At 45.9% G+C, this 115,343-nt stretch carries 67 protein-coding genes, 2 tRNA genes, 1 rRNA gene and 1 pseudogene (2 of these 71 only partly in view); 53 read left to right on the top strand and 18 right to left on the bottom strand.

What is annotated here, in order from left to right; translation table 11 throughout:
- The 4 genes from STSP1_RS03195 to STSP1_RS03180 form a co-directional block, all read left to right on the top strand.
- Positions 1–650: the final stretch of a hypothetical protein gene (locus STSP1_RS03195; protein WP_085754964.1), read on the top strand. 1,999 nt of this gene lie to the left of the window's left edge; only the last 650 of its 2,649 coding nucleotides appear in the window; its start codon lies off the left edge, out of view; the stop codon is at positions 648–650.
- 88 nt (positions 651–738) lie between these two features.
- A complete protein-coding gene (locus tag STSP1_RS03190) occupies positions 739–3,027 on the top strand; it encodes a carbohydrate-binding protein (RefSeq protein ID WP_085754963.1) in 2,289 nt (762 codons plus the stop codon).
- 91 nt (positions 3,028–3,118) lie between these two features.
- Positions 3,119–4,387 (top strand): uroporphyrinogen decarboxylase family protein, encoded by a 1,269-nt coding sequence (locus STSP1_RS03185; protein WP_226997502.1) that lies wholly within the window; start codon positions 3,119–3,121, stop codon positions 4,385–4,387.
- A gap of 9 nt (positions 4,388–4,396) precedes the next feature.
- The gene (locus tag STSP1_RS03180) at positions 4,397–5,782 is read left to right on the top strand and encodes a sugar porter family MFS transporter (protein WP_226997501.1); all 1,386 of its coding nucleotides are present in this window, start codon (positions 4,397–4,399) and stop codon (positions 5,780–5,782) included.
- A gap of 562 nt (positions 5,783–6,344) precedes the next feature.
- Here the strand turns inward: STSP1_RS03180 and STSP1_RS03175 are convergent.
- A pseudogene (locus STSP1_RS03175) lies at positions 6,345–7,172 on the bottom strand (IS3 family transposase); the annotation flags it as partial.
- Positions 7,160–7,576: a hypothetical protein gene (locus STSP1_RS03170; RefSeq protein WP_085754961.1), complete on the bottom strand. Its 417-nt coding sequence runs from the start codon at positions 7,574–7,576 to the stop codon at positions 7,160–7,162. The gene STSP1_RS03170 and the pseudogene STSP1_RS03175, both read right to left, overlap by 13 nt.
- 162 nt (positions 7,577–7,738) lie before the next feature.
- Here STSP1_RS03170 and STSP1_RS03165 point away from each other — a divergent pair, with 162 nt between their 5' ends.
- From STSP1_RS03165 to STSP1_RS03115, 11 genes are all read left to right on the top strand, one after another.
- Complete coding sequence (locus tag STSP1_RS03165) at positions 7,739–8,341, top strand: PEP-CTERM sorting domain-containing protein (protein WP_085754960.1); 603 nt, start codon at positions 7,739–7,741, stop codon at positions 8,339–8,341.
- Positions 8,342–8,422: 81 nt separating this feature from the next.
- Positions 8,423–10,036, top strand: coding sequence for a LamG-like jellyroll fold domain-containing protein (locus STSP1_RS03160; RefSeq protein WP_161491584.1), 1,614 nt, complete (start codon positions 8,423–8,425; stop codon positions 10,034–10,036).
- A gap of 37 nt (positions 10,037–10,073) precedes the next feature.
- Positions 10,074–12,029, top strand: coding sequence for a LamG-like jellyroll fold domain-containing protein (locus STSP1_RS03155; RefSeq protein WP_085754958.1), 1,956 nt, complete (start codon positions 10,074–10,076; stop codon positions 12,027–12,029).
- A gap of 146 nt (positions 12,030–12,175) precedes the next feature.
- Positions 12,176–12,994, top strand: a complete 819-nt coding sequence (locus STSP1_RS03150) for a type II secretion system protein (protein WP_161491583.1) — start codon at positions 12,176–12,178, stop codon at positions 12,992–12,994.
- Between the two features lie 168 nt (positions 12,995–13,162).
- Complete coding sequence (locus STSP1_RS03145; protein WP_085754956.1) at positions 13,163–16,006, top strand: LamG-like jellyroll fold domain-containing protein; 2,844 nt, start codon at positions 13,163–13,165, stop codon at positions 16,004–16,006.
- 12 nt (positions 16,007–16,018) lie between these two features.
- Positions 16,019–18,874, top strand: coding sequence for a LamG-like jellyroll fold domain-containing protein (locus STSP1_RS03140; RefSeq protein WP_161491582.1), 2,856 nt, complete (start codon positions 16,019–16,021; stop codon positions 18,872–18,874).
- A gap of 225 nt (positions 18,875–19,099) precedes the next feature.
- Positions 19,100–22,456: a GH116 family glycosyl-hydrolase gene (locus STSP1_RS03135; RefSeq protein WP_085754954.1), complete on the top strand. Its 3,357-nt coding sequence runs from the start codon at positions 19,100–19,102 to the stop codon at positions 22,454–22,456.
- Positions 22,457–22,565: 109 nt separating this feature from the next.
- The gene (locus tag STSP1_RS03130; RefSeq protein WP_085754953.1) at positions 22,566–24,773 is read left to right on the top strand and encodes a hypothetical protein; all 2,208 of its coding nucleotides are present in this window, start codon (positions 22,566–22,568) and stop codon (positions 24,771–24,773) included.
- 36 nt (positions 24,774–24,809) lie between these two features.
- The gene (locus STSP1_RS03125; RefSeq protein ID WP_085754952.1) at positions 24,810–27,113 is read left to right on the top strand and encodes a GH92 family glycosyl hydrolase; all 2,304 of its coding nucleotides are present in this window, start codon (positions 24,810–24,812) and stop codon (positions 27,111–27,113) included.
- A gap of 71 nt (positions 27,114–27,184) precedes the next feature.
- Complete coding sequence (locus STSP1_RS03120) at positions 27,185–28,360, top strand: MFS transporter (protein ID WP_085754653.1); 1,176 nt, start codon at positions 27,185–27,187, stop codon at positions 28,358–28,360.
- 16 nt (positions 28,361–28,376) lie between these two features.
- Positions 28,377–29,480, top strand: coding sequence for an ROK family protein (locus STSP1_RS03115; RefSeq protein ID WP_085754951.1), 1,104 nt, complete (start codon positions 28,377–28,379; stop codon positions 29,478–29,480).
- Between the two features lie 258 nt (positions 29,481–29,738).
- Here the strand turns inward: STSP1_RS03115 and STSP1_RS03110 are convergent, their stop codons facing one another.
- Genes STSP1_RS03110 through STSP1_RS03095 form a run of 4 tightly spaced genes read right to left on the bottom strand, consistent with a single transcriptional unit; the run spans position 29,739 to position 34,506 of the window.
- A complete protein-coding gene (locus STSP1_RS03110) occupies positions 29,739–31,034 on the bottom strand; it encodes a DUF4340 domain-containing protein (protein WP_161491581.1) in 1,296 nt (431 codons plus the stop codon).
- Positions 31,035–31,061: 27 nt separating this feature from the next.
- Complete coding sequence (locus STSP1_RS03105; RefSeq protein WP_085754949.1) at positions 31,062–33,053, bottom strand: Gldg family protein; 1,992 nt, start codon at positions 33,051–33,053, stop codon at positions 31,062–31,064.
- On the bottom strand, positions 33,053–33,784 hold the full coding sequence (locus tag STSP1_RS03100; protein ID WP_085754948.1) for an ABC transporter permease: 732 nt from the start codon (positions 33,782–33,784) through the stop codon (positions 33,053–33,055). Before STSP1_RS03100 ends, STSP1_RS03105 begins: the two co-directional genes overlap by 1 nt.
- Positions 33,785–33,798: 14 nt before the next feature.
- Positions 33,799–34,506, bottom strand: coding sequence for an ABC transporter ATP-binding protein (locus STSP1_RS03095; protein WP_085754947.1), 708 nt, complete (start codon positions 34,504–34,506; stop codon positions 33,799–33,801).
- 641 nt (positions 34,507–35,147) lie between these two features.
- On the opposite strand from STSP1_RS03095, the gene STSP1_RS03090 reads away from it, so the two are divergent.
- The 8 genes from STSP1_RS03090 (at position 35,148) to STSP1_RS03055 (ending at position 55,947) form a co-directional block, all read left to right on the top strand.
- Complete coding sequence (locus STSP1_RS03090) at positions 35,148–36,044, top strand: prepilin-type N-terminal cleavage/methylation domain-containing protein (protein ID WP_085754946.1); 897 nt, start codon at positions 35,148–35,150, stop codon at positions 36,042–36,044.
- Positions 36,045–36,105: 61 nt separating this feature from the next.
- A complete protein-coding gene (locus STSP1_RS03085; RefSeq protein ID WP_085754945.1) occupies positions 36,106–38,217 on the top strand; it encodes a LamG-like jellyroll fold domain-containing protein in 2,112 nt (703 codons plus the stop codon).
- 142 nt (positions 38,218–38,359) lie between these two features.
- Positions 38,360–44,122, top strand: coding sequence for a golvesin C-terminal-like domain-containing protein (locus STSP1_RS03080; RefSeq protein WP_161491580.1), 5,763 nt, complete (start codon positions 38,360–38,362; stop codon positions 44,120–44,122).
- A gap of 68 nt (positions 44,123–44,190) precedes the next feature.
- Positions 44,191–47,370 carry a beta-galactosidase, LacZ type gene (lacZ, locus tag STSP1_RS03075; RefSeq protein WP_085754943.1) on the top strand — a complete coding sequence of 1,060 codons (3,180 nt, stop codon included), beginning with the start codon at positions 44,191–44,193 and terminating at the stop codon, positions 47,368–47,370.
- A gap of 235 nt (positions 47,371–47,605) precedes the next feature.
- Positions 47,606–48,766 carry an AraC family transcriptional regulator gene (locus STSP1_RS03070; protein ID WP_085754942.1) on the top strand — a complete coding sequence of 387 codons (1,161 nt, stop codon included), beginning with the start codon at positions 47,606–47,608 and terminating at the stop codon, positions 48,764–48,766.
- Between the two features lie 35 nt (positions 48,767–48,801).
- On the top strand, positions 48,802–50,490 hold the full coding sequence (locus STSP1_RS03065; protein WP_085754941.1) for a sodium:solute symporter family transporter: 1,689 nt from the start codon (positions 48,802–48,804) through the stop codon (positions 50,488–50,490).
- Positions 50,491–50,742: 252 nt separating this feature from the next.
- The gene (locus STSP1_RS03060; RefSeq protein WP_226997500.1) at positions 50,743–53,148 is read left to right on the top strand and encodes a hypothetical protein; all 2,406 of its coding nucleotides are present in this window, start codon (positions 50,743–50,745) and stop codon (positions 53,146–53,148) included.
- A 12-nt stretch (positions 53,149–53,160) separates the two neighbouring features.
- A complete protein-coding gene (locus STSP1_RS03055) occupies positions 53,161–55,947 on the top strand; it encodes a golvesin C-terminal-like domain-containing protein (protein ID WP_085754939.1) in 2,787 nt (928 codons plus the stop codon).
- Between the two features lie 201 nt (positions 55,948–56,148).
- Here the strand turns inward: STSP1_RS03055 and gyrA are convergent, their stop codons facing one another.
- A complete protein-coding gene (gyrA, locus tag STSP1_RS03050) occupies positions 56,149–58,713 on the bottom strand; it encodes a DNA gyrase subunit A (protein WP_085754938.1) in 2,565 nt (854 codons plus the stop codon).
- A 296-nt stretch (positions 58,714–59,009) separates the two neighbouring features.
- Here gyrA and STSP1_RS03045 point away from each other — a divergent pair, with 296 nt between their 5' ends.
- On the top strand, positions 59,010–60,497 hold the full coding sequence (locus STSP1_RS03045) for a GLUG motif-containing protein (RefSeq protein WP_085754937.1): 1,488 nt from the start codon (positions 59,010–59,012) through the stop codon (positions 60,495–60,497).
- A gap of 136 nt (positions 60,498–60,633) precedes the next feature.
- On the top strand, positions 60,634–62,139 hold the full coding sequence (locus STSP1_RS03040) for a GLUG motif-containing protein (protein ID WP_085754936.1): 1,506 nt from the start codon (positions 60,634–60,636) through the stop codon (positions 62,137–62,139).
- Between the two features lie 145 nt (positions 62,140–62,284).
- Here the strand turns inward: STSP1_RS03040 and STSP1_RS03035 are convergent, their stop codons facing one another.
- Together STSP1_RS03035 and STSP1_RS03030 are read right to left on the bottom strand one after the other, a co-directional pair.
- Complete coding sequence (locus STSP1_RS03035) at positions 62,285–63,490, bottom strand: ABC transporter permease (protein WP_085754935.1); 1,206 nt, start codon at positions 63,488–63,490, stop codon at positions 62,285–62,287.
- Positions 63,490–64,479, bottom strand: a complete 990-nt coding sequence (locus tag STSP1_RS03030) for an ABC transporter permease (protein WP_085754934.1) — start codon at positions 64,477–64,479, stop codon at positions 63,490–63,492. Before STSP1_RS03030 ends, STSP1_RS03035 begins: the two co-directional genes overlap by 1 nt.
- A gap of 1,174 nt (positions 64,480–65,653) precedes the next feature.
- Here STSP1_RS03030 and STSP1_RS03025 point away from each other — a divergent pair.
- The 7 genes from STSP1_RS03025 (at position 65,654) to STSP1_RS03000 (ending at position 72,119) form a co-directional block, all read left to right on the top strand.
- Positions 65,654–66,877 (top strand): IS4 family transposase, encoded by a 1,224-nt coding sequence (locus STSP1_RS03025; protein WP_085754774.1) that lies wholly within the window; start codon positions 65,654–65,656, stop codon positions 66,875–66,877.
- A gap of 205 nt (positions 66,878–67,082) precedes the next feature.
- Positions 67,083–67,463 (top strand): helix-turn-helix domain-containing protein, encoded by a 381-nt coding sequence (locus tag STSP1_RS03020; RefSeq protein WP_085754933.1) that lies wholly within the window; start codon positions 67,083–67,085, stop codon positions 67,461–67,463.
- Positions 67,460–67,630, top strand: coding sequence for a hypothetical protein (locus STSP1_RS12440; protein WP_161491579.1), 171 nt, complete (start codon positions 67,460–67,462; stop codon positions 67,628–67,630). Before STSP1_RS03020 ends, STSP1_RS12440 begins: the two co-directional genes overlap by 4 nt.
- Entirely contained in the window at positions 67,620–68,129 is a 510-nt protein-coding gene (locus STSP1_RS03015; RefSeq protein ID WP_085754932.1) for a helix-turn-helix domain-containing protein, read from the top strand. Before STSP1_RS12440 ends, STSP1_RS03015 begins: the two co-directional genes overlap by 11 nt.
- A 278-nt stretch (positions 68,130–68,407) precedes the next feature.
- Positions 68,408–69,385, top strand: coding sequence for a hypothetical protein (locus STSP1_RS03010; RefSeq protein ID WP_085754931.1), 978 nt, complete (start codon positions 68,408–68,410; stop codon positions 69,383–69,385).
- Positions 69,386–69,550: 165 nt separating this feature from the next.
- Entirely contained in the window at positions 69,551–70,795 is a 1,245-nt protein-coding gene (locus STSP1_RS03005; protein ID WP_085754930.1) for a cation:proton antiporter domain-containing protein, read from the top strand.
- 85 nt (positions 70,796–70,880) lie between these two features.
- Positions 70,881–72,119 carry an IS256 family transposase gene (locus STSP1_RS03000; RefSeq protein ID WP_161491578.1) on the top strand — a complete coding sequence of 413 codons (1,239 nt, stop codon included), beginning with the start codon at positions 70,881–70,883 and terminating at the stop codon, positions 72,117–72,119.
- Positions 72,120–72,326: 207 nt separating this feature from the next.
- On the opposite strand, the gene STSP1_RS02995 is transcribed toward STSP1_RS03000, so the two are convergent.
- The 3 genes from STSP1_RS02995 to murB form a co-directional block, all read right to left on the bottom strand.
- The gene (locus STSP1_RS02995) at positions 72,327–73,001 is read right to left on the bottom strand and encodes an OmpA/MotB family protein (RefSeq protein WP_085754928.1); all 675 of its coding nucleotides are present in this window, start codon (positions 72,999–73,001) and stop codon (positions 72,327–72,329) included.
- Positions 73,002–73,069: 68 nt separating this feature from the next.
- Positions 73,070–74,254 carry a prepilin peptidase gene (locus STSP1_RS02990; protein ID WP_123806962.1) on the bottom strand — a complete coding sequence of 395 codons (1,185 nt, stop codon included), beginning with the start codon at positions 74,252–74,254 and terminating at the stop codon, positions 73,070–73,072.
- The gene (murB, locus tag STSP1_RS02985) at positions 74,241–75,113 is read right to left on the bottom strand and encodes a UDP-N-acetylmuramate dehydrogenase (RefSeq protein WP_085754926.1); all 873 of its coding nucleotides are present in this window, start codon (positions 75,111–75,113) and stop codon (positions 74,241–74,243) included. Before murB ends, STSP1_RS02990 begins: the two co-directional genes overlap by 14 nt.
- 269 nt (positions 75,114–75,382) lie before the next feature.
- On the opposite strand from murB, the gene STSP1_RS02980 reads away from it, so the two are divergent.
- The 7 genes from STSP1_RS02980 (at position 75,383) to STSP1_RS02945 (ending at position 85,021) form a co-directional block, all read left to right on the top strand.
- Positions 75,383–76,813 (top strand): hypothetical protein, encoded by a 1,431-nt coding sequence (locus tag STSP1_RS02980; protein ID WP_085754925.1) that lies wholly within the window; start codon positions 75,383–75,385, stop codon positions 76,811–76,813.
- A 5-nt stretch (positions 76,814–76,818) separates the two neighbouring features.
- Entirely contained in the window at positions 76,819–78,000 is a 1,182-nt protein-coding gene (locus tag STSP1_RS02975; protein WP_085754924.1) for a substrate-binding domain-containing protein, read from the top strand.
- Between the two features lie 128 nt (positions 78,001–78,128).
- Positions 78,129–78,920 (top strand): hypothetical protein, encoded by a 792-nt coding sequence (locus STSP1_RS02970; protein WP_085754923.1) that lies wholly within the window; start codon positions 78,129–78,131, stop codon positions 78,918–78,920.
- Positions 78,921–79,114: 194 nt separating this feature from the next.
- On the top strand, positions 79,115–81,676 hold the full coding sequence (locus STSP1_RS02965; RefSeq protein WP_085754922.1) for a LamG domain-containing protein: 2,562 nt from the start codon (positions 79,115–79,117) through the stop codon (positions 81,674–81,676).
- An 819-nt stretch (positions 81,677–82,495) separates the two neighbouring features.
- Positions 82,496–82,732 (top strand): FeoA family protein, encoded by a 237-nt coding sequence (locus tag STSP1_RS02955; protein WP_085754920.1) that lies wholly within the window; start codon positions 82,496–82,498, stop codon positions 82,730–82,732.
- A 23-nt stretch (positions 82,733–82,755) separates the two neighbouring features.
- A complete protein-coding gene (gene feoB / locus STSP1_RS02950; protein WP_085754919.1) occupies positions 82,756–84,804 on the top strand; it encodes a ferrous iron transport protein B in 2,049 nt (682 codons plus the stop codon).
- 13 nt (positions 84,805–84,817) lie between these two features.
- Positions 84,818–85,021 carry a FeoB-associated Cys-rich membrane protein gene (locus tag STSP1_RS02945; protein WP_085754918.1) on the top strand — a complete coding sequence of 68 codons (204 nt, stop codon included), beginning with the start codon at positions 84,818–84,820 and terminating at the stop codon, positions 85,019–85,021.
- A 55-nt stretch (positions 85,022–85,076) separates the two neighbouring features.
- Here the strand turns inward: STSP1_RS02945 and STSP1_RS02940 are convergent.
- A tRNA-Lys gene (locus STSP1_RS02940) sits at positions 85,077–85,149 on the bottom strand.
- Between the two features lie 163 nt (positions 85,150–85,312).
- On the opposite strand from STSP1_RS02940, the gene STSP1_RS02935 reads away from it, so the two are divergent.
- Positions 85,313–85,576 carry a phosphoribosyl-ATP diphosphatase gene (locus tag STSP1_RS02935; protein WP_085756648.1) on the top strand — a complete coding sequence of 88 codons (264 nt, stop codon included), beginning with the start codon at positions 85,313–85,315 and terminating at the stop codon, positions 85,574–85,576.
- A gap of 53 nt (positions 85,577–85,629) precedes the next feature.
- A complete protein-coding gene (gene hisG / locus STSP1_RS02930; RefSeq protein WP_085754917.1) occupies positions 85,630–86,478 on the top strand; it encodes an ATP phosphoribosyltransferase in 849 nt (282 codons plus the stop codon).
- A gap of 236 nt (positions 86,479–86,714) precedes the next feature.
- Here hisG and STSP1_RS02925 read toward each other — a convergent pair whose 3' ends face one another.
- On the bottom strand, positions 86,715–87,422 hold the full coding sequence (locus STSP1_RS02925) for a PEP-CTERM sorting domain-containing protein (protein WP_085754916.1): 708 nt from the start codon (positions 87,420–87,422) through the stop codon (positions 86,715–86,717).
- A gap of 260 nt (positions 87,423–87,682) precedes the next feature.
- On the opposite strand from STSP1_RS02925, the gene STSP1_RS02920 reads away from it, so the two are divergent.
- From STSP1_RS02920 to STSP1_RS02905, 4 genes are all read left to right on the top strand, one after another.
- Positions 87,683–88,357: an endonuclease III domain-containing protein gene (locus tag STSP1_RS02920; RefSeq protein ID WP_118158566.1), complete on the top strand. Its 675-nt coding sequence runs from the start codon at positions 87,683–87,685 to the stop codon at positions 88,355–88,357.
- 47 nt (positions 88,358–88,404) lie between these two features.
- A complete protein-coding gene (locus tag STSP1_RS02915) occupies positions 88,405–88,914 on the top strand; it encodes an O-acetyl-ADP-ribose deacetylase (protein ID WP_085754915.1) in 510 nt (169 codons plus the stop codon).
- A gap of 360 nt (positions 88,915–89,274) precedes the next feature.
- Positions 89,275–90,812 (top strand): 16S ribosomal RNA (locus STSP1_RS02910).
- Between the two features lie 283 nt (positions 90,813–91,095).
- Positions 91,096–91,332, top strand: a complete 237-nt coding sequence (locus tag STSP1_RS02905; RefSeq protein ID WP_085754914.1) for a DUF2442 domain-containing protein — start codon at positions 91,096–91,098, stop codon at positions 91,330–91,332.
- A gap of 333 nt (positions 91,333–91,665) precedes the next feature.
- On the opposite strand, the gene STSP1_RS02895 is transcribed toward STSP1_RS02905, so the two are convergent.
- From STSP1_RS02895 to STSP1_RS02875, 4 genes are all read right to left on the bottom strand, one after another.
- The gene (locus STSP1_RS02895) at positions 91,666–92,949 is read right to left on the bottom strand and encodes an arabinan endo-1,5-alpha-L-arabinosidase (protein ID WP_085754912.1); all 1,284 of its coding nucleotides are present in this window, start codon (positions 92,947–92,949) and stop codon (positions 91,666–91,668) included.
- Between the two features lie 137 nt (positions 92,950–93,086).
- A complete protein-coding gene (locus STSP1_RS02890; protein WP_085754911.1) occupies positions 93,087–100,091 on the bottom strand; it encodes a PAS domain S-box protein in 7,005 nt (2,334 codons plus the stop codon).
- A 652-nt stretch (positions 100,092–100,743) separates the two neighbouring features.
- Positions 100,744–101,274, bottom strand: a complete 531-nt coding sequence (locus tag STSP1_RS02880; RefSeq protein WP_085754909.1) for a hypothetical protein — start codon at positions 101,272–101,274, stop codon at positions 100,744–100,746.
- Positions 101,275–101,282: 8 nt separating this feature from the next.
- Positions 101,283–102,830 (bottom strand): GspE/PulE family protein, encoded by a 1,548-nt coding sequence (locus STSP1_RS02875; RefSeq protein ID WP_085754908.1) that lies wholly within the window; start codon positions 102,828–102,830, stop codon positions 101,283–101,285.
- 180 nt (positions 102,831–103,010) lie between these two features.
- Here STSP1_RS02875 and STSP1_RS02870 point away from each other — a divergent pair, with 180 nt between their 5' ends.
- The 8 genes from STSP1_RS02870 to STSP1_RS02830 all read left to right on the top strand — a co-directional run.
- Positions 103,011–104,390, top strand: a complete 1,380-nt coding sequence (locus STSP1_RS02870; RefSeq protein ID WP_085754907.1) for a GLUG motif-containing protein — start codon at positions 103,011–103,013, stop codon at positions 104,388–104,390.
- 540 nt (positions 104,391–104,930) lie between these two features.
- A complete protein-coding gene (locus STSP1_RS02865; protein WP_085754906.1) occupies positions 104,931–106,019 on the top strand; it encodes a 3-isopropylmalate dehydrogenase in 1,089 nt (362 codons plus the stop codon).
- A 370-nt stretch (positions 106,020–106,389) separates the two neighbouring features.
- A tRNA-Leu gene (locus STSP1_RS02860) sits at positions 106,390–106,474 on the top strand.
- A 348-nt stretch (positions 106,475–106,822) separates the two neighbouring features.
- Positions 106,823–107,851, top strand: coding sequence for a uroporphyrinogen decarboxylase family protein (locus STSP1_RS02850; protein ID WP_085756646.1), 1,029 nt, complete (start codon positions 106,823–106,825; stop codon positions 107,849–107,851).
- 605 nt (positions 107,852–108,456) lie between these two features.
- The gene (locus STSP1_RS02845) at positions 108,457–108,681 is read left to right on the top strand and encodes a sulfatase-like hydrolase/transferase (RefSeq protein WP_226997499.1); all 225 of its coding nucleotides are present in this window, start codon (positions 108,457–108,459) and stop codon (positions 108,679–108,681) included.
- 230 nt (positions 108,682–108,911) lie between these two features.
- Entirely contained in the window at positions 108,912–110,135 is a 1,224-nt protein-coding gene (locus tag STSP1_RS02840) for an IS4 family transposase (protein ID WP_085754774.1), read from the top strand.
- A gap of 259 nt (positions 110,136–110,394) precedes the next feature.
- A complete protein-coding gene (locus tag STSP1_RS02835) occupies positions 110,395–112,830 on the top strand; it encodes a glycoside hydrolase family 3 C-terminal domain-containing protein (protein ID WP_161491577.1) in 2,436 nt (811 codons plus the stop codon).
- Positions 112,831–113,141: 311 nt separating this feature from the next.
- Positions 113,142–115,343, top strand: partial view of a LamG-like jellyroll fold domain-containing protein gene (locus STSP1_RS02830; RefSeq protein ID WP_085754903.1) — the 5' portion only. Its footprint extends 111 nt past the window's final position; only the first 2,202 of its 2,313 coding nucleotides appear in the window; it begins with the start codon at positions 113,142–113,144; its stop codon lies off the right edge, out of view.

Here is a 115,343-nt window from a genome sequence, read left to right as displayed (position 1 = left end):
AAGCTCAATGGAATTTCTCAGATACTGGTTCCGGCTATGCAAACCTGATAATAAACGGCGATTTTGAGGACGGCTGGATTTGCTGGCAGGGTGATGGAGACAATGGCGGGCAAGCGAGCCTCATCGAAGAGGGGGGAAATCATTTTATGTACATTGAAACCCAGACAGAGGGCAGCGCCCAGCTTCAGAGCCCATTAGTCAAGGTGCCTTCAGGGGCAAATCTGACATACAGTTTCAACTCCGGCATCTGGCAGGAGACATCTGCGGGGCATTCTCCTCTGCTGCAGATTATGTTTTACAATGAACTGGGCGAAGCAGAGGGCGGCTGGCTCGGTCAGGAGTGGTTGGACATACTGAGAACTCAGGGAGACTGGGCTGATGTTTCTACTTTGAACGAGGGCAGCATAAACCTGCCGGATGGTACAGAATATGTGCAGCTTCGTTTCCGCGGAGGATGGCCGAACGATTGGAAGGGCGGTTTCAGGATTGATAACGTTTCGCTCAAGCCCTCATATAACCCGGGAGATTTCAGCAAAGACGGCAGCGTGAACTTGCTCGACCTCTCTGCAATAGCTCAGGAATGGCAGACCATCTACGATACCTATGACTTGCGCGTCCTTGCTGAAAATTGGTTAAACGCAGGCAATTAGCTGCTGTTTAATTGCAGTCGGTAAAGCGGTTGTTTAACAATACTGATCTCAAAAAATTAATGCTAAATAAGGGAAGGGATAATAACAAATGAATGTGATATCTAAATCCAAGGTAAATTTATCTTTGGCGGCTGCTTTTATGCTCTGCTCAATAGCCGCAGGGCAGCAGTATCACGTCTCTAAAGACGGCAGTGATAGCAATGAGGGCTTTTTAAATGCCCCTTTTAAAACAATTTCCGCAGCCGCTAAGATTGCTCAGCCAGGTGATGTGATAACTGTTCACGAAGGAGTTTACCGTGAGCGGATCAATCCGCCGCGAGGGGGTGAATCAAATAAGAGGCGTATTGTGTATCAGGCAGCTGCAGGCGAGGATGTTGTGATCAAAGGGTCAGAGCGGGTTACCGATTGGGAAAAGGTTCAGAATGACACATGGAAGATAACCAAGCCCAACAGTTTTTTTGGTGGATTCAATCCTTATGATGATCTGATTTCAGGAGACTGGTTTGATGCGAGAGGCCGGGAACACCATACCGGTGCGGTGTATCTGAACGGTCATTGGCTAACCGAAGCTTCTGAGAAGTCCCAAGTTTTGCAGCCTGTGAAAAAACAGCCCATCTGGGCATATCGTCAGCCCTCTTCTTATCTGTTGAATGTGAACTGGATTAAGCCTGAGGGGGGAGAGAAAATTCCCGCCGCCGATTTCTCAACCCAGCATGGGGTTAGAAAGGAGCCTGCATCTCAGGGAGGTCAGTGCATTGCTTTTATCCAGCATGGCGACTGGGCGCGGTATGATGTTGATTTTGGAGAGAATGCCGGCCAGATAACTTTCGGTGCAGCTTCAGACACTACTGGCGGCCTTATAGAGATTCGTCTGGATTCTCCGGAAGGGAAGCTCCTGGGAACTGCTGATATACCAAATACCGCTGGATGGCAGTCTTGGGACAGCTTTACCGCCCGGATTAAACCCGTAAGCGGAAATCAGACCATTTGCTTAGTTTTTCTAAGCAGCGGTTCAAAGCCTGTTAAGAATCCTCTGTGGAGCCCCGAAATGAACTCTTCTAATTCAGGTTTATGGTATGCCGAAGTGAGCGATTCACAAACAACGATCTGGGCACAGTTCAAGGATGTAAACCCCAACAGGGAGCAGGTTGAGATCAATGTGCGCCAGACTGTTTTTTACCCTGAAAAGCCAGGGAGAAATTATATCACTGTACGCGGCTTCAAATTGATGCACGCTGCTACACCTTGGGCTCCGCCGACGGCCGAACAGATCGGACTGATTGGAACGCATTGGAGCAAGGGTTGGCTAATAGAGAATAACCAAATCAGCTACTCAACCTGTACAGGTGTTACGCTTGGGAAGTATGGAGATAAATGGGATAACACCTCCCAAGACACTGCAGTGGGTTATGTTCAAACAATTAAACGTGCAAAAGATAATGGATGGGAGAAAAATAATATCGGCCATCATACAGTGCGCAAAAATACCATTTCTCACTGCGAGCAGGCGGGGCTGGTCGGCAGTCTCGGCGCTGTTTTCAGCACGATCAAGGATAATGAAATTCACGATATTCACGTCCGGCAGCTGTTTTCCGGGGCTGAAATGGCAGGCATTAAACTGCATGCTCCAATTGATTGTTTGATCAGCGATAATCATATCTACCGTACGGCAAGAGGAATGTGGCTGGACTGGATGACTCAGGGAACTCGGGTAACGCGTAATTTATTCCACGATAATGATGTCTATGAGGATTTGTTTGTTGAGGTTAATCACGGGCCTTTTGTTGTTGATAATAACATCCTTCTTTCACGCAGAGCATTTTATGACAATTCGCAGGGCGGGGCGTACGTCCATAATTTGTTCGCTGGAGAGATTTTTAGAAGTGCTGAGTTCAACCGTGAAACGCCTTATCATAAGCCTCATTCCACGGAAATTGCAGGGCTGAGCAACATCAAAAACGGAGACAATCGTTTTTACAACAACATCTTCATTGGCGGCGATGGCCTTGCATCTTACGACAAGGCGATTCTGCCGGTATATATGGGCGGAAATGTCTTCCTGAATGGGGCTGAAGCTTCTGAGAGCGAGGAAAATCCGATTGTCTTACAGGACTTCGACCCTGAGTTAAAGCTTTCCAGAGATGATAGTAATATAGAGCTGGCGTTTCCCGAGTCTGCGGTTTCAGCGGATACTATGCTGATTACTACAGAAATTCTTGGCAGAACTGAAATTTCAGACTTGCCTTATCTGGACTGTGACGGCTCTAATCTAAAAGTTGATACCGATTATTTAAAAGCTCAAAGAAGTAAGGGCAATCCAACCCCGGGTCCTTTTGAAGAAATTAAAGAAGGCGATGTGAGCTTTAAAGTTAGGTAGTAAATAATTATTCGGCCGCTGCCCGCAAATTATGAAGATATTGAAAGTTAAATGATTTCTTTACAGTGAAATCAAGCAAAGGGAGATACGTATGCCAAAAGATGCTTTGAATTCTCGACAGCGTCTTCAAAAAACATTAAATCACGAACCCGTTGATCAGGTATGTGTGGACTTTGGAGCTACAGCCGTAACGGGCATCGCAGTTAGCACTTTATCAAAATTGCGTCAGACCGTGCTTGGTGAAAAGGATTATCGTGTCAAAGTTATAGAGCCTTACCAGATGCTTGGTGAGCTGGACAGTAAACTGATGGAGGCCTTGGGGATTGATGTTATGGGTGTCTTTGGGCCAAAGAATATGTTTGGCTTTGAAAATAAAGACTGGAAGCCGTTTACGCTATTTGACGGAACAGAAGTCCTCGTGCCGGGTGATTTCAATGTAACACCGGATGGTGAGGGAGGCTTATTCCTTCACCCGCAAGGTGATACATCAGTCCCTCCAAGCGGTCATATGCCGAAGGATGGGTTTTACTTTGATGCAATTTGCCGTCAAGAGCCGATAGATGAAGAAAAGCTTAATCCGGCGGATAACTGTGTTGAGTTCGGTGTACTTTCGGAGAGTGATATAGAGTATTATAAGAAGGAAGCCAAAGCTGCCGCAGAACGTGGGAAAGGGGCGGTTCTTACCTCTCCGGGTACGCCGTTTGGCGATATTGCTATGATTCCGGCTGTGGGGATGAAACACACTCCCGGCATTAGGGATGTCGAAGAATGGTATGTTTCAACTGTTGCGAGGCGGGATTATGTCTATGCAGTCTTTGAAAAACAATGCGAGATAGCCCTCGAAAATCTTGGGCTGCTTGCAGAAGCTCTCGGAGATGATGTACAGGCGGTTTTTACCACCGGCACTGATTTCGGAATGCAGACAGGGCTGTTCATTTCACCGCAGGCTTACCGTGATTTGTATAAGCCGTTTCATAAAGCGATTAATGATTTTATACATCAAAATACTTCATGGAAGGTGTTTATTCATTCCTGCGGAGCCGTAAAGCAATTGATTCCGGAGTTCATAGAAGCCGGGTTTGATATTCTTAATCCTGTACAATGTTCGGCTGCAGGGATGGAACCGCAGGAGCTAGTAGATCGCTTCGGTAAAGATATTACTTTTTGGGGCGGATTAGTTGATACTCAGAACACCCTGCCTTTCGGGACACCTGAAGAAGTTTACAGGGAAGTTTCTGAAAGAATCGAGATTTTTCAGCAAAAAAATGGCTTCGCAGCCACTTCGATTCACAATATACAAAGCAATGTCCCGATAGATAATGTCGTTGCAATGTTCAAGGCGCTTGGGCGAGATTTTTAAAGGTTTTAAATGACTGAAAATGGAATGAATACTGTTAATCAGCCCTCTGCAATATCGCAGGGAAGTTTGAGTTACGTAGCTGTTGTTGCGGCAGTAGCTGCCCTTGGCGGTTTGCTGTTTGGTTATGATACAGCGGTAATTTCCGGTGCGATTGGTTTTCTGCGCACCCGTTTTGAACTGAATTCTATGATGACCGGCTGGGCTGCCTCCGCTGCACTTGTTGGATGTATTTTCGGGGCTATGTTTGCAGGGACGCTTAGCGACCGTTTTGGCAGGAAGCGTGTTATGATGCTTGCGGGGGGAATGTTCTTTATCTCTGCGATGTGGTCGGCTATGCCTTATCAATTATTTGATTTTATTATCGCCAGGATTGTAGGTGGGTTAGGAGTAGGAGCTGCCTCAATGCTGTCGCCTTTGTATATAGCTGAAATATCCCCAGCCAGAATAAGGGGGCGGCTGGTTTCCTTAAACCAGTTTGCCATTATAGGCGGAATGCTGGTTGTCTATTTTGTAAACACTATGATTGCTCGCCAGGGCGGCGAAGCTTGGAATGTTGAGTACGGCTGGAGATGGATGTTCGGCTCGGAAGCGGTGCCGGCGATACTGTTTTTTGGTTTGCTTTTTTTGGTTCCGGAAAGTCCGAGGTGGTTAACAGAAGCAGGCAAAGAAAAGAAGGCGAGAAATATCCTTACAAAGGTGGGCGGCAGTGAGCATGCTGAAGCCGAATTAAAAGAAATAAAGGATACCATCGCAATGGAGAGCGGCTCGATTTGGGATCTGTTCAAACCCGGGATAAGGATGGCTTTGATTATCGGTGCAGGACTCGCCATCCTCCAGCAAATCACCGGAATAAATATCGTTCTATACTATGCTCCGGAAATTTTCAAAAACGCAGGATTGACAGCGGAATCGGCTCTTTCAGATACTGTTATTGTGGGAATTGTGAATTTAACCTTTACTGTTGTGGCTATTGCTGTTGTGGATAAGCTTGGAAGGAAGCCTTTATTGTTGATTGCAAGTGCCGGGATGGGGATAAGTTTGCTGCTGCTCGGCAGGGCAATTCGAATGGAACAGTTTGAAGGCCCATGGGTGCTGCTTTTTGTATTGACCTATGTTGCTTCATTTGCCGTAGCTATGGGGCCGGTTGTCTGGGTAGTAATATCTGAAATATTTCCGACAAAAATTCGAGGCAGAGCAATGTCTGTTGCCACTGTGTGTCTGTGGACAGCCTGCTTTCTTGTCTCTGTGTTTTTCCCTTATATGCTTGAAACCTTTAAAGGCTCGGTATTTTGGATTTATGCCGGCGTGTGCGGAGCAGCATTTTTGTTCGTTCTTTTCTTTGTGCCGGAAACAAAAGGCAAAAGCCTTGAAGAGATAGCCAAAAGCTGGTTGTAAAACGAGTGCATTTTTCAGCAGGGGAAGATTGAAATTAAACTAAGGCAGAATAGGCAATGTTTGTGAGGATTAAACAGCTTTTTTATTTGCGGAAAATGGCTTTATATTAACGCAAAATGGCCTTCATTTAGATGTTGATATTTCTTATATTTGTAAACTGAGCCCTCGTACTTGGCCGAAGACCTGCTATGAAATACTTAAAAATGTTTTTAATAGTACTCCAGCCTTTTTCAGGCAGAAATAGAGGTGATTTCAGGGGCTTGGATTTCGATGAGCTTTGATTTTTTAAACTGCTCTTATCATATGCGTAATACGGCATAATTTGGCAAAATTTGATTGGCTTTGAAAGCGTAAAAATTATGAATAGAAGGGTTTGGCTTTTTCTCAACAATACAGCAGGCAGGATTAGCCGCAGACAAGAAAGGAGATGTGATAAGCAGGTAGTGAGCAATGTCAAGTCCTGGTTTAAAGTTGACACTTTTCTTTTCTCTTTTCTATTACGATTTAACGATATATTCCGTAGTGGAGGGAGCCCGAAGGGCGACCGGAACGGAGGAATATATCACGCTGCCAAGTGCACCGCCTCTGGTATTCGATAGCCTAATGCTGCATGCGGGCGGCGGGTATTATAAAGCAACACCGCTTGTTTTACTGCCTCATAGGCATGTTCCTTTTTCGCAAAGGTATTGCACAAACCATATTCATGTTTCATTATTCCGTTAAGCCGCTCTGCCTTAGCATTTTCATAACAATGTTTATCTTCTGTCATGCTGATACCAATACCAGCTTCTTGGAGCATATCAATATAAGCATTGCAGCAGTACTGGCAGCCTCGATCGGAATGATGAACCGCCTTTGCTGAGGTGGGGATCTGCTTCAATGCTCGGTTCAAGGCTCTTAAACAACCCTCGGCCTCAAGACTATCACTGCAATCATAACCTATGACCTTGCGGCTGAAGGCATCCATTACAAGAGCAAGATAGACAAAACCCTGATCGGTGCGTATATAAGTTATATCACTTACAATTGCCTCATTTGGGCCTTGCAGATTCATATCTTTAAGCTTATTACTATAGACCCGAAACCTGTGCCGGCTGTTAGTCGTTGAGGTGCTGCGTCTTTTAGGCTTGATCAGCTTATTAAACTTGCCCATCAAATCGAAAAACCGATCTCGACCTATACTAACCCCCGCTTCTGATAAGTCCTCAGATATCAGCGACAAGAGCTTTCTGCAGCCTAATTGAGGCTGCAAGGAACGCTCCTGGTTTACCAAATCCATTATAAAAGCCTCATCAATAAGCTGCTTTTGACGCACTTTACGAGTCTTATAAAAATACTGGCGGCTTATGCCTGATGCGCAGCATATTTCAGTTATGGTTACTTTTTCTTCCTTTTCTGAAGCCCTTTTGTAAGCCTTGTGTGCCGTTTCGTATCTAGTTTTTTTTTGACTTCTTCACTGTCCAAGCCAAACTGCTCACAGGTAACTTCAAATCGAGAATCACTTACAAGCTTTTCTAAATAAGCATCTGCGAGAGCTTCTTTCAGCTCTTTGTTCTCTGCTTTTAATTGCTTTAACCGGTCATGTTCATCTGGTCTTTCCACGCGTATCCTCTTTGGTATTAAATGGTTTCGGCCGTATTTCTTAAGCCAACGCTTAACGGTGTGGCTTCCTGCTATTCCATAACGAATATTGGCTTCATTTATACATGAGAGTTTACCAGATTCAAGCTCATTTACCACTTGCAACTTAAATGCTTCACTATAACGAGTGCCTGTAGGTCTTTTGTCTTTCATAAATATTCCTGAAATTTAATTAACATCTATTCTGATATCTGTCAACTATACTCAGGACTAGACAAAAGCGTTTTTTAAAGGTGTGCTCGCGCTTATTTTAAGGTGTGAGCACAGTAAAGAAAATTGTGTAAATTGTTTTATTAATTTTTCGAGGGTAAAAAAATGGAAAAAGTAAAAAGTATTTTAATGTTAGCTGCTGTTGCAGCTATAGCAGTTAGTTCTCATGCGAATTATATTGCCAATGGTGATTTCGCAAACGGGACTGACAATTGGCCGGAAAGAGGCAACTGGGGCGGTGCAACTCTTACATTTGACAACGGTGAGTTGTACATGGACACTAATGCTGAGAATCTTGAAAACACTGAAGACTATGGGGCTAACGCACGCAGTGATCGCTTTTCGGTTTATCAGGGTATGCAGCTTGATTACAGCATTGACTATGCTACATGGATATCCTCGACCCCCCAGACTGAAGGGTATCTCTTCAGACTTCAGTTCTATGATGAACAGGAAAACTGGATTGGGGATACTGTGTTAGAAGAGATTACTGATCATACGGGGTTCAGTTGGAACACGCTCACAGGCCAGACTACAGTGGGGCTCGAAAATGCGGCGTTAGCTGCTGTTGAATTGAGTAACGGAACCTATAACAATTTCAACGGAGCTGTTAAGGTTGATAATGTTTCGATAGTTCCCGAGCCGGCTTCGCTTTCACTTCTCGGATTAGGCGCTGCAGCAATGATGAGGAAAAGACGCTCAGCGTAAAAACGTTATGTGAACTGAAGGGAGCCTTGATGGTATTCAAGCCCCTTCTATTAAATGAAATTCTTTAGTAAGGAGAAAATTATGAAAAAAAGCATTAGCTATTTTTTGGTTTTAGCTTTCATTGGGTTTATGGGTGTTGCCGCGGAGGCAAATATTCTGCCTAACGGAGACTTTGAAGCGGATCCGCCAGACCAGTATTGGAACAGCGGTACTGGGGGCAACGGTGTAGTTGATTTCTCTTATAACGACGGATATCTGCGTACAGACGCTGCCAGCGACCATGCTGATATAATAAGCGACAAATTCAGCGCTTCTGCTACAACATACAATTACAGCTTTGAGTATTCGGTAGACAATTTTTCCAGCGATGATTTGGCCGGTTTGTTTCAGTTGAGGTTTTTCGATTCCAGCGGCTCTTTTCTCGGCGAGGAGAATGTAGATCTGGCTGATACAGGGAGCTCAACAATAACAGCGAGTGGTTCAGCTTCAGCTCCCGCCGGCACTTCCACAGCTGATGTTCGTGTTAGTTTGGGTGTATTCAATGATTTCACCGGCGACTTGATAATTGATAATATTTTAATTGAGGCAGACCTTTGGATCGTTACCCAGCCGGAAGGTGTATTGGCAAATGAAGGTGATGATGTTAGCTTTACTGCTGAAGCAGACGCTGCTTCCGGAAATACTCCATCATACCAATGGTACAAGTCTGCCGATTCAATTATTGGCGGCGAAGATGACCAGCTGCTTTCCGGAGAGACAGCAGCAACATTGACTATTGCTGATGTAACATCCGCTGACACTGGTTTTTATTACTGTGAAGCATCAGTAAATTCAAGTACTATAACTACCAATGCTGCATTCTTGAGTTTTGGCGACCTTGTGGCGCACTGGAGTATGGACGAGGCTGATGTCGCGGGGTCAGACCCCAATTATTATTCCGATCTAACAGGTAACGGGCATAACGCAAATATAGAACAATCTGTACCGGTGAACTTTGTTGACGGCGTAGTAACAGGCGATCAGGATATTGAAAACTTAAAACCAAACGGTGCTGTTGAAATTGATCATCTCGCCGGAACAGCCAACGCTGGCACATTTGACCCTGCTGCAGAATCAGGCGAATGGTCGGTTAGTCTCTGGCTCAATTGGAACGATACAGGCCTTGATTCGGTTTACAACAATCTATGGTCTAAACGAGACGGCTGGGGCTTCGATTCTATTCAGTATATGGTGCACGTATATGATGATTGGGACGGAGCTGTAATTATGGAAACACCCGGAGGCGGCTGGATTGGTACCGGCGGCGGTGCAATAACACCCGGACAATGGCATCATCTGGTTATAACTTATGATTCAAGTCAGCGCGCTGAAATATGGCTGAACAGTGAACTTGAGGCTGCGAATGATAACTATGTTATGGGAACCAAGAGTGATGCCACGTTCTGGATTGGCCGCAATGACAGCACCGCAGAATGGTTTGATGGTGCAATTGATGACTTCAAGGTCTTCAACTATGCTCTCTCTGACACAGATATATACGACCTGTATTACGATGAGACAGGTGATCGCCGCTGTCTGGAGGAACTAAGGCCGGAAGTTGACCTGAATGGTGATTGCGTAGTAGATTTCGTTGATTTCTCTCTGCTTGCAGAGGAATGGCTGAATGACGGTAATTACACTCCACAGGCCTTCTAAATAGATTAATTGAATAAATCAATATAAGGAGAAAGATATGAATAAGACTTTTTATTTTTTACTGATATTAGCTATAACAGGAATTGCGCAGGCTAATCTTATTACTAACGGTGATTTTGCCGATGGTAATGCCAATTGGCCGGAAACCGGTTCGTGGGGTGGTCAAAACCTTTCATTCGCCAACGGTGAGCTGTACATGGACAGTAATGAAGCGAATCTTGAAAACCCTGAAGACTATGGAGCTTTTGCTCGCAGTGAACGGTTTTCGGTTTATCAGGGAATGGAGCTTGGTTACAGTATTGACTATGCAACATGGGTATCCGCTACTCCGCAAACCGAAGGTTATCTCTTCAGAATTCAGTGCTTTGATGATCAGGGAGACTGGGTCGGCGACATAGTCTTAGAAGAGATTACTGAACATACCGGATTCGGATGGAACACACTGACCGGCCAGTTTACAGTGGATTTTGCAAATGTTGCCGAAGCTGCTGTTGAACTCAGTAACGGAGTTTATAACAGTTTCAATGGCGCTGTTAAAGTTGACAATATTGCTCTGTTCGGACCGTCTGCATGGGACCCTGTGCCGGAAAACGGTGCTCAGGATGTTGGAACTGTCCAGAATGAAGCTTGTGATGTTGACTTGAGCTGGAAGACAGGGCTGAAAATTTCTGATCCGACCATTACTGACCCAAATATAGTTACCCACTATGTTTATCTCAACGATGGCAGCGGATGGACGCTTCAGGATGATGTAAACGCTGACGGCCCAACAGGGACATACACGCTGACAGGTTTGTCTTTCAATAAACAATACCTTTGGCGGATAGATGAGGGCGTTACCCTTGCAGGCGGCGGTGTAAGCGGGCCTGAAGACCCTGAAACCATTCAAGGGCCGGTTTGGTCTTTCGGCAGCTATGTAACCTTGTCTATTATTGAACAGCCCGAGACTGTGGTAGCTGATTCTGGAAGCGACGTGGACTTTACGGTCGCAGCCGAAACCTTGTTTGACTCAACAATATCCTATCAATGGTATAAGTCCGCAGATGATGTTGTTGACGATGGCGATCAGGCACTCACCAGCGAGGCTGCATTGACGCTTACTGATGTGGACTTGACTGATGAGGCATTCTATTACTGTGCAGTTTCTTCCGGTTCCCTTACACTTCATTCCGATGTGGTTTCACTCGGCATTCGCCGTAAATTAGCGCACTGGAGCCTTGATGACAGCGATTATACCGAAAATCAGTATATAGACCTCACCAGTTCAGGGATTGACGCCGCTGTTGGCGGAACTCCGGAATTTGTTGACGGTTTCGTAAACGGCGATCAGGACCCGAATACTTTAAAGGCCAACGGTGCTGTAAAGATTTATGAAAATGATGGTTGGGCAGATGCAGGAGCATTTAACCCGGCAGAATATTCAGATCAGTTTACTGTTAGCGGATGGTTCAAGTGGACTCAGCACAGCGATCCGAGTGTTGACTGGAATGTACTCGTTTCTAAACGCGACGACTGGACCAGCAATGATGATAATATGTTCATGGTTCTTGTTGACGGCCCTGCAAAGCAGCTCGTAATGCAGTCGTGGGGAGATGGTTACGTTACCTCCGGTCAGGATTCAGTACAGCCGAATGAATGGTATCATTTCGCAGCAGTTTACACCGGCGAAGTCGGCAGAGTGTATCTCAACGGCCAGTTTGCAGGTGAATCAGACTATCCGATGCAGGGCGGCGAAGACTCCACATTCTACATTGGCAGAATTGGCGATGACATCGGCCAGCGTTTTGATGGTGCACTTGATGATATTCAGGTGTATAATTACGCACTGAGCTCGGAACATATTGCCGGTTTGTATCAGGACGAAACGGGCGAAACAATTTGCCTGAAAGATCTTGTATGGTACGATCTGACAGGCGACTGCGCCGTTAATATGGATGATTTCATGGTAATGGTAACCCAATGGCTCGATTCAGGAATGTATCCTGCCGAATAAAACATTTTCAGGGAAGGGGTTCCGGATTTTCCGGAGCTCCCCCTTTTATAGTTCTTAAGAACGAGTTTTAATAGCTTTCGTAAAGCAGACTGCAGCTACGTATGAATCGGTCATTGACAAAATTGATAACAGTAGAAAGAATGCAAATGAAAAATAAATATGTTAAATTAAACAGCGCTTTTACGCTAATCGAATTGTTGGTGGTCATTTCCATTATCGCTTTGCTTATGGCTATTCTTATGCCTGCATTATCACAGGCAAGGCAAATGGCAAAAACGCTTGTATGTGAAAGCAATATACGTGGTTTGAACGTTGCTTGGCATACATACGCCTCTGACAACGACAGCAAAATTCCAGGGGCAAACGTGTACAATCCAAAAGAGCAGGAGTGGATACAGACCAATAAATGGGACTGGGCGTGGGCTCCTTGGAACAGTGAAGGCCAAAGGGGCGGCGGGGCAATAATCGACAGCCCAACTATTGAGCATCGCAAGGAAGGTATTCGGCTTGGAAGCCTCTTTCCTTACACAGAAAGCGTGGACCTTTATCACTGTCCTTCCGATAAATCAGGCAATTTCAGAACATATTCTATCCCCGACTCTCTCAATGGAACTTTAGACTGGGGTTGGACTCACCTCGAGCGAACAGTCCAGATTTCTTCGCCAAGCACAACCTATAATTTTGTTGGAGAGTATGACGGCCGCAACTTCAATCGCGGCTCTTGGGCACTCGGCCCATATAAACAAAGATGGCAAGACCAAACCTGGCATGATCCGATCTCCGTCTGGCACAGAGGCAATACTAATTTTGGTTATGTGGACGGTCATGTTGAAACTAGGAAATTGAGCGATGAAACCGTTGAGGCATTTGAACGTCTCAGGGCGCATCCGGGGACATTTACTCCAGTAACTGATGAAGGTAAAGCGGATATGAAGTATATGCATGACGGTTGGCCTGAACCCTAATAAAGAGTCATAAAATAATACTCGGGCCGCTTCCTTGGCGGCCAGAGTTAGAAGAAATTTATTAACGTAAACAAAATCTTGAAAATGTTTTTCAGGAATTAGACATTCCCTGTCAGCCTTCTGGCACAATATCTTGCAGTTAAACCTCACGGCAATTAGGATTAATTTATGGCATTAAAAAAGCAAGCGGTTATAGCAGTTCTCCTTATGTATCAGTTTGGCGGAGCCGCTGTTGCCGGCGAGGATTGGGTAGGCGGTGATACTGCAACTAATCTGATTCTTAACGGCAGCGCTGAAAATGATTTTTATGGTTGGAATCATTCCTATGGGGTGAGTATAGTTAATGACGGCACCGAAGGAGTTCAGTGTTTTGAGCTAAAACGCAACTTCTCAGACCGTTACCAAGATCTTCTCAGCGATGAGATAAACGTTACTGGCTGCGGGGAAATAATGATTCGATTTGCCATCATGGCAATGGATGGGGCAAGCAGCGATGCGCAAGTTGATGTTCGCTTTTCCAGCCATAATGAATTTTTAGGGCAGGAGCAATTCGCACTTGATGCCGGAATTACTGAATGGACTTATGTTTCGCATATAGTTCCAGTGGAGGAAGGTGCTGATGTTGTGGATGTCCGGTTCATGATTGATGAATCAACCGAGGGAACTTTTCGCGTTGATGATATAGCTGTTTATCGAGCCCCTATAGATTTTGGCATTGCCCCTCCCGACCACCTCTATGTGATTGATTTTCATTCTCAGTATCTAAATGATGCCAAACGAATAGCCCTTACTTCGTTGCAGGGGATTTTGGCACAGAATAAGCCTGAGTTGTATTTTATAGATGGAGGCGGAAGGTATCAAATGTATCTGGATGACTTGAAAAACAGATACGGCATAACTACCACCAGGAATGACTACTTATCTTTTTACCTTGATCAATATAAAGATGACCTTGCCGGCTACGTGCTTTATGATTTCCAAGACAGCGACTCGTTCAGCGCAGCTATGTCTTTGACTGGGGTGCTGAGGGCTGTTCCTCTGGATGTTTCGCTTGAAAGCGATGTAAATAGAAGATGGCCGGAGCTGCAAAAGCTTGTCGACTGCAGAGGCAAAACAGAGCAATGGGTTTATCAAAATTATTGGCACAGGCTCAACCATAATGCAATAACGATTCAGGATACCGATGAGAGCAGCAGAAAGTTTTTCCTTCGGGATTTGGGAGCAGCTTCCAAAGCAATTTCATGGTGGAACATCGATTACTCTGCAACCCAGCAGGTGTTTGAATCAATGAATCCTAATTCCTCTGTTTGGGGTTGGGATAATCCGGCAGCCCCTGGCGAATTGAGCGCAGTAGATTTTCACAGCCAGAACAGCCTTTTTCAGGTACCAGCAGACTGGATGCTTAACCTTTCTACATTTGCCGGAATGGCCTCTTATGAACCGGAAATAGAATTGAAACAGCCTGCGGGCGATAAGGAGTATGAAAAGAAATCTGATGTTCACCATGTTGCTTTTATGATGAGCGATATGGACAATATCAACGTCGTGTTTCATCCGCTCTCAAAATGGTTCGACCCACAGTATTTCGGTCAGTTTCCAATGGGCTGGGGCATGCAGGCTTCTATGGCTGAAGTAGGCCCTTCTGTGATGGATTGGTGGTACCGTAAAGCCAATGAGAAAAATTCCTTCTCTGCATATTCAGGACAGGGATATATGTACCCTTCCAAATTTCCCGAGCTTGATGGGTATTCAACCGTGCTTAATAGTTATATGAAAAAGGGAGACCTTGAGTCGCTGGTTATTTTAGACAATTATTCCGATGGATGGGATAAACCTCTAACATTCAGCGGTTACAAGGATTTTGCAGGCAACTACACCCGCTTTGACAATTTAAAAGGTTTGTTCTATGTAGATGTTGCAGGGGATTATGCCCGCTATGACGGTGATATGCTGTGGTTTGACGGCAAGCCTATGGTAACCACCAGATTTACTTTATGGGATTCACCTCAGTATGATGGTCTTAGCCGAACGGGTGAACAATTGGCAAACAGTATCAATCAGTTAGCGGCAGATTCTACCAGTGAGGAAGGTTATAGTTTTGTTATAGTCCACGCATGGAGTTATGGTCTTGAGGAGGTGCATAATGCTATTCAGGATTTTGATGATAACGTCAGGGTTGTAACACCCGATGAAATGATAGATCAATTGTATTTTAACACAAAAGCAGCATACTGGCCGCTTGAATTAGACACTGAAAACCGCTTTGCAGATAATCATTCTTACGAAAAGTTCGGCAGTCCCGAATTTACTTCTGAGGGCGAAGCCAAAAGAGGTATTAGTGCAATACGCTTTGACGGCGATGATGACAGCATAGACTTTGGCAATCAAGCAGGCTCATCCGAATGGCTCACAGCTGCCTTCTGGATGAAATCCAGAAGACTGCAGCTTCAGGTTCCCGTTGATAAATTGCCTAACGATAACAGCGGCACCGGCTGGAATGTTAAATTGCGTGAGACCGGTGAGATATGGTTCCGCGTTGGCAGTGAATCCAATCATCAAACCATTATGGCAGCAAACGGCTATTCGCCGGGTGAGTGGGTGCATGTCGCCTGTACACTGAATGAAAACGAAGGTCGGCTTTATATAAATGGCGAGCTTGCTGCAGAACGAACTGATATCGTTCATTCGCCAGCGAATACCTCTGTGCCGATTCGAATTGGCAAACCCGCAGAAGCTGCGGTTGAGGAAGCTTTCTTTGGAATACTTGACGATGTGGTCATATACGGCAGACCTCTTTCCCACGAAGAAATTAGATCTCTTATGAATGATGGCCCATGTTCTCCGTATCTTAAGGGTGATTTGAATAAAGACTGCCGGGTGGATGAAACTGATCTCTTTCAGTTTGGGGAAAGCTGGCTTGAAAAAGGCGAAGGGATTTCTGCAGATTTTGACCAAAATCAAAGCGTTGACCTCAGGGATTTTCCTTATTTCTCTGAAGGCTGGGGGAAGTAAGAAATGCTCCGTATGTCTATAATGTTGAAGATAAAATTGGCAATAATGCTTTTGATCCTGTGTCTGGCTGGAAATTTTGCAGTCGGAGATTCGGAATGGACTGGGGGCGATACATCCACCAATCTGGTTCTTAACAGTGGCTCTGAAAACGATTTTTACGGCTGGTATTCTTCTGAAGGTGTCAGTATCAGCAATGATGGTATTGACGGTTCAAAGTGTTTTTATCTTGAACGTCAAAGCTTTGCTGGTAATACAGGTCTTCGCTGTCATTGGGTCAGTGTAACCGGTTCTGGACAGATGCAGGTTCGTTATGCCTATAAAGCCATACCCGGTGCAACTGGCGATGCGAAAGTCCAGATACGTTTTTTTGATTATAATGATAATTATTTGGGACAGGATGAATTTGTGCTGGACGCTGATAATACAGACTGGACTTATGTTTCCCATATGGTTAAAGTCAAACGGGGAGCAAATAAGATGGACCTCCATTTTGTGATAGATCAGCCGGTTGAGGGTGCTTATTGTATAGATAATGCAGCTGCTCATCGCGCTCCTCTGGATTTCAATTTTTCTGCCCCTGACCATCTCTATGTAATTGATTATCATTCTCCTGACCTGAGCGAAGTTGAGCGGGTGGCACTTATAACGCTTCAGGGTATTCTGGCTCAAACAAAACCCGAAATATACTTCTTAGACTATGAAGATGGAAGATATGCCCTTTATTTAGATGATATGAAAAACAGGTACGACATAACTACAACAAGAAGAAATAATTTTTCTTTTTATATAAATGAGTATAAAGATAACGTTAAAGGCTATATACTTTATGACATTGACAACAGTGATTCTTTCAGTGTCGCTATGTCATTGGCGGGGGTGCTTAAAGCCATCCCTTTGGATGTCTCACTTGAAAGCGATATAAATCGCAGATGGCCGGAGCTGCAAAAGGTGATGGACTGTAGAGGTAAAACAGAGCAGTGGCTTTATGATAATTATTGGGATCGGTTTAACCATAATGCTATTATAATGCATCATACGGATATGCATGAAAAACCTTTTCTACGAGACTGGGGCGCAGCTATCAAAGCGATGTCTTGGTGGAACGATGATTATTCGATTACCGAGCAAGTGATTGATTCACTGCACGATAATTCATCAGTCTGGGGATGGGGCAATCCTGCTCTGGATGCAGGGGAATTGAACATGGTAGACTTTGTCAGCAGCAAAAACGTGTTTCAGGTTCCAAGCAATCATATGCTCAATCTTCCAACATTTGCCGGAATGGCATCATACGAACCGGAAATAGAACTTGAGCAGCCTATCAGTGATAAGGAATTTGAAAAACGGTCTGATGTTCATCATGTGGCTTTTATGATGAGTGATATGGATAATATCAATGTATTGTTTCGTCCACCTTCTGGATGGTTGGATTCAGAATATTTTGGTCAGTTTCCAATGGGCTGGGGAATGCCGGGTGCTATGGCCGAAATCGCCCCAACTGTTATAGATTGGTGGTATCGAAATGTACCGGAGACCGACTCTTTTTCTGTACAAGGTGGTCTAGGATATATGTATCCCTCAAAGTTTTCAGCTCTGGATGCGTATTCAACTGTACTCAATGGTTACATGAAGAATGCAGATATTGACACGCTGGTAATTCCAGATAATTACTCGGACGGTTGGGATAAACCTTTAACCTACAGCAGCTACAAGCAATATGCGAATAAATTCACCCGTTTCGATAATTTGTCAGGTTTGTTCTATGTAGATGTTGCAGGGGATTATGCCCGCTATGACGGTGATATGCTGTGGTTTGACGGCAAGCCTATGGTAACCACCAGATTTACTTTATGGGATTCGCCTCAGTATGATGGTCTCAGCCGAACGGGTGAACAATTGGCAAACAGTATCAATCAGTTAGCGGCAGATTCTACCAGTGAGGAAGGTTATAGTTTTGTTATAGTCCACGCATGGAGTTATGGTCTTGAGGAGGTGCATAATGCTATTCAGGATTTTGATGATAACGTCAGGGTTGTAACACCCGATGAAATGATAGATCAATTGTATTTTAACACAAAAGCAGCATACTGGCCGCTTGAATTAGACACTGAAAACCGCTTTGCAGATAATCATTCTTACGAAAAGTTCGGCAGTCCCGAATTTACTTCTGAGGGCGAAGCCAAAAGAGGTATTAGTGCAATACGCTTTGACGGCGATGATGACAGCATAGACTTTGGCAATCAAGCAGGCTCATCCGAATGGCTCACAGCTGCCTTCTGGATGAAATCCAGAAGACTGCAGCTTCAGGTTCCCGTTGATAAATTGCCTAACGATAACAGCGGCACCGGCTGGAATGTTAAATTGCGTGAGACCGGTGAGATATGGTTCCGCGTTGGCAGTGAATCCAATCATCAAACCATTATGGCAGCAAACGGCTATTCGCCGGGTGAGTGGGTGCATGTCGCCTGTACACTGAATGAAAACGAAGGTCGGCTTTATATAAATGGCGAGCTTGCTGCAGAACGAACTGATATCGTTCATTCGCCAGCGAATACCTCTGTGCCGATTCGAATTGGCAAACCCGCAGAAGCTGCGGTTGAGGAAGCTTTCTTTGGAATACTTGACGATGTGGTCATATACGGCAGACCTCTTTCCCACGAAGAAATTAGATCTCTTATGAATGATGGCCCCTGTTCACCGTATCTTAAGGGTGATTTGAATAAAGACTGCCGGGTGGACGAAACTGATCTCTTTCAGTTTGGAAAAAGCTGGCTTGAAAAAGGCGAAGGGATTTCTGCAGATTTTGACCAAAATCAAAGCGTTGATCTCAGAGATTTTCCTTATTTCTCTGAAGGCTGGCAAAAATAATTGCTGCAGAATTTTTAGTCTGCGTTTGCAGGCTGTTTGAATTGTTCAAAATAAGTTTTGCTGATTAGTAATTGTAAAATCAGCATTTTCGTTAATAAATGAGTGATAAATTTTAACTGGCTTAGGGTTTGCGATGAGAATTGATTAAAGCTGAGCTCTTTTATGCTAAGGAGCATCATTTTAATTGCTTAAATTTATCCAGACCGTATCTATTAGGAGCAAATTATGAAAGTAAAAAGATTAGCGTGTTTTATTGTTGTCAGTATTCTCGGAGCTGCTGCTTTGGCTGAAGAAATTGACTACGGTGCAGACGAAGTTAATGCGATGCAGGAACGAAGAGATATGGTTAAAGTGGGGAAGTCCGATTATGACTATCTGGCTTTGAAGAATCACAAAGGTCCCAGTGGTGTGCCGCTCGGCGGTATCGGTACAGGTTGCTTTGATATTGCTCCAAACGGAGCTTTCACTCGTATCGCTCTGAATAATACTCACGAAGCAGGAGTGTTGAAAGATGTGCAGGGCAGTTTCCTGGCTTACTGGAACGGAGAAGATGCAAAACTCCTGCAGCTCAATAGCGTTGCCGGTATGGATACGGTGGACAACGTTACCTATAAAGGGCTTTTTCCCACAATCAAATGCGATTACGGCAATGGTGTTACACTCAACGCTTACTCCGGCCTTATTCCCCATAACATCAAAGATTCCTCGCTGCCTGTTGCTTGGCTTGATGTTACTGTGAAAAATATCACTGGCAAAGACAGTGATTTCAGTGTTGCATTTTCTTGGGAAGACATTATCGCAAGAGGAATCTCTGACTACGCTGACCCATCTATATTCAATCAAGTTAGCAATAATGCTTGGGGGCTGAATACAGTAAAAGACCAGCACCCCGAAAAAGGCTTACAGCCTATGGAAAAGCCGCAAACCCGCGTTGCCCCCCTGAAAGTGGGCAGTTTCTCAGGGCTCTTGCAGTATTCAAAAAAGCTTAAGCCATCAAAAATGACCTACCAGAACTATAACAACAAAACAGCAATTCTTGCTGAAAAAACTTCAGGTGCTGAAATAACCTTTCTTCCCGAATGGAAAGTTGATAATCCTCAAACGTGGAAATCTTTTGTAAAGTCAGGCGAGTTTGATCCTGATATGAGCCAGCCTCTCTCCTCGCATGGCGAAGGAGCTGCTGCTTCCGCTGTTGCTATAAAAACGCATCTTAAGGCTGGCGAATCCAAAACAGTCCGTTTTATGCTGGCATGGTTCGCTCCCGAATACCGAATTGACCGTGAAAAAGCCGATCCAGTTACTTATTTCGGTTCGGCTGATTACTGCCGGTATTACCATAACTATTTCGATAATATTAAAGAGCTTGTTTCCTATGCAGCAAAAAATCGCTCGAGAATTCTCAGGAAATCACGTGAGTGGCATAAACCGGTTCTCGATTCAACTATGCCGGATTGGCTCAAATTCAAGCTGATAAACAGCGGCTACGTTATTTATACAAACTCTATTCTCAACAAAGCTGGAGATTTCACCGTGATGGAGGGTATGATGGGCGGATTGGCTGGTACTATGGACCAGCGCATGAGTTCGCATCCGTTCTTCCAAAAATTCTTCACAGAAATAGACCGTTCTGAAATGGAGCTGTTCGGCCATACGCCCGGTTCGATGGACCAAATTCTCCACTTCGACGGCCACTACTACATCGGTATTGCCTCCAGAGACGGCCAAACTCCAACCCCAGAGGGCTGGATGCTTGATAATTCCGGCAGTTGGCTCGTGCAGCTTGCAAAAGAATATCAGCAGACAGGAGATTTAGAATACATAGCCCAGTTCCGCGATGAGATTAAGGGTGCGGTTGCTTTCCTGAAAGAAAGAATGCTCTACGACTTGGAGATACCCGTTGGCTACACTACCTATGACGATTTCTGGCATCCGGAGATTTATTCATACACCGCAACAACTTATCCGGTTTTCATGGATGCCGCAGCGGTTCTTTTTGATGCCCTGGACGAGAATCAGCTTGCTCAAGAATGCCGATATCAGAAGGAAAGAAGTGTTCAGGATGCTGTTAATTATTTGTGGAACGGTGAGTATTTTGCCTATGGATGCGATCCTGACGGCACGAACCGCCTTGATGATGTGATGTTCAGCGGGCAGTTGGCGGGGCAGTTCGTTTCCCGTTATTGTCAGTGGAACGAGAATTTCCCTGTTGAGATGGTCAAATCTTCAATTATCGCCCAGCTGAAAACAAATGTCGGTAATTCGGTTGATTATTATGCACCTAAAGTATGGGATATTCCAGCCAAGCAGGCCGAACAGGGCGATTACGGCAAGTCAACCTGCTGGCCGTTTTATCTTGAAAGCTATACTGCTATGGCCGCAATACAGGCAGGATTTTTGCAGGATGGTCTGGACATCATGAAACACATCCAGCTTGTGCATCTGCGCAACGGCTGGACATGGACGCAAAATCTATGGCAGCCGGATGAGGTTACTTATATGACAGCTCCGGTAACATGGTTTGTAACAGATGTGCTTGCTGGAGCGGGCGTTGATGTTACAAAAAACACTTTGTATCTTGCTCCAGTTTCAATGGAAAAGCAAGGCAAGGTGAAGTTGCCCCTGTTCTATCCTAAATTCTGGGCTGTTGTAACGCTTGATAAAAATAACAAAACTGCGAGCCTCAAAGTAACCAAAACCTTTGGCGAAGAGAAATATAAAATCGATCGCTTAATCTGTCGTCCTGTCGGAAAATCATTTGCTCAGCAGAAGGTTTTTGATATTAGCCCTGTAACTCTCAAGGCCGGCAAAACTATCGACTTATCTGAGTTTTATAATGCAATGACAGATGCCGAAATACATGAACCTATTCTCGACAAAATTGAAATAGTTCCGTTTAAGGAATATAAGCCCGCAAAATCATTGAAGTATCCCGAGATAAAATCAGCTCAAGACTTCTTTGTTGACAGCGTTGAAGTAAGTCTCGAATCTGAGAAGGGCGATATATTCTATACACTTGATGGATCTGACCCGCAAACTGATGGAAAAGAATACACGACTCCGTTCAAAATAGACACCGAGACAACGGTTCTTGCTATTGCTTCCAGCGACGGTTTGTACAGTCCTGTCCAAAGCAAGACCTTTACCAAGGCCGAGCCCCTTGCTCCGGATCTTGAGAAACCTGTCCGATTCAGATATCAGCTTTATAAGGGGTATTTCCAGAAACTTCCGGACTTTGCATCTCTTGAGCCCGTTAAAAGCGGTATTGCAGTTGACAGCAATGTAAAAAGGTTCAGATTTAATGACAATTTTGCAGTTCTTTATAAGGGCTCCTTAACTGTTGAAAAAGATGGTGTTTATACTTTCAGCATTCGTTCAGATGATGGTTCTCGCCTAACTGTGGGCGGTAAAGTATTGGATAATGACGGCGTGCATGACGCTGCAGATACGAAAACCATGACTGTTCCTCTAACTAAAGGTATCTACTCGGTCAAGGTAGAGTATTTTGAGAACGAGGGCGGAGAACTGCTTGAGGTTAAGTGGAAGCCTTCCGGTTCTGATTCAAGAGAAGTTCCGATTTTTTAATCTGAAGGGCTTGTGCTAAAACTGTTCCGCAGTAAGATATGCCGTTTTGCAAAACTGCGAACGTAAAGACGTATAATGTATATACATAACTCGCTAAAAGGTGAATTTGATGAAGAACTGTACAATATTGATTGCAGGCATGGTTTTATCGGTCTGCTCCTTATACAGCTATGCGGATAACGATGTGAGGCTTGTAACAGACCGAAGCCTTGAGTTGACGGGATTTCAGGACAGCAGGCCGTATTCTCCTGAATGCGATTTCCGAAATGATTTTGCAATGGTTTATGGTGCTTCCCGATCCGATCTCATTGATGATTTGCAGTCTTGGAAGCAGAAGAATTATCTCCCGCACCTGATGACGGGAATAGCGTGGGGGCAGTACTCGGACTTCAGGGATTTTGAGGGCAGCTCAATTATGTCTCTCTCTCAAGTTCATGCTGATGGTTCGCAAAAGCTCCACGGACATATGAATCCTTACATTGTCCCCTCAATCGAGTTTGCAGACTATATTACCGAAAAGCTTAAAGCTGCAATTGATGCAGGAGTTTTAGCTATACACCTGGAGGAGCCGGAATTTTGGGCTTATACAGGGTTTTCTGAAAAGTTTCAGAAGGAATGGAAGCTTTATTACGATGAACCTTTTACCCGCCCGGACTCGTCCATCAATGCTCAATACAAGGCAAGTCAGCTGAAATATTACCTTTACACACGAACCATTCGGCGTGTAGCTGAGGCCTGCAAGGATTACGCCCTTAGAAAACACAATAGAGAATTGAGGATCTATGTTCCAACTCACAGCCTCATTAACTATACCCATTGGAATATTGTTTCTCCCCAGTCTTCTCTGATCGATTCGGACGTTATAGACGGCTGTATTGCTCAGGTCTGGACGGGTACTTCCAGAACTCCGAATGTTTACGAGGGCAAACGGGCAGAACGCACTTTTGAAACTGCTTTTCTGGAATATGGAGTTATGCAGGAACTAGTTCGCAATACTGATCGGCGTTTGTGGTTTCTTCACGATCCAATCGAGGATAATTCAGGCTATGGCTGGGACGATTACAAATATAATTATAAAGCAACATTGATTGCTTCGCTGCTCCAGCCCCATATATGGCGTTATGAAATATGTCCTTGGCCGCATAGAGTCTTTAAAAGAAGTTATCCCAGAGGCTCAGAAAACGCCAAACCGATACCTGATGATTATGCAGCCACGCTCTGCACAGTCTTTAACCAGCTTCGAGATATGCGTCAGGAAGAGATTGAATGGGTAAATGCAGCTCATGGGATCGGAGTTTTGATTGCTGATTCGGCTATGTTCCAAAGAGCAGAGCCCGTTTTCCGTGAGGCAGCAGAGAATAAGGACAACCCCAAAAGGGCCAGCGAATCAGAAATTGAGGATTTCTCTGGTTTTTACGGTTTGACGCTTCCGCTTCTAAAACACGGAATACCTGTTCAGACCGTTCAGCTGGATAATACAGTAAGGTTTGCCAATTACCTCAAGGACTATAAGGTTCTTGTTCTCAGCTACGAATTTATGAAGCCGCAGACACCTGCTGTTAATCAGGCCTTGGCCGAGTGGACTGCCCAGGGCGGGGTGTTGGTTTATGTGGGAGCTGATGAAGACCCGTTCAATAATGTCTCTGAATGGTGGAATAAGGGCGATAATAACTATGCCTCACCGTCCAAGCATTTACTGGAACTGTTGGGCATAATGCCTGATGCAGAAGCAGGGAATTACGGCTTTGGAGAGGGAAGGGTTTTCTTGGCGCGTAAGCACCCCGCCTACTACAGCCGCTCTGAATCAGCTGCTGATGAATATCGCTCAATTTTGATAAAGGCAGCTAATGCAGCGGGCATGCAGTTTAATCGAAATAATTACCTCCAGCTTAATCGCGGGCCTTATGTAATAGCGGCATGCTTAGAAGATTCAATAAGTGATAAGCCGCTTGAGCTCGAGGGATTGTTTGTCGATCTGTTAGAAAGCCACCTGCCTGTGAAGAAAAAAGTATCAGTAAGGCCCGGCCAGCGCATTTGGCTCATGGATTTGAAAAAACTTAAGAAGAATAAAGCCCAGCCAATAGCCTCTGCAGCGAGGATTGAGAGCTGGGAAAAACTTGACGATGGCATTCAATTAAAACTGTCTGCTCCAAGAGATGTAGAAATTGTTTCCCGAATTCGTTTGCCTGAAAAGCCGGCAAGAATGCTTATAGATAATAAAAAGTTTGCTGATTTTTCATGGCATAAAGAGAGCAAAACCTTATTTTTCAAATCGCCTGCTTTTGAAGAAATTCAAAGCGTCAATATTTTTTGGTAAGAACTCAAAGAGATTCGTAAAATTGGAGAAATCTAAATGAATATAATTTATAAATACGTTGCATTATCGCTCCTAATCGCTTTTTTTGTTTGTACTCCGGTAATGGCTGAAGAAAGTCAATCGCCCTTGGATTATGTAAATCCGCTGGTAGGCTCTGATTCTGCATTCGAATTTTCCAACGGCAACACTTATCCTGCGATAGCGCTTCCTTGGGGCATGAATTTCTGGACCCCTGTAACCAACACCGACCAGAACAACGGCTGGTGCTACAACTACGACGACTACAAGATCTGCGGCTTCAAGCAGACCCATCAGCCTAGCCCTTGGATCAACGATTATGCCCGCTTTGCACTGATGCCGGTAGTCGGTGAGCTTTCAGTTAGGACAGAAGAACGCTCAAGCTGGTTTTCTCATAAGGCCGAAACGGTAAAACCGCATTACTACAAGGCTTATCTGGCAGATTATGATGTTACCGCCGAGATCACTCCTTCCGAAAGGGCGGCTCAATTTCGCTTTACATTCCCCGAATCAGATGAATCCTACGTATTGCTGGATGCCTTCAATCAGGGCTCATACGTAAAGATAATCCCCGAAAAGCGAATGATCAAAGGTTACTGCCGCAACAACAGCGGGGGCGTACCTGATAACTTCCACAACTACTTCGCAGCGGTTTTCGACAAGGATTTTGAAGAGGTTTCAACTTGGAGCGACTGGAACATCAGGAAGGGCAGCAGTGAAGAGAAGGGCAAGCACGTCGGTGCAGCAGTCCGGTTTAAGACCATCAAGGGCGAGCCTGTGAACGTTAAAGTGGCCTCTTCGTTTATCAGTCCTGAGCAGGCAGAGCTCAATCTCAAACGAGAAATAGGCAATGAAACTTTCTCTCAGACCCGCTCCAAAGCTAAAGATATTTGGAATTCCCAGCTAAACAGGATCAAGGTTAAAGGCGGCACTGAAAAGCAATTCGGCAATTTCTATACAGCCCTTTACCGCACTCTTCTTTTTCCGAGGAAGTTCTATGAATTCGATGAAGACGGCGAGATGGTTCATTACAGCCCTTATAACGGGAAGGTGCTTCCCGGCTATATGTTCACAGACAACGGCTTCTGGGATACATTCCGCGCAGTCTTCCCGTTTTTCACAGTAATGTACCCTGAGCTCAACGCTGATATTATGAAAGGCCTTGTAAACACCTACAAGGAGAGCGGCTGGCTTCCGGAATGGGCAAGCCCGGGGCACAGAGACTGCATGGTGGGCTCTAATTCTGCTTCGATAATCGCAAATACCTACCTCAGCGGAATCAGAGGCTACGATATTGAAACCCTTTACGAGGCTATTCTGAAAAATTCCGAAAACCAGCATCCGAATCTCTCATCGGTAGGCCGGCTCGGCGTTGACTATTACAACGAAAAGGGTTATATTCCCTGCGATGTCGGAGTAAATGAAAGCATCGCCCGCACTCTGGAATACAGCTATGCGGATTATACAATTTGGAAGCTTGCAAAGGCTCTGGACAAGCCGAAAGAGCATATTGAACGTTTCCGCAAGAGGGCTCAGTTCTACAGAAACGTTTTTGATGAAAGCACAAACTTTATGAGAGGCAAAAAAGAAAGCGGCAAATGGCAGTCTCCATTCGTACCGGAGAAGTGGGGCGGAGTTTTCACAGAAGGCTCAGCCTGGCATTATACGTGGTCTGTCTTCCAGGACCCTCAGGGGCTTATGAACCTGATGGGCGGAAAGAAAGCGTTCACAGAGAAGCTTGATTCTGTTTTCTCAACGCCTCCGAAATACGACGCTTCTTATTACGGCTTCCCGATACACGAGATCATAGAGATGACCGTTGTAGATATGGGGCAGTACGCCCACGGCAATCAGCCGATCCAGCATATGATTTACCTGTACAACTATGCAGGCCAGCCTTGGAAGGCTCAGAAATGGATCAGAGAGGTTATGGACAGGCTCTACCAGCCCACCCCCGACGGTCTTTGCGGGGATGAGGATAACGGCCAGACCTCAGCGTGGTATGTATTCTCAGCTCTCGGCTTTTATCCAGTATGCCCTGGTTCAGGTGAGTTTGTGATAGGAAGCCCGATTTTTGAAGAGGCTGAGATGAAGCTCGAAAACGGAAATACTTTCACTGTGGAAGCGGAAGATAACTGCAAAGATAATATCTATATCGAAACCGCCCGTTTGAACGGCAAGCCGTATTCGAAGACTTATCTGAATTATGAAGATATCCAAAACGGCGGAAGAGTATCCTTCGATATGTCAGATAAACCAAACAAAGACTGGGGAGATGATCCTTCCGATGCTCCTTACTCAATGTCTAAAGAATTGGAGTAAGAGCAGAGGCAGGCTTTAGAGTGTTAATGTACAAATCGCAATGACTGGTTAATTAAACGAAAGGAAGAACCGTGAGAATCCAAACAATTCCAATACTTTTTGTATTTCTGATGATGGGCGTTGCAGATGCAATGGGCCCGATGTCTGAGGCAGTAAGGGAGAATTACGAGCTCAGCAACGTAACAGCAACCCTTCTATCGTTCTTTGTATTTATAGCGTTCGCTGTTTTCAGTGTACCTGGCGGTCTTCTGGCAGCAAGAATCGGCAAGAAAAGGCTTCTCCTTCTCGGCCTTGGCCTCAATGCAGCAGCTATGCTGATACCCTGCCTAGTGGACCCTACATTTGCCGTTCTTCTCGGCTGCATTTTTGTTCTGGGGATTGGAACAACGTTCCTTCAGGTAGCCGGAAATCCGATTATGCACGATGTGAGCGCTGAAGGCAAATACGGCCGCAATCTCAGCTTCGCTCAGGGCTTCAAGGGAATCGGAAGCTCAGTTTCCTCATATCTGGTAACGGCTGTTGCAGGTTTTGCGATATTCAAAACACTTGGCTGGAGAGGCGTATTCCCGATTTTCTTCGTGCTTATGGCAGCAGCTTTTATTTGGGTTTGCACTATCAAAGTAAACGAGACAAAGGCAGACGTTCCACCAAGCCTGAAGTCCGGCCTTGGTCTTTTGAAAAAGCCTGTTTACGCTTTAGCGGTTCTCGGGATCTTCCTTTATGTGGGCTCTGAGGTATGTATGGCAAGGTTCCTCCTTCCTCTTCTTGAAAAGATGGGGCTTGAAGAAACCACAGCCTCAAGATTCGGCCCTGCATTTTTCTTCCTTATGCTGACAGTCGGCCGTCTCGGCGGGGGTGCTGTATTGAACTTCCTCTCTCAGCGTACCTTCTTCAGGCTCTCAGCCCTGATGGGGCTTGCCGGCGGGTTGATACTAATGTTCGGTGCGGCGAAGATAGCAGTACTGGGCGTATTGCTTGCAGGCCTCGGATTTGCTAATATCTGGCCAATGCTCTTCTCAATTACAGTGGAGAAGGACCCAGCCCGCGGAAGCGAGCTCAGCGGCCTTATGTGTATGGCTATCTCCGGCGGGGCGCTCGTGCCGCTGGTTATGGGCAGTCTTGTTGATATGGAGCTCGGCACTAAAGCCTTTATCGTTCCTGTAATCTGCTTTGTGTATCTTCTGGTACTTTCCCTTGAGAAGGATAAGCCGAAGCAGATTGAACCAGAAGCAGTACCGAGTCCTTGATTAAATGAGGTGAGAGATGAATCCGACAAATGATAACAGAATTGTATTAACCCTTGATGCAGGGGGAACGAATTTCGTTTTCTCTGCGATGCAGGATATGAAGGAAATTGTTGAGCCGGTTAAACTGCCCGCCTTCGCAGAGGACCTTGATAAGAGCCTTGGTTCAATGGTGAAGGGTTTTTCTGAGGTGATCGAGAAGCTCCCTCAAAAACCGGCGGCAATCAGCTTTGCATTCCCCGGCCCTGCGGATTATCCCAACGGGATTATAGATAACGTAGGCAACCTGCCCGCTTATGCGGGCGGAATACCGCTTGGCAGCTACTTGGAAGAGAAATTCCAGATTCCCGTTTATATAAACAACGACGGGGATTTGTTTGTTTACGGCGAGGCTATCGCCGGATTCCTGCCTAAGGTAAACAGTATGCTTGAGAAGGCAGGCTCGCCAACACGCTTCAAGAATCTGTTCGGCATAACAATAGGAACAGGATTCGGAGCGGGGATAGTTTCGAACGGAGAGCTCTTTATAGGGGATAACTCCGCCGCCGGCGAGATATGGATCACAAGGAACAGTAAGTATCCTGAGTGCTTCGCTGAAGAGGGCGTGAGCATAAGGGCGGTAAAGAACAAGTATGCAGAGCTTGCTGGAATATCGCAGGAAAATGCCCCCGAGCCCAAGGATATTTACGAAATCGCAAACGGCACTCAAGAGGGCAATAAACAGGCTGCGCTGGATTCGTTTGCCGAGCTGGGCGAGATAGTAGGCGATTCTCTTGCCAATGCAATCACCCTGATTGATGGTATCATCGTAATAGGGGGCGGGCTTTCCGCTGCATACGATATGTTTATAGATGCAGCCCTGAAGCAGATGAACGGAACTATCAGCAGCTACGCCGGCGAGCCCCAGCCGAGAATCGTTCAGACAACCATAGATCTGGAGAGCGAAGAAGGGCGGAAGGAATTCATCGAAGGCAAGGTCAAGCAGCTGAAGATTCCCGGAAGCGATAAAGAAATCCCCTACGACGCTATGAAACGTATTGGAATCGGAAAGGCAGTGCTTGATACAAGCCAAGCCGTCTCAATAGGGGCATACGCCTATGCCTTGAGCCAGCTGGATAAATAATTAAGGCAGCTGCCCTGTTAACCCCGAAAAAAAGCATGGCCGGAAACTGTGCAGAACATTAAAAGACCCTCTTCTGAAATGTTCTTCTGTAATACATTTTAGCGTCCAATTCAAAGTTAGTCTTTAAATTGGACGTATATTTGCGATATATTTCTTTGTATTTAGCAGGGTTATTTATGTAGAAATTTTGAAGCTAAAAAAGGGCGAACCAAAAGGAACGCCCTTTATTATTTTAGAGGTTTCTGTAATTATTGAGGTTTATTCGGATTCTTCGGCCGTCTGATTATTGTCATTGCCTTCGGTCTGTTTATCGTTTTGCTCTGCGCTGCCTTTCTTTTTCTGCTGCTCGGCGGGTTTGCTTTCGCCGTTTTCAGAAGGCTCTTTTTCCGATGTTTGCTCAGCAGATTGCTTTGCAGCAGGCCCCTCCGTGCTGTCCTGTGATTTCTCTTCAGCAGTGGCTTTTTCAGCGGTTTGGCCTTGAGCATCTTCAACCTTCTCTGTCGGCTTTTCTTCCGGAATCTTTTCTATGAGGTCGTCGAAGTGCTTTGTGAGGTTTTTAGCGTTCCAAGACGGGAGTTTATATACCCAGCCTTCGTGGCGGTCATTGAATTTTGCTGCGGCTTCACGCTTAAGCAGGATCTCTTCCTTCTTCTTAAGCTCTTCTTCGCTTTCCACCTCATTCTTCTTTATCACTTTCTCTTTGTTTGTGAATTCAGCGGAGCATTTGGCCCAGTAGTCCTTGCCTTTCTTTGCAATTTCGAAGGTGTAAACCGTGGAATCATTCAGAAGGGATACATACTTATATTCAAAGTTAAGCTCTGTCATTTCCGAGGCCTTGGCAACGTCTGTGAAGTTCACCCTGCCCAGAGCATCAAGCACAGAATGGAAATCCGTTCCCTTGGTCTGCATGCCCTCAGGGATGCCTATCAGCTTTTTGCTGCCGTTTTCGTTTGTGATTTCGTAGCTGCCTTCAGGCGTCTTTACAGAAACCTTCTCAACATCAGTACCTTCTACCTTCACGATGTTTCTCTCAACATAGCTGTTTGCGCTGGTGCTTGCGAAGAAAGATTCCTCGGAGACATAAACATTGTTATCTGCGAACTTACGCACATAATTGCCAGAGCCCTTGTTCTTGCCCACAATCAGACCTGTAACAACCTTCCCGTCCGAAGCAAGGAACTGAATATTGTATCTTGCCTTGTCTTTTGTAACTTCAAGGTCTTCGAAATTGCTCGGGTTGGTTGTATAAACCTTGCCGATTTTAACATCGAGGCATTTGGAAATCATCTCGTTGAGCTTTGATACCTTCACAGGATATCCGCTAAGCGATTCCACATAATACTCGCCGTCTTCCTTGATGATCGATACCGGCTCGCCGGAGGAGCCTTTTATCGAAATCCCGGATACCATATCCATATCAAGCCCTTGGATAAGGTAAGTAATCTGATCGCTGTCCTCACGGCTCTGCCCGCCTGTAAACATAGACTGAGCTGTTACAAGAACAACTGCCGCAAGAGCTGCTATCGCAAGTATCGATAGTTTTTTATCTGTCATTACCATATAAGAACTCCTAATACCGGATTAATCTCTTCTGTTCGAAACAAAATTTCTTCTCTTGGTAGCTCTCATAAGCCATAGGATTATCGCTATAACGAGGATAACGCCCGGAGCAAGGAGCATATTGATATTCCTCAGTTTGTTGCCGAGGGCCTCAATCTCCTCACGTCTTTCACGTTTTACATCCTGCAGCCTTGCCTTGGCCTTTCTGATCTTCAGTTCAAGCTCTTTTTTCTTCTTCATTATGGAGCTTCCGATCACCTCATCAGTATCGCCTTTGGAATTCTGAATGATCTCCTGGAGCTCTTTTTCGAAGCCGCTTATTTCAGCCTTGATCTTTTCTTCCTGTTCGGCGGTTCTCTCTTCGGCCTTCTGTTCAATCTTTTCAACCACAGTGAACGGCCGTTTATGGGTTCCGCGGCTTCTGATGCTCAATAGGTCGCTCGAACCGGAGATGTGCTCTATTGCATTGAGAAGAACTGAAGCGTTATCGGCCACTTCCATCTTTGAGCCGAAGAAGGCATCGCGGTAGGCCACCATATCAGAGATGAAATCCACATCGCTGAACACAACAACCGCGCAGTCTTCGCTTGTTTCCGCGGCAGGGTCGAGGTGTTTGGTTTTTGTCTGCTCTTCCGCATCTTCTTCGCTGCTCTGTTTTTCTGCTTCCGGAGCATCTTGTTCATCGTCTTCCGTTTCTACTTCCACTTCAATCCCCTCGGGGAAGTTCGTTTCGAGCTTGCCGGTAATAATGCAGGCCATATCCACTGGTTTATCGCCCGGGGTGAATTTCTGCATCAGCCTTTCGGGATTAGGTCTCATAAGTTCAAACTGATTATCCACAGACCACGTATTCCCGCGATTGGTGGTGGAAAGCAGCGGCTCAACGTTTACTCCTTCCTTCTCGCTGAATTTTAAGGCTCCGGCAAAGAGCATACGCACATCGTTGAGGCTTGAGCTTATCGGATGGTCTTCATTGAAGCATTCATCCTTTAGCCCGAGATACCCGATCAGCGGAGCAGCTCGCTGGTTAGGACCGAGCGGCGTGTCAATTGCAAGGGAGCTGTCGCCGGCGAATTTCTTCTCTTTCATCTCAACGCCCCATTTTGCAAGAAGTTCGTTGAGGCTGGAGCTTTGCGAGGGCATCTGTCCGCCCATCTGCTTCTTTCTGTCCGGCTGGTCAACAAATGCGTGCGGGTCTGTGCAGATTATAGTGCGCCCGCCTGTAACAGCGAACTGGTCAATCGCAAAAAGCGTGCTCTCTGGCAGGTCTTTGGGATGAATCACCATCAAGATGTCAACGTTTTCAATCTTGTTCACATCCGTCCCGATGTTCTCAACGTTGTAGTTGCCTTCTTTAAGCTGGTTTATGAAAGTCCATGCCGGTTCGGGCTGCTGGCCCTGCATACGCATCATTCGAGCCATATAATCAGAAACATCCTGCCCTGTTACCGGCAGAGAGCTTACAACGCCAATCTTTTTCTTCTCTCTTGTGATAGCAGTATCTATGAGGTAGCTTATGTCATACTCCACAAAATCCTGCCTTTCAGGCGAGAAGAACGGGATTGTTTTCTCCACCCCGAACTGCGTCTGCACGACGAGCCCGAAAAAGAAATTCTCTTCTTCTGTAATCGGAAACTTCTTCAGCCCGTGTGCGAGGGCTTCTGTCTCGGCCTCCGAATAGGGGCGGGGGTCTATAACCTCAAGGTTAATCATCCCGTCGCTTACTGATTCGTATTCCTCAAGCAGCGATTTCACGAAATCGTAGTATATATTGAAGAAACGAATCTTATCCGGCCCTTTCATAGCCGCCTTCTCAGCATAATAAAGCTTAAGCGTTATCGGCTGATTTAGTTTATCGATTATATTTTTTGTGCCATCTGAAAGGGTGTAAATCTGCCTTTCTGTAACGTCGGCTTTAATTCCTCTTAGTGCCCTCTGCATAAATGTATTGGCGCAGAAGACAATCACCAGTACAAAGAAAACTGCAAGCCATGCTTTTAGTGTTCTATTCATCAGTCTGCCTTCCTTTCATCAAGAATAATAGTGCAGGCGTAAACCCATCCGGCAATCATTACTGCAAAATATCCAAGGTCGCTGAGCCTTATTATTCCCTTCTGCATAGAATCGAAATGATTCTGGAAGCTCAGTCCAGCAGCTGCCTGAACCATTCCTCCCGGGAGGAATGTATCCAGATAGCCCATCGTTGAGGGCATACCGCTGAATACAAAAACAGCGCACGCCACAACCGAAAGGATAAAGCTGATAACCTGATTTTTGCAAAGGGCGGAGAAGAAAATCCCAATAGCGAGGAATCCGCCTGCCATAAGAAGCGACGCCAGATAGCCCGCCGCTATAAGCCCGCCGTCGGGGTTGCCCAGATAGCTCACTGTCATGGGCATGGGGAATGTGAGCCCAAGGCCAACTGCAAGAAACGCCCATGCTGCAAAGAACTTACCAAGCACCGCCTGAGATACCGTTATTGGCAAAGTGAAAAGCAGCTCAATTGAGCCTGTTTTCCGCTCCTCTGCCCAGAGCCTCATTGCTACAGACGGAACGATGAATACGAAAAGCAGCGGAAGGTTTTCGAAGAAAAGGTGCATATCTGCCTGCCTTGCCTCGAAAAATCCCTGTTTGAATGTGAGATATCCTGAAAAGAAAAGGAAAATCACAAGGAACACGTAAGCAACAGGGGTTGCGAAGTATCCCTTGAATTCTCTTTTGAATACAGATTTAAAACCGTTCATAAAACGCTCTCCATTTACATTGTTATCTTACGGAATACTTCATCAAGACCGCAGTTATGTTCCTGCTTGAGCTTATCCGGCGTGGAATCAACGAGGATCTTGCCCTTGTCGATGATTATCGTTCTTGAGCATACCGCCTCCACCTCTTCGAGTATGTGGGTGGAGATCACCGTGGCCTTTTCTTTGGCCATCGAGTTGATCAGCTCTCGAACTTCGTGTTTCTGATTCGGATCCAGCCCGTCGGTGGGCTCATCGAGAATCATAACTTCCGGGTCGTGGATGAGGGCTTGGGCAAGCCCAACCCTTCGCTTGTAGCCCTTGGAGAGAGTTTCTATCGATTGATGGTAAACTCCTTCAATTGAGCACATATTAACAACTCTCTCAACAGCATCCTTGCGTTCTTGCCCTTTGATTTCTCGGGCATCGCAGATGAAATTAAGAAAGCCGCTTACCGTCATTTCGTTGTATGCCGGCGCGCTCTCGGCGAGATACCCCATTTTCTTTCTCGCCTCTACGGGTGATTTGATGATATCGCAGCCGCAGACACTTGCTGTGCCGCTGTCTGGTTCTAAGAAGCAGGTGATCATCTTCATTGCAGTGCTTTTGCCTGCTCCGTTCGGGCCAAGAAAGCCCAGAACCTCGCCTTTCTCAACCTCAAACGAGATTGAGTCCACTGCGACTATGGGGCCAAATGTTCGACGCAGCTCTTCTACTTTGATCATAAATCGAGACTCCATAAAATCGTTTAAACTTTTTACCCGCAGAAACCTATCTCAAAGTTTCTGCCGCTGAAAAAAAGCCGGCCCTGATTTGTAGACAAACAACTCAAAGCCGTAAAATCCAGCAGGATTCGTAATACCTGCTGAAAATGAGATTTATAATTTTTGTTTTTTCTATGTCAACAGTATATATGCCCTTAAAGGTATTTTGTTTGCCGGATGACGAAGTTTTTGGTAGTGTAAAATCTTTTCTGCAGATTATCATTTGGCTTTTCCGCCTCAATTTTACAGGTATAAACCTGTAAATGGAATGAAGAGGCAATACGGAAGTATGTTGAGCATGAGAATTGAGAATACAGGGGGATAAAGCAAAGCATCTATTTTGACACTGCCACGCGCGAAGCCCGAAATAGTTTATCTCGAAATTTTATGACTATTGCCGCATTATACACCATAAAAAATAAAATATGGTGATACTTTTGTTAAAAGTGGTGTTGAAGACAGCTTCCATAAACGTTATCTTAATACATAAGGCTTTGGCTTGATGTTCCAGTATTAAGATTAATTCTTTGACTTAAGCGAAAGATTTTAGCAAATGGCCAGTTTAATACATGAAACTGCTAATATTCTCGAAAGGATATTATATGAAAAGGTTTAACCAGGCGTTTTTAAATAAAAAAGTTTCACCCAACTTAGGCATAGAAGGCAAAAATTTATTGCCTAAATTTTACAGCCGCCGCTCGCAGGCAGGCTTCACATTGATTGAATTGCTCGTTGTAATTTCGATTATTGCGCTGCTTATGGCTGTTCTCATACCTTCTCTTGCAAGGGCTCGTATTCAGGCAAAAAGAACAATTTGTCAGACCCATCTCAAACAATGGGGGGCTATCTACACGATGTACACTAATGATAATGATTCTCGTTTTCCCCCGAGCTGCTTAGACCCGGAATTTAACCCGCGAGGTTCAGGCACATGGTTTGTGGTTATGCGGCCGTACTATCAGGATCCTGAGATCTTGGAATGCGCTGCAGCGACCAAAGCTCCAGAGCAGAGACCTGAGCGTTTCAATAACCGTTTGAACTGGCGATTCAGTTGGTGGGGGAGTCCCTTTACTCAGTTAATGCAGGAGAACGAAGAGATCGCTGAAATTGAGGGCAGCTACGGTCAAAACTGGTGGATAACCAGCACTGAAGAATCGGATGGCGGGGCCTATCCGGATAAGAATAAATTCAAGCGTATAACAGAGATGCGGTCTCCTCGCCAAGTTCCAATGCTCGGTGATTGCGGCGCGTTTCTAACTCGTCCTACCAGAGACGCTCAGCCGCCTGAAAATGACGGCGATTATATTTACGCTACCAGTGATGAAATGAGGCGAGTATGCACGAATCGTCATCAAACCGGCGGTGTAAATTGGGTTTTTGCAGATGGTTCTGTTAGCGAAATCCTGCTCAAGAACCTTTGGGATACCGAATGGCACAAAAATTGGGAATCTCGAGAGATTACAGAATGGCCGGACTGGATGCGTTCATTACCGGAATGAATGATTAGTTTTTAAGGCAGCAAGAATAGTATTTTATGTTTTTTTGAAAGGATTGTGTATTATGAAAAGTATTTTTAGTGTAGTCATGGCGATGATTTTCGCTCATTGTGCAGCGTTCAGCGCCGAAGGAACAGAATTGATTTCTAATGGAGGCTTTCAAGATCCCAACCTGCCCGGGGCGAACAATTACGTTACGACAGTAACTGATTGGGTGTCAGGGCATGATGACAATTTAGTTCGATTAGAGACCAAGGAGGTAGATAACAGAACTGCGGTTCCAGGCCCTGAAGGCAATCAGGTGCTTAGGATGACTGGCGGGTGGAGCACTGGTGTAATTCAGCAATCTACATACCATCCATGGTCTCATGCAGAGGTTTACAGGCTTTCGTTTAACGCCTGCTCTGTTCGCTGGGAAGCCCCGGCCACAGACGGTGTTATGGGCGCACGCCTGCTCCAGGATGATGCTGAGATGACTGAGCTCTGGTCAGCAGAAGTTGATATGACTGGTACTCATACCGGCGCAAATGAAGTTGGGGATTGGGAGCCTTATCAGGCATTCGAGTTTGAGATTGACCCCGCACTCTTTTCTGGTGAAGGCGTTAGTGAAGGCTCTGATCTGATTTTAGAGGTAAGTTCAGTTAATCGTAATCATTGGGTTGATAATGTTTCCCTGCAGGCTGAACCGGCCGCTGGTGCACATAACCCTGTTCCTGCCTATGGAGCAGACAATGTAGGCACTCCGGCAGGGAATCAGGTTGATGTTAATTTGCAGTGGAACACTGGATTAGACCCATCCAACCCTTCACAGATAAATCCGGATATAACCGAGCATCACCTGTTTATGAGCGAAGACCAGAATGTTTCCGAAGATCCGAATCTTTATTATGTTGACACTATCGCCCTCGGCACAGAATCACCTGAGATTGCCAGCGTAACTGTTACAGGTCTCAACTTTGATGGGCTGTACTATTGGAGCGTGGATGAAGGTTTAGGCTATCCTGTAGGCAGTCAAGATAATATTGCCGGTGCTGATTGGATGTTTGAAACGCTCCAAAGTGTTCCGATAATTACTCAGCAGCCTGAGAGTCAGGTCGTTTCTACAGGCGATACTGCAGCCTTTACATTAACTGCAGACAGCATTTCTCAGGAAACATATCAGTGGTATCTCTCTGCTGACGGAGTGATTGACCCTGCTGAGGATCAGGCCATTGGCTCTACGGATACAGACCCAACCCTCACAATTGATAATGTTCAGCTCAGTGATGAAGGTTATTACTACTGTGAAGTAACAAATGACGGCGGAACAGTCTATTCAGATACTGCCGGCTTGGCAGTTAAGCGTATCGTAGCTCACTGGACATTGGACACCGCTGACTTTGTAAACGATACTTATCTGGACAGCAGCGGAGAAGGCCGCGATGCGGTTCCTTACGCAGTTCCTGCTGTTGATGCCTTTGTTCCCGGTGCAGACCCTGCTAAGACCAATGAAGGCTTAGACCTTGACGAAAATCCTGATGCAGCAGCACTTGGAGGCACCGATTCACCTGCTGAATTCAGCGACGAGATCACTGTATCTTTGTGGGTTAAGTCGGAAGGCGTCCCTGGAAGCTGGACAGGCATTGTTTCTAAACGTCAAGACCCTGACTGGCAGAGCGGGTCAGACTGGTTCTGGACGATACCTCCGTCAGGCGATTATATGAGCATCAGCTCGGCAGGCGTTGGTACTGAGAATCTCTCTTATGATCCTCCAGCAGAAGGCGAATGGACTCATCTTGCCTTTACAGCTAATGCTGACGGCGGTAAACTTTATTATAATGGTGTCAATGTTGATACTGAGCCCGATTTCAAGATCAATAAAACCGATGCCCAGCTTGTAATTGGAGGCAGCATCTTGAGAGAAGACGGCACAATTGGCGGTGCATTCAATGGAGTTATGGATGATTTGCGCATCTATAATTATGCCAAGGATGAAGCTGAAATCGCAGATATCTACTACGATATCAGCGAAACACCAGTTTGCAGCAATATGCTTGATTTGGATTTGCAGTTTGATGTTGCAGGCGGCGGCCCGGAAGGCGACCAGCCGGATTGCAAGATTGGCCTGCCGGACTTCCTTGAGTTTGCCTCTACATGGCTCAATTGCGGTCTATATCCTGAAGACTATTGTTATTAAAATATTTTAGTCTTAAGCGATGTTAAATAAATTTCGCCGGATGGTTCTAATCAGCCGTCCGGCGTTTTATCGTCATATTGCTGCTTAATTTTTGGCAGCTTTAATGAAAATTTCAGAAAAGATTCTCTTAAGGGAGAAATTTATGCCACATTCGTTTAAAATATTTCTGTTTGCGGTGATTGCCTTATCTTTGCTGAATGGCAATGCTGTACTTGGCGATGAGGCAAGTTCTGCAAACCAGATAGTGATAGATACTGCTTCTGATAAATTTTCACAGACCGGCTTTACAATGCTCAATGATCCGAATTCATGGAGCGGAAGTGTTGCTGTGAGCGATGGATCAAACCCTTCTCCCAGTTATGCCCGCTACAGCCCGAATATTGATGGCCGTTTTGATGTGTATTTGTACTGGCGGGATTATGAAGACAAAGATGTTTTTGCTTATTGGAATGTTAAGCATACCGGCGGGATAACTACGCACCCCTTCATTCAAAAGGAAAATCCCGGATGGCATTTTATGGGAACATATCAGCTGGATGGGGATTCTTATGTCGAACTGGACGGCACTAAAAAACAAAATGCCGAAATCGTGGCTGATGCTGTTAAATTTGTCCCTGCAGCTCAGCGCGTGGTTCAGAGAACAGCCAAAAATACTATCACACCAGTTGAATTGAATATTGGTGATGAATTTCATTTTACATTACGCAGCGGTCAGGTTCGCAGAATTCGATTGCTGTCAACAGAAGCTCATATTACTGAAAGTCCAAACTACTCATTTTCTGCCGAGTTTGATATAGACGGAGAGAATTACCGGTTTGAGCGGATTGTTGCTGATCAGGAAAGTTTTTACGAGCCGTGGGTGGTTAATGGAATGCGCATCTGGCTGGATGCCGTGAGCGATATCTTTGAGGATGACGGAGGCTGGATGGTTCACAGGACGAAATGTCGTCCGAAACGGAAAGCCCGCCTTGTGGTTAATGATCTAAATGACCGCATCTGCCCGGAAGAAATTCATTGGTGGTATCCCGAGACACGCGACAGCCCGGATATTCGGGACTGCTGGTATGGAAGGAATGTGTGGATCGGCCCTCAAAAACCAACATATACGCATGAAGGACTGGATATTAATATGCCTCCGGAAACACCGCTTTATGCCCCGATAGGTTTTGATGACCATTACCTCTTTGATTCTCTGGAGGCCGGCGATATTAATAATCGCTGGCGTGGCGTTCGCCATTGGGCTAATGGGAGCACGTGGTGGCTCCAGGCGCACCATCTTGATGAAATGCTTATGCCTGAACACGAAACTATAACGAAAGGCGAAAACTATGCGCTCTCAGGAGGTGTCTATAGCGGAAACCGCCCTCATACACACTTTGAATTTCGAGTTATTGAAGAAGGCCAAGCTTATTATATTGATCCTTGGATTTTCTTTTGGCAGATGTTTAAAGATAATCCGCAGGATGAAATCTCCGAAGAGGATGAATTGGTTTCTAATGGTGATTTTGAAGAGCCGCACAGGCCTGATGCCGACAATTTGCTGATTGATGTGCCTAACTGGGATTCTCTTGAAGCTGCGCAGAAGAGAGTTAAGCTGGAATCAAAATTTGTTGAAACAAGAAAGTCTGTTCCGGGGCCTGAGGGTAATCAGGTGCTCCGCCTTCCAGCGGGAAGCACAACCGGAACAATTCGTCAGATAATTCAGCATCCTTGGTCCTCAGGAGAAATTTTCCGCCTCAGGTTTAACGCCTGCTTGGTGCGATGGCTTGCTACTGCAACAGATGCGGTTATGAAGGCCAGTTTGCTTCAGGATGATGGGTCGCATCTTTGGTCGTCGGAAATCCCCATGACCTACACTCACTCAGGCGATACAGAAGTAGGAGACTGGTTAGCCTGGCAGACCTTTGAGTTTCTTATAGACACTGATTCATTTTCAGACTCAAATATTGATGAGGGAAGCAGCTTAATACTTCAAATTGAATCTCTGCAGCGGGATCATTGGGTGGACAATGTCTCGCTCAGTGTAATGAACGAATCGGATATAATTAAATCTCAGCCGAACGATCATATAGTCGATTGGGGCGAGGACGCTGAGTTTTCAGTAAGTATAGATAATTTGTCTAATCCGGTTTGCCAATGGTACTTCTCAGAAAGCGGCGAGATTGATTCGTCCACTGACCAGCCTAAAGGCACTCCCAGCATTAACCCAGACTTTTATATTGAGAATGTTCAGCTTAGCGATGAAGGTTATTATTACTGCCAAGTATCCCACGACGGCGGTATGGTGTATTCGGATGTGGTGAGCTTGGCTGTTAAAAGAAAAGTTGCGCATTGGACATTGGATATGTCTAAATATGTAAGCTCTGAATATATCCCCGGCAGCTTCGGTAAATACATTGACAGCAGCGGGGAAAATAGGGATGCGATCTCCCAGGGGGGATCTCTGAATGTTGATGCATTTGTTCCGGGGGCTAATCCTGCTAAGACCAGCGAAGGCCTTGATTTTGGCCAATATTCTGATGCAGCAGCACTTGCCGGCTCCGATTCGCCGGCGGAATTAAGCGATGAAATCACTGTGTCTTTATGGGTAAAGTGGGAAGGCGTTCCCGGCAGATGGACAGGCATAATCTCTAAACGCGAAGGCTCAGACTGGCAGACCAGCGGTGCAGACTGGTTCTGGACGATACCGCCAACAGGCGATTCTATGAGCATCAGCTCGGCAGGCGTTGGTACTAAAAATATGTCTTATGATCCCCCTCTCGTTGGCGAATGGACACATCTTGCATTTACAGTAGATGAAGATGGCGGAAAGCTTTATTATAATGGAGCCAAAGTTGACAGTGAGCCCGGATTCAGGATCAATAAAACTGATGCCCAGCTTGTAATCGGGGGCAGTATTTTGCAGGATGACGGGACAATCAGCGGCGTATTCAATGGAGTTATGGATGATTTGCGCATCTATAATTACGCAAAGGATGAGGCTGAAATTGCTGATCTCTGTTATGAGGTCAGCGAAACTCCCGTTTGCAGCAATCTGCAGGATTTGGATTTGCAGTTTGATGTTGCGGGCGGAGGCGATGAAGGCAATCAGCCGGACTGTAAGGTGGGCCTTGCAGATCTTGCAGTGTTGGCTTCAAGCTGGTTTAATTGCGGTTTATATCCGTTTGATTTTTGTTTTTCTGATGAGCCTGATTATTATGTGCCTAATATTCAAACATACAATTGTAACGATTTGCCGGTTGCTGTTTCTTCTGGAGGGGAAGTTTCAAATGAAAGTGAGTCTTGGAAATGGTATCTCCCGCAGCATCAGTATGTTCATGCAGACCTTCAGGCTGTAAACGATTTTGTTGAGTTTGATGTTTACTTGCCGAATCCGGGCACTTACTCAATTCAGGTGGTTAATAGAAAAGAACCAGACAGCGGTATGTATCAGCTTTACATAAGCGAAAATGGCTTTGATTATAACCCTGTCGGAAAAAATCTCACATTCGACCAAGGGGACATTATCACCGAAGCAATGGTTGAAAAAGCAAATTTGGGACTTTATACCTTTGCTTCAGAAGGGGTTAAGAAATTCAAATTTAAAGTTATCGGTAAAAATCCAGATTCAGACGATTATAACTTGTCTTTAATTGATATAGCGTTAAAAGAGGTAAAGCCTGTTTCGGCTTTGCCCTCAAATGCCTTGAGTAATGAAAGCAGCACGAACTCGGCAGATGGCTATCATTATCAGGTTAATTCTGAGATGTCGAGCCAGATTCTGCGAGTCCCTGTTGATATAACTGAAACTGGAAATCAAGTTGTTACTGTTAGAAATGTCAATGGGCAAGACGGTGGGCAGTATCAGCTTTATATAGATGATGAACCGTTGGGAGCAATTGTAGATCAGTACAGCCCTGAAGAATCTTATTCTATGGAAATCATGGGGGTTTTGGATGTTGTCAGCTCTGGCACAAAAATATTTGAATTCAGGACGATTGGGAAAAATGACAACAGCAGCGGTTATAAAATTGGTATAGATAATATTCAGTTGGTAAGCCCTGATATTATCGTTACAGCAGGCTGGGGAATCAATGGAGAAAGAACTGCTGGCTGGTGGCCAACATCTCAATTCGCGCAGAACCACTATGGAAGATGGTATAGTTATTCTACGCCTGGATACTGCCGGTTTCGCTGGCCTCCTCTTGAGCCCTGCGATACTATTGAAAAATTTGCTTGGAAGCCATGGGGACCTGATTTTACAGGCTTTCTTGTGCCGGGATGGTATAATGTTTATTACTGGCTTCCGGACGGCAGACCTGACCGTGCTTCAAATGCACCTTACACTGTATATCATAAAGGCGGGGAAACTACATATTTGGTCGACCAGCGACAGCCGGGCGGTGAATGGAAACTTTTAGGTACTCATTTCTTCGAGCAGGGGCGTGCCGGACGTTCAGGATACGTGGAGCTTTCTAACGATGCTGATGGGATTGTGATTGCCGATTCAATCAAATTTGAATATGCGCTCTCTCAAGACGCTCCGCCTCCTCAGACTCCGCCGCTGCAAGACGCAGAAACAGGTACATACATTGTTCAGCACAACCAGAGCAAGCAAACCGTTTGGGGGCTTGGCGTGGAGATTCAGCCTGAAGATTTGAGAGGTTCTGATTCTAACAGAGCCCGAGGCATTCCTTCTGATTTAACTGAAAGCGAGCGCCAGCGCTTTTATGATGAGCTGCTCGGATTCGGCCATGGATTCCGTTATATGCGTCTTCCAATGGGGCTCTTTTATACAGGGCTGAATGATGAGCAAAAGCAGTTTGAGCAGAGCTGGAGCTCGCAAAACAGGGAAATGGCTGAAATGATAGAAGAATCCGGCATTGAAGGCTTTAACTTTGAGTACTGGTCTCCTGCTCCGTATTTTAAATCGAATAATAAGTTCATAGGCGGTTCTTTGAAACAATTTGATGAGGCCTTTCTAACTGATTTTGGGAATTCAATTGTGGATGATTTGCAGTATGTCCAGGAAAATATTGCGCCTGTCAAAATGTTTTCTCTGCAGAATGAGCCCAGCGTTAGCGGTGCCGGCTATGGCTGCTGCGAATACACCGATCAGCAGTATTACGATACTTTTAAGGTTGTAGCGCCGATTATAAAATCTTCTTTTCCCGAGCTTTTTATTCATGCCGACAGCGAGGCCGGCCAATACGGCCATGGCAGTGAATTATTGAGAGATGACCCTTCTGCTTTGCAATATGTAGATGGCTGGTCTTGGCATTGGCAGGGCAAAAACTCCGATGAAAAAATCAGGTATGCAGAATCACATTTCAATATGGATACGGAAGGCAAGCCCGTTTTTAATAGCGAATGGCAGTATAATCTCGGAGCAGGTTCTGCGTGGAGGACAGTCAATACTGCTCAATCTATAATGAATTGGTTTTCGTTTATTGAATCTCCAACATGGTTTTGGCTGCATGCTCTCAAGCCTACTGAGTTGCTTGGAGAAAGGTTTGGTTTGGGATTTTGGCGTCCTTCAAGCGACAGCGACTTCAGCAAATATGCGAGCATAGAAAAGGGGCACTGGCAGTACAATTGGTATCATTGGAACGCAATTGCCGGCTTTCTTAAGTATATGCCTTGGGACTCGGTAATATATAATGTTGATGAAGACAGCGTCCGTATGGATAATCGTATATTGGCATGGAAGACGCCTGATGGGAAATTAGTATTAGCGGTAACTAACCGATCTCCAGACGCCCCGTTTGTCTTTAATGTTGATGTTGGTGTAAATGAAGTTTTCAAAGGCTATAGATACACTTCACAAACTCGCAATAACGATGGGGACTTCATTGGCAGCAGCAGCGGAGAGCAGATTTCGTGTGAAGTTCCGCCGTTTTCCATTGAATTTTGGGTGCAGCAGTGATTTAATCAGCTCACGCAGGAAAATATTAACCACAGCATTTATAAAAACATAACAAGAAAGGATAATGGATGAAGATTAAGCTTAAAAATTCGGTTTTGCTGCTCACAGCATCATTAATTATTGCAGCGGCAGGAACGGCTCAAGATGATGCTCCGGACTGGGAAAACCCCAAGGTGTTCAATATCAATAAAGAGCGCCCACATGCCACTTTGATGCCGTATTCGAATCGAACACTTGCCCTTCAAGGGCAGCGGGATGAGTCCAAATTTTATCAAACCCTGAATGGTGATTGGAAATTCAATTGGTCGCAGCGTCCTGCAGACCGTCCCAAGATGTTTTACAAAACAGATTTTGATGACAGCAATTGGAGCTTGATAAATGTTCCCGGCAACTGGGAAATGCAGGGCTATGATTTCCCCGCTTACCTTAATCGATTCGTTTATGATTGGCCGTTTGAAGTTAATCCTCCGTATGTCAATCATAACGAAAACCCTGTGGGGTCATACCGCCGCAGTTTCGATATTCCGAAAAACTGGTCTGGACGTGAGGTGTTTGTAACTTTTAATGGGGTATCAAGTGCATTTTATCTTTGGGTAAATGGAGAAAAGGTTGGTTTCAGTCAGGGAAGTATGACCCCGGCAGAATTTAACATAACTCATCTGCTGAAGTCTGGAGAAAACACGATCGCAGCAGAGGTTTATCGCTGGTCGGATGCAAGCTATATTGAAGATGCAGACCAGTGGCGAATGAGCGGGATTTTCCGCGATGTGTTTCTCTCAGCAATGCCGAAAGTGCATATTCGTGATTTCTTTGTAACCGCTGAACTGGACGATGATTACCGCAACGCCAAATTGAACGTTAATATGGATTTGGTCAATTACGGCAAAAGATTCTCCAAGCCGCATACAGTTAAGGTTGATCTGATAGATGCTCAGGGACAGAACGTTGCTGTTGACCCAAGACTTAAAGCATCAATTAAGAGCCTTCCTAAATCGGCAGAGCATACAATAAATATCCAAGGCTTTGTTGAGAACCCCAAAAAATGGACAGCCGAAAAACCTAATCTTTACACCATTTTGCTTACACTCTTAGACGAGCAGGGTGAAGTGGTTGAGATGTTGAGTCATAATTTTGGTTTCCGTTCGGTAGAGGTGAAGAATAAGCAGTTTCTGGTTAATGGCAAGCCTATCTATATCAAAGGAGTAAACCTGCACGCCCATGATCCGTATCAGGGCAAAACTGTTCCTATCAGCCGTATGGTTGAGGATATCGAATTGATGAAGCAGTATAATGTAAATGCCGTGCGCACTTCTCATTATCCCCAATCCCCAGAATTTTACGCCCTTTGCGATGAATATGGCCTGTATGTTATAGATGAAGCCTGCATTGAGTCTCATGGCGTTGCCTTTGATCCTGAGGAAACATTGGCAGATAAGCCCCTCTGGAAAGATGCTCATGTAGATCGAGTTATGTCTATGGCGCACCGCGATAAGAATCATCCTTCAATTATAATGTGGTCTCTCGGTAATGAAGCGGGAATAGGCCAGAATTTCGTAGCTGCCGCTGATAAACTGCGTGAGCTCGATCAAACCCGCCCCTTGCACTATCTCCCCGGTTATTCCAAATGGGAGCATCCGGTAACAGATATTGCTGCGCCAATGTATCAGTCAATTGACAGTTTGGTTAAGTACGCGAAGGGAGATGCTGACCGTCCGCTGATAATGTGTGAGTATTCCCATGCTATGGGAAACAGCCTCGGCAATTTTAAGGGCTACTGGGAAACGATCAAAAAATATGATATTCTCCAGGGCGGCTTCATCTGGGACTGGGTTGATCAAGGTCTTGTCAAAACCACTGAAGACGGCGAGGAGTATTGGGCTTATGGCGGAGACTTCGGAGAGCCAAATCACGCCGGCACATTTTGCATTAACGGTATTGTAATGCCGGACAGGACACCAAGCCCTGAAATGCCCGAGGTTAAGAAGGGTTATCAGGAGATTTCTGTATCAGCCATTGACCTGAAGAAAGGGCGATTCGAAATCACTAATGAGTACTTCTTCAAAAGCCTCAGCTTTGTGGATTGTCAATGGAAGCTGCTTGAAAATGGAATAGTGATTAAAGAGGAATCGCTCAGTCTGCCCGCGATAGACCCCCGAACATCCGAGCAGGTTACTGTTCCGTTTGGGAAGATTAAGCCCGAACCGGGCGCCGAATATATCCTTACCATTGAGTTTAAGCTGGCTGAGGGGACGAAATGGGCTCCAAAAGGGCACGTTTTAGCTTGGCAGCAGTTTGAACTGCCATTCAGCAAAGCCGCAGAAAAAACTGATTATTCGAATATGGCCGCACTGAATCTGAAAGAAAAAGACGGCAGATTTTTAGTTAGCGGCAAAGATTTTTCTGCTTCCGTTTCTAAGAGTACCGGCGAGTTGACCAGTATGAAGTATAAGGGCAAAGAATTTATTAAGAATCCCTTATCGCCGAACTTCTGGCGGGCTATGACAGATAATGACGATTCCCGAGGCAATGGTCTGGGGCATTGGCTCAGGGATTGGAAGAATGCTGCCTCAAAACGTACTATCAAAAGCGTTAAGGCCAAACAGGCCAGTGATTCGCTTGTGGCAATTAGCGTGGAATCTGAGATCCCAGTAGGTTCGGCTGCCTATTCGACTGAGTACACGATTTATGGAAATGGGGATGTGCTTATCACGAACAAAATCGCCCCGGACCCTGATAAGCCTCCAATGATGAGATTGGGTATGCAGATGCAGATTCCTGATGAGTTTTCAAATGTGCAGTGGTATGGCCGCGGTCCTCATGAGACTTATCAAGACCGCAAATCCGGCGCAGCAGTGGCTTTGTATGAGATGGAAGCCAGCGAACTCCCCTTTGATTACGTCCTTCCGCAGGAAAACGGCAACCGTACAGATGTTCGGTGGGCGGCATTTTATAACGATGATGGTCTCGGATTTATGGCAATTGCAGAGAACCTGATGAATTTCAGCGCTTGGCCATATACCCAGCAGCAGCTTGAGGACGCAGCTCATACTGTAGATCTGCCCGAGCAAACTGATTTTTATACGGTTAATTTAGATTATAAACAGATGGGTGTGGGGGGCGATAACAGCTGGTCTAAAAGGTCTCGCCCTCATGAAGAATACCGTTTGAAGGCCAAGCCCTACCAATACAGCATTCGTTTGAGGCCGTTTGTTTCAAAGAAGAAATCAATTTATAAAATTGCAAAATGAATTTAAAACACTTTTTGTATATTTTGCTTGAGGCATAAACCTGAAGCAAAGAAAATTGTTTAGGCCTGCCGCAAGTTAATCTTGCAGCAGGCTGTTTCTTTATGAAAAACAAAAGGGTTGGCTAAAGTATAAAAGTCGAAGGGTTTCACTCCATTGCGTATTTACCGGCAAGCCTTGATTTATAAAGGCGGCTTTATATACTCTCGTGAAAAGTGTTTGAATTACGGCGAAATGAATGAAACAGTTGCTGATTTTAGTAGATACCTCCCGAGGCCCCGGAAGAAGTTTTCTTTCCGGTGTGGAGTCTTATCTTAGATTCAATCCATCTTGGGACGTTTTGTTGCCCCCGCCCAAATACGTTTGCGATAGCGGTCTTTTTCCTGCCAAGTGGTGTAACCAGCAAAATCCGGATGCGATGATTGTTTTTGGCTACTATGACATAAAGAATATCCTCTCTTTTAATAAACCCAAGGTTGTTATGTCTCTTGATAATACCGCAGGCAGTGATGTGGCTGCTTTGAAAGCCGATTCTGAGGCTATTGCGCAAATGGCAGGTGATTACTTATTTGCTCTTGGACACAAACGTTTCGGCTATATTAGTTGTGGAAATATCACTTGGGCCAATGAGCGAAAGACCGCTTTTAATAGAATCATAGAACAGAATGGGGCAGAGCTGTATTCATACAACCTTAATTTATCCAGCAGTACAAAAATAAATCAGGCTCGTAAAGAACTTGCCGACTGGATATATTCCCTGCCTAAGCCTATTGCTTTGCTGGTATGTAATGACGATATCGCAAGGATTGTATTGGATGCCTGCAAACTTGTTTCTGTAAGTGTTCCTGAAGAGGTCTCTGTTTTGGGAGTAGATAACGACAGCTTGATATGCCATCTTTCCCGTCCTGCACTTTCAAGCATTGAACTTGATTTTGAAGGTGCTGGTTATCGTACCCTCGAGCATTTAGACAGGATTATCTCAGGGGAAGAAACTGCCCGTGTGATGAATATTGAACCTGTAAGAATTGTAACACGTCAGTCAACTGATGTGTTGGCAGTAGAGGACCCTATTGTCAGAGAAGCTTTGATTTTTATAAGAAGCAACTATCAGCGTAAAATTTCAGTATCAGATGTAACCGACCATATATGTTTTTCTCGAAGCGCTTTGGAAAAGAGATTTGATGCTGCAATAAATCGTTCTGTTGCCGGAGAGATAACCCGCCTCAGGATAGGTATGGCAAAGGATAAGCTGCTAAATTCAAGGCTCTCAGTAAATTTGATAGCTTCAAAGTTTGAGTTTACCAATCCACAGCATTTTTCACGTTTTTTCAAAAATGCCGTGGGGATAACTCCAGATGAGTTTCGTAAAAGATACTCAAAGAGCAACGCAGTTGACTAGGGGGCCCGTCAGCAGTAATAGAGCAAGATAAAACTATGACTGAATTCGACATTGTCATCTTCTTAGGTTATATAGCAGGCCTTTTAACGCTTGGTATATTATATTCTTCCCAAATCAAAAATACTAAAGATATGTTTGCTGCAGGCGAAAGTTCCCCTTGGTGGATAGCGGGGATTTCAGGACATATGGCTATGTTCACTTCAGGAACTTTTGTTGTATGGGGCGGCATTGCCTTTCGCCAGGGGCTGGTTGGTGTCAGCATACTGATGATGATTGGGATTTCAGCATGGTTGGTGGCTTTCACAATCGCTGCTCGCTGGAAGGTATCAGGAGCAGTTACGCCTGCAGAATATATAGAGAATCGCTTTGGACGGAAAGCAGTACACTTTTATTCTTGGATATCAACGATTTTCCGTATGATTGATGTTGGAATTGCTTTGTATGCGGTATCTGTTATTCTTTCAGCGTTGATTGTAGTCCCGGAAGGGCACTTCTTAGCTGGCAGCAACAGCCAAACTCTGTCAGTTTACTGGGCGATTGTGATTTGCGGGGTCTCAATGGTGCTTGTTGCTGCTGCTGGCGGGCTTTGGGCAGTTTTAATGGCTGATGTGATTCAATTTGTTGTTTTGACCGCCTCAGTACTAATTGTAATCCCATTGCTGTTAAATGAGGTTGGAGGAATTAAATCGTTTATTGACAATGCACCCGAAAGGTTTTTCATACCATACAGCAGGGAGTTCCCTCCGCTGTTTCTTGTTGGATGGGTCATTATTCATTTCTTTAAAATTGGAGGGCAGTGGGCATTTGTGCAGCGTTTTTTGTGCGTTTCATCAAAACAAGACGCTAAAAAGGCGGCGTTGCTCTTTGGTCTTCTCTTCTTGGTGAGTCCGATATTTTGGATGCTTCCTCCTATGATGTATAGGATTATAGATTCAAACGCAAATTCAGAAAAAGCCTTTATCATGGCCTGTCAGTCTGTATTGCCTTCTGGGATGCTGGGGCTCATAGCGGCTTCTATGTTTGCCGCCACAGCAAGTACGGTTAACTCACAAATAAATGTTTTTGCAGGTGCATTCTCTCGTGAGATTTACGGCAAAATTGCCCGCTTTCGAATTACTGAAAAATCGATGTTGTTGTTTGGGCGTTTTGTTTCGTTATTGCTGGGCTTAATTGTTATATCTATTGCAGTTTTGATTCCTTCTTTAGGAGGCGCAGAAAATGTTGTCCTGCATCTGACAGGAATGTTGGTAACGCCTATAGTTCTTCCTTCAATCTGGAGTTTGTTTTCTCGGAAGATTGGCTTCAGCTCCGTCATTGCAACATTTTCGGTAAGTATTGCGGGGATGATTTTATTAAAGCCTTTTATTGAATCCAAATCGGGGTTTATCGAAAACCCGCTTTTGCTGGAAATTTGGATTATTGGAATAATATTACCTGTTTCTGTGCTGCTGCTGTTTGAATTTACAGGCAGCAATGAATCAATAAATAGCTCCAGAGTTATAGAAATAAGGGATTCCGCAGATAAAGTGCCCTCTCTCGCTAAGGCGGGGAGGTTGAGGCATTTTCTGATTTCTGCATATGTTCTTTCAACTGGATTGGTAATTCTGATTATTGCTGTTCTCAATGAGCAGGGAAGGAAAGTTTTGTTAATTGCTGCATCTGCACTTATATTGGCTGTAATTATCATAAACTTTCGTTTATTGAAAAATAAATTTGGTGATTGATTTGTTAAAAATGGCGTTGAAGCTCTGCCTTTATAAATTATACTTCAATTCAGTTTTTATTGCATTAAGCTAAGTCAATTTATTTCGAAAGGAATCAAAGTGGAACTTTTATCCGGTTGCTCATTGTCTAAAATTAAGGCTCTCAGTACTGCTCAAAAAGTCATCTCGTTATTCTCGAGAAAGAAACAATTACCTCAATCATTGATGTTTCTTTTCCTGATTAGCTCTGTTCTCTTTTCTGCAGGCAGCGCTGTGGCCGGGTCAGAACCTCGTTCAAGCTGGTCGGGTGTTTATCCGCATCTTGCATATTTCAATGATAACAGAGAATGCGGCACTGGTGCAGTTGTGCCTTGGGCTAATCGGCTCTGGGTTGTTACTTACGCCCCTCATAGCCCAAAAGGTTCGGACGGAGAAAATCTTTATGAAATTGATGGCGATTTAAATCTTACTGCCCATCCTGAAAGCATTGGAGGCACGCCCGCCGCTCGTATGATTCATCGTGAGTCGAACCAGCTGTTCATCGGTCCTTATGTTGTTGATGATGAGCGTAATGTTAGAGTTATTCCTTATTCTAAGATGATGGGCCGGCATACAGGCATTGCTCGGCATTTGTTTGAGCCTTCATCGAAAGTATATTATGCAACTATGGAAGAAGGGCTTTATGAAGTCAACGTTAATACTCTTGAAGTTAATTGTTTGATTAGAGACGGCAATTCGGGTGCTCCGCCAGAAGGGATTAAGAGTGATTTGCCCGGCTATCACGGAAAAGGACTTTATTTAGCTCAAGACCGGCTCGTTTATGCGAATAACGGACAAAAAGGCCCTAGGGCAAAAACCGACCCTACAATCCCCTCAGGTGCTTTGGCAGAGTGGTACGGGCAGGGGGACTGGCAGCTTGTCCGCAGAGATCAGTTCACTGAGGTAACAGGCCCAGGAGGAATCTACGGCAATTCTAACAGTTCCGACCAGCTTTGGTCAATTGGCTGGGATCAGCGTTCTTTGATTCTCGCTCTGCTTGATAATGGGCAATGGAGCTTTTACCGCTTACCGAAAGCTTCTCATACTTATGATGGTGCGCACGGATGGAATACCGAGTGGCCAAGAATTAGAGATATCGGTGAAGAAGAGCTTCTTATGAATATGCACGGGATGTTTTGGCAGTTTCCAAAGAGCTTTTCTCGTGAGGATCGCAGCGGAATCAGGCCGATGTCAACTTATTTGATGGTGCTTGGTGATTTTGCCCAGTGGCGGGAGAAAGTTGTTTTGGGATGCAATGTTACTGCCAGAAGCGAGTTCTTAAATACTCTCAACGCTAAAGGGGATATGGCCTCACCCGGCCAGTCTCAGTCTAACCTGAGGTTTATAAGCAGCGACCAGCTGGACAGTTTTGGTAAACCGATTGGCCGAGGGGCAGTGTGGCTGAATGATTCTGTTAAAAAGCAGCAGGCTTCGGATCCGTACCTTTTTGCCGGTTTTGAAAATCGCAGCGTGCATTTGGTTCATCAGCAGGATAAACCCGTTGAGTTTATATTTGAGGTGGATAAGCTTGGTGACGGCAGCTGGGAGCACCTTAAAACTGTAACTGTAGATTCTGGCGGCTATAAATGGACAGCTTTTTCAGCTTCAGACAAGGGCGAATGGATTCGAGTACATACCAACAAGGACTGTGAACGCGTAACAGTATTTTTCCAGTACAGCAGCCATGAAAAACGCACAACCCAGCCGGACAAAATGTTTGATGGTATAGCTAAAGCTGATAGTTCAGCTCTCTGCGGCGGTTATATACGAGCACGCGGAGAAAACAAAAAAACGCTTCAATTTTCAGCTAAAATCAGAGAAAACGGAAAAGTTAAGAACGCCGGCTATTATGAGATGATGCTGGATAGCAAAGGTTCTATGATCTTGTGCAGAGTTGATGATGAAGAAGCCCATGCCTTTATGCAGGAAAATATGGAAGTTCCTAGAGATGTTATAAGCGTAGATCAGGCTTCTCTGATATATGTTGACGAAAAGGGAAAACGTTTTCGTCTTCCGAAAGGTGATAAGTCTTTTGATAAAACCGGACCGGTTGGTTTAGAGCGTATTTCCCGAGAAGTTGTAACTGAAAGAGACCTGTTCAATGCTCACGGCACGTTCTATGAACTGCCGGCGAAAAATGCTGGCGGTTTTTCCAAAATACGTCCAGTGGCAACACACAATCGCCGTATCGCAGATTACTGCAGCTGGCGAGGCCTTTTAATACTTTCCGGCATTGCTGACAATGCTCCAGAGAGCAATAAACATATTATTCGTTCCGAGGATGGCAAAGTTGCCCTTTGGGTTGGTGCAGTCGATGATCTCTGGGAGTTTGGCAAACCTGTCGGCAGGGGAGGCCCTTGGAAGGATACCCATGTTAAGGCTGGGGAGCCGTCAGATCCGTATTTGATGACAGGTTACGAGCATAAAACTCTGGAGCTTTCTCATAAAAACGATGAACCTGTAGAGGTATGCATCGAAGTGGATATCGACGGACAGGGCACTTGGAAAACTTACCGTAAGATTCAAATTCCCGCAGACTGTACTGTTAAGCACCGTTTCCCTGAAGGTTTCAATGCCTATTGGGTTCGCACAACAGCCGATACTGACACAGTTGCCACAGCCTACTTTATATATGAATGATGCAGTTTTATTATGATGATAAAAAGCGAGATTATAATGGCGAAGCTGGTTGCCGTTTTGGCAGCAGTACTGCTGTCAAACAGCTCAGCTCTTTCCGCTGAGAAGGTGTTTACTTATAGATTTACAGAGCTTGATGCGGAGGTTTCCAAGGGTGCCTCTTTGGAAGTTCGCAAAGATTCAGCACAAGCATCTTCGCAAGGGAGCAGTTATCAGCATGCATATCTAAGCGAAAAAAAACAGTTCGTTGAATTTGCTGTTGATGTCCCTGAAGCAGGATTTTATGCCCTGCAAGTCAGGCAGCGCAATCAACCTGATAACGGCATCTATGAGCTGCTTGTGGGCAGTGATAATGATGAATTAAGTTTGGCTGGTGAAGGCCTGAAGATCGATCAGGGTGATCTCTGCGGAGAATACAGCTTCAGAACTGTCAATTTGGGTGTGCATCGTTTTCAGACAGCCGGCTCCAAAAAATTCAGGTTTAAGGCTGTAGGTAAAAATAAAGATTCCGAAAGTTATAATCTCTCCTTCTCTGAACTGTCTCTAAAAAAGATTCAGCCGCTTGAGGTTTCTGACTCTTCAGATATCCAGTATGTGAGCGATGTTAATTCACAAGATGGCTTCTATTATCGAATAAAATCTGACAGCCCGGGGGCAGTCGTGAAGTATCCTGTTCAGGCAGAAAAAGATGGTTTTTATGTGATTCTAATACGAAACGTATTAAGCTCGGCTGGTGCCGAATACAAAGTGTCTTTTGATAATAAAAATTTAGGCAGTAAGATCGATTCGTTTAATCCTGATTTGCAGTATTCAATGTTTACAGCGGGCGTGGTGGAAGTTGATTCCCCGGGCGGGCAGATTGTAAAATTAAAAATCACAGGGAAAAATTCGCTAAGTTCCGGCTACTCGTTAAATTTTGATACAATACGCTTGGTTGACCCGGATATTATTGTAACATCCGGGTGGGGAATTAATTCAAGCAGGGTTAAAGGCTGGTGGCCGAAATCGACTTATGCAGACAATTATTACGGAAGATTCTACCGTTATTCAAGGGCGGGGCATACCCGTTTCTACCGTACTTTGAAACCGTCGGATGAGCCGGAAATAATAGCATGGCGGCCATGGCAGCCTGATTTTCAAGGCTTTCTGGTTTCGGGCTGGTATAATGTTTATTACTGGCTTCCCGATGGCGACCCTGACCGTGCGTCAAATGCGAAATATACAGTTCATCATAGATCCGGCCAAACAACCTACACTGTTGACCAGCGAAAGCCGGGCGGTGAATGGAAACTGCTGGGTACACATTTCTTTGAAAAGGGGCGGGCAGGCCGTTCAGGGTATGTGGAGCTTTCTAACGAAGCAGATGGTTTGGTTATTGCCGATTCGATCAAATATGAGTACGCTGAAATGCAGGGGTTAGACCCGAAATCCCAATCACTGCAAGATCCAGAGTCCGGCTCATACACAGTTCGGTTAGGTCAAGAGAAGCAAACCGTTTGGGGGCTTGGTGTGGAGATTCAGCCGGAAGCCGAAAGGAGGGGCGGAATCAACCGCAGCAAGGGCATTCCGGGGGATTTAACCGAATCGGAACGAAAGAGATTCTATAATGAACTGCTCGGATTCGGCCATGGATTCCGTTATATGAGGCTTCCTATGGGGCTCTTTTATACAGGGCTGGATGATGAGCGAAAGCAGTTTGAGCAGAATTGGAGCTCTCAGAACAGCGAACTGGCAGAAATGATAGATGAATCCGGTATTGAAGGCTTTAACTTTGAGTATTGGTCTCCAGCTCCGTATTTCAAATCTAACAATAGGTTTGTTGGCGGTTCTCTGAAAAAATTTGATAAAACATTTTTGACTGAATTTGGCAATTCAATTGTTAAAGATTTAAGATATGTTCAGGAAAATATCGCCCCTGTCAAAATGTTTTCTTTGCAGAATGAACCCACCGTTGGTGAGGCAGGCTACGGCTGCTGTGAGTATAGCGGGCAGGAGTACTGCGATACGTTTCGAGCAGTCGCGCCGATTGTTAAGAATGAATTCCCTGAGCTTTTCATACATGCAGACAGTCAGGCTGGCCAGTACGGCAAAGGCTCGATACTTATTCGAGATGATTCCAAGGCTCTTGAATACGTGGATGGGTGGTCTTGGCATCGTGTCGGGAAAAATTCTGATGAACAAATCAGATACAGCGATTCCCGATTCAAGAAAGATGCAGAAGGAAGGCCTGTGCTGAATGTAGAATTCGAATATCTTGATGGCGCAGGTTCTCAGTGGAGATTTGTAAATACTGCTCAATCTATTATGAACTGGTTTGCTTTTAATGAATCTCCTGCATGGTTCTGGCTGCATGCCCTCAAACCTACTGACACTCTTATAGGTGAGCGGTTTGGCCTTGGTTTTTGGCGGCCTTCAAGTGATAACGATTTTACACGTTATGTTGACATCAAAAAGAAACACTGGCAGTACAATTGGTATCACTGGAATGCTGTTGCAGGATTCTTGAAATATATGCCGTGGGATTCAGTTGTTTGTCGTGTAGATGAAGAGCAGACCCGAAAAAATCAGCGAATTCTGGCGTGGAAAACGCCTGAGAGCAAATTGGTTATTGCTTTAACTAATCGCTCATCTGATACTCCTTTTGAATACAATATTGATATGGGGGTTGATGCTGAGTTTAAAGGCTATTGCTATACTTCGCAAACCAGAAACAACATCGGAAAATATGTGGGTATCAGAAAAGGGCGGCAGTTCTCACGTGAATTATCCCCTTTCTCTGTTGAATTTTGGGTGCAGCAGTAAAAAGGACGGTTATGCCCTGATGTTTTTGTTTTCTGGTATTTGGCTTTCTAACTGGAGCTGGATATGAAAAGAAATAATTAAAAAAAATCGGGCAGTATCAATATCGAAACTGCCCGATTAAGGATTTGTCAACAATATATAAAGCGCCGCAATAGATGCGATTCAAGGAATGAGTCAGCTCTTCAAGCCTGCCCTAACCCTTTACTTTTCTTCCTCGGCCTCTTCAGCCGCTTCCACTTCAGCCTCAGCTTCCTGCTCGTTTACGATTCTCGCAGTTGAGACCACCTGATCATCTTTGCCGAGCTTAATCAGCCTTACGCCTGCCGTATTCCTGCCGATTTCCCGCACCTCTTCGAGGCCGGTTCTTATGATAATCCCGTTTCTGGTAATCATCATTATATCGTCTTTGTCTGCTGCCGGCATAACTGCGACAACATCGCCGTTCCTATCGGACTTCTTAATATTTATGATTCCCGAGCCGCCGCGAGACTGCAAGCGGTATTCGCTCAGGGCAGTTCGTTTGCCGAAGCCGTTTTCGCATATTGTCAGGATTGAGCTGCCGGGCTCGAGGATAATCATCCCTACTGCTTTGTCATCGGATTTGAGCCTAATGCCCTTAACGCCTCGAGCTGTTCGCCCCATCTGGCGAACGTCTTCCTCGCTGAATCTTATGCTCATTCCGTTTTTGGTAGCCAGCAGGATCTCATCGCTGCCGCCGGTAATACCAACGCTTATAAGGTCGTCGTCTTCATCGAGCTTGATCGCATTCACGCCGTTAGCACGGACATTACCGTAAGCCTCGAGAACAGTCTTCTTAACAATGCCCTTGCGAGTGGCGAAAATCAGGTTGCGCTGGTCGAACTCGCGAACATTTATGATAGACATAATTCTTGAATCGCCCAGCTCGAGGAGGTTGGCGATGCTTCTGCCCTTGCTCTGCCTTGAGAGGTTCGGAATTCGATACACCTTGAGCCAGTAGCACCGGCCGTTATCGGTAAACACCATAAGGTAGTCGTGCGTGCTGGCGATGAAGAGCCTCTCTATAAAGTCGTCGTCTTTGCTGTCTGACCCGATTATTCCGCGTCCGCCTCGTCCCTGCTTGCGGTAGGTGTCTATCGGCATACGCTTAACGTATCCTTCATGGCTCACCGTTACCACAACCTTCTCTTCCTGGATGAGGTCTTCGATATCAAAATCCTCTACCGCCTCTGTGATTTCGGTTCGTCTTTTATCTCCGTATTTCTCCACCATCTCAGAGAGGTCTTCGCGTATCATGGAAAACACGATTTTCTCATCTGCGAGGATCTTTTCGTAATGCCTTATCTGCTCGGCAAGCTTTGCATACTCATTGGCAAGCTTCTCAATCTCAAGGCCGGTGAGCTTCTGAAGCTGCATACCAAGGATCGCATCAGCCTGCGGGCCTGTGAGATATTTCTCTCCCCCTTCTGCCTCGGATAGGAAATCTTCAGGCAGAAGCCTTTTCAGCGTTGCAGACTCAACGAGCTTGAGGGGTTTGTTCATAAGATTGAGCTTGGCATTAGGCACATCAGGCGAGCTCTTGATCAGCTCGATTATTTCATCAATATCGCTTACCGCAAGAATCAAACCTTCGAGAATGTGTGCCCTGTTGCGTGATTTTCTCAGCAGGAACTGGGTTCTTCTTCGTATTACGTCTTTGCGGTGGTCAAGGTATTCCTGCATCAGCTGACGCATATTGAGCGTCATCGGGCGGTTGTTCACCAGCACAACGTTGTTTATAGCGAAGGTGGTTTGAAGCTGGGTATATTTGAAGAGCTTGTTGATAACAACTTCCGGCTCTGCATCCTTCTTGATATCAACAACGATTCTCAGCCCTTTCCTGTCCGATTCGTCGTTCACATCTGCCACCTCTGGCAGGAGCCCGCTGTGAACGCAGTCGGCAATTTTCGATACCACGTTGGTTTTCACAACCATATAAGGGATCTCTGTGATGATGATCTTGCTCTTGCCGGTCTTCGTTTCCTCAACATCATACCTGCACCGAACTCGCACATGCCCGCGCCCATTGGTGTAGGCATCCATAATGCCCTTTTTGCCGCAGATTATCCCGCCTGTGGGGAAATCCGGCCCGGGCAGATCTTCCATAAGATCGAGGATTGTGCTTTCGGGGTTGTCTATGAGCTTTATCATCGCCCTGCACACTTCTGTGATGTTGTGCGGGGCCATATTCGTTGCCATTCCAACGGCAATTCCTGTTGAGCCGTTTACGAGCAGATTGGGGAATTTCGACGGCAAAACAACAGGTTCGGTTCTGGTTTCATCGTAGTTCTGCACGAAGTCAACAGTCTCTTTGTTGATGTCTTCAAGCATATCCGTAGCAGCGGCGTGCATACGTGCTTCGGTGTAACGCATTGCAGCTGGAGGGTCGCCGTCTATGCTCCCGAAGTTGCCCTGCGGGTCAACGAGCATATAACGCATGCTCCAGCCCTGACCCATGCGAACCAGCGTGGGATACACAACAGCCTCGCCGTGGGGATGATAGTTACCGCTGGTATCACCGGCAATCTTGGCGCATTTTCTGTGTTTTCCGCGAGGCCCTAGGTTCAAATCGTTCATCGCCACCAGAATTCGCCTCTGAGAGGGCTTGAGCCCGTCTCGAACATCCGGGAGAGCACGTGATACTATCACGCTCATCGAATAATTCAGATACGAATGCTTCATCTCATCAAGGATTGATTTCTCCTCGATGAACTCTTTAAATTCCGGCCTATTTATCTCGTCTGTCATCGGATTGTTCTGCTCCGTAAATCAGGGCTCTCAGCATAATCAGAGAGAGAGCCCCTAACATTGATTTCTGAATAAAATAAGAGCCTTAATTATACTTAAAAACGCTGCGGAGTCAAAATTTATAGCTGCCCAAAAAACAAAACATTTAGCAGTGGCATTACCGCTCACACGTTCAACGAAAATTTTTTTTTTCTTCTTGAAACCGCTTTTGAAATTTGATAGGCTCAAAGCCGATTGGAAATAAGAAAGTAAGTAAGCTTCGGATAAAAGTAAGTATTATTACAGGGGAGAAAAACATGTGTTACCTCAGATTATCAATTCTGGCATCGATTATCATTCCCTCGCTTGTATTTGGTTTTGCAGGGGGCGATGGAACTGAAAGCAGCCCATACCAGATTTCGACTCCAGACCATCTTGAAGCGGTGAATGATGATCCTGCAGCCCATTATGTTATGACAAATGACATAAATCTTTCCGGGAGATCTTACGAGCGTGCCGTAATTGCTCCCGATACAGATTACAGCGATGGTAACGGTTATTACAAATATGAGTTCGATGGCACTCGTTTCTCAGGTACATTTGACGGGGCAGGCTTTCGGGTCCTTAATTTGAACATTGACTCCTCGCTTTCGGAAGGGGATTATCCTGGCCATCTCGGACTTTTCGGTAGAACTGATGGTGCGGAAATAAAAAATCTTGGAATTGAGGGCGTTGATATAGAAGGCGGGGATGATTCACGATATATAGGCGGTATGTGCGGCTGGAATTACGATAGCAGAATAACAGACTGCTATGCAAATGGAACTGTTTCAGGCGGCGATGAATCTCAGGATTTTGGCGGTTTTTGCGGAGTTAATTACACAGGTTCAATTACAAACTGCTGTTCGAATGTAGCTGTTTTTGGCGGCGATGAATCTAGCAGAATCGGCGGTCTATGCGGGTACAATTACGATAATTACGGAAAAATCACGAACTGCTGTGCGAACGGCACTGTTTCGGGCGGAGAAAATTCCAGCCATATCGGCGGACTGTGCGGATTAAATTCTAATCAGGCTGCTATTGAAAACTCTTATGCCGATGTCTCTGTTTCAGGACATGATATCCTCGGAGGTTTGTGCGGGAATAATAATGGCTCAGTAAAAAGATGCTATGCCACAGGCTCTGTTTCTGGAGGGGATGATTCTTATGCCGATAATCTTGGCGGTTTGTGCGGAAGGAGTACTTACAAAATTGAAAATTCCTATGCCACAGGCTCTGTCTCTGGTGGCAGCGAGTCGGATAATATCGGTGGAATCTGCGGGAATAATTACTACGGTTCAATCAAAAACTGCTATGCCACGGGAACTGTTTCGGGGGATAATAATATTGGCGGGATATGCGGTCTTAATTATAATGATAGCGGGGTAATTGAAAACTGTTTCTGGGATATTTTGACCAGCGGACTATATTCAAGCGCTGAGGGAACAGGTATTACGACTTTTGCAATGCACAGACAAATCACGTTTACAGATGCCGGCTGGGATTATGTGAACGAGGATACGAACGGAATGATAGATTTATGGTATCAAAATCCGGACGATTACCCGAAGCTTTTCTGGCAGGCAATTCCAGGCGACTGCAACTATGACGGGTACGTCGGCCAGAATGATATATTGATTATGGCAGAGCAGTGGCTTGATTATTCTGACAGATATAATCGCTTGGAAGCAGATCTAAACTTTGATGATTACGTTGATATTCTCGATTATTCTATATTTTTTGAGAATTGGCTTGATGCAAATTAGCAGCAGGGTTTTACATAATTTTTTTAATTATTTTTCTTGAAACCTCTTTTGAAATTTGATAGGGTCAAAGCCGATTGGAAATAAGAAAGTAAGTAAGCTTCGGATAAAAGTAAGTATTATTACAGGGGAGAAAAACATGTGTTACCTCAGGTTATCAATTCTGGCATCACTTATTATTCCAGCGTTCGTATTTGGTTTTGCAGGGGGCGATGGAACTGAAAGCAGCCCATACCAGATTTCGACTCCAGACCATCTTGAAGCGGTGAACAGCGATCTATCTGCCAATTACATCTTAATCAATGACATTGACTTAACCGGCAGGACATACCAACGCGCCGTTATAGCACCGGATCTTGATTACAGCAATATTTATTTCTCCGACAGCCCTTTTTCAGGGTCATTCTGCGGGGCAGGATATAAGATTTTGAATCTAAACGTTGATGCTGCAGGTGTAACGGGGAATTACCCGAGTTTTTTAGGTCTTTTCGGAAAAATTGATGGAGGCGAAGTACTGGATCTCGGCATGGAGAATGCTGATATAGACGGCGGCGAGGACTCGAGTCATATAGGCCTTATTTGCGGGGTCAACTTTGAAAGCGAAATCAAAGGCTCCTATGCCTCGGGTTATATTTCGGGGCAGGAGTACCTCGGTGGATTATGCGGAACTAATGATAGCGGCACAATTGAGAACTGCTATGCCGCAGTAGAGGTTTCTGGAAGTAATTGGCGGCTCGGCGGTCTTTGCGGATATAATGATAGCGGCATAATTGCAAACTCACATGCAGAAGGCTCTGTTTCCGGAGACAGTGATTTAATGCATGTTGGCGGATTATGCGGTATGAATTCCGGCACAATAGAACACTGCTATGCAGCTGTATCAGTCTCATGCGGGGCTAACTCAAGTTATGTCGGAGGTCTTTGCGGACATCATTGGAAAGGAACAATTGAAAACTGCTGGGCATCAGGTTCAGTTTTGGCAGAAGAGTATCTTGGCGGTTTGTGCGGATATAATGAAAGCGGTACAATCAGGAAATGCTTTGCTGCAGGGTCTGTTTCTGGTGATCAAAATGTAGGGGGCTTATGCGGCTTTACTCAGAGCATTGTTGAAAACTGTTATGCAGCCGGATCTGTTTCGGGAGAACAAAATGTTGGCGGTCTGTGCGGCTTTTTTAAGGAAATCTGTTTAACCAACTGCTATTCAACCGGCTCTGTTTCGGGAGATTGGGAGGTAGGCGGCCTGTGTGGAGATGATTATCAAGGCACAACCTCCAGTTGTTTCTGGGACACTGAATCCAGCGGAATGGATTCCAGCGCAGGAGGAGCAGGGCTTACTACAGCCCAGATGCAGACTCTGAGCACGTTTACAGATGCCGGCTGGGATTATGTGAACGAGGATAATAACGGGAAGATGGATCTCTGGTATCAGCATGCGGGCGAATATCCCAATTTTTACTGGGAATATCTCCCCGGCGACTGCAACTATGACGGATACGTCGGCCAGAATGATATATTGATTATGGCAGAGCAGTGGCTTCAAGCTCAGCCGGCACAAACCCGGCTTGAAGCAGATTCAAACTTTGATGATTACGTTGATATTCTCGATTATGCGATATTAACCGAAAATTGGTTTACTGCCGAATAAAGCAAAGAACATTGCAGGGCTCGCACGTAATAATTTGCCAATACAAAGTATCGTGCGGGGAAAATAAGCTAATCAGGGCACTGTCCTAAGCAGGGGGGCGGTTCTGAGTAATTTTTCGCAGTGAGACATTTCTGCTGCTGCGGCTTTATGCGGCTTTTCTGAGTTTCGGGTCTATTGCGTCGCGCAGGCCTTCGCCCACGAGGTTGTATGCCATTACGGTGAATATTATGGCCAGTCCGGGGAAGAGCGTCATCCACCATATAAACTCGCCGGAAGAATTAACTCCGAGGCTGAGCATTTGTCCCCAGCTCGGCTTCGGCGGCACAATCCCGAACCCAAGGAAGCTCAGAGCCGCCTCGATAAAGATCGCTCCTGCGATCCCGAATGTGGCGTTCACCAATACCGGCGCTACGCCGTTGGGCAGGATATGCTTGAAGATAATGCTGCTTGTAGGCAGGCCGAGAGCCCTTGCCGCATCCACAAAATCCTGCTTTCTGAGCTTGAGGAATTCTGCACGGATGAATCTGGCGTTGCCTGTCCAGCTTGTTATGCCGATAATTATCATAATATTGAAGAGGCTCTTGCCGAAGAAAGCTATAATCGTGAGGATCAAAAAGAAGGCGGGGATCGCCATCATAATCTCAATAAAACGCATTCCTATAAAATCAACGATACCTCCGAAGAATCCAATAACAGACCCTATCAGCACGCCTATAGTTGTAGAGATACCTACCGCCACAAACCCCACAGACAGCGAGATCCTCGAGCCGTGTATAAGCCTTGCCAGCACATCCGAGCCCACATCATCTGTCCCGAGAAGGTGCTTTTGAGATGGCGGCTGATACTTATCCTCAAGGCTCGTTTCTGCGTAGCTGTATGGAACGGGAGGAAATACTGCCCAGTTCTCTTCAGACTCCTGCACAAGCTGCTTGTAATTAACGGTGCTGTTGTAGGTTGGGATAACAGCTTTGAAAAATATCACCCCTGCCAGTATTATTCCGGCAGTGATCATAAGCTGCCTGAGGAAGATTTCCCCGCGCACAGAGGGCGTGTATTTTTTGGTGTTGGATTTGATCTTGAAAATGAGCCCTATGCAGCAGGCCGCAGCAAATAACACGCTGTAGTCTGAGCTGTCCAAAGCGGAGAAAAGCGGAAAGCTCAGCTCCCCTTTGATCACTGCGAAATAGGGTTTGCTGTTGGCAATAAAGGGCGCAAAAACCGCTATCACAAAGAGCAGTATAATAAAGCCGAGGCAAACTATATTAAGCCTGTTCTTCCGGAACTGCTCCCAAGTGAGCTGTCCGAAGGTTTTTCCCCAGTTTCTTTTATTATTGATACTTTCGTTTACCATCAGTCGTAAGATATCCTCGGGTCAGCTATTGCGTAGCATATATCGGCCAGCAGAAGCCCTGCAAGATTCAGCACTCCCGAAATCGTGGCCACTGCCATCACTACATTATAATCCCTTGTTGTTATCGCCTCGAATGCCAGAAGCCCCATCCCGGGGATGGAGAACAGCTTTTCAATGATTACAGAACCGGCAATCATGGCCGGCAGAAGGGTTGCCAGAACCGTGATTACCGGAATTATGCTGTTCCTGAATGCATGTCGGAAGATTACTGTTTTCTCAGCAAGCCCCTTGGCTCTTGCTGTGCGAACGTAATCCATCCTGAGGTTATCGAGCATACTCGCCCGTACGATCTTGGTTAGGTAGGTAAAGCCGTTGAAGGTGATGCAAAGCACCGGCAGAACCAGATGCCAGATGCGGTCTTTAAGCCATACGAGGAACGGCATTTTATCTGAGTTGTTGCTGTTTATCCCAGAAGAAGGGAACCAGTTGAAGAAGTCGGGGTTGGAGAAATAGCCTATGAGCATCTGCCCCACCCACATTATCGGGAGAGACCAAAGAATAAACAGTACTACAGAAATCGCCCTGTCCGTAAATCTGTTGTGCCTCAGAGCTGACAGTGTGCCCAGAGGCAGAGCCACTAGGTAAATTATTGTAAAGGCGGTGAGATTGAGCGTGAGGGTGATGGGGAGTCGCTTGGCTATAAGCTCTATAACAGGGCGGTGATGCTTGAAAGACTGCCCGAAATTGAGCTGAACGATATTCTTAAGCCAGATAAAGTATTGCACGGGTTCGGGCTTATCGAGGCCGTAAAGCTCAAGCTGGGCCTGCCTTGCCGCCTGATTCTGCCCGCTCTGAATACCCTGATCCAGCCCCATCTGCATAGCGATAGGATCGCCCGGGGCAAGCCTGCTTATAGCAAACACCAGAACGGTGATCCCGATGAGTGTCGGAATCATAAGCAGAATTCTTCTGATAACGTAGGTGGTCATAAATTACCAAATTTAAAAAGAATTATTTCAGCTCGCTCAATCCTGATTATGTTGCCAAGGTATATTAACGAGGCGGTTATTATATGTTTTACCCCTTTTTAAGCCAACAATTTTTTATCTTTCAGCTATTCTGTTTGCAGCTCAAGGATTGACCTATGTTGAGCAGGCAGAAGCTGGAAAAATGTTCACAGACACTCACGAACTCTCTGCGGGGAATAAGCGGGAGTCCGTAGAAGCCTGTGTTGGTCTGTGCAGGCAAAAAAGCCATTGATACACAGCAGTGCCAGCCGACCGAGTCCACCTCGTCCACTCACTAATCTATTCTGATTTTCCACTAATGATTTTGCAAAGAGCCACGAGCCACGAATCTATCCGCTTGCTTTCCGCCTTCGGCGGACAGGCTCTTCGCCTTCGGCGGACTCCACGTGCGGCTCTGATTGTCGTTAGTATTTCGCAGCGATTTCACAAAACGAGATATTTAAACCGAGCCACGCATGTAGGCCCGCCGCAGGCGGGGCGAAATAAGTGGACAGCAGTATGGAGAGAAAAGATATATATTAACCACAGAGGCACACAGAGGGGCACAGAGGGGAGATTTTTTTTTTGACAGGATTTACAGGATTCACAGGATAAATATTTAATATAGGAAAAGGCGGGGAGAAAATTTTTCAGCCACTAATCAACACTAATTTTTCACTAATGATTTTGCCACGAGCAATCCGCCGCAGGCGGACTTGCAGCTCAGCCACTCGCCACGAGCCAAGAATCTATCCGTTTGCTCCGTCCGCCTCCGGCGGACTCCACGCACGGCTCTGATTGTCGTTAGTATTTCGCAGCGACTTCACAAAACGAGATATTTAAACCGAGCCACGCATCAATAAATGGGTAACTGTCCCTATTAAAATTCCGGGCTTGGGAATTGATAGAGCAGGACAGCAATAAAGGCTTTTATTCGCTGAAAAAATAAAAAACCCCGCAATCCCACCAAAAACCCCACCTAACACCCCACTTGATACCCAAAGCAGTTGTTAAACTTTGGGTATTATGAAACTGAAAAACATAAACCAAATCACAGCCATCCCATAGAAGAACAAAATATAAGATGTTTCTTTGAAAATAGCGGGGTATGAGTTACACTAATTTCAACAAACTAACCAAAAATTAGGAGTAACTCATGACACCCGCTAAGCATCAATATACAGTTCTCAAGCAGATATGCCAATATATTCCTGCTTATCTTGTTTCAAAATTATCCCGGTTTTACGGTATTGACAAGCAATCACGAACATTTTCGTGCTGGTCTCACATTGTATCTATGCTTCATGTCCAGATTGCTCACAGCCTCTCGCTGAACGACGTTGCCGACACATTGCGTAATCATTCCGGAGCTTTGATTCCTATTCGCCGTGCAACCCCACCAAGCAGGAATGGGCTTTCTCATGCAAACAGGGTTCGAGATCCTCGTATGGCAGAGACTCTCTTCTGGGAGGTGCTGTCCCATATCCAAGCCCAGCATCCTAATTTTGGCAGAGGTCATAAATACTCCGGCCTTCCAAGGCGTTTTAAGAGAGCAATATATGCGGTTGATTCAACAACGATTCAGCTTGTAGCCAACTGTATTGACTGGGCTAAACATCGCAGACGCAAAGCCGCTGCAAAGTGCCACATGCAGCTTAATCTCCAGACATTCCTGCCTCAATTTGCTATTGTAAAAGAAGCCTCAACCCATGATTCGACAGAGGCTTATCAGCTCTGTCAGAACCTTAAAAGCGGCGAAATAGCGGTTTTTGACAAGGCTTACGTGGATTTTAAGCATCTGGCTGATCTTGACAGGCGAGAATTATTCTGGGTTACCAGAGCCAAAGACAATATGAAATATCGTTTTGTTAAACAGAATACAGAACCAAAAGGTGATATCCAATACGATGCATTAATTGAACTTGAAATGCCGAAAAGCTATGAGGCCTACCCGAAGCAGCTCCGTTTGGTTAAGGCTTATGTGGAAGTTAACGGCGAGAAAAAGCTTATGAAATTTATCACTAACAATACTCAGTGGGCGCCGAGCAGTATCTGCGGCCTATATAAATGCCGATGGGGCATAGAGGTGTTTTTCAAGCAAATAAAGCAGACTTTGCAGCTAAGCGATTTCCTAGGGCATAGCCAAGAAGCGATTCTATGGCAAGTATGGACGGCAATGCTTGCTTATATTTTAATACGGTATATAGGTTTCCTCGGCAAATGGAAAGGAACATTCAGTCGATTGTTTACTTTGCTGAGGGGTGTATTATTCAGCCGGCTGGATGTTTTTAGCGTTATGGCTGCCTGTGGGACAGCACGTGGTTCACCGCGTATGGTTGCAAGCCCTCAGCAGGCTTATTTGCCAGGTTTTAATATGTAGCAAGATTTTACGCAAAGAAAGAGGTGAAAAAAGAGTGGGCAGTATTGAGCAAATAACTGACAATTGAACAATAGCCAAAAAAATGCAAACTGGGGTGATTGAAATCCTTCAGGAAAAGGGCGTTTTAATACAATAAACAAGCCCTCAACGATAAATCTATGGACCTATGGGATGGCTGTGAAACCAAATTGCAAATGAGCTTGACTTGCCGCTCAGCTGGATTAAAGAGCAAGTAGAGGCGGGGAAGATTCCTTGTCTCAGGATTGGACGCAAATACAAATTTGAACTGGAGGCAGTTAAAGCAAGCCTCGCTGAAATGGCAGCGAAGCGAAAGGAGGTGAAACCGAAGCAAGCTGAATCAGCAATGCTCACAAGCGGGCAAGTGCGAGCCAAATTGAATGTTGGTAAAACTCTATTCTACGAAATGCTCTCAGACGGCAGGATTGGCGTTCGTCCCCTGCGGGCAGGCCGCAAACTGCTTTTTCCGGCAGCGGAACTGGAAAGATGGTTTGAGGCAAGCATTGAGGCCGGCGGGTTTATCCCAGCCGACCGGTGGAGACAATACAAATCACGAGGTGGAAAATGAGGCGGAATAAAAAGAGCCCCCGAGCTCAGGCGGCAGCGGAGGCGAGGCAAAAGCGATTCAGGCTGATAACACCAGACAGATACGATTTCAACCTCTGTTTTGCAAATGCTGAGCTTCAGCAAAGACAGCAGAGAATAAAAAGGAGGCGGATTGAAGATGTTCTTTAAATTGGATGCCGATACAGCAGCACGGAAAGACCTGCGGGCAAGCGATAAGATAATCCTTGCGATTATCCAAAATTATGAAAATCAGGGCGAGGCTTGGCCGGGCAGGAGGAAGCTTCAGGAAAAAAGCGGGCTTGCCGCTGGAACTGTTTGCAGCTCCATAAACCGGCTGGAATCCGCTGGGCTTCTGGAAGTTCAGCAGCAGGGTATCGGGAAGTCAAACATTTACAAAACCTGCCCGAAAACCCGACCGGTAGGAAAATCCGACCAGTCCGAAAATCAGGCAGGTACCTGCCCGAAAACCAGACAGGAACCTGTCCGAAAATTAGACCATAAAAGAATAAGAAAAGAAAAGAGTAATGTGGACGAGCCTTCCGGATATACTTTTGTGCTGAAGGGAGGGAAAGATTACTCACTACCAAAAGCCAAAATCGAAGAGTATCAAAAAACGTTCAAAGCAGTGGATACATATAATCCACAGATTACACAGAGGGGTTTTTGAATAGATATATTATTCTTTTCCTCCGATTGCTCCGCTTCCGGCGGACAGGCTCGGTATAAATCAAATTTACATTGGAGGGGAGATTTGAATAATACTGTATGAAGACCTTTTTTAGGATATACCCATATCTAAGCATCTTAAGAGATATACTTAAAAAAGAATTTCGAGGATTTCAAGGATATAAATTCAGTCATAAGCGGGAAAATTGTAAAAAATAATGTTTCACGGATATTATTAAAAGAGTCTTAAAGCATAATGTTAATTTGAAGAGTATTATTATGAGTTCAGTTAAATATTTCTTGGCCGCTGTTGTGCTGTCAGCCTTGGCCTTCGCCTCTCAGCCGCCGGAGGCTCTTATATCTGCTTATTCAGGCAAAGCCGTTTGGAACAAGGGCAAATCAGAGATGAAATTTATCTCCTCGGGAACGATAAACCTCGACCGCCCGAATTATCGCAGCCATTTCTGGGATGTACCCGAAGAGGTTTCACGCATTGTTATCGGTAAAAACTGCATCGTAACTGGTGCATTCCGCACCTCAAGCGACTGCACGATAGAGGGCAGAGACAGAAACACCTCAATCGTTTACGGGACAGACCAGCAGAAATGGGCAGACAGCAGAGGCTTAAAGGCGTATGAGTATTCGCAGTTTCAGAATAGAGCAGGGGTGCTGCGTGTCCGCAATCTCACGGCTGTAAACCCGTTCGCATTCTTCATCAGAGGCTGGAAGAATCAGTGCCACGCGGAGAGATGCAGCTTTATAGATAATCGTGGCGGCTGGGGAAACCACTCAGACGGCTTCTCCGGCGGACACGGTTCAACAATCAAAGACTGCTATTTCGAAACCGGCGATGATGCGGTTAAATGCTATTTCGATATCGAAGTTTCCGGCGTAACGATAAAGATGATTCAAAACTGCGTCCCCTTTCAGTTCGGCTGGAACACATATCAGGATTCTGTGAGCAGAATCAAAGACGTAAAAATCCTCGGCGACTGGGGAAGGGGCAGGGCAAGGTCGGTGTTTCAATGGAAAAACGGGGAAGACCATAAGAAGGTGTTTATAGACGGGCTGCGGATTTTTAATCCAAAGGCGTCTCTCTTCGAGCTCCAGAGCAAGGGAAGGCTTGATATTGAAATAAAAAACGCATTTATCAATCTCCGCAGATACGGCACGAAAAACTTCACCGGCATCCGTACTATCTGCGGCTCGGAGGAACAGAAGAATTTGTATGTATGCCCGGCAGCAAGACGAAAATAACAAAGAACAGATAAACTATAAGCTATCTTGCAGCATAGTTTTATGAGAAGAATTTATCTCAGCAGTCTTTATTAGCAGTGAGACCGCTTTAGAAGCGTCGTTGATAATTTCCCTGTTTAGAGTATATTTTCACGCTGTATTATAATTTGAAAGGATTCAAGTCTTATGGCTTTAGGTATTGCAGAGCTGATACTTCTCGGTCTTCTTGTTGACTGGCTGATGCGTTTTGCCCGGGTTCCCGGGCTGGTTGGTCTGCTGCTTCTGGGCGTGGTGATGGGGCCGCATTTTCTCGATGCAGTAAACCCCGCCACAACTGCCGTATCAGCGGACTGGCGGATGATTGCCCTCGTGGTTATTCTGCTTCGGGCTGGGCTCGAGATGAGCCGGCAGGCACTCGCTCAGGTTGGGCTCAGGGCAGCTCTTATGGCGTTTATACCGTGTTTGTTTGAGGTGGCCGCGGTAACTCTTGCCGCTCCGTACCTCTTGGGGCTCACTGTGCTTGAATCTGCGATGCTTGGTGCAGTTCTTGCGGCTGTTTCGCCGGCGGTGGTTGTGCCGCTTATGATACGTTTCATCGAAGAGCGAAGGGGGGAAGACAAGGCAGCTCCAACGCTTATTCTCGCTGGGGCATCCTGCGATGATGCGGTAGCGATTGTTCTCTGCGGGGCGTTTATCAGTATGTACACAGGAGGCGATGTGAGCGTTGCCTCGGAGCTTGCGGGCGTGCCTGTTTCTATTGCAGCAGGGATAGCTGCTGGGTTGGGGATTGGCTTTGTTCTCTGCCGCTTCTTCGAAAAATTCAACCCCAGGGCTACAAAACGAGTGCTTATCCTGCTGGGGCTTTCGATAATAATCCTGAATCTCGAAAATTGGATTGAGGGTTTCATTCCGTTTGCCTCTCTGCTTGCGATAATGGCAGCGGGCTTTATCATCCTCGAAAAAAGAGAGCATATCGCCCACGAGCTCTCAAGCAAACTCGGGAAGGTTTGGGTGTTTGCCCAGCTCCTTCTGTTCATATTCGTGGGAACGGAGGTCAATGTGCCCGTTGCTGTGAAGGCCGGCCTCTCGGGGGTAGGGGTGATATTGACAGGGCTGATCGGAAGGAGCGTTGCTGTGCAGCTGTGTATGATTAAGAGCAAGTTCAGCGCCCGCGAGAGGCTCTTTCTCACGCTCGCCTATCTTCCCAAGGCCACAGTGCAGGCGGCAATCGGGGCTGCACCGCTCGCTGCAATGAAAGCGGGCGGAATGGATACTGGACCGGGCGAGATTATCCTCGCTGCCGCTGCGATGAGCATCGTTATCACGGCTCCTCTGGGCAGCATAGCAATCACATGGGGCGGCAAACACCTGCTTGCCCAATCTCCCCAACAAACTAAATCACCTGCCAGAGACGGAGACCGTCCCAATTAGTGTGTCTAAAGAAAAAGGGATTCCTTTTCTAAGCTATATGCTTAGTATGTTAAAAAAAAGTCAAATTAAACAAAAAGGAACCCCTATGAAAAGGAATTATAACACAATTTTGGAAAAAGCGGTTGAAGATTTTCTTGCCCACAGCGGGAAAAGTTTGGAAGATGCAATTCGGATTACATTCGAGACTATTCTCAAAGCCGAGCAGGATGAATTTTTGGGTTACGTCAACGGCTGCCGGAAAGACAAATCCACGAGCAACAAGCGTAATGGTTACCGTCAGGCTTTAGTCCAGGGATTGCAATCCACTTTCAGGATAAACATTCCCCGAGATCGTCTTGGTAATTTTCAGCCATTTTTTCTTGATCTGTTAAATTCTCAGAGAGGCAAATATGATAATTTAGCCTTTAGGTTATACAGCAAAGGCCTTACGACTCGAGAGATCGAAGAGATTTTCCAGGAGCTTTTCGAGCAAAATTACTCCAAGAGCAGCATATCTCGCATAACCTCGAATTTCACAGAATACCGCAAGCTCTGGCAGAACAGGCCGCTGGATGAAGACTGGTACATCATTTACATTGATGCGGTAAAGGTAAAGCTTCGCAGGGACAAGGTTTCCAATGAATCGATGTACGTTGCTTTAGGGCTAAAGGAAGACCTAAGTCGAGATGTATTAGGTGTTTACAATATACCAGAAGAGAGCAGCGAAGGCTGGCATTCAGTTCTTAAAGACCTCAAAGAGCGTGGAGTAAAGAAGGTTCTTTGCTTTGCTGCAGATGGTCTAAAGGGTTTGTCGGAAACTGTGAGCAGGGTTTATCCTTCAAGCGATTTTCAACGTTGTCTTATTCATAAGCTTCGCAATGTACTCAGCAAGGTTCGCCAAAATGACAAGAAGGAAGTTGCCTCAGATTTCAAAGCGGTCTTCAAGCTTGAAGATGGCAGCTACCGTTTAGAAGATGGTAAATGCGAGCTGGATAAATTTGTGAAGAAATGGGCAAAGAAGTACAGCAGTTTTGAGAATATTTTCCCTGAGCAGGAGAGGGATGATTATTTCACATATTTGAAATATCCGACTAAACTGCATCGTATGATGTACACCACCAATTGGATAGAGGCTCTTAACAGGATAATCAGGAGAACCGTTAAAATACGCTGCAGCTTTCCTACAGAAGAAAGTGCGTTGAATCTGATCTGCGCCCGTTTAATGGAGCACAGTGAGACGAAATTGATGAGGTATAAAGTTACGAGTCTGTTTGCATGCAAGGATGAACTTGATACAATGGCAAAAGAAAGGCGGAAAATTTCACCTCAGGGTACCCTGAGGTGAAATAAGGAGCTAAGCATAAATGCTGAAAAGATCCTTCAGACACACAATTTGGGACACTGCCCAGAGACGCCGCAGTAGAGAGCAGATAACACGGTTATAAACAGAAAGATTCAACACAAACTCAGATAATTCAATCCGCAGAGATTCTGCGCAATGAAAAAGCGGGGAGATTTTGGCTCCCCGCTTATAAATTCCGGCGTTAGTGCTTTACGATTTCATATTTACAACAATCTCAACACGTCTGTTCTTCTGTTTTCCGGAAGCTGTTGCGTTTGAGGCTACCGGCCTGCTCTCCCCGCAGGCAACCGCACGGATCTTAGAATCCGGAATCCCCTGATCTGTGAGGTATCTAAGCACAGAAAGGGCTCGCTGGGCGGAAAGTTCCCAGTTGTCGTCCCAGTCTGATTTTCTTATCGGGTCTGAGTCTGTATGGCCAACCACATCAATCTCCTTGCCGGCATATTCGCTTTGTATTACAGAATAAATATGGTTGAGGTCTGCATTTCGTGCACTTTTCAGAGAGGCCTTGCCCGGTGCGAAAAGGATCGTATTTTGCAGAGTTACTGTAATAGTGCCCTTGTCGGCATCAAACTCCACTTCATAATCCTCGCCGAAGCCGGTGGCGTCTTCGGGGGTCTGGTTGAGGTCTTCAATTTTAGACTGCAGCTCTGCAATCTCATTTTCCTTGCTCTGGAGCTCGCTTGAAAGTGAGCTTTTCGCAGCGGTTGCCTCATCAAGCGAAGACATACAGTTGTCGTATCTTCCCTGAAGATTCTCATACTGCACATTCAGCCCTTCATACTTCTTCTTCCAATCGGTGCAGCCGGTAAGAACCATCGCTGCAACTGCAAGCACAGATAACTTTAATAATGCTGATTTCATTTTAACTCCTGTAAAAGAAACTATTATTCTATTTACCGCCAGAAGGTTTTCTCAACCGAAATTACGCTTCAGCCGGCAAACCCCATTGTTTTTGAAAGCCATTCAAAAACGGCATCACGGAAAATAATAACAAAAACCGCCGCCAAAGACAAGAACGGGCCGTAAGGAATTTCCTTATTTTTTTTAGTTATAAGCTGAATCACGGTGAAAGCGAGGCCGAAAAATGGTGCTGCAAAGAAGATTACAACAGCTGGAAGCGCCCCGCAGAAAACACCGACAGCCCCCATCAGATGAACGTCTCCAAGCCCCATAGCCTCTCTCCCGAAGGAAAGAGTGCCCATGATTCGGGTGAGCCAAACAATCCCAGCGCCCGTGAGATACCCCCCGGCTGCACCGAGCAGGGTTGATATATGCGGGTTTGCAGCGAGGTTCTCCCAGCATTCCAGCGGAGTGAGGAATTTCCACCCTATCACGCCAAACAAAGCCACTGGGATAAGAAAGAGAAATTCCTTCATCATTTCTTTGCGGTCGTTGAAGCCCGGGTTCTCTGATATATTTTCCTGCGATTTATTGTTTTCGGTTTCGAGCTCAAGGCCTTCGTAGCTTGGTTTTATGATCCCCGCATCCAAAAGGATATTTGCGGCTAATATTCCCAAACCGCTCCCTGCGATCAATCCGGAAAAACGAACTGTGGAGTATGGAAAAAGCTGGAACTCTGCAATCTGCCAGTATTCGATGAAAAACGGGGCAGCTGCGGCGGTTAGAAGCCCGAAGAGCGTTGCGAAGATGCAGAGCGACATCGGTATCAGATACATCTCAAGGTCTATAGCGGAGGCCGCTATAAGGCAGCAGAACAGCACGGCATGAGATAAATACAGCCACCAACCGCCTCCGAAGAAATCAACAAAATTTGTTTGTGAATGCGAAAAGCTAATTGTTCCTGCGCTGAAGTAGAAGAAATACAGAAGAGCGAGGAATGAAGCTGTTATAAACTCGATAATCACGTATCTGGGCGAGATCTTCGCCCCGCAGCCGCTGCACTTTCCCCTGAGAACAAACCACGATATCAGCGGGAGATTTTCCCGAAGCGGTATAAACTTCCCGCAGCTCGGGCAGAAAGACCGCCTCTCCGAGAGGAACACCCCCCGGGGCAGCCGATGTATTACAACGTTCAGAAAACTGCCTGCGCAAGCCCCAACTACGAACATATAAAGCATTATGCCCGCTGTTACGAGCCAATCACCACATATCAATTTCCAGCTGCAGATCAATATCGGCAAGCTCCCGAACCTTATCCCTGATTTTTTCGATAAGCCCGATTATATCCGAGCTCGTGCAGCCCTCTTCTGCGATGATAATATTGCAGTGTTTTTCGCTGAGCTTTGCCTTTCCGTTTTCGGCGCCTTTAAGCCCGCAGCTCTCGATTATCTCGCCTGCAGAGCGGCCTGATACATTCCTGAAAACGCAGCCTGCTGTGCGGCGGTTTACCGGCTGATGATTCTTCTTGTAAATCCATATTTCCTGAACCCGCTTGAGAAGCATTTCCGAATCGGCAGGGGTGAGCGAAAGCTCAACGGAGGTGATAATTGATTCGTATATATTGTTTTGACGGTATGAGAACACAAGCTCTGGTTTGTGTTTGCTGAAGGTGCTGCCCTGCATATCCATAAGCTCTACGGATTCAACAGACGTTCCGATTTCCCCAAAACTTCCGCCTGCATTCATCTTTACAGCTCCGCCTAAGCTTCCCGGTATGCCGGTGAGCGATTCGAGCCCCCCAAGGCCTTCCCGAACCGATTCAAGTACAAGATTGCCCAGATTAACCCCGCTGCCTGCGATGATTGACCCGCCGCGGAATTCGAACTTGCTGAAATCGCCTTCCAGCTTCACTACCAGACCCTTCACGCCCTCATCACGAACGAGAACATTAGAGCCCTGCCCGAGGATCTTTATATCCAGATTATGCTCGCTCGCCCTTGCAACTGCTCTGCGAAGCTGATCAATATTTTGAACCGGAGCGAAATATTCAGCGTTCCCGCCCACTCCATACCAAGTATAGCCCGCGAGCGGATAGTTCTCCTTCACGAAATCCAAATCAGAAAATAGGCTCATTTTTTCCTTTCGATGCGATAAATATTCATCTCAAAGCCGGGCTGATTTCAGCTCGGGCTTATATTATAGAAGAGTAAGTTTTTCGGGCTTTCAGTCAAGCAAAATCGAATCCCACACAAACCTCGTGTGCGACAATTTTTTTCGGGCCTGAGCAAAAAACTGTATAAATTTAACTTCCTGCAAACATTAACTCTGTTGACATCTAAACTGCAAATGATATAAGATTTGCAGGGCTTTTGTGAAATTTTATTAATTTAATGGGTTAAAGAATGGCTATTGTAAGGTTTTTAACATTTTTAACAGTTATCTCGTTCGCCGCAAACTCAGCGTTTGCAGAAAACATCTCCCTCAAAATCAGCCCTGAAAGCAGGCAGGGGAAGATCAGCGAGGAGCTGATGGGGTTCAATGCGATATACTGCTGGAATCCCAAAGATTTCTGGTACTACGAAAACAACATTGAGCTTTTCAAGGAGCTCAATACAGAAGTTCTCCGCTATCCGGGAGGCGAGGTAAGCGATTACTTCCACTGGAAGCTCCCAACCTACGACGGCTGGCACGATGCATGGAAAAACAATCCGGATTTAGACCCAAAGCTCGCCCCCGAAAACGATAACTACATAACCGTCGATGATTATATCGAGCTTTGCGAAAAGATAGGCTGCGAGAAGATGATTGGTGTGAATATCGATTCCGGGCTGGTTTTCAACCGCAACGCTGATTCTCTCCGCGAGGCGATGGAGTTCGTGAGATACTGCAAGGAAAACGATTACGGCGTTAAATACTGGTATGTCGGCAATGAGCCCTATCACGAAGGCTCGCGGATCTCTGTCTCGGCAGAGCAGTATGCAAGGATAGTAAAGAATTTTGCCTCACGGATGAAACGCATAGACCCTGATATTCAGATTATCGTCAACTGGAAAAGCGGGGTGTTCAAAAACAACAACTGGAATCAGATCAGAAAAATCATTGAACACGCAGGCGAGTTCGTTGATGTGCTGGATGTGCACTGGTACTGGAATTGGGGCAAGGCGAGCTGGAAAAGCTGGCTCTCACAGAAGCCGATGAGCCAGAAGAATCAGTGGCATCCGAAAGCCCCGTCTTACGAGAAAACTATCGAAATCTTCCGCAGCAGGGCAGAATCGTTCGGAAGGGATATAAAATTCGCCTCTCTGGAGTGGAACGTGGGGCCGAAAGACGAAGGCGAGGATCTAACAGCAAGGCAGTGCTCCCTGATGCAGGCTGAGATGATGATGCAGTTTATAAACGGCGGGCTCGATATCGCCTGCATGTGGCCAATTGATACGCCGAACAGACCGAATGCCAAATTCAGCGGGAGAAATCTTTTCGAAGGAAAGGATAATCCCCAGCCTGTATATTATATATTTAGGCTGCTGTCAAATGTGATGGGAAAAACGCTTATAGAATCGGAACCTGAGGATTTTACCCTCCCCTCAGCAGCAGCGATGGATGAATCCAGCGGAAAGATTTACGTTTTCGCCCTCAATAAATCTGAGCTTGAAAGAGAACTCAGTATCGAAATTCCATCAGAAGGCAACTTAAAGGTATCCGGCAAGCAGGCAGCGCCTCTGGAAACAGATAGCGAGAAGATAATTTCGCCTTTGAAAACATCCATCACAAAAGAAGGCATTAACGCAGTTATGAAACCGTACAGTTTTGCAATGTTTGAAATTGGCAGGTGAAAACTTTGTTTGACCCTCGCTCAATACTTTTAGTTATAGACAGAACAAAAAGCAATGGACGAGAGCTGCTCAAGGGAATCAGCAGCTACGGGAGGGTTGTAAAAAATCTCCGTTTCAAAATTATTGATGCAGAAATCGCCACAGAGCTCAAAGAACACGCTTTCATAAAATACGTCTCACAAGAGGCGAAAGGCGTTAGCGGGATAATTATGGTGGAATCTGTTTATATCGATTCGCTCCCCGATTTCGGAGTGCCGACAATTCTCGCTTCCGCTTCAAGAGGCTTTGCCAAAGGCGATTATCTGATACAGGTGAACAATCAGATGGTTGCGCGTGAGGCCGTCAAACACCTCGTTAGCTACGGACATTCATACTTCGGATACGTTGGCCTGCAGGATTTCGACTGGTGCAACGCAAGATTCGAGCATTTCAAGCAGATAGTTGAAAATCAGTGCAAGGGGCTGCGGAGTTTTTTTTACGAGCCTCCCGGGAAATACACAATGAAGGAGCCTTTCCGTGCCGGGATGGAAAAATGGCTTGATTCTATCCCGAAACCTATTGGAATATTTGCCTGCAGCGACTTCTGCGGCAAACACGTTATAGAGGCCTGCAAGAGGCTGGATATTAAAGTTCCTGATGAGGTTTCTGTGCTGGGAGTGGATAATGATGATCTGATCTGCAATTTCACAACGCCGACACTCTCCAGCATAAACCTGAAAACCAGAGACTGCGGCTTTGAAGCTGCAAAACTTCTCGTGAAATTGATGGATGGAGAGAAATGCCCGCCTGCAACGCTCCACGTTGAACCGGGGAGAATTTCTGTAAGGCAGTCAACAGATTTTATAGCTGTGAGAGATCAGAGCGTTGCAAAAGCCCTTCGATTTATTAGAGACAATGTTATGCTGCCCATACAAACAGAAGATGTTTGCGATGAAGTGTGCTGCTCAAGGCAGTTCCTGTACAACAAATTCAAAAGACACCTGAAATGCTCTGTACACGATTATATCCGAAGGTGCAGAATCAGAAAAATCTGTGAGCTGCTTATTGAAACAAATATGACTATCTCCGAAATTGCCTATAAAATGCACTTCCCAGACCCTGACCACGTATCAAGGTATTTCAAGAAACAAAAGGGTATTTCACCAACGCAGTACCGAAGAGACCTCCGTACTGAAAGAACAGGCTGAGTTTACAAATCGGTGGAAAATGTGTGAATTTTGGCGGTGTTTTTGCCTTGGGATTCGCTTTGCAAGGCGGTAAAATCAAACCTGTAGTGAAATTCGTATTGTATTTTTAAATTAATCGGAGGCGTACTATGAAAAAAATAGTATTCTTTTTATTGCTGTTTTCCGTTTTAGCAGCAGGCGAAACGTTGGCAGCAACTAATCATTACTGGAGCGGCGGAAGCGAGCAAGACAACTTGATTAATAATCCCGATAACTACTGGGACGACAAAGGCGTTCCGGCACCGGCAGACACCCTCTTTTTTGACAACAAGTGGAATCCCCTGATGGAGATGGACTCAACTGTTGATCTTGAGGTTGCTGAGGCTTATCTCGGAAAAGCCACTGTTGACGGTGTTTTCGAGATGAATGTATCCGGCGGAAGCCTGCATGTCAGCGATAAATTCGTGATGTGTAAAGATAATAGAAGCGGTATGGAAGCAACTCTCAACATGAGCGGCGGAACGATTTCCACCGGCAGCTGGTTTACCCTCGGCGGCAACACAAAAGCTGCTGTCAACATGACTGGCGGGCTGCTTGATGTGGGTACAAAGCTTGCGATGGGTATGTACGGCGATGCTTCGGGGGTCTTGAATCTCGACGGCGGCACCGTTATGGCTGGAGAGATTGATATCGTAGGCCAGAGCACAACAGAGCCTACAAAGATTAACATATCTTATGGAACTCTAAAACTTGAAGGTGATAAGGTATCGGATGTTCTAAGCTTCGTCAGTGCAGGAAAAATAGTTTCCACTACTTCCTATGATGTAACTGCAAGCTATGATTCCAATTTGGATCAGACACTTGTAACTGCTCCGGAGCCTGCAACTCTCGCTTTTCTTTCTGCTGGTTTTTTTGCTCTCAGGAAGAAACGCAGATCTTAATTTGATTTTGCAGTTTTTAAGACCGTCTGCTTAAAGCGTATGCAGTTAGCATAGGGAAAAGCTGTGTTTACAAATCAGTGAAAAATATGTGAATTTTGGCGGTGTTTTTGCCTTGGTATTCGCTTCGCAAGGCAGTAAAATCAAATCTGTAGTGAAATTCGTGTTTTATTTTTTAATTTAATCGGAGGCGTACTATGAAAAAAATAGTATTCGTTTTAACAGCACTTCTAATCTTTACCGCCGGCGCAGCAATGGCGGAAGACCATTACTGGAGCGGCGGAGACCCGAACAACAATCTCATAAGCGACCCAGACAACTACTGGGGCGACAAAGGCGTTCCTGCGCCAGGAGATATTCTTTATTTCGACAACAAGTGGAGTCCGCTGATGGAGATGGACTCAACTGTTGATCTTGAGGTGAATCAGGCTTATCTCGGAAAAGCCACTGCAGACGGTGTTTTCGAGATGAATGTATCCGGCGGAAGCCTGAATGTCAGCGATAAATTCGTGATGTGTAAAGATAATAGAAGCGGTATGGAAGCAACTCTCAACATGAGCGGCGGAACCATTTCCACCGGCGGCTGGTTTACCCTCGGCGGTCAGACAAAAGCCGCTGTCAACATGACTGGCGGGCTGCTTGATGTGGGCACAAAGCTTGCGATGGGTATGTACGGCGATGCTTCGGGGGTCTTGAATCTCGACGGCGGCACCGTTATAGCTGGAGAGATTGATATAAGAGGCCAGAGCACAACAGAGCCTACAGTAGTTAATATCTCCGATGGAACTCTCATTATTGACGGCGATCAAGTTTCTCAAGTTAATGATTATGTTAACAACGGAAAGATTGTTTCAACCAAGCAGGATCTCGGGATTGCAGCGGAATATGATGAAGAGAACGACGAAACCATAGTTACTGCGAGCCTTGAGCTTACTTTTGCAAGCAATCCGATCCCCGCAAACAACAGCGCAGGTATTGATTACGACCGCGATATGCTCGACTGGACTGCCGGCATAGAGGCCGATAAGCACGATGTTTACCTCGGTTATAATGAGGCAGACGTAGAGGCGGCAGACACAAGCTCCGATCTTTATCTGGGCAGAATAGACCCGAACGAGATCGCTGTTGACTACATTATGGGTCTCACGCACTACTGGAGAGTAGATGAAGTGAGCGCAGACGGCACAGAGATCTGGACCGGCGATGTTTGGTCTTTCACCCCGCAGGAAACGTTTATGATTGATGATTTCGAGGATTACACCGGCGATGAAGGCAATAGGGTGTACCAAACATGGCACGACGGCGTTGGCTATTCAACTCCCGTGGTTGTCCCGGGCAATGGAACTGGCTCGCAGGTAGGATATCCTGAATCACCTTATGTGGAACAGAGCGGCTTTGCACACGGCCAGATGATGCCGGTGTACTACAACAACGACGAGGCCCCATACTACTCACTGGTAACAAAAACGTTTGACACGGTTCAGGATTTCACCAGAGAGGAAATCCAGGCTGTTGGGTTCAATTTCAAGGGAAGCGAAGATAACGACGTCGAGCCGATTTATCTCATCTTAGAAGACGACCTTGGCAATCAGGCAAAGCTCAGCTACGCTGGTGATGTTGATGATATTGCTTTCGGCCCTATTGTAAACTGGGATTCAGGCTTCAAATTCAATGCAGACCTTGCAGATGCCTCCCCTCAGGGCGTTGATCTTACTCAGGTGAAGAAGATTCACATTCAGATTGGCGAGGAAACCGCCTCAGCTCCTGCAGGCAGCGGAATGGTTCTGATTGATAATGTTTCGATACAATCTCCTCGCTGCGTTTGGGACTCCACAGGCGACGGCACGCCCGACTCATTCCTCCAGACAGCAGACTTCAACCACGACTGCGTGGTAGATGAGGATGATATGCTGTATATGGCAGGTCAGTGGCTGGAATCAGAGAATGTTATTACCGCTGAACAGCCCGATCAGGCTCACAAACTCGTACATTACGACTTCAACGGCATAACCGATCCGAACACAATCTTCGATATCTCAGGAAACGGCTACGATGCCTATCCTTCATCAGCGGAAGAGACCGCAGTTGTTCAGTCTTCAGGCGGGTATAACGGCAGCGGCTATGCAGACTTCGACGGAAACTTCCACTTCCTCATCCCGGGAGAGGTCTTCAGCAGCGTTACAGATCAGGTTTCTGTTTCAATGTGGCTGAAGGTTCCTGATAACGGTGAGTGGCGTGATGTTATGAGAGCCTACAGGAGCGACTGGGGCGATCAGTCTGTAAGAATCAATCTTACGCCGGACAAAATAGTCAGATTCTTCTCAGGCTCAGGAGATGGTGAGCTGGATGGTGTTACCGAGTACTATCCTTCAGATGCAGATCAGAGATGGGTTCACTACGCATTTGTTAAAGATGCTGGTGCATCCAAGGCAACTATATATATAGACGGTCTGCCCGCTGAAATAAACTATGGCGCTGATACTGAGATTATAGGCAGCGAGATTGTCAATGCCAGCCTCGGCGGCGTTAGAGAAGGCACATGGTCTCGTATGGAAGGTGATATGGATGAGGTGCAGATCTACGACTATGCCCTTGCTCCAGCGGAAATCCTCTATCTTGCAGACGTTTCCAGCACAACGATCCCGCTTCCAGACAACAGCGCTGATGTTGATGACAGCGGCGAGATAAACCTCCCCGATTATGCACTGATGGCAGGCGAATGGCTTCAAACAGAGCTCTGGCCTGAACCGCTTTACTAATCATAATTACAAATAACTAAACACTCAAGGACGCAGGGACTCTTCTCTGCGTCCTTTTGTTTTTGTTAAGAGTATTTGTCTAAAACCCGCCCGACCTGAAAAATATTGGAAGTTTTCGAGCACTTTCACTGAAGAAAAATATCAATCAATTACGCAAAGCTCTGTCCAATAAATACTTGGGGAATGACCCGAATTATTAACGCAATCAGAAGCTTGGTATTCTGAATTTTTTTGGGCAAAATGCAGATCATCAGTGAATAATTAGTGCTGATTAGCGGCTGAAAAATTTCTCTCCGCCTTTTCCTTATTTAATATTTATCCTGTCAATCCTTGCCCCGTAGCAAAAGCGGTTCGGGGCTGTAAATCCTGTCAAAATCACATCTCCCCTCCGTTTCCTCCGGTATCTCCGTGTCAAAAACACATTTTCCGCATAAGAATAAAATTGTGTATTGCGTGGCGCCGTCCTTGCCGGCAGAGAGCCTTCCCTCATTTATGTGCCTGTCCCCCCTCCAATGTAAATTTGATTTATACCGAGCCTGTCCGCCGGAGGCGGAGAGCAATCGGAGAGAGAGAATGATATATCTATTTAAAAACCTCTGTGTAATCCGTGTAATCTGTGGATTATATATATTTCCTCTGCGTCTGTCCGCCTGCGGCGTATAGATTCGGCTTAAAAAAGCTTTGCCAAAAAATATTGTCGCACACGAAGCTTGGTATTCTGAAATTTTAGTTTGAAATTTTTTTTCATTGAGTTATACTTCTCCTTAAAAGTTTAGGAAAGACTAACATTTTTCTCGGAAGCAATTAGGGCAAAGGATTATGAAGCTTACTGAAGTGCCTGCGGGCAAAATTTGCACGATAAAAAGCATATCTGCAGAAGACAGATATCTAAAGCGTTTCGTAGAAATGGGGCTCCGAGCAGGGGCTTGCGTTAAAGTTCTTCGTTTTGCGCCTTTGGGAGATCCGATAGAAGTAAAACTCGGCAATGCCTTTATCTCAATCAGGTGCGAGAATGCGGGGAACATTGAAGTGGATCTTGCGGATATATCAAATTGAAAACCAAACACCGGAACAATAATATGGAACAAATAACAGTAGGACTCACTGGCAATCCCAACTGCGGTAAAAGCTGCGTTTTCAACAGCCTTACTGGCGCAAAGCAGCATGTAGGCAATTATCCCGGGGTTACAGTAGAGAAGGTTGAAGGGTGGTGCGAGCATAAGGGCTATAGAATCAGAATTGTTGACCTGCCCGGTACATACAGCATCTCCGCACATTCAATGGATGAGAAGGTTGCGAGGGATTTCGTTCTCAGCGATGAGTGCGATGTGATTGTAAATGTAATAGATTCCAACAATTTCGAGAGAAACCTCTTTCTCACTACCCAGCTTTTCGAACTGAACAAGCCTTTGGTTGCAGCGTTGAATATGTATGATGTGGCAACTAAGAACGGCCTTGAATACGATAAAGAAAAGATCGGTACCTTCCTGAACGGAACTGCCGTATCCACGGTGGGCAACAAGGGCGAGGGGATAAAAGAGCTTCTGGATGCTGTTGTTTACGAGCATAACTGCCGGCGGGAATTCGACAACAGAATCAACTACGGCAGCGATATAGAAGAAAGGCTCGAAAGGCTCACATGCCTGATCTCCAAAGAGGTTACCGCCGGAGACGAGAAAAAAGCCCGCTACCACGCCCTTCAGCTTCTTCAGATGGACTGCGATATAAACGAATTCGGCGAGAATGCTGCAAAAGTGGCTCAGGAGGCAATCTCAGAGCTGAACCGTATGTACGGCGACAATCCGCACATCCTTATGGCAGAGAAGCGGTACGGGTTTATCTCGGGGCTCTTCGAGCAGACTGTACGCAAAACTGTGGAGATAAGGCACGATGCCAGCGATGCTATAGACAAAATCCTGCTAAACAGGGTGCTCGGGCTGCCGATATTCTTCGGGATGATGTATCTTGTGTTCAAGCTCACATTCTGGCTCGGCGATCCTGTGATGACAGTAATAGAGAACGGCTTCGATTTGCTCAAAGGCTTTGTAAACTCTGCCTGGCCGGCAGGCGCAGAAGGCCCGCTTCAGTCTTTGATTGTTGATGGAATCATAGGCGGAGTTGGCGGAGTGGTCGTGTTTCTGCCTAATATTATATTTCTGTTCCTTGCGATTGCGGTGCTTGAAGATTCCGGATATATGGCAAGGGCTGCATTCCTGATGGACAGAATTATGAAGAAAATCGGTCTTCACGGGCAGAGCTTTATCCCGATGCTTATCGGCTTTGGCTGCACCGTACCCGCAATTATGGGCACCCGAATACTCAACGAACGCAGAAGCAGGCTTACTACGATTATGATTCTTCCGCTAATAAGCTGCGGAGCGAGGCTGCCGATATACGCCCTGATAATCCCTGCATTCTTCCCAAAGCATCTGCACGGGTTTATGATGTGGAGTATGTATGTTATTGGCATACTGCTTGCGATTATTCTGGCCAAGGTGCTCCGCAAAACGCTATTCAAGGGCAAAAATACAGTGATGCTTATGGAGCTGCCTCCATACCGCGTTCCGACGCTCAGAAGCGTCTTTACCCATATGTGGCAGAAAAGCTGGCTATACCTAAAGAAGGCCGGTACCCTTATTCTGGCTATCTCAATCATACTCTGGGCTATGACCAGCTACCCAAAGCTTCCGGAAGAACAAACAGCGGGAATGGTGCCGAAACAGGCGCAGGCCGCAGAGCTCAAGCATACTGCAGCAGGCAGGATTGCAACCACTATCGAGCCGGCAACAAAGCTTATGGGTTTCGATTATAAAATCGGAACCGCACTTCTCGGCGCATTCGCTGCAAAAGAGGTGTTCGTGGCTCAGATGGGTATCGTGAATTCGCTCGGGGATGCAGGGGCCGAATCAAAACCGCTCAGAGAGAAACTTAAAGAGCAATACACACCGCTCCAGGGCTTCTGCATTATGCTGTTCTGCCTGATATCCACGCCCTGCGTGGCGACGGTGGCAATTTGCAGAAAAGAAACGCAGTCTTGGGCATTTGCTATGGGGCAGTTTATCGGGCTCACTGTCCTGGCATTTGTGATTACTGCTGCGGTGTATCAGATGGGGATCCTCATAACTTAGGAAAGGAGCAATTATGATAGAAAAGATTATTGTGGGGGCTGTGGTAGTTTTTGCGGCCGTTTTCCTTGTGTATTCTTTTGTTAAATCCTCAAAGGGCGAAACGCCCTGCGGGAAAGGCTGCCCGGCAGACTGCCCTGCGAGAAACAAAGGGTGCAGCCAAGATAAAATAGATCAAGACGAAAACAGCGAAAACGACCAAGAACACAAAGCTGAATAAAAATAAAAATTTCCAAGAAAAAGCCCTTCCCTGCAATTAAGCAGAGAAGGGCTAATGGGCGATGAGGGATTCGAACCCGCGACCCGCTGATTAAGAGTCAGCTGCTCTGCCAGCTGAGCTAATCGCCCCTTTGATAGGAAGGCGGATTTTATAGAAATTGCGGCTTAATGCAAGTGTTTTGTTAGGAATCCGAAAAAATACAAGTTGAAATTATCTTTATTTTTTTTCAGCAAACGATATACTTCTGCCTCGTTTTACAAAAGAAATAATTTTGATTTCGGCTGGTTAATAATGAAAAGTTTTGAAGAACTATTTGAAGAGCTCAAGGGCAAGATTGCCTCGCAGGATGAAAATTCCGGAACAGTGAAAGAATACAGCAAGGGCAAGCACTTCATCGGCAAGAAGGTGATAGAAGAGGCCGGCGAGGTGTGGATGGCGGCTGAATACGAAGGCAAAGAGAAAACCGCCGAGGAGATATCTCAGCTGCTTTATCATGCGCAGGTTATGATGATTGCCTCAGGGCTCGAGCTTGAAGACGTTTATAGGTATCTTTAAAAATTCGACGGCCTAGATTCAGGCTGCAAAGGTTACAATAAAGGGAAAAAGAAATGCTTAAAATAGCAGTGCCGAATAAAGGTTCGCTATCTGATGTTTCGCTGGATCTTATAAAAAAAGCCGGCTACAGCTGCAAACGCAGCGGGAAAGAGCTTTCAGTAGTTGACAAGAAAAACGAAATCGAATTTATATATCTGCGCCCGAGGGATATTGCTATATACGTAAGCAAAGGGATTCTCGAACTCGGGATTACCGGCCGAGACCTTGCTATAGACAGCAAATCGAGTGTTTGCGAGCTTCTCGGGCTGGGTATTGGAAAGAGCAGGTTTTTCTATGCCGCACCGAAGGAGCTGGATATAACACCGGAAGACCTTGAGGGCAAGAGAATCGCCACATCCTATCCGAATGTTGTCCTGCACGATTTGGCAAAACGCGGCGTCAGCGCTGAGGTTGTGGAGCTGGATGGAGCTATTGAGATATCGATACGTCTGGGTGTCGCCGATGCGATAGCGGACGTCGTTGAGTCCGGAAGGACGCTTACAGCAGCTGGGCTCAAAACAATCGGAGAGCCGATAATGGAATCCGAGGCGGCGGTTGTCGCTAAGAATGAGAGCATAATGGAAAACGAGCAGGTTCGGCTCTTTATCGAAAGGCTCAGGGGGATTATCGTTGCCAGAGAATATGCCATAATCGAGTATGACGTGCCGGAGGAAAAGCTCGAAGACGCCTGCAAAATCACCCCGGGTATCGAATCGCCTACGGTATCACCGCTCAGCAGACAGGGCTGGATGGCTGTGAAGGCTATGCTCCCGAGAAAGAAAATTAATCCCGCTATCGACCAGCTCGCAGAACTTGGAGCAAAAGGAATAATCGTTACACATATCCAGACTTGCAGAATCTGATTTGCAATGCCGGAAATAAAACCCTATTTTAGGTTAATCCATCTCTCTGAGCGGTTAATCTTATTATCAAGACTAACCGCTCTATATATAGTAATATCTTTTCCGCTTCACAGCTGCCCCATAAGTTCATAAATCTATCGTTGAGGGCTTGTCAAATACCCTCTTTTGATACAGGTAAAGCAGCGGTTTGCGAAGGTCTCTCAATGCCTTCCCTGCCGTTTTACAGAAATATTATATCAGGCTTTGCGTCTTCTGAGAAACAGCCCGCCTAATCCGAGCATCGCCATCGTTGCAGGTTCCGGCACTTCTGAAATTCTGATTGCCTTAATGTTTGCATAGTCGCTGTCGCAGCTCGAAGTTAAGTTTATGTTTCCGGTATCGGAAGTTACATCATCCCATATAAGCCAGTCGGGGCTGTCTCCTTCATTATATCCGCTCGCTGCAACAGCATCCCAGCTCTCCAGAGCGGCGGGATCGGTTATCCCTTGGTAGCTTCTGTCGGCGTATTCGTTATCGACAGTCAGGTGAAAAGTAGCACCATTTTCTACGCCATAAGCGCTTACAATTTCCACCTGATAGCTCTTACTGGTGCTCAGCCCGACAACTTCAATGCTCGCAGAGTCTTTATATACATTAAAATGGTCCATGCCGGCGTCATATTCCACCCAGCCAACATCCTGATCATTCTCAGGATGCCAACTTCCGTGCCATTCGCCATCCCAGTTTGAGCCAGTGATTGACAGATCAGTGGACGTCCCGTCGATGTAATCTACCAGACCTGTAACAGTTGAGTTTTTTTTGCTTTCATCAATAACATTCCAGTTCCCTGAAGCCGAACCATGATCGTTTGACAGGTCGATTCTCACATCAAGATAATTAGCCTTTGAAACACCTGTAAATGCGATAAGTAACGCTGCTGAAATACCAATTTTCAATAATTTCATCTTTACACCTTTTTCCTTTCAATAATTTCATCTTTACAACTTTTTCCTGATCAAAATATTTAGCGAAATAAACCCTATTATAATTATAATAGTACAATATGATTACTCGTATTTCAAGTCTGTTTTGCTTTTAATCATTTGTATCTGTACTATTTGGGGGATTAAATTTAAAACAGCTTTCTTGCCTTCGGCTAAACAGTATAATATCCTCCTGTTCGGAATTTGTATTAAAGTTGCCTTTGGTTAAAAGAGTGCCTGAAATGAAAATAACACCGTACGGCAAAGAAATAGACATAGCATCTCTGATGGAATCTCTGCGTATATCATTCGATAACTACCAGATTCCCATCGTTACGCTCATAGCCGTTCAGGAGAAGGATCCGTTCAAGGTGCTCATCTCTACAATGCTCTCTTCCAGAACCAAAGACCAGACCACCGCCGCTGCTTCAAAAAGGCTCTACGAAAGGGCGAATACTCCGCAGGAACTTGCCGAACTGCCGGAATCGGAAATCGAGAAGCTCATATATCCGGTTGGTTTCTGGCGCACTAAAGCCCCGAGAATAAAGGCCGCCGCACAGAAACTCATAGACAGCTTCAATGGGCAGGTGCCTCAAAGTATCGAGGAATTGATGAGCTTTGAAGGAGTGGGCAGGAAAACGGCAAATTTGGTGCTTGGCGAGGCGTTCCGCAAGGAAGCAATCTGCGTTGATGTGCACGTTCACAGGATATCCAATCGTCTCGGGATAATCGAAACAAAAACGCCCTACGAAACTGAGCAGATGCTGGAGGAAGTGCTCCCTAAAAAGCATTGGATAAGGTACAATACGTATATAGTCGCCCACGGTCAGCAGATATGCAAGCCGATATCGCCTATTTGCTCGCAGTGCCCGATAACTGCTTTCTGCAAGCGAATCGGGGTTGAAAAAAGCCGGTGAAACATTAAACTTCTCGTTTGTTTTGTAAAGATTTTCAGGTTCGACAAATGGAAAAAATTTTCAAGGTTATAAAAGGTGATATAACAAAGCAGCAGACAGATGCTGTGGTAAACGCTGCAAACAAAACTCTGCTTGGAGGCGGCGGTGTTGACGGGGCAATACACAGGACGGCAGGCCCGATGCTGCTTGCAAAATGCGTAACCCTCGGAGGCTGCAAAACAGGCGAGGCAAAAATCACTCCGGGCTACAATCTCTCGGCAGAATATGTGATCCATACCGTAGGGCCTGTTTGGAGAGGCGGAGACTACAACGAACCGGAGCTGCTTGCTGACTGCTATAAAAACTCTCTCAAGCTTGCAGAAGAATATAAACTCCGCTCGGTGAGCTTCCCTTCAATAAGCACAGGGGCATACCGTTATCCTTTGGCGGAAGCGGCAAAGATTGCAGCAAGAGAGATTGAAAGATTCCTGCAAACCTCAAAGTATGTGCAGGAAGTTTATTTGGTGGCATTCTCCGATTCTGCATACCTTACTTACAAGCATGCACCAAAAGAGTAGAGTTTTTTAGCAAGCATATTGCTTCTAAAGCGAGATTTTCTCATAATCTTTGAGCCAGTCGGCAAATTTTTCATAATTTTGTTTAGAATTGGTTTGACTTGGCCCATCAATTCTATAGAATTCCACGTTCCTTGTCAGCGAAAGCTTTCGAGGAGCTCATTAAAAACTTAACAGGGTACAGACCAGAATCGTTAGGAGTGCCCCTGATATTCGGCTCGCACTGGATATTGGGAGGCAGAAAATAATAACACAGGTGTGTTATAAATCATACTCCTTGCGAGAAACTGGAGTGTGAAGCATCCGTAAAAAATAAAATCACACAAAATCGCTTTTACAGTGAGATTGATGAGATAAGGATTTAAATTGAAGAGTTTGATCCTGGCTCAGAACGAACGCTGGCGGCGTGGTTAAGACATGCAAGTCGCACGAGCCTTTCATGGCTAGTGGCGAAAGGATGAGTAACGGATAGGTAACGTACCCGATGCACAGGTATAGCGTCGAGAGCTTGCTCTCTACCGAAAGGGGCGGTAATACCTGATAACATTGCGAGCTGCAGGGTTAGCAATCAAAGATTTATCGGCATCGGAGCGGCCTATTCCCTATCAGTTAGTTGGTGAGGTAACGGCTCACCAAGGCAACGACGGGTAGCGGGACTGAGAGGTTGGTCCGCCATATCGGGACTGAGACACTGCCCGGACCTCCACGGAGGGCTGCAGTAACGAATCTTGGGCAATGATCGAAAGATTGACCCAGCGACGCCGCGTGCAGGAAGAAGCCCCTCGGGGTGTAAACTGCTGTCAAGAGCAAGTAAGCGCAAGCAGAACTACTCTAAAGGAAGTCACGGCTAACTTCGTGCCAGCAGCCGCGGTAATACGAAGGTGGCAAGCGTTGTTCGGAATCACTGGGCTTAAAGCGTACGCAGGCGGTTTTTTAAGCGTTCTCTGAAATCCCCCGGCTCAACCGGGGAATTGGGGGGCGAACTGGAAAACTTGAGGCATACAGGGGCGGGTGGAACTCTTCGTGGAGCGGTGGAATGCGTAGATATGAAGAGGAACGCCAGAGGTGAAAACGGCCCGCTGGGTATGACCTGACGCTGAGGTACGAAAGCATGGGTAGCGAACGGGATTAGATACCCCGGTAGTCCATGCCGTAAACGATGTGCACTGGTTCGTGGTAATTCTGACATTATCACGGGCGTAGCAAAAGTGTTAAGTGCACCGCCTGGGGAGTACGGTCGCAAGGCTAAAACTCAAAGGAATTGACGGGGGCTCACACAAGCGGTGGAGCATGTGGATTAATTCGAAGCAACGCGCAGAACCTTACCTGGGTTTGACATGTTTGTATGCCTTTCTGGAAACAGAGTCTGGCTGCTCTCTTCGGAGAGTGAAACTTACACAGGTGCTGCATGGCTGTCGTCAGCTCGTGTCGTGAGATGTTGGGTTAAGTCCTTGAACGAGCGAAACCCTTGCCGTTAGTTGCCAGCAGGTTAAGCTGGGGACTCTAACGGGACTGCCGGTGTTAAACCGGAGGAAGGCGGGGATGACGTCAAGTCCTCATGGCCTTTATGCCCAGGGCTTCACACGTGCTACAATGGTAGATACAGATCGACGCAAAGCCGTGAGGTTGAGCAAATCGCACAAAGTCTGCCTCAGTTCGGATTGTTCTCTGGCAACTCGAGAACATGAAGTTGGAATCGCTAGTAATCGCGTATCAGCAATGACGCGGTGAATATGTTCCTGAGCCTTGTACACACCGCCCGTCAAGTCATGGAAATCGGGAGCACCCGAAGTCGGCTTGTCAACTCTTCGGAGAGACGGCTGCCTACGGTGAACTCGGTAACTGGGACTAAGTCGTAACAAGGTAGCCGTAGGGGAACCTGCGGCTGGATCACCTCCTTTCTAAGGGATGAAAAACTAAGCAGTATGGCAATTATGCCGAAATTTTAGCTGCTTGGCCTTTTACGTCAGACTCCTTAACGATTCAGTGCCCTGATAAGAATTTAGAAGCTCGGTGCTTAACAGCATCGGGCTTTTTTTGATTTTTAAAAGAGTCTGATATAATTGCCTGCTGAGACTTATAGGTTAAATGCGGCAATGATTTCCATTAAAGCCGGAGTGAGAATATTAAGAGCTTGCTCAAAATGGTGAAGTTCCTTTTAAGATAGAACCATTGAGGTGAATTATGTATAAAGGTGTTATTGAAGTAAAACCGCTTGAAGATTTCAAACTGGATTTAAAATTCGAAAACGGCGAAAGACGCGTTTTTGATCTTTCGCGTTATTTGAATAAAGGTAAATTCGCCGAGCTTAAAAATATGCAGATGTTTAATTCTGCCAGAGTAGCGTTTGACAGTGTTGAATGGGCTAACGGCATTGATATAGACCCAGAAACATTATATAACGAAAGTAAATGTTTTTAAATAAGGGTTTCTAAAGCAGATAAGCCGATATGTGCCGCTGGAGCAGGGTAAAGTAAATTGCTTTATATGAAGGCTGAAAAATTAGAAGATCTTGACAAAGCCTTTGATGAAGGTCTTTATATTGCTTAACTGCTGAATGTTTCGAGAGCCGGATATTCTGATTGTGAGTACAAATGAGTGAATGTGGATTCCCCATTTTGACTGGTAACGGAGCTTAACAGAAAATCCCGCAAGTTTGGGATAGCCGGCCAAAACTTGATTAAGACTCTTATTGAAAACCATTAAGCGTTTAGAAAATGCGGACAATCCAGCTCATACAAGCTTTCTCTTATCTTACCTGCAAACGCCTACCTTCTTGAATCTGAGGATATCTCCGTTTTGGTTTCTGCCCACCATACAGCTTTCCGAAGGTTCAATGAAAAGCGTTTCAGCTTCCGGCTCGGAGCCGTTTTGAGCGAGTTCTCCCGGGAGGTTCACCTTTATTCTATTTCCGGAATGTTTCCACCATGCCTTTGGGTGTGAGGCGATTTTTCCGTCCCGTACAAAATCATATAAACCCTTTTCTTCATAATTGATGCTCAGCCTCCAGCTCCCGAAAAGGTCTCTGGAAGACGGATTTGCCTTATCTGCGGTCATAGGATTTGTTTTGCTCAGCGGCTCCCCGGCCACAGGCCATCCGCTGGAAGTCCAGTAGAGCGGGCGCACCTGAATAATGCGTCTTTTGTGAAGATTGAATGTGTCGTATGTATGATGAACGAGCCATGTTTTCCCTTTCGCCTCTATCACCGAGTTGTGTCCGGGGCCGCGCCAGTTGTCGTTGTTTGAAAGCAGAAGGGCTCCGGCGCCCTCGAGCATTTTTTCTCCGTCGAGGCCGTGGTACGGCCCGAGGGGCTTGCCCGCTCGGCCTACCATTAACTTATACTCGCTCTCAGCCCCGTCGCAGCAGCTGTTGTAAGATACGAAGAGGTAATGGATGTTGTCTTTCTCGTAGTAGAAGGGGGCTTCAATCGCCGGCGGGTGGCTGTTTGGTCTTGCCGCTATCGGCTGGATATCGGGGTTTTCTTTTGCAGGTTTGCCTGTTTCGGGGTTGATCTCCACGCTTTTCAGCCCGCTCCAGAATGAACCCCAAAACATATAAGCCTTGCCGCTGTCAAGCTGAAAAACGCACGGGTCTATTGCGTTGAAGCTGCTTTTGCCCGGGAAAGATTCTACAACCATCCCGAGATCTTTCCACTCATAATCAGGCGAATCGGGATTCAGGGCTTTGTTCCGAGCCACTCCAATAGCAGACCGCTGGCTGCCGAACTGGGAAACACTGTAGTAGAGGTAATAATCTCCGTCCATCTTAACTATATCCGGAGCCCATACCGCATTTGGACTGCCCATCGGCTTTTTCGCCCATTCCGGCACAGGTGTATCAAAGGCCGTGTCAGACCTCTGCCAGTCAACAAGGTCTTTAGTTCGATAAATCGGCAGGCCTCTTCCAGTGCCAAAGGCGTAAAACCAGCCGTCCTCGGCCTGAATAATAGCGGGGTCTGCCAGTGATATAATCTCTTTAGAAGAACAGACTGAGCAAACAGCAGCAGCGAAAAACAGGATAGTAAGTTTGCGAAACATCGCTTCCCCTTTTGTTAATTAGTTCAAATTTACTGCACATTAATTTACTGAGAAAACGCAATTTTACCAGCAATTTTTCTCAGAAGAAAGATAAAACCGGTTTATTATGCGGAAGGGCGGGCAGAGGCGGAAATGTTCTATCTGCCAAGCTCCTTGAGTATGCTGATGCACTCATCTATCAGGTTTATATCAAAAGATCTGGCTGCAAAATCCAGCTCTTCTGCGAGGGCTTTGAGCTGCTGATTTTTGTTCTCTTCAGCGAATATCCTCAGGCTCCCTGCGAGTTCTGCTATTGGTTTCATAGCAAGGCCTGCTGAGCTTGCCTCTTCAATCATAGGCGAGATCTGCTGCTTATATTTCTCTGCGGCTTTTTTCGAGAGTTTTATGTTTTTATTTAGCTTCTTCCCCGCCCCTTTGCTTATTGTGTTTGAGGCGTTTTGTGAGAAGGTGTGGTCGAGGTATTTTTCAAGCACGCCCACCAAATCAGCCTTTGATACAGGCTTATGCAGCACATCATCAAACACGCTCATATCATAGTGCTGTTTTTCGAAGATATCCGCTGTAACAGCGATAAAGCTTGCACTGCTTCCAAATCTTGTTTTTTTAATTTCTCTTACAGCCTCATCGCCTGCCATCTCCGGCATCCTCAAATCGCACAGAACAACCTGCCCAGAGCTGTTTTTGAAATACTCTACAGCCCCGCTGCCTGATTCAAACGGCACGGGCTTTAAGTTCAGCGTTTTGAGCAGCTCGCACAATACCTTTAGGTTATCCTCATCATCCTCCACAACAACTACCTTGCAGGGACTGAATACTACCGATTCTGAATGGCTGTCATATGCTTCAATCTCGGCAAATTTTCTCTTGGGCAGATGCAGGCGGAAAGTGCTTCCCTTTCCTGTTTCGCTCTCAACGCTAAGCTCTCCGCCGAGGAGTTCGGAAAGCTTTGCTGATATTGAAAGTCCGAGCCCGCTGCCCTGATGTTTTTTGGTTGGCCCTGCATCAACCTGCTCAAAAGACTCGAATATCTTTTCCTGATCTTCCTTTTTAATCCCCGGCCCTGTATCACTAACCGTGAACTCTAAATCGTAGAGATCGCTTTTTCCGCTCGAATGGTACACTCCCGCCTTGAGGTCGATATGGCCTTCTTCGGTAAATTTTGCTGCATTGCCCAGCAGATTAACCAGAATCTGCCTCAGCCGTGCCCCATCTATTAGAATCCCGTTTACGGCAAGTTCCTTTGAGATGTTGAATTTGAGTCCCTTGCTCTTCATTCTGTTCTCGAATATTGCCTCAAGTTCATTCATCAGCGCCCCGATATCTACCGGCTTATTAGTTACCTTGAATTTTCCCGCATCAATCCGCGAGAGATCCAGCACATCATTAACCAGAGCAAGCAGCGAATTCCCTGCAATGTTCATCGATTCAACGTGCTTGAGCACAATCGGGTCGAGGTTGCTCTGCTTTACGATATTCCCGTAGCCGATAATCGCATTCAGCGGCGTTCTTATCTCGTGGCTCATATTTGCGAGGAACTGGCTCTTGGCGGTGTTTGCCTGCCTTGCCTGCTCTGCAGCAATCTCCAGAGACTGCTGATATTCTTTGAGCTCTGTAATATCCCAGTTTGTACCAGCCATATATTCCGGCTTGCCGTCTTTATCATACGTGATATCTGCCTTCCCTGCTATCCACCTTACCTGCCCGTTGTCTGTTATTATCCGGAAGGCAGTGTCAAAGGGAATATGATTCTCAAGGGCATCTTCAACAGCTTTGATCGCATTATCAGCATCGTCGGGATGGAGCATATCCTGCCAGTCGCTGTATTTCTGCACGGGATGAGTTTTTTTGTTTGCCCCGTAAACCTCGTACATTGAATCATCCCATATAAGCTCGCCTGTTTTTATATTGTATTCCCAAACCCCTACGCCGCCGGCCTTGGTTGACCGCTGAAGGCGTTCTGTAAGCTTTTCAATCTCATGCTCATTTTTGAGACGCTCGGTTACATCCCGCACAAACTCAATTACACCGATGATCTCGTTAGTAATGGGGTCTTTCATGGGATAGCTGAAGAGCTCAACATAAGACATTTCAGTTCCGGGGAGCCCTTCAACTATCTCATATTCTGTGTTTCCGGTTTTCATTGCCCTTATAGAGGGGCAGTTGCTGCAGGGCTTTTTGCTGTTGTGATAACACTCATAGCACTTTTTCCCTTCAAGGGGCAAATTCTGGGAATACCACTGCTCCATTTTTGGATTTGTGTACAGCACATCAAGATCTTTAGAAAGTACGCTGATTCCGTCCTGTATGCTCTCAAGGATGCTGTCGAGGAAGGTTTTGTTTTCCCGCAGCTCATTTTCTGCTTTAAGCCTCTTCGTAATATCCCTGCATACGGCCATTATTCGTTTTTCGCCCTTATACTCAACTAAGCTGTAATTTACGTCGTGGTATATTTTCTTTCCGCTCTTGGAGATGTGCGGGTGTCCGGAATTTCGCTTTTCCGAACCTTCTCTAAACACCTTTTCGGTGAAACTTCTGAAATCTTCTATATCCGACTCTTCACAAAGATCAGTTACATTTTTCCCTATCAGCTCTTCTCTGGTGTATTCGTAGTTTTCTTCTGCCGCTTTGTTGCAGTCTAAGATAAAGCCGTTTTCATCAAGTATGAGAATTACATCAAGAATGCTCTGATAAAGGCTCCTGAATTTTTCTTCGCTTTCTTTTATCAGCTCTTCATTCTTCTTTCTTTCTGTAATATCCCGAACCCATTCGACAAAGTATGCAGGTTCTTTTTCACCTTCCGGAGATATCGGCATCACCCTGATATCGAACCAGTTCCCGTCTGGGAGACGGGCTTCTCTATGAATCTGTTTGCCGGTTTTCAAAACCTCGCCTGCCTTGCAGTCCGGGCATATATCATCATAGCCGCGGTATGTCTTATAGCATTTCGAGCCTATCACCCTCTTGCTCTTGTCCACTGCTGCAAAGCCTTTCCAGTTGCTGAAAACGATATTCAGATCGCGGTCGTGCACGGATACCATATCGGGGATTGTATGGAGGATGGCATTGAATCGCTCTTCGCTTTCCCTTATCTTGCGCTGATATTCATACTGCTTTGTTACATCCCTGAACACAAGGACAACGCCAATCATCTCGTCCTTTGAATTTCTGATGGGCGCCCCGCTGTCTGCAATCTGATACTCGCTGCCGTCTTTAGATATAAGCACAGTATGATTGGCAAGGCCTACGATTTCCCCCTTCTCCAAAACTTTCTTAACAGGATTCTCCGCTGGTTCGTTAGTGCCGCCCTTGAAAATATTGAACACCTCAAATATATCCCTGCCGGCCGCTTCCTGCAAGCTGAAGCCGGTGAGCCTTTGCGCTACAGGATTGAATAATACAATCCGCCCCTCAGTATCTGTGGATATAACAGCATCCCCGATTGAATCGAGAGTAATCCTGAGATTCTCTTCGCTCTCTTCGAGTTGGAGGAGGGCTTTCTTCTTTTCGGTGATGTCTTCGGTGAATCCGAGGAATCTGTCTTCGCTGAGCTTCACTGCTGAAACAGACCACCATCTCCTCTCGCCGTTCTTATGGAAATGCTCTGTTTCTCCGTAGGAAAAGCCCATCTGGCAGAGCTGTTTGAAATGCTCCTCACCCAGCTTTTTGCTCTCAGGCGTGAGGAGATCAGGGATAGACATCTTCGTAAGCTCTTCATTGCTGTATCCTGACATCCTGCTTGCGCAGGGGTTAACTTCAAGATACCGGCCTTTGGAATCTGCAACGAACACCCCGAAAGGTGCGTTATCTATATAGCTGCGAAGTTTGGCCTCGTTTTCGGCAAGCTTTTCGGAGGCCTCTTTGCTTTTGGTTATGTCCTGTATGGTTCCGCGTATAACGTTTGCCTCTTTATCGTATTCTGCTATCGAATGGATCCAGCGAATTTTGCCGTCAGAGGGACGTTTGATTTTGAATTCTTCGTCGTATTTCTTCTCGCCGGTGAGGAGTTTTTCAATAGCTTCATTAAGCTGCTTCCTGTGTTTTTTAAGAGGCACTTCCTGAACCTCAGGGATGCTGTAGCTCTTTGCTGGATCCAGGCCGTAGAGTCTGCAGGTCTCCGGCGAGGCGAAGACCTCAGAAGTATTTAAGTTGAATTTCCAGCTGCCTATCTCGCCGATTTCCTGAGCCCTTTTGAGCTCTCTTTCGCTCTCATCAATACGTTTGCGGTTTTCATACTGCTCTGTTACATCACGGAACACCAGCACGGCGCCGGTGATATTCCCCTCCGCATCTTTTATCGGCGCCCCGTTGTCTGCTATCTGCCTTCTGCTCCCATCTGCCGAAACAAGAACCGTATCGTTAGCAAGGCCAACCTCCTCGCCAGTTTCCAATACTCTATCAACAGGATTGGCAACCTGCTCTTCTGTGCCCGCCCGCTTAAAATCCAGCACCTCTGAAACCCGTCTGCCGAGGGCATCTTCAGATTTCACTCCGCTAAGCTGCTCGGCGTTTGGATTCATAAGCGTAACCCTCGCCTGCGTGTCCGCTGCTATCACGGCATCTCCTATGGAGTTAACCGTGATGCGGAGATTCTCCGCCTGCTGCTGTTTTTCGAGTTCAGCCTTCTTGCGGCCTGTAATGTCAGTGCCGTAGAGGTTTATATATCCTGGCGGGTCAATCACAGAATACCTGAAACTGTAGGTTTGTTCGTTATATTCTGTTTCAAAACCGCCTGTTTCTGTGTTTGTCGAAATCTCGTTTGTTTTCTTCAGGAGTTCGTCTTTAATTACTTCTCTGCTGCCTTCAAACTTTGTAAATCTTTTTGCCGCCTCGTTGCTGTAGAGAACATTTTTATCGAAATCGATCCTTAAAACAGGGCTTGGATTCTCTTCCGGGAATTTTGAGAGCTCATCGATTCGTTTTCTTGCATCCACCTCCTCTGAAATGTCCGAGGCGTAGATGTTTATGTAGTTCTCCGGCGGAATTTTTGCAAAAGAAACGCGGTATGTCTTTTCGCCAAGCTTATAATTAAAAACTCCTGGAGAATTGATGCAGCATTCAATGAGCACCTGATCCTTGAAGTCTTTATTTAGCTTTCTTTCTTTTCCGCTTCCCTCAAGGAACTCCTCTCCGGCTTTATTAGTGTAGTACAGCTCGCCTATTTCGCTCATCCTCAGAACGGGGTTGGGGTTTTCGGAGGGGAATTTTGAGAGAAGACGGATTGTCTTCATAGATTCGAGCTCTTCGGTTATATCTCTGAAAACGCAGTGGCTTTTCACGGGATTTGAATCGGAGTCGTAGGAAAATCTCCCTTGGAACGAAACGGTAATCACGCTGCCGTCTGCCTTTATCATCTCAAAGATAACATTGTCTATCTCGCCGCAGGCTTGAAACTCTTGGAAATTTTCTTTGAAAGCATCTTTATACTCTTCGCTGAGAAAATCGCCAAACCATCTGCCAACAACATCCTGCTTTGAATATCCCAGATGCCCAAGCCAAGCGGGGTTTACCTCAATGAATCTGCCCTCCGGATCCAGAGACTGATAGGGCAGGGGGGCATTATCGAACATAGACTTGAATTTATTTTCGTTTATCCTGGAAGAGCTTTCCGCCTTCTTGATTTCATTTATATCCAGCACAACGCCAACCAGCCTTATGATGTTGTTGGCGGGCAGATAATCCTTAACCTGAGCGGAAGCCCTTGTCCATTTGTATCTCTCAGAGCTGATATAAACGCGCAGGTCTGCTGAGAACTGCTTGGTCTTGCCGGCGGCGCAGTCTGCCAGAATCGCATTGATCTTTCTGCGGTCTTCGGGATGGAGCTTATCAAGGATAATGGAGATGTCCTGCTCTTCTGAACTGTATTCAAGGCCGTTATTAACGAACCACTGCTCATTTGCTTTCAGCCTGCCGGTGATGAGGTTTAAATCGAAAACTCCAACATCTCCAACAGATGAGCTTGTATCGAAGACTTCCCGCTGAAGCTTCAGGCTGCTCACATCTCTGAGATAGCCGTTGAGGAATATCGCCTCGTCCTGCTCGTTTCTCACAACCTCTGTAAACCCTTCGAGCCATTTGATCCTGCCGTCTTTGAGGAGTATCCGGAAGCTGCAGTCGAAGCTGTCTAAGCCGCCGGAATTAAGGGCTTTTTCGAAAAGGCGGGTGTATTGATTCTGGTCTTCAGGGTGAATCAGGTTCACGAAAAAATTGTGAGATGGTTTGATGGATTTGTCCACCTCGAGAATTGAATAAAGCTGCTCAGACCACACCATCTCATCGGTTTTTATATCATAGCTCCAGTAGCCGGTGAGTGAGAGTTTGTGCGCCTTTTCGAGCCGTCTTTCTCTTTGTCTGAGCCGTTCGATTTCAAGCTTCTGCTCGGTTACATCCTGAATAGCGCCGAACCGCCTGAGGAATCTGCCGTTCTCATCGAATACGTTGATTGAATTAACGTTTACGTATTTAATGCTTCCGTCGCCCGCAATGAGCCGGTAGAAGAAGCTCTGGTGGACTGTGCCGTCGCGGATACCTGAGTCAATCTTGCTTACAGCCTTCTCCCTGTCTTCTGGGTGAATGTAGGAAAAAAGCTTTTCTCTGGGTAAAGGCTTTTTCTCAACGCCGAAAATCTCGTAGAAAGAGTCGCTTCCGGTGTAGAGCTTTGTTTTGGGGTCGTATGTCCAGGCGGCAGATTTCACCAGCGCATCAACGTTTTCTATTTCTATTGGGGCAGTGGAGGTGGGGTCTGAGATTTCACGCTCAATATCTCTCTTGAGCCACTCTTCGATAAGCTTCAGCCCCTTTTCTGCTGATTTGCCGATAGATTCCCCGCTGCAGGCGCAGAGCTGATAAGATACCCCTTTGTATTCAAACGGGTAAATCATACATTCACTGCAGCCCGAACATAGAGCTTTTGTTTGGAGCTTTAGCGGGGTGTTCTTTTTTCTGGCATCAAGCGCAGCCTCTGTGAATTCGCCGGAGAGGGAAATGTTTGGTGCGGCAAGTTTTTCCGGGGTTCCCGCAGCTACAAGCTTACACACGCCTTTTTCAAGAAAGGTGAGGAATATGACGCTGCATCCAGTCAGTCCTGCTGAAAGCCCAAGCTCATCGCTCCATTTAAGACTGTATTTTTTGTAGAAGTTTATCATTCAACTTCCTGCAAAGCCTGCCTTTGGCTATTTTCCAACCTGAATGTGTATGCACATACAAGCCTTTTTTAATATTTTGCCTTATCCTTTTGAACTGTGCAAAAGGGAGATATATTTTGTATTTGTAATTTATACTAACATAATCCAGCTTCATAAACAAGTGTATTTTAGCTTTATCCCTTTTATGTGTGCGACAATATTTTTTTACAAAATGCAAATCATTATGCTGCAATGCTTTGTAGAATTTATTGCTATCTATATTACTGAGCCAGTCCGCCTGCGGCGGAAAACTCGCTAAGGATTTTTTGTCTGCTGGTTTTGTTGGCAAGTAGAGGCGAACCTGCGCGAGCGCCTTGCCTGCGAAGCGTGAAAATTTGGTGGAAAAAACTTATACCTATTGCCTTCTCATTGCCTTTTGTCCACTTATTTCGTCCGCCGTAGGCGGACTTCATGCGTGGCTCTGATTGTCGTTAGTATTCCGCAGCGATTTTACGAGGCGAACATTTAAACCGAGCCGCACGTGGAGGCCCGCCGTAGGCGGGCCGGAACAAGCGGATAGATTCAGCTTTAAAAAGCTTTGCCCAAAAAAATTGTCGCACACCCTTTTATTGCGTATTTTAAATCGGGGGATCAATTGAGCCGTATTTGCTGATTAATTTTCAGATTCGGTAATCCATTGTATTATCTCCGGTAAAACCTTCTCATCTTCGCACAGCGAGATTTCTCTTGCCAGGCTTTCGCAGGCGGATAATTGCTTTGAGGCGGCTTGACTGGTTTTAACGGTTTTTTCCTCGAAGGCTTGGATTGAGTCTGAGGCGATAGTGGCGGCTGCAAAAATAATAAACCAGAAAGCCATCCATCCAGCAAAACCCGCGGCGAGAGGCTTAACAGTAAATTCCAGCATCGTTGGGAGGTTCACTTCTGCCATATTGCTCAGCAGGAGCTTGGCGGCAAAGGTGAGAAATACGAAAATCACGCTGGATATTACCAGCAGGGCTGCCCCTTTCACCGCTGCTGTACTGAGTGATGAATTGTCTATGCTCCCGAGCAGACCTAAAATCAATATAGCCAGATGGATTGATATTATCACATTGAAACTGTGCAGCCATACTGAAATAAAATTCTTTTTCAGCGAGATTAGTATTCCCGCAGCTGCCGCTGTTAAAGCCAGTAAAACCAACATAAATGCCTCTAAAGATAACTTTTAACTTCCTGAAAAGACGTTTCACCGCTGATAACCTTCTTGAGGGCTTCCTTTTTCATTTTCGATTTCATCCTGCCGGAGGAGGCCGCAATAAGGTTTTCCCTTGTAACTTCTGCAAGATCTGCTATCTGGTTTTTTGTTTCATCATCCATTTCCAGCACATCAAAAAGAGCCGTTCTTCCCTTATACCCCGTAAAACTGCATTTTTCGCAGCCCACAGGACTCATAATATGCTCTGTGTCTATGTGCCTTTTCTGAAGCACCTGAAGCTTTTCAGAGCTTAGCTTCCCGGGCTCCTTGCAGTCATCGCAAAGATTCCTTACCAGCCTCTGAGAAATAATCAGCGATATGTTGCTCGCAAGGAGTCCTGTTTCCACGCCAAGCTCCTTGAGCCTCATTATGGCGGTTAAGTTGTCAGAGCTGTGCATTGAGGCTATAATCAGGTGTCCCGTGTGAGAGGCCTGCACAGCGGTCTGTGCGGTGAGAGGGTCTCGAATTTCGCCTATGCCTATCACATCCGGATCCTGCCTGAGTATGCCTTTGAGAGTATCGCCGAAATTTATTCCTGCCTTCGGATTGATCTCTATCTGGCTTGCGCCTTTAAGGCTGTGTTCCACGGGGTCTTCAATCGTGATTACGTTCCTCTCAACCCTGTCTATTGCTGAGAGCATTCCGTACATAGTTGTTGTTTTTCCGCTGCCGGTAGGTCCGCAGAGCAGAATCATACCCGAGCTTTTGCTTAAAGCATTTTTAACTCTGACAAGATCCTTCTCCTTGAAACCAACCTCTTCAAGCTCCAGTCTGCCCGTAAACAAAGACAGCAGCCTTATAGACATTTTCTGCCCATTAACAACACCGGCAGTGGCCACTCTGAAAGAAGCGGATTCTCCCTTCACTTTTGCGGTAAAAGCCCCGTCAAGCGGTTTTCTCTTTTCTGAAATATCCATACCCGAAACTGCCTTGATGCAGTTTATTACAGCAGCCCCAACTTCGGTATTCATTTCTCTGCTGAGCCTGAGCTTCCCGTCAACTCTCAGCCTCACTGTGTAGCCTTCTGTGCCGGACGGGTCTAAAAGCACATCGCTGGCGGCTGATTGTATCGCATCGGCTATAATCTGCTTGCTCAAAAGGGCTACAGCAGTATCAGAGCGGGATGTGTTGTTCCCGTAAACAGCCTCAATGCTTTTGCCTGTATTGTCTAATATATCTATATCGTCCGCTGCAATGAGAGATTCATCACTAAGCTCTGCGTCCAGACCTTTCCCCCAGAAAGTTCCTTTGATAAGCTTGCAGAGCGCATCCCAGAGAGAGAGGTTTTTCTTTGAGGCTCTTCTGGCAAACTGCACAGAAAATGCAGCAAACAGGGAAAGAGGCCCTAACACCAGCGAAACAGCATTTATGATAGGCTGGAAGCTGTTTTTCATAAAAATATGTCCGCTGAAGTGTTTAACCAGCACTACGCACAAATAAAACCAAAGGCACAAACCAACGCCTTTTATAAGCTGTATCTTTATAAATACTGAATCAAGCTCCATATCCTGAACCCTGCATAAAATAACTCTAATTATTCCAGATTATATTTTCAAACCTGAAATTTTAAACAATAATATTGAGTTTTTTTTGAAATGAACTAAATATTTTGAAAAAAAGTTTAATCTTTGAGATTAAAATGGTATTATACAAGTAAAACGTTGTTATATTGAAAGGTTGTAATAATGAAAAATAAAGTTGTTGTTTCATTAATCTGCGTTCAATTCGCACTCTGCTCACTGGCAGGTCTGTCTTTTGGTTTTGCAGGAGGAAGCGGAAGCTCTTCCGACCCGTATCAAATCTCAACTAAGGCCGATCTGGAAGCGGTTACCAATTCTCCAGCAGCCCATTACATTCTCGTAAACGATATTGATCTATCCACCACAACCTACGATGAAGCCGTTATTTCCCCGAATGAAGCGTCTTATTGGAGCTCAAACTACGAAGGCACGCCCTTTATCGGAAGCTTTGACGGCGCAGGCTTCCAAATATCAGGGCTTACAATAGACTGCGGCGAGGAGGATGAATATCTCGGGCTTTTCGGAAAGATTGATTCGCAGGCTTTGATTATGGACGTCAAGCTTGTCAATGTTGATGTCTCGGGAGATGATTATGTGGGTGCTCTGGCAGGAAGCAGCCCAAGCGAGGTGAGCAATGTAATCGGCTGCAGCGCAACCGGCGGGAGCGTTTCAGCGAGCGGCAATAACCTTGGCGGGCTTATAGGCTGCAACCACGGCTTCGTTCAAAACTGCTATTCAACTCTCCTTGTTAGCGGTTCGGCAACCGATGCCGGCGGGCTCATCGGCGAAAACTACAACGGCACAGTTACCGGCTGTTACACAGCGGGAACGCTTTCCTGCAGCAACACCTACACCGGCGGGCTCGTAGGCTATGCAGGCGGAAGCAGCACTATCACGCAATCGTATTCTGAGATGGACGTTACCGGATACGCAATAGTGGGCTCTCTTGTAGGGCAAAACCGCGGAATTGTTTCGGATTGCTATGCTGTTGGTAATGCAAATGCTGCATTTACGGGAACTGGCTGCGAAACGGGAGCTCTTGTTGGATTCAATTACGGAAGCATACAAAACTGCTTCTCTGCCGGCGAAACTGCCGATTGCCTCTCAAGTGCGGCAATTGCAGGATGCAGCTATGAAGACGATATCTCAGGCTGCTTCTGGGATACGCAGACCTCAGGAGAAGACAAGGCCTATACTCAAGCCTTTGATTATACCCCTGTTTACAGCACTGTGGGCGTAGCGGAGGGCAAAACCACATCTCAAATGCAGTCTAAATCAACATTTACCGCTGAAGGCTGGGATTTTTCAAGCGAAGACGGCGACGATCAGATCTGGATTATGCTCCCGGGGAGCTATCCGAAGCTGGCGGTTTTCGGGTATGATATTGAAGGCGATATAGACGGCAGCGGAGAAGTGAATCTTGATGACCTCTCAATGATGGCAGATGAATGGCTCCTTGCAGGCGATTATGCCGCTGATATAAACGAAGACGGCATGGTGGACTTGGAAGATTATGCTGCCCTTGCCTCATACTGGCAGGGATAAAACTGCCAAAACTGATGCCGCATTGCTTTGTTTAATCGATTGGTTCGAGGCCTGAAACTGAATTTACATCAGAGCAAACCTTCACAGTGATGTGGACTCTCTTTAACTGCAGGGAAAGCTTGCCGTCAGTCCATTGCCCGCACGAGCCCTTAGCGGTGAAATAGAGAAATAATCCCGCTGAGCCTGCTCAATCATTGGGCTGTCATTTTCCTTGCTCAGTTATCCCCGGCAGGGCGGTGGTGTGCAGCATTATTTTTTGGCAAAGCTTTTTTAAGCTGAATCTATACGCCGCAGGCGGACAGACGCAGAGGAAATATATATAATCCACAGATTTTTTTATATAATATACCAGTCTCTTCCTCCGATTACTCCGCTTCCTCCGATGTTTTAAATCAAATTTACATTGGAGGGAAGAGGTGCATAAATGAGGGTAGGCTCTCTGCCGGCAGGGCGGCGTTTATTTTGCAGTCATTATTGCACCAATCGAATTTGCATATATAATTGCGGCAAATTAAACACACAAAATCATTGGAGAAACAGATGAACAAGTTGAATATTGCAGTGATCCCGGGCGACGGGACAGGCCCGGAAGTTACAGCGGAGGCTGTTAAGGTTATGCAGGCGGCGGCAGCCAAGCACAATATTGAGATAAAGACAACCGAATTTGATCTCGGCGGGCAGCGTTATCTCAGGACAGGGGAAACCCTCTCCGATGAAACTCTCACAGAACTCAAGGGCTATGATTCAATCCTGCTCGGAGCAATCGGCAGGCCTGATATCGCCCCGGGAATTCTTGAGAAGGGAGTTTTGCTGAAGGCGAGATTCGGGCTCGATCAGTACATAAACCTTCGCCCTGTGAAGCTCTATCCGGGCGTTGAGAGCCCGATTAAAGGCAAGGGGCCTGATGAGATAGATTATGTTGTGGTTCGTGAGAACACAGGCGGGGTGTACACCGGAACAGGCGGAAACACCCTCACAGGCACTGCGAATGAGGTGGCAGTGCAGTCTAATGTGTATTCACGTTTTCAGGTGGAGCGATGCCTGAGATTCGCTTTTGAATATGCACGTAAGAACGGCAAAAAATCCAGAGGCAAGGGCGAGCATAATACACTTGCATTAGTGGGCAAGACGAACGTGCTCACCTATGTTTACGGGCTCTGGGACAGGGCATTCAACGAGATCGGCGAGGCGGAGTATCCCGATGTGAAGCGGGAATACTACCACGTTGATGCGGCCTGCATATATATGGTTCAGTGCCCCGAGATATTTGATGTAGTGGTTACGGGCAATATGTTCGGCGATATCATCACAGACCTCGGCGCAGCCACTCAGGGCGGGCTTGGAATAGCCGCTGGCGGGAATATAAACCCTGAAGGCGTGAGTATGTTTGAGCCGATCGGCGGTACTGCCCCCGCATTTACCGGACTCGGCCAAATCAACCCGCTTGCTGCAATATGTTCAGGGGCGATGATGCTCGAAACGCTCGGGGAAAGCAGCGCAGGCGAGGATATCGAAAATGCGGTGAAGTGGGCAACGGCCGAAAAATTCGAGAGCATGGCAGCCGGCAAGATGGGCTGTTCCACCAGCGAAGCGGGCGATATGATAGCAGAAAAAATCACCAGCGGGTGATAATCCGGTGCGGGAAAATAGAAGCAGCCCAGCAGGGCATTCTCTGCTGGGTTTTATAGGTACAGTTAACCGTTTATCCTACAGAAAATTCGTGGTAAGAAAATTCCTTACTAAACCTCGAAGTTCTCGAAGGATTCAAGGTTTTTTTTTGAGGGCTTTGTGGGCATGTACAGGCGAAACTGATTTCATCCACTGATTACGCAGATTTTTTGTAGCAAGGGGCGTGCGGCAAATCTTCTTACCACTCGCTGGTTGCCGCAGAAAATCTGTGAAATCCGTGCAATGCGTACTGTCCGCGGTTTTCTCTTTTGATCCGGTTAATACTGCTTGACATAAATCACCCTTTTACTTATCTTTATGCACTTTCCTTGCCGGAGTGGCGGAATCGGCAGACGCGAAGGATTCAAAATCCTTTCCTGGTTAACAGGGTGTGGGTTCAAGTCCCACCTCCGGCACCTTTTTTTGACCCCGTGAGAGGGGTTTTATTACAATCATTAGCAGGGGAGCAAGATTCTCGGCAAGCCTTTCGACGGCGTTAATCTCCTGCCCTGCCTGAAAGGCAAAAGAAATCACGCCCGCAAAAAACACCCTTCTGGAAGAGGGGCGGGGGATATGCTTGCGAGAAAGACACTGGAAATGTGTTATAGGGCACAGCGGCGATAAAAACAACGAACTCTGCGACAGCCTTGCGGCAAGGCAAGAGAAAAGCTGAAGCACTGAAAAACGCATCTTAATGCTTTAGGCAATGAACGATCTGATTCTGGCAGTTTCAATTAATGATAGAAGAAGATTTTGGAGAAGTGATGAACAAAAGAGATGTAGTAAAAACTGTTCTTGAAGGCAAAACCCCTCCGTATGTCCCGTGGTCTTACAAGTTTACTCAGGAAGCAAATGAGCTTCTTGTGGAGCATTTCGGCACAGAAGATATAGATAAAGCCGCAGATAATCATATTGTCAGGCTGGGCAGTGATATAGGCTTTTTTAAAGAGCTCGGCGGCGGGATTTATCAAGATGTTTTCGGAGTAAAATGGGACCGCAGCGTTGATAAAGATATCGGCGTAGTGTGCGGACAGGTGTTAAAAGAACCAAGCCTCTCAGGATACGAATTCCCCGATCCGCTGGACAAACGGTTCTTTGAAAATATCGAAAATTTGATTTCGAAATACTCCGATTGTTTCCGCCTGTTTGAAATAGGCTTTTCCCTCTACGAACGTGCATGGACATTGAGGGGCATGGAAAATCTGATGATGGATTTTCTCGACCATCCAGACTTCGTGCACCAGTTATTCACGAAAATAACCGACTACAACATTGCCCAGCTTGAAAAAGCCGCTGAATATGACATAGACGCTGTTTACTTCGGGGACGACTGGGGACAGCAGCAGGGTTTGCAGATGGGGCCGAAATTCTGGAGAGAATTCATACTTCCACATCTCAAGAGGATGTACAGGGCAGCGAGAGAGAAGGGCAAATACGTTTTCATACATTCCTGCGGCGACGTTGACGAGCTTTTTGACGACTTGATTGATGCCGGAGTGAACTGCTTTAATCCGTTCCAGCCGGAAGTTATGGATATCTTTGAATTACTGGAAAGATACAGGGGCAGGCTCACCTTTTTCGGCGGACTCTCAATGCAGAAAACACTGCCCTGCGGAACCGCTGAGGATGTAGTGATTGAATCGCAAAGGCTCTTGAAGGCCGGGGCGAAAGGCGGTTATATTTTCTCTCCTTCCCATGCCGTTGAAGGAGACACCTGCCTTGAAAATATGCTTGCGTTTATCGATGAAGCAAAGAATCAGGATGGCTTCAATAACGAAAAGCTCAAAAAATAACGAATCTTTGGCGACAGACCAACCCCTCTGACGGGGGCAAAAACCCACTTTTTACCCCTAAGTGAGAAATCAGGGCTAATAGGATAAGAGGTTGGAGAAACCATATCCTTAACTGGTATGAACATAAAATAAGCAGCGGCAAAATGAAAGCTGCTAAAATATGAACCCTGCAAAAAAAAGCCTTATGGATACAGAGACAAGCAATATTTCAAACTCAGACTGTTCAACTTCCGCAATGAAAAGTACGCATTATTCGGATGATCCTTCTTTTTGAAATTAATTACGCGTTTTTCGGAAGAGCCGAGAAAATTAGCACTCCTTAAGATATAAACCTAAGAATATATTTGAAAATCGTTATTGAAAATGTTTTTACTAATTTATCTTTAGCGGAGCTTTGCTTTATAGTATTGTGGGTAGATTAAAAACGCTTTCAATGAATTTTTGCTGTTTAACAGCTTGAAAAGAAAGGGCGTTATATCAAACGTTTCATCAGAAGAAATTTTCTAAAACGCGCCGGCGGCCTTGCAGATAGCTTATCAGCCGCTGCAGCGCAGAAACTGCCGAATTTTGTTGTAATATTCACAGATGATTAGGGATATGAAGACGTGGGCTGTTTTGGAGCAGAGGGCTTCGAAACCCCCAACTTAGACAAAATGGCCGCTGAGGGGATGAGATTTACCGATTTCCACGTATCCCAGAGCGTATGCAGCCCCTCAAGAGCGGCTCTTATGACAGGCTGCTATCACCCGCGGGTTGGAATATCCAAGGCCCTTTTCCCGCACGTAAACCGTGGACTAAAACCGAAAGAAGAAACATTAGGCACAATATAATCTATAAGAGAAGTAAAGACGCTGAAAGGTCCCATTGAAACTTTTTAGCAACAGAAATATCGCAATTTTTAACTCTATTTTAAGGATTTTCAAGATGACAATGATTAAAGGATTTAAGAAATTATTCACAGCCATCCCATAGAAGAACAAAATATAAGATGTTTCTTTGAAAATAGCGGGGTATGAGTTACACTAATTTCAACAAACTAACCAAAAATTAGGAGTAACTCATGACACCCGCTAAGCATCAATATACAGTTCTCAAGCAGATATGCCAATATATTCCTGCTTATCTTGTTTCAAAATTATCCCGGTTTTACGGTATTGACAAGCAATCACGAACATTTTCGTGCTGGTCTCACATTGTATCTATGCTTCATGTCCAGATTGCTCACAGCCTCTCGCTGAACGACGTTGCCGACACATTGCGTAATCATTCCGGAGCTTTGATTCCTATTCGCCGTGCAACCCCACCAAGCAGGAATGGGCTTTCTCATGCAAACAGGGTTCGAGATCCTCGTATGGCAGAGACTCTCTTCTGGGAGGTGCTGTCCCATATCCAAGCCCAGCATCCTAATTTTGGCAGAGGTCATAAATACTCCGGCCTTCCAAGGCGTTTTAAGAGAGCAATATATGCGGTTGATTCAACAACGATTCAGCTTGTAGCCAACTGTATTGACTGGGCTAAACATCGCAGACGCAAAGCCGCTGCAAAGTGCCACATGCAGCTTAATCTCCAGACATTCCTGCCTCAATTTGCTATTGTAAAAGAAGCCTCAACCCATGATTCGACAGAGGCTTATCAGCTCTGTCAGAACCTTAAAAGCGGCGAAATAGCGGTTTTTGACAAGGCTTACGTGGATTTTAAGCATCTGGCTGATCTTGACAGGCGAGAATTATTCTGGGTTACCAGAGCCAAAGACAATATGAAATATCGTTTTGTTAAACAGAATACAGAACCAAAAGGTGATATCCAATACGATGCATTAATTGAACTTGAAATGCCGAAAAGCTATGAGGCCTACCCGAAGCAGCTCCGTTTGGTTAAGGCTTATGTGGAAGTTAACGGCGAGAAAAAGCTTATGAAATTTATCACTAACAATACTCAGTGGGCGCCGAGCAGTATCTGCGGCCTATATAAATGCCGATGGGGCATAGAGGTGTTTTTCAAGCAAATAAAGCAGACTTTGCAGCTAAGCGATTTCCTAGGGCATAGCCAAGAAGCGATTCTATGGCAAGTATGGACGGCAATGCTTGCTTATATTTTAATACGGTATATAGGTTTCCTCGGCAAATGGAAAGGAACATTCAGTCGATTGTTTACTTTGCTGAGGGGTGTATTATTCAGCCGGCTGGATGTTTTTAGCGTTATGGCTGCCTGTGGGACAGCACGTGGTTCACCGCGTATGGTTGCAAGCCCTCAGCAGGCTTATTTGCCAGGTTTTAATATGTAGCAAGATTTTACGCAAAGAAAGAGGTGAAAAAAGAGTGGGCAGTATTGAGCAAATAACTGACAATTGAACAATAGCCAAAAAAATGCAAACTGGGGTGATTGAAATCCTTCAGGAAAAGGGCGTTTTAATACAATAAACAAGCCCTCAACGATAAATCTATGGACCTATGGGATGGCTGTGGAAATTATTGTTATTGATTGCTCTTGCATTGGCAATCAATTCCAGCATGGCATCAGCAAGCCTGCACAGAGAGGAAACTGTGGAAAAATTGCTAAAGAAAATGACGCTTGAGGAGAAGGTATCACTATGTCATGGGGCTTCTCGCTTTACCACAGCATCAGTAGAACGTCTCGGGATAAGATCGCTTGAAGTTGTAAACGGGCCTCACGGGGTTGGAATTAGATACAGAGACAGAAAACACCTTCCTAACAGGGATGAAGCCCACACCTACTTCCCAACAGGCATTTCTGTTGGAGCTACTTGGAACAGAGAGCTTATCAGAGACTACGGCAAGGCCTTGGGAACTGAAACCGGTGCTTCCGGGAGAGATGTAATTTTGGGCGGGGCAATCAACATCAACCGAAACCCGCTCTGCGGGCGATTTTTCGAATATATGAGCGAAGATCCTTACCACATATCAGAGCTTATTGTTCCATACATCAAGGGCGTACAGAGTACCGGCGTTGCAACCTGCGTGAAACACTTTGTTGCGAACAGCCAGGAAAGGCAAAGGTTCAGTATAGACGAAAACGTTGACTTAAGAACGCTGCACGAGATATATTTTCCTGGCTTCAAGGCCAGTGTGCAGGAGGGGAATGTGCTAACCGTTATGAGCGCATACAACAAGCTCAACGGGACATACTGCTCAGAAAACGGTTTTATCCAAACCGATATACTTAAAGAGAGATGGGGTTTTGACGGACTTGTTATGAGCGACTGGGGAGCTGTTCACAGCGTTAATGCTGCTGAGGGCGGGCTCGACCTCGAAATGCCCGGCAATGATAACAACTATCTCGGCGAGCCGCTTCTTGAAGGGTGCAGAAATGGAGAGATCCCTGAGAGCAGGGTTGATGATATGGTAAGGCGGATGCTCAGGCTGCATTATGAAATTGGAGCTCTCAAAGAATCGCCCAAGCGGCAAAGACCTAAGCTTGATAAAAAGGCAAACGAAAAGATTGCACTTGAGACGGCAAGGGAGGCAATCGTGCTTTTGAAAAATTCACCAGCAGCCCTGCCGCTGGATAAGAAAGGCTTAGACTCTATATTTATCACTGGGATAAATGCAGATCAAACTCACAGTGAAGGAGGAGGAAGCAGTGCTATACACTGCGATTATGAAATCACTCCGCTGGAGGGTATGCGGATGGCTTGCGAAGAGAGCAATACAGAGCTGCTTTACAAGCCCTACAGCGGGAAGCAGGAATTGAAGCCCATACCAGCTAAAAACTTGCTTACTTCAAAATCATCCAATCAAAACGGGCTAATCGGCCATTACTACGATAACAAAAATTTCGATGGCAGCCACGCTGAAGTGCAAATTGACAGTCAGGTAAATTTCAACTGGACGGGAAAATCGCCGGCAAAAAAACTGCCCAAAACGAACTTCTCTGTAAGGTGGACTGGTGCTGTGAGGGTTGATGAAACAGGGGATTATATATTCGGGCTCAACAGCGACGACGGATCGAGGCTGTTTATTGACGGAGAGCTTGTTGTGGATAATTGGGGCAACCACGGCGCACAGCTTGAAACGGATAAGTACAGGCTTGAGAAAGATAAAACCTGTGAGATAAAAATTGAATATTACAACGGCCTGAAAGATTCTGTAGTTGAGCTGCTCTGGCGAAAAGAAATGAATCATAACAAGATATTCAAGGAAGACGCTCGGATGGCTTCCCGCTGCGGAGCGGCAGTTGTATTTGCGGGGCTGAGCCATGAATACGACAGAGAAGGCAAAGACAAGCCGGATATGAAGCTCCCGGGCAGGCAGGCAGAGCAGATCAAGGCAATCACTGAGGCGAACTCGAATACTATTGTTGTTATGGTGGGCGGCTCGCCTGTTGAGATGGGCGGCTTTCTTGAGGACGTGCCTTCTGTGATTCAGGCATGGTATGCCGGCCAGAGAGGCGGAGAAGCCATAGCTGATATTATTTTCGGCAAGGTTAATCCCTCAGGCAAGCTGCCTGTTACCTTGCCCAAACGACTCGAAGACACCCCTGCCTTCGCAATCGGCGAATACCCGGGCGAGAACGGCGAGGTGGAGCATAAGGAAGGGATTTTCGTGGGATACCGCTACTACGACACGATGGACGTTGAGCCGGAGTTTGCCTTTGGCCACGGGCTTTCATATACAAACTTTGAATATTCCGATCTGAAAATTACCAGCGAAGAGCCGTTCACGGCAAACGTTTCCCTCACGGTTAAGAATACCGGCAAAAGAATGGGCAAGGAAACCGTACAGATCTATATCCACGATAAAAAGAGTTCTCTTAAAAGACCAGTCAAAGAGCTGAAGGGCTTTGAGAAAATATCTCTCAATAAGGGGCAGGCTAAGACAGTTCAATTCACCCTCAGCAAAGAAGATTTTTCATTCTTCAACCCAGAGCTCGACTGCTGGATTGCAGAACCAGGGGAGTTTGTGATTATGGCAGGCAGCTCTTCAAAAGACATAAGGCTTGAGGGAAGCTTAGAATTCTAAGAAAGAAGATGCTCAAATCTTTCAGCAGGCTTTAATTTAACTGAAAAGATCGAGTGGGAGGCTATTCGTTATTTGAATAGCCTCCTTTTTACGCTGTATGAAAAATTTTTAATTTTTTTTGCTCTGCAGAGAAAAATAGCACTCCTTAAGATATAAACCTTTGAATGTATTTGAAAATCGATTTTTGAAAATGTTTTTACTAATTTATCTTTAGCGGAGGTTTCTATGCTTTGAAATGTTGTTTATTAGCGTAACGTTATAGTATTCAGCTTGAGTAGAGCTGGAAAAGTTAATTTTTTTAAGAGGTAATAATGATGAAGTTAAATTATTTAACAATGTGCGCTGCCGTAGTGTTTCTTTCATTCACTGCGCAGGCTAGAGTGTACTACTGGGAAGGTGCTGTAAGCTCCGAGTGGTCTAATTTGGACAACTGGAAATGCGACTACAATGATGGCATAGTCGATGCGACCGAACTCCCCGGCGAGGCAGACAACAACGGCGGTTCGATGAGATTTGGCGAAAGTCCTGTGGATGTAGTAAACCAATGCGTGTATAACTATGAGATGCCTTCGCAAAACTATACAGGCGCTAACTGGAGCGCTATTAATGTCGGCCTCGATGAACCCGCAACCATCACATTCAATGGCGGTGTGTGGTATCAAAGTGCTGCCTTAGGAATCGGAGCGGGCTCTTTCGGTCAGTGGATCCATAACGGCGGTCTATATAGTGGAGCAGGTAAGGAAGTTCACGTCGGCAGCCAATCTCAAGGTTATCTTGAAATTTCCGGCGGTGAAATCAGTACCGCCAGAGTTCGCGTGTGCGCCAATTCAGGGACCGACAATAGCGAGGCTGTGGTCAAGGGCGGCAAAATTACGGCCACCCAATGGCTTAACGTGGGCCAAAACGCTACCGGTTCTATGACGGTTCTAAACGGCACGGTTGAAACCCCAGACCTGAGCGTTCAAAACGATTCAGTACTGACCATTCAGGGCGGGCTTGTACAGGCCGGCACTATTTCTTTCGCAGGGGAAAACAGTTTCATAGATCTTAAAGGCGGCCTGCTCGAGACAAGCGGCCTTGATGCCGCTGCGATTCAGGCCTTCATAGACGCCGGACAGATAACTTCTACGGTTCCAGATTCTTCTATCGTTTATGAAGATATGGGCGAAGGCGTTTATAATATCTATGCAGAATCTCCTTATCTGGCAATCAGTCCTTCTCCAGCAGACAACTCAATCGATTTGCCTGTAGAGGCGGTTGATCTGTCTTGGGGGCAGGAAGATTCGGCAGCAGGTCTTGGAATCACTTATGAAGTTCATTTAGGCACAGAGCCGGAAAATCTGCCAATAGTGAAATATACAACAGATCAGTCCGACGATTTTAATTTCAATGCCGAGAATGTTGATAACGGAACACAGTACTTTTGGCGTGTTGATGCCCGTGAGCCCAACGATATCCCGGGCGGCGATCCTTATGTAGTATCTGAAGGCCCGGTTTGGACTTTTGAAACTGTACCAGCAATCCCTGAGATCACAAGTCAGTCTTTAGATGATACGCTTGTCCCGCAGGGCGGCAGCGCATCTTTCTCAGTTGAGGCCGAGGGCATCACAGATATGCAGTTCCAGTGGTATAAGTGTAACGGCGTAGAGCCGGCCTTTGATGAAGGAACAGGCCTGCCTCTGGATACTCCAGTAGGCGATCCGGCAGGGCCTTTAGCAAGCCCCGCTACAAACTCGCTTGACCTCACAGACATTCAGGTTAGCGATGAAGGCTACTATTACTGCCAGATCTGGAATGAATCAGGTGTTGAAGAGGCCGTTTACAGCGACACTGCCCGTCTTGTTACAGAGCGCATAACAGGACATTGGAAGATGGACGATGACCTCACTGATTTCAGCGGCAGCGGCTTTGACGCATCGCATACCGACCCGCCGGCAGTTTTCGCTTCTGGTAAAGACGGAAACGCTTTATCACTCATTAACGACCCGAATCACGTTCAGGTTCCGGGCAGTGAAGATGCATTTAATTTCTACCATCTCGGATTAACTGTTAATTTCTGGATGAAATCTGATCTGGAAGGCTGGCACGGCTTAGTATGCAAGCAGGACCGTGATGGCTACAGCCCATGGCGAGGCCTTGTAATCGAGACAAACGGCTCAGGGCTGGCAGTTTTTACATTCCGTGAAGTAGGCTCAATTTCAAGTGATGTCGCTGTTACTGATGGGCAGTGGCATATGATTACTGCAACTTATGACGGTGAAACAGGTGAGATGAAGCTCTATGTTGACGGCGAAGAGAAGGCCTCAGCAGCTTATCCGGAGTCAGCTCCTCTGCTTACAGATAATCCGCTGGTTATAGGAGCGGAACAGGTTACAGGCGCAACTCCTCTTGAAGGGCAGATTGATGATGTAAGGGTTTACACTTATGCTAAGCCTGACACTGAAATTCTCGATCTTTACAATAACCTAACCGAGCCTGATAAACAGCTCTGCCTGCTTGAATACGGCGAGGCT

It is taken from the genome of Sedimentisphaera salicampi, assembly GCF_002117005.1.
GTDB classification, from domain to species: domain Bacteria; phylum Planctomycetota; class Phycisphaerae; order Sedimentisphaerales; family Sedimentisphaeraceae; genus Sedimentisphaera; species Sedimentisphaera salicampi.
Note: the sequence above shows the minus strand (reverse complement) of the source record. Positions and strands in the feature narration are given on the sequence as shown.

Bases quoted from the DNA above. Each gene is read 5' to 3' on its own strand.
- STSP1_RS03190 (WP_085754963.1), top strand. From the start codon at position 739: ATGAATGTGATATCTAAATCCAAGGTAAATTTATCTTTGGCGGCTGCT.
- STSP1_RS03185 (WP_226997502.1), top strand. From the start codon at position 3,119: ATGCCAAAAGATGCTTTGAATTCTCGACAGCGTCTTCAAAAAACATTA.
- STSP1_RS03180 (WP_226997501.1), top strand. From the start codon at position 4,397: ATGACTGAAAATGGAATGAATACTGTTAATCAGCCCTCTGCAATATCG.
- STSP1_RS03170 (WP_085754961.1), bottom strand. From the start codon at position 7,576: ATGAAAGACAAAAGACCTACAGGCACTCGTTATAGTGAAGCATTTAAG.
- STSP1_RS03165 (WP_085754960.1), top strand. From the start codon at position 7,739: ATGGAAAAAGTAAAAAGTATTTTAATGTTAGCTGCTGTTGCAGCTATA.
- STSP1_RS03160 (WP_161491584.1), top strand. From the start codon at position 8,423: ATGAAAAAAAGCATTAGCTATTTTTTGGTTTTAGCTTTCATTGGGTTT.
- STSP1_RS03155 (WP_085754958.1), top strand. From the start codon at position 10,074: ATGAATAAGACTTTTTATTTTTTACTGATATTAGCTATAACAGGAATT.
- STSP1_RS03150 (WP_161491583.1), top strand. From the start codon at position 12,176: ATGAAAAATAAATATGTTAAATTAAACAGCGCTTTTACGCTAATCGAA.
- STSP1_RS03145 (WP_085754956.1), top strand. From the start codon at position 13,163: ATGGCATTAAAAAAGCAAGCGGTTATAGCAGTTCTCCTTATGTATCAG.
- STSP1_RS03140 (WP_161491582.1), top strand. From the start codon at position 16,019: ATGTCTATAATGTTGAAGATAAAATTGGCAATAATGCTTTTGATCCTG.
- STSP1_RS03135 (WP_085754954.1), top strand. From the start codon at position 19,100: ATGAAAGTAAAAAGATTAGCGTGTTTTATTGTTGTCAGTATTCTCGGA.
- STSP1_RS03130 (WP_085754953.1), top strand. From the start codon at position 22,566: ATGAAGAACTGTACAATATTGATTGCAGGCATGGTTTTATCGGTCTGC.
- STSP1_RS03125 (WP_085754952.1), top strand. From the start codon at position 24,810: ATGAATATAATTTATAAATACGTTGCATTATCGCTCCTAATCGCTTTT.
- STSP1_RS03115 (WP_085754951.1), top strand. From the start codon at position 28,377: ATGAATCCGACAAATGATAACAGAATTGTATTAACCCTTGATGCAGGG.
- STSP1_RS03110 (WP_161491581.1), bottom strand. From the start codon at position 31,034: ATGACAGATAAAAAACTATCGATACTTGCGATAGCAGCTCTTGCGGCA.
- STSP1_RS03105 (WP_085754949.1), bottom strand. From the start codon at position 33,053: ATGAATAGAACACTAAAAGCATGGCTTGCAGTTTTCTTTGTACTGGTG.
- STSP1_RS03100 (WP_085754948.1), bottom strand. From the start codon at position 33,784: ATGAACGGTTTTAAATCTGTATTCAAAAGAGAATTCAAGGGATACTTC.
- STSP1_RS03095 (WP_085754947.1), bottom strand. From the start codon at position 34,506: ATGATCAAAGTAGAAGAGCTGCGTCGAACATTTGGCCCCATAGTCGCA.
- STSP1_RS03090 (WP_085754946.1), top strand. From the start codon at position 35,148: ATGAAAAGGTTTAACCAGGCGTTTTTAAATAAAAAAGTTTCACCCAAC.
- STSP1_RS03085 (WP_085754945.1), top strand. From the start codon at position 36,106: ATGAAAAGTATTTTTAGTGTAGTCATGGCGATGATTTTCGCTCATTGT.
- STSP1_RS03080 (WP_161491580.1), top strand. From the start codon at position 38,360: ATGCCACATTCGTTTAAAATATTTCTGTTTGCGGTGATTGCCTTATCT.
- lacZ (WP_085754943.1), top strand. From the start codon at position 44,191: ATGAAGATTAAGCTTAAAAATTCGGTTTTGCTGCTCACAGCATCATTA.
- STSP1_RS03070 (WP_085754942.1), top strand. From the start codon at position 47,606: ATGAAACAGTTGCTGATTTTAGTAGATACCTCCCGAGGCCCCGGAAGA.
- STSP1_RS03065 (WP_085754941.1), top strand. From the start codon at position 48,802: ATGACTGAATTCGACATTGTCATCTTCTTAGGTTATATAGCAGGCCTT.
- STSP1_RS03055 (WP_085754939.1), top strand. From the start codon at position 53,161: ATGATGATAAAAAGCGAGATTATAATGGCGAAGCTGGTTGCCGTTTTG.
- gyrA (WP_085754938.1), bottom strand. From the start codon at position 58,713: ATGACAGACGAGATAAATAGGCCGGAATTTAAAGAGTTCATCGAGGAG.
- STSP1_RS03045 (WP_085754937.1), top strand. From the start codon at position 59,010: ATGTGTTACCTCAGATTATCAATTCTGGCATCGATTATCATTCCCTCG.
- STSP1_RS03040 (WP_085754936.1), top strand. From the start codon at position 60,634: ATGTGTTACCTCAGGTTATCAATTCTGGCATCACTTATTATTCCAGCG.
- STSP1_RS03035 (WP_085754935.1), bottom strand. From the start codon at position 63,490: ATGGTAAACGAAAGTATCAATAATAAAAGAAACTGGGGAAAAACCTTC.
- STSP1_RS03030 (WP_085754934.1), bottom strand. From the start codon at position 64,479: ATGACCACCTACGTTATCAGAAGAATTCTGCTTATGATTCCGACACTC.
- STSP1_RS03025 (WP_085754774.1), top strand. From the start codon at position 65,654: ATGACACCCGCTAAGCATCAATATACAGTTCTCAAGCAGATATGCCAA.
- STSP1_RS12440 (WP_161491579.1), top strand. From the start codon at position 67,460: ATGAGGCGGAATAAAAAGAGCCCCCGAGCTCAGGCGGCAGCGGAGGCG.
- STSP1_RS03015 (WP_085754932.1), top strand. From the start codon at position 67,620: ATGTTCTTTAAATTGGATGCCGATACAGCAGCACGGAAAGACCTGCGG.
- STSP1_RS03010 (WP_085754931.1), top strand. From the start codon at position 68,408: ATGAGTTCAGTTAAATATTTCTTGGCCGCTGTTGTGCTGTCAGCCTTG.
- STSP1_RS03005 (WP_085754930.1), top strand. From the start codon at position 69,551: ATGGCTTTAGGTATTGCAGAGCTGATACTTCTCGGTCTTCTTGTTGAC.
- STSP1_RS03000 (WP_161491578.1), top strand. From the start codon at position 70,881: ATGAAAAGGAATTATAACACAATTTTGGAAAAAGCGGTTGAAGATTTT.
- STSP1_RS02995 (WP_085754928.1), bottom strand. From the start codon at position 73,001: ATGAAATCAGCATTATTAAAGTTATCTGTGCTTGCAGTTGCAGCGATG.
- murB (WP_085754926.1), bottom strand. From the start codon at position 75,113: ATGAGCCTATTTTCTGATTTGGATTTCGTGAAGGAGAACTATCCGCTC.
- STSP1_RS02980 (WP_085754925.1), top strand. From the start codon at position 75,383: ATGGCTATTGTAAGGTTTTTAACATTTTTAACAGTTATCTCGTTCGCC.
- STSP1_RS02970 (WP_085754923.1), top strand. From the start codon at position 78,129: ATGAAAAAAATAGTATTCTTTTTATTGCTGTTTTCCGTTTTAGCAGCA.
- STSP1_RS02965 (WP_085754922.1), top strand. From the start codon at position 79,115: ATGAAAAAAATAGTATTCGTTTTAACAGCACTTCTAATCTTTACCGCC.
- STSP1_RS02955 (WP_085754920.1), top strand. From the start codon at position 82,496: ATGAAGCTTACTGAAGTGCCTGCGGGCAAAATTTGCACGATAAAAAGC.
- feoB (WP_085754919.1), top strand. From the start codon at position 82,756: ATGGAACAAATAACAGTAGGACTCACTGGCAATCCCAACTGCGGTAAA.
- STSP1_RS02945 (WP_085754918.1), top strand. From the start codon at position 84,818: ATGATAGAAAAGATTATTGTGGGGGCTGTGGTAGTTTTTGCGGCCGTT.
- STSP1_RS02935 (WP_085756648.1), top strand. From the start codon at position 85,313: ATGAAAAGTTTTGAAGAACTATTTGAAGAGCTCAAGGGCAAGATTGCC.
- hisG (WP_085754917.1), top strand. From the start codon at position 85,630: ATGCTTAAAATAGCAGTGCCGAATAAAGGTTCGCTATCTGATGTTTCG.
- STSP1_RS02925 (WP_085754916.1), bottom strand. From the start codon at position 87,422: ATGAAATTATTGAAAATTGGTATTTCAGCAGCGTTACTTATCGCATTT.
- STSP1_RS02920 (WP_118158566.1), top strand. From the start codon at position 87,683: ATGAAAATAACACCGTACGGCAAAGAAATAGACATAGCATCTCTGATG.
- STSP1_RS02915 (WP_085754915.1), top strand. From the start codon at position 88,405: ATGGAAAAAATTTTCAAGGTTATAAAAGGTGATATAACAAAGCAGCAG.
- STSP1_RS02905 (WP_085754914.1), top strand. From the start codon at position 91,096: ATGTATAAAGGTGTTATTGAAGTAAAACCGCTTGAAGATTTCAAACTG.
- STSP1_RS02895 (WP_085754912.1), bottom strand. From the start codon at position 92,949: ATGTTTCGCAAACTTACTATCCTGTTTTTCGCTGCTGCTGTTTGCTCA.
- STSP1_RS02890 (WP_085754911.1), bottom strand. From the start codon at position 100,091: ATGATAAACTTCTACAAAAAATACAGTCTTAAATGGAGCGATGAGCTT.
- STSP1_RS02880 (WP_085754909.1), bottom strand. From the start codon at position 101,274: ATGTTGGTTTTACTGGCTTTAACAGCGGCAGCTGCGGGAATACTAATC.
- STSP1_RS02875 (WP_085754908.1), bottom strand. From the start codon at position 102,830: ATGGAGCTTGATTCAGTATTTATAAAGATACAGCTTATAAAAGGCGTT.
- STSP1_RS02870 (WP_085754907.1), top strand. From the start codon at position 103,011: ATGAAAAATAAAGTTGTTGTTTCATTAATCTGCGTTCAATTCGCACTC.
- STSP1_RS02865 (WP_085754906.1), top strand. From the start codon at position 104,931: ATGAACAAGTTGAATATTGCAGTGATCCCGGGCGACGGGACAGGCCCG.
- STSP1_RS02850 (WP_085756646.1), top strand. From the start codon at position 106,823: ATGAACAAAAGAGATGTAGTAAAAACTGTTCTTGAAGGCAAAACCCCT.
- STSP1_RS02840 (WP_085754774.1), top strand. From the start codon at position 108,912: ATGACACCCGCTAAGCATCAATATACAGTTCTCAAGCAGATATGCCAA.